Source organism: Variovorax gossypii (genome assembly GCF_003965815.1).
In the GTDB taxonomy this organism is placed as follows: domain Bacteria; phylum Pseudomonadota; class Gammaproteobacteria; order Burkholderiales; family Burkholderiaceae_C; genus Variovorax; species Variovorax gossypii.
Genome location: NZ_RXOE01000001.1, coordinates 1,565,425 through 1,650,650, shown reverse-complemented (window position 1 = coordinate 1,650,650; position 85,226 = coordinate 1,565,425). Strand labels below are relative to the sequence as shown.

Here is an 85,226-nt window from a genome sequence, read left to right as displayed (position 1 = left end):
TCCGCCCTCCGCAAGGAGAGCAAACGAAGCAAGTGGAGCAACAGCAATGAACCTGTCGCTCCCCTTCGTCCGCCGCCCCATAGGCACAGTCCTGCTAACCATCGGAGTAGCACTGGCCGGCATAGCCGCATTCTTCGTCCTGCCAGTCTCCCCCCTACCGCAGGTCGACTACCCAGTCATCTCGGTAAGAGCCTCCATCCCCGGAGCCAGCCCCGAAACGATGGCCACCAGCGTAGCCACCCCGCTGGAGCGCCACCTGGGAACAATCGCCGGCGTCAACGAAATGACGTCCACCAGCTCGGTAGGCTCCGCCCGGGTCACCCTGCAGTTCGACCTCAGCCGCAACATCGACGGCGCGGCAAGAGAAGTGCAGGCCGCCATCAATGCGAGCCGCGTCGACCTGCCCGCCACGCTGAGAAGCAACCCGACCTACCGCAAGGCCAACCCGGCGGCTTCGCCGGTCATCATCCTGGCCCTCACGTCTAAGACGAAGACGCCGGGCCAGATCTACGACGCCGTCTCGAACATCGTCAGCCAGCGCCTGTCGCAGGTGGACGGCGTGGGCGACGTGGAGATCGGCGGGGGCTCGCTGCCGGCCGTGCGCATCGAGCTGTTGCCGTTCGCGCTCAGCCGCTACGGCATCAGCACCGACGACGTGCGCGCCGCCATCCAGGCCTCGAACGCCAACCGCCCGAAGGGGCTGGTGCAGGGCGACGGACGCAAGCTGCAGATCTATACGCAGACGCCGGCCCTGCGTGCGAGCGACTACGCGCCGATGGTGATCGCCTGGCGCAACGGCGCGGCGGTGCGGCTGCAGGACGTGGCGGAGGTGCTCGACGGCGTGGAGGACACGCGCACGCTGGGCCTGTTCAACGGCGAGCCGGCGATCATCGTGCTGATCACGCGGCAGCCCTCGGCCAACATCATCGAGACCGTGGACAGCGTGCGCGCGCTGCTGCCCGAGCTGCAGGCGCAGCTGCCGCCTGACGTGACGCTGCAGGTGGCGTCTGACAGCACCAACTCCATCCGCGGCTCGCTGCGGGAGGTGGAGCTCACGCTGGTCATTTCCGTCATCCTGGTGGTGCTGGTGGTCAGCCTGTTCCTGCGCAGCGTGCGCGCGACCATCGTGCCCGCGGTGGCGACGGTGGCCGCGCTGCTGGGCACCTTCGGGGTGATGTACCTGCTGGGCTTCAGCCTCAACAACCTGAGCCTGATGGCGCTCACGGTGGCCACCGGCTTCGTGGTGGACGACGCCATCGTGGTGCTGGAGAACACCAGCCGGCACATCGAGTCGGGCATGACGCGCATGAAGGCGGCGCTGCTGGGCGCGAAGGAAGTGGGCTTCACCGTGCTGTCGATCAGCGTGTCGCTGGTGGCGGTGTTCATTCCGCTGCTGTTCATGGGCGGGCAGGTGGGGCGGCTGTTCCGCGAGTTCGCGGTGACGCTGTCGGCGGCGGTGCTGATCTCGCTGGTCATCTCGCTGACCACCACGCCCATGATGTGCGCCTGGATGCTCAAGCCCGGCGGCGAGCGAGACAAGAACAAGCCGCAGGGCCCTGTATCCCGAGTATTGGGCCGTATCGCCGCGCGCAGCTACGACTGGGTGCTCAAGCGCTACGAGCACAGCCTCGACTGGGCGCTCGACAGCAAGGCGCTGGTGATGATCATCCTGGTGGCGGTGGTCGGGCTCAACGTGTATCTGTTCAGCGCCGTGCCCAAGGGCTTCTTCCCGCAGCAGGACAGCGGTCAGCTCAACGGCGGGCTGCGCGCCGACCAGAGCATCTCGTCGCAGGCGCTGGCCGAGAAGCTGCGGCAGGTGGTCGACATCATCCGCAAGGACGAGGCGGTCGATACCGTGGTGGGCTTCACCGGCGCGGGCCGGGCGGGGGGCGGCTTCATGTTCGTCAACCTGAAGCCGGCCAGCCAGCGCAAGGACAGCGGCCTGGCCGTGATCGCGCGGCTGCGACCCCAGCTCAACCAGGTGACCGGCCTGCGCGTGTTCCTGGGCACGGTGCAGGACGTGCGCTCGGGCGGGCGTTCGAGCAACTCCACCTACCAGTACACGCTCAAGAGCGACAGCCTCGCCGACCTGCGCACCTGGGCGGTGAAGCTGGCCGACGAGCTGAAGATGCAGCCAGTGCTGACCGACATCGACACCGACCAGGACCAGAACGGCGTGGAGACGGTGGCCAAGGTCGACCCCGACAGCGCGCGCCGGCTCGGCCTGACTTCCACGGCCATCGACAACGCGCTGTACAACGCCTTCGGCCAGCGGCAGGTGGCGACCATCTACACCGAGCTGAACCAGTACCACGTGGTGATGGAATGGGCGCCGCGCTACACGCGCGGGCCGAACGCGCTGAGCGACGTGTACGTGCCGGCCACCAAGACATCGGTGGTGGCGGGGCAGACCGTGACCACGCAGGTGGCGGCGAGCACGACGACGGGTTCCTCCTCGTCGTCTTCCTCCTCGTCATCGTCTTCTTCGTCGTCCAGCACGGCCAGCAGCAGCTCCGTGCCGGTGTCGGCCAACCCGGCGCTGCGCAATGCCTCGTCGGGCAACGTGCTGAGCAACACGGCCACCGCGCTCGTGCCGCTGTCGGCGGTCGCGAAGTTCGAGGAGCAGTCGGTCGCCACCTCGGTGAGCCACGAAGACGGCGAGCTGGCCACCACCATCTCGTTCAACCTCGCCGAAGGCGCCAACCTGGGCGACGCGCGCGAGGCCATCGCCAAGGCCGAGGCCAACATCGCCATGCCCACCAACGTGCGCGGCTCCTTCGCAGGCACCGCGCTGAGCGCGCAGCAGTCGCAGGGCCAGCAGGCGATGCTGATCCTGGCGGCGCTGATCGTGATCTACATCGTGCTGGGCATCCTGTACGAGAGCCTGGTGCACCCGATCACCGTGCTGTCGACGCTGCCCTCGGCCGGCGTGGGCGCGGTGCTGGCGCTGCTGATGTTCCGCATGGAGTTTTCCATCATCGCGCTGATCGGCGTGTTCCTGCTGATTGGCATCGTGAAGAAGAATGCCATCCTGATCATCGACTTCGCGCTCGAAGCCGAGCGCTCGCGCGGGCTCACGCCGCTCGAAGCCGTGCGCGAGGCCTGCCTGCTGCGCTTCCGCCCGATCCTGATGACCACGCTGGCGGCCGCGCTGGGCGCGCTGCCGCTGGCCATCGGCTTCGGCGAGGGCGCCGAGCTGCGCCGGCCGCTGGGCGTGGCCATCATCGGCGGGCTGATCGCGAGCCAGCTGCTGACGCTGCTGACGACGCCGGTGGTCTACCTGCTGCTCGACAAGCTGCGCCGTCGCGGCAAGCATGAGCACGAGCTGAGCAAAGTCGCGCCGCAAGCCTGAGAACCACATCGCCATGAACGCATCGTTTTCCTTTTCCTCCTTTCGCGCGAGCCGCTTTCCGCTCTCGGCGCTTGCCTTGGCTGCCGTGCTCGCGGGCTGCGCGGTCGGCCCGCGCTATGAGCAGCCGACCACCGCGGCGTCCGTCAACTGGAAGGAGCAGAAGGCGGCCGAAGGCTGGCTGCCCGCCGCGCCGGCCGATGCGCTCGACCGCGGCGAGTGGTGGAAGCTGTTCGGCGACGCCAAGCTCGATGAGCTGGCCGGCCGCGTGCAGGTGTCGAACCAGAACATCGCCGCGGCGGTGGCCAACTACTCGCAGGCCCAGGCGCTGGTGCGCGGCGAGCGGGCGGCGCTGTTCCCGTCGGTGTCGCTCGACGGCAGCGGCAAGCGCTCGGGCACCGTGGGCGGCAGCAGCACGTCGAGCCCGACCAACGCCTTCTCGGCCACCCTCGGCGCCAGCTGGACGCCGGACGTGTGGGGCCGCCTGCGCGAAGCCGTGAGCAGCGCGCAGGCGAACGCCCAGGCGAGCGAGGCCGACCTGGCCGCCGCGCGACTGTCGGCCATCGGCGACCTGGCCACCAACTACTTCTCGCTGCGCGAGGCCGACGCCGAGATCGTGCTGCTCGACGAAACCATCCAGGGCTACCAGCGGGCCTTCGAGATCACGAGCAACCGCTATGCGGCGGGCATTGCCGCGCAGACCGACGTGCTGCAGGCGCAGACGCAGCTCGTCAACGCCAAGGCCGAGCGCGTGGGCCTGCAGCGCACCCGCGCCGCCTACGAGCATGCGATTGCCGCGCTGCTGGGCGTGGCTCCGGCCGACTTCAGCCTGCCGGCCGCGCAATGGACTCCCACGGTGCCCGGCGTGCCGCTGGGCGTGCCTTCGACGCTGCTGCAGCGCCGGCCCGACATCGCCGCCGCCGAGCGCTCGGTGGCCGCAGCCAATGCGCAGATCGGCATTGCGCGCGCGGCCTACTTCCCGAACATCAGCCTCACGGCTTCGGTGGGCAGCAACGCCAGCCGCGTGAAGGACCTGTTCAGTTCCGCCAACTCGCTGTGGTCGCTGGGCTTCTCGGTGGCGCAGGTGGTGTTCGACGCGGGCGCCATCGCCGCTAACGTCGACTCGGCCAAGGCGGCCTACGAGTCGAGCGTGGCGCGCTACCGCCAGACCGTGCTCACGGCCTTCCAGGCGGTGGAAGACCAGCTCACCGCGAGCGCGACGCTGGCCGAGCAGGAGGGCTTTCGCCGGGAGGCATCGGCCGCGGCCGACAAGACCGAGCAGCAGCTGCTGAACCGCTACCGCGCCGCGCAGGTGAGCTACACCGACGTGGTCACCGCGCAGGCCGCCGCGCTGAGTGCGCGGCGCACGCTGGTGCAGCTGCAGGTCAGCCGCCAGACCACGGCCATCGCGCTGATCCAGGCGATGGGCGGGGGCTGGCAGGCGGAGTGGATGGGCGGCGGCAACGCCGGCGCGGAGCCGGCAGCACCTCGACCCGCCGCTCCCCGCACGCAGTGAGCGGCTGATCGAAGTAGAGGCCCGGCATCGGCGCGAGCGCCTTGCCGGACCTGGCCGCGCTATCGGCAGCGCGTGCCGGTTGTCAGGTCAGTGCGCCGGGCGGTCGATGGTGTGGCCCAGGTAGTCCTTGTCGGTCACGAGCACCCACAGCGCAAGCACCAGGATCACCGCGGCGACCAGCACCGCATTGACCATTGCCGTTTCATTGCTGCGGAAGCCGAGTACCCAGGGCGACACCGCGAGCCAGGCCGCCAGCCCGACCTCGGTCCATTCTTCCCACTGTCGTGGCACGAAGGTCGCACCCAGCGCCACCGCGCCGAGCACTATGCCGGTCGCCACCATCGTCCACATGGCGGGTGTCATGCCCGAAAAGCCCAGAACCCAGGGCGAGACGATCAGCCAGGCGCCGGCTACGGCGTTGACGGGGTCTTGCCAATGCTTCACTTGCTTCATGGTCATAGCCTCCTGTCGCGACAAGTCGCCGCGACAGCGGTTGGACTTCGGGTTCCGTGGAAGGGTTCCGTGGGGGAGGGCGGGGCTCCCGGCGGCGGCGCGGGCTTAGCATCCGGTCTCGACGTCACCCTCCCGGGAGATCTCCTATGCGCTCATGCAGGTACTGGATCGCGGGTTTCCTGATCGCACTGGTCGTGCAGGCCCATGCGCAGACGACGCAGAAGGTGGTCGACATCCCCACCCGGCCCGGCGTGACGCAGCGGATGCTCGTGCTGTCGCCGCCGGAAGCGAGGGCCGCGGTGGTGCTGCTCGCGGGCGGGCACGGCGGGCTGCAGATCTTTCCCAACGGCTCGTTCAACTGGGGCGCCGGGAATTTCCTCGTTCGCACGCGGCAGCTGTTCGCGGACCGGGGGCTGATGGTCGCGGTGGTCGATGCACCGTCCGACCGGCAGAGCCCGCCCTTCCTGAGCGGCTTTCGCCAGAGGCCGGAGCACGCGGCCGACATCAAGGCGGTCATTGCTTGGATGCGCGAGCAATCGAAGGTGCCCGTGTGGCTTGTGGGCACCAGCCGGGGCACGCAGTCCGCGGCCTACGTCGCCACGGAGCTGGCGGGCCCTGAAGGGCCGGACGGCATCGTCCTGAGCTCGACCATCCTCACCGACAACAGGGGGCGGCCCGTTCCGGCGATGCCGCTGGAGAAGATCCGCGTTCCCGTTCTCGTCGTGCATCACGAGCAGGATGGCTGCGCGCTCTGCGCCTTCTCCAACGTGCCAGCCCTCATGGAGAAGCTCGGCAACTCGCCGAGGAAGGAACTGCTGAGCTTCAAGGGCGGGGAGAGCCGGGGCGATCCGTGCGAGGCCATGGCGTATCACGGCTTCAACGGGCTCGAAGGCGAAGTCGTTGCGCAGATCGCCGCCTGGATTCTTGCCAGGTAGGCCGCTTGAAGCCGCTTGCACGCCGCCGGAAGGCGTTTCTATAATTGAGTATGTACTCAATCAATAAAGGCTGCCGCTAGCCATGGCCAGACCCCGGAGCGAAGACAAGCGCAACGCGATCCTCGACGCGGCCATCGCCGAGTTTGCTGTTCGCGGTGCATGGAGCACGCCCACCTCGGCCGTCTCGCGCGCCGCGGGCGTGGCCGAGGGCACGCTGTTCACCTACTTCGCGAGCAAGGAAGTGCTGGTCAACGAGCTCTACCGCCAGCTGAAGACCGAGCTGGCCGAAGTCATGCTCGCCGACTGGCCCGAGGAGGCCGACCCCAAGACCAAGTACCGCCACGTCTGGGACCGTTATGTGTACTGGGGCGTCGACAACCCGGAGAAATTCAAGGTGATGTCGCAGCTCAAGGTGTCCGACCAGGTGAGCGACGAAAGCCGCGCGGCCGGCATGGCGCCGTTCCTGCGGCTCGAGGTGCTCTCGACGGATTGCATCAAAAAGAAGCTGATCCGCGACCAGCCGCTGCCATTCCTCGGCGCGATGTTCGGCGCGATGGCCGAGACCAGCATGGCCTTCGTCGCGCAGGCAAGCGGCAAGAAGGCCGGTGCCGCCTATTGCGAGGCCGGCTTCGAGACTTTCTGGCGCGGCATCGCCGAAAGCTGACCCGGCGCGCCGGAGCTAAAAAAGATTTCCCCACGAAAGAACCACGTCATGCCCAAGCTCAAACGCCGTCATTTCGTTCTCGGCACGGTAGGGGCCGTCGGCGCCCTCGTCGTCGGCTGGTCGGCCACGCCGGCCGCCCCGCGGCTCGTGCCTGCCCAGCCGTTGCCTACCGCCCCGGGGCAGGTCGCGCTCAACGGCTGGGTCAAGGTGGGCAGCGACAACACGGTCACGCTGATGATGTCGCAGTCGGAAATGGGGCAGGGCACGCACACCGGCCTGTCGATGCTGCTGGCCGAGGAGATGGGCGCCTCGCTCGAGCAGATCCGCCACGAGACGGCCGGCTCCGACGCCATCTACAACAACCAGGCGGCGATCCTCGACGCGCTGCCTTTCCGGCCCGGCGACGAGGGCGCGATGAAGCGCTCCACGCAGCACGTGGTGGGCAAGCTGCTGCGCGCGATCCCGGGGCTTTCGGGCACGGGCGGTTCCTCGAGCATCACCGACCAGTGGATGCCGCTGCGCGAGGCGGGCGCATCGGCGCGCGTCATGCTGGTGGGGGCCGCGGCCGCGCTGTGGCAGGTGCCGGCGGCCGAGTGCCGCGCCGAGGCGGGGCGCGTGCTGCACCAGGCGAGCGGCAGGAGCGCCAGCTTCGGCGAACTGGCCCCGAAGGCCGCGCAGCAGCCGCTGCCGGCGCAGGTGGCGCTGAAGAAGGCGGCCGACTTCAAGCTCATCGGCCAGCCCGCGCGGCGTGTCGACGGCGCGGCCAAGCTCGACGGCTCCGCCATCTTCGGCCTCGACGTGTTGCCGCCGGGCCTGCTGTACGCGAGCATCGCGATGTGCCCGACCACCGGAGGCTGCGTCGCGAGCTTCGACGCAACCGCCGCGCAGAAGCTGCCCGGCGTGCGCAAGGTGATGGCGCTCGATCCGGTCGGCGCCACCCTCATCGGCACCGGCGCCACGCCGGGCGGCGTGGCCGTGATCGCCGATACGCCGTACCACGCGATGCGCGCGGTGAAGGCGCTCCAGATCGAATGGGACCACGGCCCGGCCGCCAGTCTTTCGAGCGCAGAAATGGTCGAGCGCCTGTCGCAGACGCTGCGCGCCAAGCCCGGCAACGCCCGGCTCGACGACGGCGACGTGGCCGCGGCACTCCGCTCGGCGGCGAAGACCATCGAGGCCGAGTACCGCGTGCCCTTCCTGGCCCACGCCACCATGGAGCCGATGAATTGCACCGTGCAATTCAAGGACGGCGCGGCGACTGTCTGGGCGCCGACGCAGGCGCCGGGCTTCACGCGCGGCGCGGTGGCCAAGGCGCTGGGCATCGATACCGCCAAGGTCGACCTGCACGTGACCTACCTCGGCGGCGGCTTCGGCCGGCGCTACAGCACCGACTTCGTCACGCAGGCCGCCACGCTGGCGCGCGAGACCGGGGGCGCGCCGGTGCAGCTCTTCTGGTCGCGCGAGGAAGACATGGCGCACGACTTCTACCGGCCGGCCTACGTCGCGCGCTGCAGGGCGGGCTTCGACGCCGCCGGCGCGCTGGTCGCCTGGCAGACCACCACGGCCGGCTCGAGCATGGGCGCGCCCTCGCTCATGGACACCGCCACCGACGGCGCCTGGAACACGGCCTACGCCTTTCCCAATGCGCGCGTGGCCCACGAGCCGGTGGAGTCGGCCATGCCCACGGGCGTGTGGCGCTCGGTCGCGCATTCGCAGAACGCCTTCTTCGTGGAAAGCTTCATCGACGAATGCGCGGCCGCCGCCGACAAGGACCCGGTGGCCTTCCGCGCCGCGCTGCTATCGAAAGACGAGCGCCACATGCGCGTGCTGAAACGCGTGGCCGAGCTGTCCGGCTGGGGCCAGCCGCCCGCGGCAGGGCCCGACGGGGCGAAGCGGGCGCGAGGCCTCGCGATCCATCGTTCCTTCGGCAGCATCGTCGCCCAGGTGGCCGAGGTGTCTGTATCGCCCGAGAAGCAGCTGCGCGTGCACCGCGTGGTCTGCGTCATCGACTGCGGCGTGGCCGTCAACCCGAACCTGGTCCGCCAGCAGATGGAAGGCGCCATCGTCTACGGCCTCTCGGCCGCGCTGCACGGCGAGATCACGGTCGAGAAGGGCCAGGTGCAGCAGAGCAACTTCCACGACTACATGCCGCTGCGCATGAACGAGTGCCCCGTCATCGAGGTCGACATCGTCGCCGGCAGCGAGGAGCCCGGCGGCGTGGGCGAGCCCGGCACGCCGCCCATCGCGCCGGCGGTGGCCAATGCCGTCTTCGCGCTCACCGGCCAGCGCCTGCGCAGCCTGCCGCTGCGGCTTGTCTGATTCCCGACATTCGTACCTTTTACGCAAGAGAGACGCCATGACCACCACGATCACCGTCAACGGCAAGACCACCACCGTCGATGCCGAGCCCGACACGCCCCTGCTGTGGGTGCTGCGCGGCGAAATGAAGCTCGTCGGCACCAAGTTCGGCTGCGGCAAGGCCCTGTGCGGCGCCTGCACCGTGCACCTCGACGGCGAGGCGGTGCGCTCCTGCGTCACGCCGGTCGAGGCGGTGGGGGCCCGCGAGGTCACCACCATCGAGGGGCTGAAGGGCAAGGAAGCCGACGCGCTGCGCCAGGCCTGGGCCGAGGTCGACGTGGTGCAGTGCGGCTACTGCCAGAGCGGCCAGCTGATGTCGGCCTGCGCGCTGCTCAGGAAGACGCCGAAGCCCAGCGACGAGGACGTCTCCAGCGCCATGAGCGGCAACATCTGCCGCTGCGGGACCTACCCGCGGATCCGGGCCGCGATCCATCTCGCGGCCGGGTCGGTGGCTGGCTGACGGCAGGGCCTTCTGCAGGGCCCGGGAGGGGCCCGAAAGCCGGAAAGGGGCGGGCTAACGCTTTCGGCTACATGTATGTTTACAAAAATTAAGAAAATTTCCGTAATCATCGAAAAAGTCGCGAAATAAAATTTTTACGGAAACAGGGGATATGAAGCTTTTGTACGCCGCCGTACCATCCGCGCGGCCCGCTTCCGGCCGCCCCCAGTTCCCGATTTTCGATGACTCCCCCAGACCCTTCCCGGACACGAGCGTTGACCGTGGCCGAAACGCTGCGCGACCGAATCTTCGACGGCGAGATCGCGCCCGGCTCCCACTTGATGGAGATCACGCTGGCCAATGAGCTCGGCGTGTCGCGCACGCCCGTGCGCGGCGCCATGGCGCGGCTGGCCGACGAGGGGTTGCTGGTCTACCTGCCCAACAAGGGCTTCCAGGTGCGTCGTTTCAACGCCAAGGACGTCTTCGACGCCTTCAGCGTGCGCGCCACCCTGGAAGGCATGTGCTGCCGCCTGATCAGCGAGCGCGGCCTGGACGGCACGGCCCTGTCGCAGCTGACAGCCATGCTCGACGAGCAGCACGAACTCCTGCACCACACCGGGGAGTGGAGCGAAGGCCGGGCGGCGCGGTGGCAGGACCTGAACCTGGCCTTCCACCGCAAGCTGCTGGCCCTGGCGGACAACCGCTGGCTGACCGAGGCGGTGCAGCGGGCCAGCCAGCTGCCGCTCATCTTCGACAGCAAGCTGCGGCCCCACAACCGCGATGCCTCGATGCTGCTGCACAGGCACGAGCAGGCCCTGCAGGCGCTGGCGGAGCACTGCCGCATCGTCGAGTCGCTGGGCCGGCAGGAAGCCTCCGAATCCGAAGCCTTCATGCGCGACCACATCAACACCAGGCGCGACATGCTGGTGCTCTACCTGAACCAGAAGAACCCCACCCGCACCCGGGCGCTGGTCTGACCCGATCGCTTCCTATCCGCCGCGCACCGCCGGCGCCGTGAGGTAGGCCCCCGACTCGAACAGCTGCGCCTCGGCCTGGTCGATGCGGCGGATCACCGGCTTGCCCGCGCGGCTGGCCAGCAGCTCGACCAGCGCTTCCGTCACCGCCACCCCGGCGGCGACCGAGGGGAAGAACGAGGGGCTGTGGATCGTGAACAGCAGCGTCTCGTCCGCCAGCAGCGACAGCGGCGAAGCCTCGCTGTCGGTGATGGCGACGATGCGGCAGCCCGCCGCCTTGGCTGCCTGCGTCACCTGCAGCGCCTCGCGGGAGTAGGGCGCGAAGCTCGCCACCACCAGCGCATCGCCCTTGGCGAAGGCGCGCTGCTGCATTTCCAGCGAACCGCCCTGGCCGTCGACCAGGTGCACGCTGGAGCGGAAGAGCCGGTACACGTAGACGAAGGAAAAGGCGATCGGAAAGCAGGCCCGGAAGCCGGCGGCGTGCACGGCCGGCGCCTTCTCGATCAGCGCGCAGGCCTTCTGCAGCGCCTGTCCGCTCTGCTGGTGCGTGGCCTCGAGATTGCGGCGCTGCACCTCGAACATCTCGCCGGTCAGCGTCTGGTCGCTCGCCCGGCCGACGAGCTGCTTGGCGCGCCCGCCATAGGTCTCGGAGCCCAGCCCCATGTCGGCGGCGAAGGCCTCCTTGAGCTGCGGCCAGCCCTCGAAGCCCATGTGCTGCGCGAAACGCACGAGGGTGGCGGGCGTGCTCTGCGAGCGCGTGCCCACGTTGCGCATCGAGCCCGTGACCACCTCGTTGGGGTGGTCGAGCACGTAGCGCGCCACCTGCTGCAGGGCAGGGCTCAGTTCGTTGAAACGCTGGCGGATCTGTTCCTTCGCGCCCATGGTCGTGTCTCTCTTCGTCTGTCGTTGGAACAAATGTACCGGAGGCGGCCCGCCGCAGTTGTTGCCGTAACAGTTGACGGAACAAATGTTCCAAACAATAATTCAATGGAAACGTTAGTTCCATCCCGCATTCAACAGAACCCGACCCAACCCAACCCGAGCCCCGGATCGCCAGCCGCCATGACGCACGTCTTCCACCGCCACCTCCGCCAGACCCCGCCCGTCGCCGTGAGCTCCCACGGCATGTTCATCCGCGACGCCGAGGGCCGCGAATACCTCGACGCCTCGGGCGGTGCGGCCGTGTCGTCGCTGGGCCACGCGCATCCTGAGGTGATGGCCGCCATGCACGCCCAGATCGACAAGCTGGCCTACGCCCACACCAGCTTCTTCACGAGCGAAGTGGCAGAGCAGCTGGCCGACGAGCTGATCGGCTCCGCCCCCGAGGGCATGAGCCATGTCTATCTGGTGAGCGGCGGCTCCGAGGCGGTGGAATCGGCGCTGAAGATGGCGCGGCAGTACTTCGTGGAAATCGGCCAGCCGCAGCGCACCCACTTCATCGCGCGTCGCCAGAGCTACCACGGCAACACGCTGGGCGCGCTCGCGGTTGGCGGCAACGCCTGGCGGCGCGAACCCTTCGCGCCCATCCTCGTGCCCGCCACGCACGTATCGCCCTGCTACCCGTACCGCGAGCAGCGCGTCGACGAGAGCGCGGAGCAGTACGGCCTGCGACTGGCGGCCGAGCTGGAAGCGGCCATCCTCGCGCAGGGCGCCGACCGCGTGATCGCCTTCGTGGCCGAGACCGTCGGCGGCGCCACCGCCGGCGTGCTCACGCCGGTGCCGGGCTACTTCAAGGCCGTGCGCGCGGTGTGCGACAAGTACGGCGTGCTGCTGATCCTCGACGAGGTGATGTGCGGCATGGGCCGCACTGGCTCGCTGCACGCCTGCGAGCAGGAGGGCGTGGTGCCCGACCTCATGACCGTCGCCAAGGGCCTGGGCGGCGGCTACCAGCCGGTGGGCGCGGTGCTGGCGCAGCGCCGCATCGTCGAGGCGATGTCCAAGGGCAGCGGCTTCTTCCAGCATGGCCACACCTATCTCGGCCACCCCATGGCCTGCGCCGCCGCGCTCGCGGTGCAGCAGGTGATCCGCCGCGACGGGCTGGTCGCCAAGGTGCGGGAAGACGGCATCGCCTTCGGCGCGATGCTGGCCGAGGCGCTGGGCGCGCATCCGCACGTGGGTGACATCCGCGGCCGAGGCTTCTTCTGGGGCATCGAGCTGGTGGCCGATCGCGCGAGCAAGACGCCGTTCGATCCGGCGCTGAAGGTCAACGCCACCGTCAAGAAGGACGCCATGTCGCGCGGCCTGCTGTGCTACCCCTTCGGCGGCACGGTCGACGGCCGCCAGGGCGACCACGTGCTGCTGGCGCCGCCCTTCATCGCCACGCGGCAGGACCTGCAGGAGATCGCCGCACGCCTCGCGGCCTCCATCGACGCGGTCACGCGCGCGGCAGCGACCGCAGCGGCGCGCTGAGCGCTACCACTTTCCCGTTCGTTTTTTCTTCAACCATCGTTCCGAGGAGCGTTCCATGCCCAAGCTTCGTCCGCTGTTTCCCTTCGTCGCTGCGCTCGCGGCAGTCTTCACCGCCCTCGTGCCGCTCACGGCCGCGCAGGCCCAGGAAAACGACACGCTCGCCAAGATCAAGGCCAGCGGCTCCATCACCTTCGGCTACCGTGAATCGTCCTTCGGCTTTTCGTACCTCGACGGCAACCTCAAGCCCGTGGGCTACAGCATCGAGATCTGCAACCGCATCGTCGAGGCGGTGAAGAGCGAACTGAAGATCCCGGCCATCGAGATCAAGTACCAGGCCGTCACCTCGGCCAACCGCATTCCGCTGGTGCAGAACGGCACGGTCGACATCGAGTGCGGCTCCACCACCAACCTCGTCGAGCGGCAGAAGCTGGTGGCGTTCTCGCCGGACATCTTCCGCTACAACGTGCGCATGCTGGTGAAGGCCGATTCGGGCATCAAGAGCATTGCCGACCTGCAGGGCAAGACGGTGGCCACCACCAGCGGCACCACCTCGTTCCGCCTGCTGCGCGAGGCCGACCGCGGCCGCAACCTGGAGGTGAACAGCCTCGCGGGCAAGGACCACAGCGATTCCTTCCTGCTGGTGGAAAGCGGCCGCGCCCAGGCCTTCGTGCTCGACGACATCCTGCTGGCCGGCCAGATCGCGAACGCGCGCAACCCCAAGGACTTCATCATCACCGGCGAGAGCCTGCGCACCGAGAACCAGTCGCTGATGTTCCGCAAGGACGACCCGGCCTTCAAGGCGCTGGTCGACCGCGTGGTCTCGGGCATGATGAAGTCGGGCGAGATGGAGAAGCTCTATGCCAAGTGGTTCATGTCGCCGATCCCGCCCAAGGGTATCAACATCAACTACCCGCTGAATGCCGAGACGAAGGACGCCTTCGCGAATCCTTCCTCCAAGGGCATCTGAACTCTTGCCTTGAATCCATGACCCGCATTGCCCTGATCCACGCGCTCTCGCATTCCGTCGCGCCCATCAACGAAGCCTTCGCGCGCGACTGGCCTGCGGCCGTGCGCATGAACCTGCTCGACGACAGCCTCTCGGCCGACCTGGCGCGCAACGGCAAGGGGCTCGACGACGTCATGCACGAGCGCTTCCAGCGTCTCGCGCAGTACGCGGTCGACACGGGTGCGCAGGGCATCCTCTTCACCTGCTCGGCCTTCGGGCCGTGCATCGAGGCGGTGGCGCGGCGGCATGCGGGCATTCCGGTGCTCAAGCCGAACGAGGCCATGATCGACGAAGCAGTGCAGGGGCAGGGCAGGCTGGGCCTGATCGCCACCTTCGCGCCCACGCTGGCATCGATGCCGCCGGAGTTTCCTTCGAACGTCGCGCTCGAAACCGCGCTGGCCGAAGGCGCGCTCGACGCGCTGAACGCAGGCGATACCCAGCGGCACGGCGCGCTGATCGCCGCGCAGGCCGTCGCGCTGCGTGAACGCGGCTGCACGCGCATCGCGCTGGCGCAATTCAGCATGGCGCGGGCACGCGAGGCCTGCGAGGCCGCCAGCGGCCTGCCGGTGCTCACCACGGTCGACAGCGCGGTGCGTGCGCTGCGCCGGCGCACCGGGGCTGGCTCAGCGTAGGCGCGAGCCTTCGATCACCGAGAACAGCGCCGTCATCGCGATCTGGGCCGCGTCGCTGCGCCCCAGATTGCGGACCAGGCCGGTCTCGCGGTCGGTCGCTTCCAGCCCCTGCGACAGGCGCCGGTAGATGTCCGCCGAGGGCATGCACGCCGAAGTGCCCAGCGCGTCGCAGTACGTGTCGGCGAGCACGCCCGCGAGCTGCTCGCTCTGCTCGTTCGAGAGCTTCATCGGATCGCCCGCGAACACGACGGCGATGCAGTGCATCAGGTAGGCCTGCGTCTCGAGCGAGAACGACTGCTGCCGCACGTAGCACTCCATGGCTGCCCAGAAGAGCGGCTCGGAGGTGCGGCGCCAGCTCTCGAGCACCTTGCGCGCCTTGGCCACCAGGTCGGCATGCGTGTCGCCGGGCTCGGTGGGCCGCAGCGCCAGCCCCTGCAGGGTGAGCGCGGCCTCGGAGCCGGCTGCGCCGAGGATGAAGCTCCAGAACTTCCAGCGGGCGTACCACTTCTTGTCGTGCGCGGGGTCCAGCGGCTCGAGCAGCCAGAAATCGATGCTCTGCACGGCGTCGCCGCGCTGCTCGGCCACGTGGCCGTCGCCCAGGTCCAGCGTTGCCATGCCCGACTGCATGCGGTCGGCCGCGATGTGCCCCTGCGCGACGATGCCCGCGCTGGAGCCCGCGCGGTCGATGTCGAGCAGCCGCTGCATCAGCTGCTGCAGTTCGTGGGCCGATGCGCCCGTGGCCTCGACCACGCGCCGCATCGAGGCGCGCTGCTCGCGTTCGAGGTCCTGGGCGTTCTTGCGGCGGTCCTCGCCGTGGTCGTCGAAAGTCGACGCGTGTTCTTCCAGCCTGTCGCCGCGCGTGAACGTTCGCATTACCGATAACTCCTTCGGGCATCTCTGACACACCCTGAGACGTCACTGTGTGTCAATGGATGGGGCCTGAACATCACCGAAACAGGGGATGCTGAGCCGAGGCTGACCTGTCCCCTCGTGATAATGACTGCACTTGAAAAGGAGTACGCGTGGATATTGTTTTGCTGGCCAAGGCCGCCGTCATGGGCATCGTCGAGGGTCTCACCGAATTTCTCCCCATCTCTTCGACCGGCCACCTGATCCTTGCGGGCTCCCTGCTCGGCGGCTTCGGCGACAACCGGGGCAAGGTCTTCGAGATCGCCATCCAGACCGGCGCGATCTTCGCGGTGATCCTGGTCTACTGGCAGAAGATCCGATCCACCGTTGTGGCGCTGCCGCGACAGCCGAAGGCGCAGCGCCTGGCGCTCAACATCTTCATCGGCTTCCTGCCCGCCGTAGTGCTGGGCCTGCTGTTCGGCAAGGTCATCAAGGAGCACCTGTTCATTCCGACCGTGGTGGCCAGCACCTTCATCATCGGCGGCTTCATCATCCTCTGGGCCGAGAAGCGCCCGCCCGGATCGGTGCGCGTCGAGCATGTCGACGACATGACGCCGTGGGACGCGCTCAAGGTCGGCCTGGTGCAGTGCTTCGCGATGATCCCGGGCACCAGCCGCAGCGGCTCGACCATCATCGGCGGCATGCTGCTGGGCCTCTCGCGCCAGGCGGCGACCGACTTCTCGTTCTTCCTCGCCATTCCGACGCTGATCGGCGCGGGTCTCTACAGCATCTACAAGGAGCGCGCGGCGCTGTCGATGGCCGACGTGCCGCTGTTCGCGGTGGGTCTGGTGTTCTCGTTCATCAGCGCCTGGCTGTGCGTGCGCTGGCTGCTGAAGTACATCAGCAGCCACAGCTTCATTCCCTTCGCCTGGTACCGCATCGCCTTCGGCATTCTTGTGCTGGCCACTGCCTGGACCGGCACGGTGGTCTGGGCCGACTGATCCGGCCCTGAAACTTCAGTCCGTCGAGTCCGCGGCGCCCAGCAGGGTGCTCGCGGCCTTCGCTTCCCGCCGCACGGCCGCCGCAATGGGGCCGTCGATGGCCGGATCGAAGCCGCCGGTGGCACCCAGCGCGGTGATCACGGCGCAGACCCTCCCCGCATAGTCGTAGACCGGCGCCGCCACGGCGCTGATGCCGCGCAGGTAGGTGTCTTTCACGCTCGCGCAGCGCGCCTGCCGCACCTCGCGGCGCAGCTGGCCGATCGGGTCCTTCGGGTCGAGCTGCGCGCGCATCTCCGGCGTGGCCTCGCCCAGCTCCTGCTCGGCCAGCGCGAGCACGCGCGATTCGTCGAGCAGGCCCAGGAAGGCGCGGCCGGTGGCCGACCACAGCATCGACATCACCGAGCCGGCGCGCACGTTCACCGTGACCGGCAGGCCCGGCTCCTCGAAGCGCACGATGGTCGGGCCCTTGTTTCCCATCACCGCCACGAAGCAGGTCACCTCCAGCGATTCGCGCAGGCGGATCAGGCAGGGCTCGGCCGCGCGGATCGGGTCGGCCTGCCGCATGGCGGCCAGGCCGATCTGGATCGCCTCCGTGCCCAGGTAGTAGTGCTGCGAGGCGGCGTCCTGCAGCACGAGGCCCGCTTCCATCAGGCTGGCGAGGTAGCGGTGCACCTTCGCCGGGCTCTCCACGACGTGCGCCGACAGCGCGGTCAGGCTGCTGCGCCCGCCCAGGTGCGCCAGCCCCTTGAGCACCGACATGCCGGTTTCGGCGGACTGCACCCGCTGGCGGCGCTCGCGTGCAGGGGAGGAGAGGGAGGGATCGGATTCCGGGGGCTGCTTCATGACGGCTGGATGTTAGGTGCTCGGTCGACGTGGCTCGATGTGGCCGGGTAAACCCGCGATCCATGAATTACGCAATGCGTATGATAATTACGCAATACACAAAATCCAGTACGGAGACTCCCTCATGAAGAAGCAATTCGTCCGCTGCCTCGCGGCTCTTTCGCTGGCTGCCGTCGCCGCCGGCGCCGGCGCCCAGCAGGCCTTTCCGGCCAAGCCGATCCGCTGGATCGTTCCCTACGCGGCCGGCGGCGGCTCCGATTTCCTGGCGCGCACGGTCGCGCAGACGCTGTCCACCCAGGTCGCGCAGCCGGTGCTGGTGGACAACAAGCCCGGCGGCAACACCGCGCTGGCCGCCGCCGAGACCGCACGCGCGCCGGCCGACGGCTACACGGTGCTGTCGGCCGACAACGGCACGCTGGTGTTCAACCCCGCGCTCTACAAGTCGCTGAGCTACAGCCCCACCAAGGACCTCGCGCCCGTCACGCTGATGGGCAAGTTCCCGATGATCCTGGTGGTCGGCGCCAACTCGGGCTTCAACTCGGCCAAGGACTTCATCGCCCAGGCCCGCGCCAAGCCGGGCGGCATCAACTACGCCTCGGCCGGCGCCGGCAGCCCGCACCACCTGGCGATGGAGCTGCTGAAGGTGGAGGCCAAGCTCTTCATGGTCCACGTGCCGTATCGCGGCGCGGCGCCCGCGCTGGCCGACGTGGTCGGCGGGCAGCTGCCGGCCATGATGGTCGACCTGGCCGCCGGCTCCGGCTTCATCAAGGGTGGCAAGGTGAAGGCCCTGGCGGTCGCCAACCCGACCCGCCTGCCGCAGCTGCCCGACGTGCCCACCTTCGCCGAGCTCGGCTACAGGAACGTCGAGGCCGCCGCATTGGTCGGCGTGGTGGTGCCCTCGGCCACGCCCGCCGACGTGGTGAACACGCTCAACCGCCAGCTCGTGGCCGCCATCAACGAGCCCTCGGTGCGCACGCGCATGGTCGACTTCGGCGTGGAGCCGGTGGGCAACACGCCCGCGCAGTACGCCGCGCTGCTCAAGAGCGAGACCGAGCGCTGGCACAAGCTGATCCGCGACCTGAAGATCACCCTCGACTGAACCTGCCCGCCATGTCCGATACCGCCACGTCCCCACGTACCTCCGGCTGTCCCGTCGCGCACGGCCCGCTGTCTTCCGAGCGCACACCCACCGGCTGCCCCGTGAGCCAGCGCGCCGCCGGCTTCGATCCCTTCGAGGACGGCTACCAGCAGGATCCGCCCGAGTACGTGCGCTGGGCGCGCGAGCAGGAGCCCATCTTCTTCAGCCCGAAGCTGGGCTACTGGGTGCTCACGCGCTACGAGGACATCAAGGCGGTGTTCCGCGACAACATCACCTTCAGCCCGTCGATCGCGCTGGAGAAGATCACGCCCACCGGCGAGGAAGCCAACGCGGTGCTGGCCTCGTACGGCTTCGCGCTCAACCGCACGCTGGTGAACGAGGACGAGCCCGCCCACATGCCGCGCCGCCGCGCGCTGATGGACCCCTTCACGCCCGAGGCGCTGAAGCACCACGAGCCCATGGTGCGCGAGTTGGCGCGCGAGTACGTCGACCGCTTCATCGACGACGGCCGCGCCGACCTCGTCGACCAGATGCTGTGGGAGATCCCGCTCACCGTGGCGCTGCACTTCCTCGGCGTGCCCGAGGAAGACATGGACACGCTGCGCAAGTACTCCATCGCGCACACCGTCAATACCTGGGGCCGCCCCAGGCCCGAGGAGCAGGTGGCGGTGGCGCACGCGGTCGGCAACTTCTGGCAGTACGCCGGCAAGGTGCTCGACAAGATGCGGCAGGACCCTGACGCGCCCGGCTGGATGCAGTACGGCATCCGCAAGCAGATGCAGCACCCCGAGGTCGTGACCGACTCGTACCTGCACTCGATGATGATGGCCGGCATCGTCGCCGCCCACGAGACCACCGCCAACGCCACGGCCAACGCGGTGAAGCTGCTGCTGCAGCACCCGCAGGTGTGGCGCGAGCTGTGCGAGGACCCCGGGCTCATTCCCAACGCGGTGGAGGAGTGCCTGCGCCACAACGGCTCGGTGGCCGCGTGGCGCCGCATGGTCACGAAAGACACGCAGGTCGGCGGCGTCGACCTGCCGGCCGGCTCGCGCCTGCTGATCGTCACCTCGTCGGCCAACCACGACGAAGGGCATTTCTCCGATGCCGACCTGTTCGACATCCGCCGCGACAACGCCAGCGACCATCTGACTTTCGGCTACGGCTCGCACCAGTGCATGGGCAAGAACCTGGCGCGCATGGAGATGCAGATCTTCCTGGAGGAGTTCACGCGCCGGCTGCCGCACATGCGCCTTTCCGAGCAGCGCTTCACCTACGTGCCGAACACCTCGTTCCGCGGGCCCGAGCACCTGTGGGCGGAATGGGACCCGGCGACGAACCCCGAGCGCGCGAACCCGGGCCTGCGCGACGTGCGCGTGCCGGTGCGCATCGGCGAGCCCTCGGCGCAATCCATCGCGCGGCCGGTGGTGGTGCAGGGCGTGACGCCGGTGGCCGACGGCATCGTCAGGCTGCGCTTGGCGTCGCCTGATGGCAAGCCGCTGCCGCGCTGGACTGCCGGCGCGCACATCGACGTGGAATGCGGAACGCCGGAGCTGTCGCGCCAGTACTCGCTGTGCGGCGACCCCGACGACACGGGCGCGTTCGAAGTCGCCGTGCTCCACGAGCCGGACGGACGCGGTGGCTCCGCGTGGGTGCACGCGAACGTGAAGGAGGGCGACCGGCTGCGCATCCGCGGCCCGCGCAACCACTTCAGGCTCGACGAGTCGCTGAAGAAGGCGATCTTCATCGCCGGCGGCATCGGCATCACGCCGGTGAGCGCGATGGCGAGGCGCGCCAAGGCGCTGGGCATGGACTACGAGCTGCACTACAGCGGCCGGAGCCGCGCGAGCATGGCCTTCGTCGACGAGCTGGCCGCGCTGCATGGCGAGCGCCTGCACGTGCATGCCGCCGACGAAGGCCGGCGCAACGACCTGCGGGCGCTGCTCGCGCAACCGGTGCAAGGCGCGCAGGTCTACGCCTGCGGCCCGCTGCGCATGCTCGAGGCGCTGGAAGACTGCTGCGCCGCCTGGCCCGAGGGTGCGCTGCGCGTGGAGCATTTCGAATCCACGCTGGCCACGCTCGATCCGTCGAAGGAACACGCCTTCGAGGTGGAGCTGAAGGATTCGGGCCTCGTTCTCACCGTGCCGCCCGACCAGACCCTGCTGACCGCGCTGCGCGCCGCGAACGTCGACGTGCAGAGCGATTGCGAAGAAGGCCTGTGCGGCTCCTGCGAGGTGCGCGTGCTCTCCGGCAAGGTCGATCACCGCGACGTGGTGCTCACTCGGGTGGAGCGCGAGGCCAACACCAAGATGATGTCCTGCTGCTCGCGCGCCTGCGAGGGGCGGTTGGTGCTGGAACTCTGAAGTCTCAGCCGGCGAGCGGCATGCGCAGCGCCACCCGGGTCTCGCCGGGGCGCGACTGCAGGTGCAGCTCGGCGCCCAGGCGGCGGGCCCGCGTGCGCAGGCTGCGCAATCCCGCGCCGGCAGTCTGGTCCTCGACCGCGAAGCCGCGCCCGTCGTCGCGCACGCTGAGCTGAAGCTCGGCGCCCGCGCGCGCCACCGTCACGTCCACGCGCCGGCTCGAGCTGTGCTTGAGCACGTTGGTCAGCGCCTCCTGCAGGAAGCGCATCAGGTCCAGGCTCTGCGAGGGCGGCAGCTCCAGGGTTTCGATGCCAGACACCTGCCAGCGGCAGTCGATGCCGTTGGCATCGAGCAGCTCCGAGCTGCGATGGCGCAATGGCACCAGCAGTTCGCCTAGCGCGCGGGCGCCGTCGTCGCGGCCGGTGGCGTCGATGATCAGCCGCAGGTCGTCGCGCAGGCGCTTGAGCATGGCGAGCAGCTCGGGCGCGCTGAGGTTCTCGGGCTTGCGCTCCAGCGTCGCGATGCTGCCCACCAGCATGCCGCCCAGGCCGTCGTGCAGGTCGCTCACCAGGTTCACGCGCTCGCCGATGCGCGCGTGCGCGAGTTCCAGCGCATGCTGCTGCGCAAGCGTGGCCGCCAGCTCGGCCTTGGCCGCATTCACTTCCTCGATCAGCTCGGTGTTGAAGTTCTCGATGCGCCGCAGGCTCTGCGCGAAGCGCGCGGCCTGCGTCAGCGCCATGCCCAGCAGCAGCACGTACGACGACATGTTGGTGTAGTAGATGTTGCTGTCGATCACCTGCGTGAACACCAGCAGGTCGTGCGCGCCCGTCACCGCCGAGATCGCCATGAAGGGCGCGATGGAGCGCACCGAGCTGCCGCGATGGCGCCAGCCGTACACGAGGGCGCAGCTGTTCACCACGATGACCGTGAGGCCGCCCACCAGCGTCCAGATGGCTCGGTGCACCGCCAGCGATGGTTCGGGCGCCAGCCACAGGTCGAGCACGCCGGCCAGCGCCACCAGCGCGGCCGCGCCTTCGAGCCGGGGCAGGCGGCGTCCGCAGTAGCGCAGCACGAACAGCAGGTAAGACACGCTGAACACCAGCAGCAGCGAGGTGTTGAGCGCCTGCCAGTGGTGGTTGGAGCCGAACGGCCAGGGGCTGGTCGCGATCTGGTTGTAGGCGAACAACAGCCACAGCACCGACATCACGGCGAACCAGCCGTAGGCCGTCTCGCGCCGGCGCAGCCACCACCAGGCCGCGAAGAAGGCCGAGACCGCCGCGCTGACCGCGAGGCCCAGCACCTGCAGGTCGCGCCGCACCAGCCGTTCGCGTTCGAAACGCGACTGAATCGCCGCCGGCTCGCCGATCTCGACCGGCCCCAGCCCCGCCTGGTAGGGCGCCAGCCCCGACACGCGCACCAGCAGCGTGTTGGTGCCGGGTTTGAGCAGCGGCGGCGCCAGCAGCCAGTAGCGCGGCGTGTTCCAGGCGCGCGTGAGCGGCTCGACCAGGCTTTCGTCGCGCGAGATCGTCGTGCCGTTGAGCGAGACCTCGCCGGCCATGTTCAGGTAGTTCAGCAGCAGGCCGGCTTCATGCACCTGTTCGGGCTGCTCCCACGTGAGGCGATACCAGACCACGCCGTCGAAGCCGGGCCAGCGCGTGGCCCAGCTGTCGGGCAGGGTGACGGGCGTCCAGCCCTCGGCGGGCGGGGCTGTGTCGTTCCAGCCGGCGCCGCGCACGGCCTCCACGCGCAGTTCGGGCGCGGCCGTCGCGGTTGCCCGTGCGAGGGCCGGGCAGGCCGCGAGAAGAAGCAGAACGATCGCGCCGGTCAGCGCAGCAAGCCATGCCTTCGCGCTTCGAAGACGGCTTCGGTGCGCGAGCTGACGGCGAGCTTGCGGTAGATGTTCTTGGTGTGGCATTCCACGGTCAGTCTGGAGATCGAGAGCGACTCGGCCATGTCGCGGTTGCTCAGCCCCTGCGACACGAGCTCGAGTATCTTGCGCTCGCGGCGCGTCAGCGCGGCCGGTGCGTCGGCCGCCGCCGCGTCGCCTGCCGGCGGCGCGGGCGCGTCGGCCGGCGGCTGGTGCGTGGCCAGCCAGCCGAGGATGTGGCGCGCGATGCTCGGGTCGATGGGCGCGCCGCCCTGTTCGATGCTGCGCAGCGCGATGCCCAGCTCGATGTCGTCGCGCTCCTTCAGCAGGTAGCCGATGGCACCGGCGCGCAGCGCCGCGAAGATGATCTCCTCGGTACGCCAGGCCGAGATCACCACCGCCGGGATGGCCGGCCGGTTCGCCTGCAGCCAGCCGATGAGCTCCACCCCGCTGCCGTCGGGCAGGCCGATGTCCACCAGCACCACGCCGTAGTCGTGCCCGTCGAGCAGCTGCCGGGCGCCGGCGACGCTGTCGGTCACCGCGATGCGGCTCTCGTCGCAGCCGAGCGACGACAGCACGCGGCGCAGGCGCTCCTGCATGGCCGGCTCGTCCTCGACGATCAGCGTGGGGCTCAGTGAAACGGGTTCGGCGTCTTCGACGGGGAGAGAGGACATGCGGCGGATTCTTCGGCCAGGCTGACGCGGCGAGTGGAGCGTATCTACTTATTTTCCCGTTTTGCTGCCAACTACTGCCGCGCCGGCCTGCACATGATCAGGTAGGCCGAATTCGTGACCGGCTCCAGGTGCTCCGCCGCGCCCCTGAAGCCCAGCCGCTCGTAGAAGGCCACGCTGCGCGGCGTGAAGGTCTCCAGGAAGCAGGGCACGCCCGCCGCGTCGGCCTCGGCCAGCGTGGGCGCCAGCAGCCGCGCGCCCAGTCCGCGCCCCTGCGCGGCCGGCGAGATGCCGAGGATCGACAGGTACCAGGCTTCGGGCGGCACCACGGCCGGCGAGCGCGCAGCCATGAAATCGACGATGCGGCGGTAGTTGTCGTGGCCGCGCGGGCCCAGTGCGCCGGCGAGGTATTCGCCCTTCGCCGCCGACTCGGCCGCGTCGACCGCATCGGCGCGAGGCAGCAGCCAGGCGGCAGCGCCGAGCCGGGCATCCCCGGCCGTGAGGTAGCGGCCGGTGCGCGATGCCTCGCCCAGCGAGTAGGCGAAGTAGTCGGCGAGCACCGCCTTGCGCGCCGGCATGTCGTGCTCGAAATCGACGGAGATCGCCAGGTAGAACGGATCGACGATCAGGGCGTCGGCCAGCGCGGGCGCTGACGGGAAGTCGGGCTGCATGCGGAATCGGCAAGGTTCGGGAGTGACCCGGGCGATTCTAGGGAGCCCGCTCGAGCACGGCCTTAGTCCAGCGTGATGCCCCCGCTCAGGTTGAGCACTGCGCCGGTCATCGCGGCGGCGCCCGCGGAGGCTGCGAACAACGCGGCAGCCGCCATCTGGTCCAGAGAAGGCAGCCGCTCCACCAGCAGGCCGGGCGGCTTGGCCGCGAGCATCTGCTCGACCGTGAGCCCCATGCTCTCCGCAGCCGGCCGGAAAACCTCGCGGGCGTGCGAGCCGGCCGTCACCGCCTCCGGAATGGCGTGCGAGCGGATGCACACGGTGCGGATGTTGAAGGCCGCCAGCTCGCCCGCCATGTGGCGCGAGAGCGCCTCCACGCCTGCGCAGGCCACCGCGTGGCCCAGGTAGCCCGGGCCCGGCAGGCGCGAGGCGGGCGTCGACACCGAAAGAATCACGCCGCCGCCGCGCTTCGCCATGTGCGGTGCCACGGCCTTGGCCGTGAGGAAGCAGGCGCGGGTGTAGGCCTGCACCGGAAGAAAGAAGTCTTCCAGCGCCAGCGCCGCGAGCGGCGTGCCCTGCACGTGCATGACGCCGATGGCGTTGAGCGCGATGTCGATGCCGCCGGCGCGCCCGGCAACTTCTGCGGCGTGGCGCAGCATGGCCTGCGCGTCGAGCGCATCGACCACGGCAGCCTCGGCACGCCCGCCCTCGGCCTCGATGGCCCGCGCCGCCGCGTCTAGCCTGGCGCGGTCGCGCCCCGTGATGAACACCCCGGCGCCCTCGCGCGCAAAGGCGCGGGCCACCGCGCCTCCGATGGCACCGCTGCCACCGTGAACCACCACGCACTTGTCCTTGAATGTCTGAGGCATCGTCTTTTCCTTGGTTTGTCGCCCGCGAAATGCGTGCGTTCCAGCCAAGGACGGGCAGCGGCGGCCCGATCCGACAACACCGGCGGATTTTTTTCTTTTTTCTTTCAGACCTGCGGAATGCGTGCCGGGATCACGCCCGGGTCGTACCAGGTGACCGGCCGGATCTCGAACACACCGCCCTCGAAGGCCAGCCGGTGCGCGGCATGCGTGGCTTCCTCCACCGACTCGCACTCCACGACGTAGATGCCCATGAGCTGCTCCTTCGTCTCGGCGAAGGGGCCGTCGGTGACCAGCGGATGCAGGTCGCCCGCGCGGCGCACCGTGCTGGCCACGTTCGGCATCAGCCGCAGCACGGTGCCGAGCTTGCCCTGTCCCTGGAGGTCCTCGCGCAGGTCGGTGTGGCGTTCGAGCATCTCCTCTTCGACGCCGGGCTCCCAGGCGGCCACCGTGGATTCGGAGCCGTAGATGAGGATGGAATAGAGCATGGTCTTCCTTTTCTTTCCGTGGTTCGTGGCGGGTGAGTCGAAGCGGGTCAGTTGGTCGTGCCGAGGCGATCGAGCATCGCGCGGATGTGCGCGGCCTCGGCGGCGGTGCGGGCCATGCCGAGGGCGCGCGCGAATGCGGCGCGGGCTTCGTCGGCGCGCTCCAGCTGCATCAGCAATGCGCCCTGCAGCCCGTGGAAGTGGAAGTAGCCGTCCAGCGCGCCCGCCAATGGCTCGGTCAGCGCCAGCGCGGTCTGCGGTCCGTGCAGCTTGTGCACCGCCACCGCGCGGTTCAACGTGACGACCGGCGAGGGCTGCAGGGTTTCGAGCGCGGCGTAGAGCCGGTCGATCTCGGCCCAGTCGGTGTCTTCGGCGCGCGCGGCCTGGGCATGGGTGGCGGCGATGGCGGCCTGCAGCTGGTAGGGGCCGGGCTTTCGCTGCCGCAGCGCGCCTTCGACCAGCGCCAGGCCTTCGTCTATGAGCGCGCGGTTCCAGCGCGCGCGGTCCTGGTCTTCCAGCAGCACGACCATGCCGCCGGTGCCGAGCCGCGCGTCGGCGCGCGCATGCTGCAGCAGGAGCAGGGCGAGCAGGCCCATCAGCTCGGGCTCGCCGGGGAACAGTTCGAGCAGCAGGCGCGCGAGCCGTATCGCCTCTTCGCACAGCGCGGCGCGCACATGCTCCTCGCCGCCGCTGGCCGAATAGCCTTCGTTGAAGAGCAGGTAGACGGTGGTGCACACGGCCGCCAGCCGCTCGTCGCGCTCGCGCCGGCCCGGCGTGTCGAAGGGAATGCCGGCCGTGGCCACGCGTTTCTTGGCGCGGGTGATGCGCTGCTCCATCGCGCTTTCGCCGACCAGGAAGGCCCGCGCGATCTCGCGCACCGACAGGCCCGAGACGATGCGCAGCGCCAGCGCGATCTGCTGCGTCAGCGGCAGCTCGGGATGGCAGCAGACGAAGAGCAGGCGCAGCACGTCGTCGCGGTAGTGCGCCTGGTCGAGCTGCTCGACGAGGGCGGCTTCGGTGTCGTCGAGGTCGGAGACGAGCGCATCGTCTTCGGGCAGCGGCTCGTGCTGGCCGCGCCGGCGCACTTCGTCGAGCGCCGCGTTGCGCCCCACGAAGATCAGCCAGGCCAGCGGGTCGCGCGGCGGGCCGCTCTCGGGCCAGTGGCGCAGGGCGCGCAGGCTGGCTTCCTGGAAGGCTTCCTCGGCCGTGTCGAGCTCGCGGAAGTAGCGCAGCAGCGCTGCCACGGCGCGCGGGCGCGAGGCGGTCAGCGTGGTGGCGATCCAGGCGGTGTCGGCGTCGGTCATGCGGTGCGCTTGTTTGTCCTTCGTTCCTGCTCACCCAAGGACGCACCAGTATGCGTCGCGCCGACACGCTCGGCAAAATCGGACGCACTTTCCTCAACGAACAAGAAATGGAGCACTGCGAATGACGCTGGCAATGAGCTGGAGCGAATGGGCCGATCACGACGGCATCGGCCTGGCCGAACGGGTCCGCAAGGGCGACGTGACGGCGGTGGAACTGGCCGCGCAGGCGGCGGCCGGCATCGCGAGGCTCGATCCGCAGCTCGACGCGGTCGTCGAGGTCTTCGACGACGTGGTGGCCGATCCGCTGAAGGACGGCATGAACCCCGAGGGCGTGTTCGCGGGCCTGCCCTACCTGATGAAGGACCTGGGCCCCACGCTGAAGGGCCGGCTGCAGGAGTTCGGCTCGATGATGATGCAGGGCCATCGCCCGGCGGCCGACAGCTTCCTCACCCGGCAGCTGCGCAAGGCGGGCCTGAACATCGTGGGCCGCAGCACCACGCCGGAGTTCGGCGTGTGCAGCTCGGCCGAGAACGCCTTCCACGTCACGCGCAACCCCTGGGACCTCGAATACACCACCTGTGGCTCGTCGGCCGGCACCGCGGCGATCGTGGCCGCCGGCGTGCTGCCGCTGTCGCACGCCACCGATGGCGGGGGCTCCATCCGCATTCCGGCGGGCGTGAACGGCAACATCGGGCTGAAGGTGTCGCGCGGCGTGTTCTCGCTGGCGCCGGGGCTGTCGGACCTTTCGGGGCTGGTGTCGATCCAGGGCTGCCACAGCCGCACGGTGCGCGACACGGCAGCCTTCGTCGACCATTGCCGCGGCGGCGCACCCGGCGAGTTCATGCCCTTCTGGTCGCCGGCCGAGCCGTACAGCGAGCTCATCAAGCGCGACCCGGGGCGGCTACGCATCGCGCTGTCGCACGAGTGGGGCGACTTCCGCGCCACGCCGCATTTCGTTGCCGAGCTGGAGCGGGTCGGCAAGTTGCTCGAAGGTTTGGGCCACCATGTGGAGTGGGTGCTGCCGGAGGTGGACTTCCAGACGGCTTTCGACGCCCAGACCACCTGCTACATCAGCAACTTCGCGCAGGTCATCGACGGCCACCTGCACCGGCTGGGGCTGGATCGCCCGCCGGCCGAACTGCTGGAGCCGATCAACATCAAGATCTGGGAAGCCGGGCTGCACACCTCGTACACCGAGCGCGCGAAGATGCAGGCGGTGTTCAACAGCACCTCGCGCGCCTTCGGCGATTTCTTCCAGCGCTGGGACATCATCCTCACGCCGATCACCGCGCTGCCTACGCCCCAGGTGGGCACCAGCGAGTACCTGACGACCAGCACGAACCCCTCGGTACACGACTGGTTCGCCAACCTCTGGCAGAACTTCGCCTACACGCCGCTGGCCAACCTGTGCGGCATGCCGGGCATCTCGCTGCCGATGGCTGCTCAGGAAAACGGCATGCCACTGGGCATCCAGGCGCAGGCGGCACAGGCCAACGACGGGCTGCTGCTGCAGCTGGCCGCGCAGATCGAGCGGGCGCTCGGGGGCAAGTGGAACGCGGGCCGCAGGCCCGGGGTGCACGTCACGCAGGCGTGACGCGGCTGCAGCCCCTCAGAGCAGGTTGCGCAGCGCGGCCTCGATGGCCGCCGCCGTCGCCAGCGGCTTTTCCATCGGGAAGAGGTGCGTGCCGTCCATCATGGCGATGCGGCCCTTGGTGACCTGCTGGGTCATCGTCATGCCCACGCGCTTCATCTCGGCCGACTGGCGCCCGCCGATGAAGGCCGCCTTGCACTTGAGCGGGTGTGCCCGCAGCAGCGCGCCCAGGTTGTGGGGCAGGGTGTTGTAGATGGCGGTTTCGACGTCGCGGTCGAAGCTCAGGGCGCGGGCGTCGTCCGCGTCGAAGGTGCCGTGGTCGATGTAGTCGTGCAGCACCTGCTCGTCCCACTTCGCGAAGGCCTTCTTGGCGCGGAAATGCTCGAACACCGCCTCGCGGTGCTCCCAGCTGTTCTTGCGCTTGCGGCTGATGGCGCCGGGCGAGACGCTCTTCATGAGCGGCGTGCGCTTGACCACGTTGAGCGTGTTCGCGCGCCAGCCGCCGAGGATGGGCGAGTCGATCAGCAGCACGCCGCGCGCCAGCTCCGGGTGCAGCGCGGCGCACATGAGGCTCAGGAATCCGCCGAGCGAATGGCCGATGAGGAACACCGGGCCGCCCGCGCGATCGGCGCGAGCCTTGGCGAAGTCGGCCAGCTGCTGCACCAGGTGCGGCCAGTTGTCGGTAACGGGGTACTTCGGGTCGTGCCCGAATTTCTCGATCGCATCGACCTCGAAGCCACGGTTGCGCAGGCTGTCGAGGACGACTCGGTAGGTGCTCGCGGGAAAGCTGTTGCCGTGCGAGAAGACGACGGGGGGCATCACGGCCGCCGCCGGGCCGCCCCAAGGCGGCCGAGCCGCCCCCTCGGGGGGTGGAGAAGCACACGAAGTGGCAAGCCGGGGGGCATCATTTCAGATGAGCTTTTCGTCGGGCGTGGAGATCTTGCGCAGCGGGCTGTGGCGCGTGGCCGGCATCTTCAGAGGGTGCTCGGTCTGGCTGTCGTCCCACACCGGGTCCTCGATGCTGTCGAACACCTCGCGCAGCTTCTGGCCCCAGCTGTTGTGCACCATGCGGTAGTAGGGGTTGTCGGCGTCGATGCAGATCACCCGGTCGGTTTCGAGCTTGTTGGCCTCGTACACCACCATGTCGAGCGGCAGGCCGACCGACAGGTTCGACTTCATGGTCGAGTCCATCGACACCAGCGCGCACTTGGCGGCCTCGTCCAGCGGCGTCTCGGGCGTGAGCACGCGGTCGAGCACGGGCTTGCCGTACTTCGACTCGCCGACCTGGAAGTAGGGCGTCTCGGTGGTGGCCTCGATGAAGTTGCCGGCCGCGTAGACCAGGAAGAGGCGCATGCCCTCGCCCTTGACCTGCCCGCCGAAGATGAAGGAAACGTTGAAGTCCAGCCCGGCGTGCTTCAGCGCCTCGGCGTCGCGGTCGTACACGTGGCGCACCGCCGAGCCCAGCACGCGCGCGGCGTCGAACATGCTCTTGGCGTTCCAGATGGTGATGGGGTCGCCCTGGGTGCCGTCCTCGCGGGTTTCGCGCAGTTCCTCGATCTGGAGGATTTCGCGCACCGACTGCGAGATGCTCAGGTTGCCCGACGACAGCAGCACCATGACGCGGTCGCCCGGCTGCTCGTAGACGATCATCTTGCGGAATGTGCTGATGTGGTCCACGCCCGCGTTGGTGCGCGAGTCGGAAAGAAACACCAGGCCGGCGTTGAGTTTGATGCCTACGCAGTAAGTCATGGGTTCAGGTTCATCTGGCATGAACTGTGCCGGGTCATGCGGCGCCGAGTTCACGTTTGTTCAGTTTCTGAAGGGCATACAAGGCATCGAGGGCCTCGCGTGGGCTCATCGTGTCGGGGTCGAGCGCGGCCAGCGCGGATTCTACGGCGCTGGCCATGGGTGTTTCGGCCACCGGGGGCGGCGCGAACAGGTCGACCTGTGCACGAGTTTGCGCATGTTGCGATTCGAGTGCCTCCAGCGCCTGCCGCGCGTGGTTGACCACCGCCGCGGGCATGCCCGCCAGCCGGGCCACCTGGATCCCGTAGCTCTTGCTGGCCGGGCCGGGCTGCATTTCGTGCAGGAACACGATGTCGCGGCCCGCCTCGGTGGCGCTCACGTGCATGTTCACCGCGCCGTGGTGCGTGGCAGGGAACTCCGTCAGTTCGAAATAGTGCGTGGCGAACAGCGTGAAGGCCTTGCTGCGGTCGTGCAGCTGGGCGGCGATGCCGGCGGCCAGCGCCAGGCCGTCGAAGGTGCTTGTGCCGCGGCCGATTTCGTCCATCAGCACCAGCGACTGCGCGGTGGCGCTGTGCAGGATCTGCGCGGCCTCGGTCATCTCGAGCATGAAGGTCGACTGCGCGTTGGCCAGGTCGTCCGCCGCGCCGATGCGGGTGTGGATCGCGTCGATCGGCCCGAGCCGGCAGGCGGCCGCCGGCACGTGCGAGCCGATGGAGGCCAGCAGCACGATGATCGCCACCTGCCGCATATAGGTCGACTTACCGCCCATGTTGGGGCCGGTGATGACCTGCATGCGCTGCTGGGGCCCGAGCTGCGTGTCGTTGGCGATGAATCCGCCCGATGACTTCTCGGCCAGCCGCGCCTCCACCACCGGGTGGCGGCCCTGCTGGATCTCGATGCAGGGGTGCGACACGAAGCTGGGCGCGCGCCAGTGCAGCGTGTGCGAGCGCTCGGCCAGAGCGCACAGCGCGTCGAGCGTGGCGAGGCCGCCGGCGAGCTGCGTGAGCGCGGGCACCGAGGGCTGCAGCGCGTCGAGCAGCTGTTCGTAGAGCCACTTCTCGCGGGCCAGCGCACGGTCTTGTGCGCTCAGGGCCTTGTCCTCGAAGGCCTTCAGCTCGGGCGTGATGAAGCGCTCGGCGTTCTTCAGCGTCTGGCGGCGGCGGTAGTTGTCGGGCACCTTCGAGAGCGCGCTCTGCGTCACCTCGATGTAGAAGCCGTGCACGCGGTTGAACTGCACCCGCAGGTTGCTGATGCCGGTGCGCTCGCGCTCGCTGATCTCGAGCTTGAGCAGGAAGTCGTCGCAGTTCTCGCTGATGGCGCGCAGCTCGTCGAGCTCGGCGTCGTGGCCGGTGGCGATCACGCCGCCGTCGCGCACCAGGGCGGACGGATCGGGCTTGATGGCGCTGGTCAGCAGGGCGGCACAGCCCGGCGGCGGGGCGAGCCGGTCGGCGATCTGGCCGAGCAGCGCCGACGAAGCGGGCAGCAGCGGGGCGAGATGCTCCGCCTTCGAAAGCGCCAGCTGCAGCGCCAGCAGTTCGCGCGGGCGCACCTGGCGCAGCGCGATGCGCGCGGCGATGCGTTCCACGTCGCTGGTGTTCTTGAGCTGCTCGCGCAGCGTGCGCCAGGGAGCGGCCGTGGCGCCGAGCACCGTGGCCTGCAGCGCGCCGATGGCCTCGAGCCGGCCCTGGGCCTCCGAACGGTCGCGCCGGGGCGCGAGCAGCCAGCGCTTGAGCAGCCGGCTGCCCATGCCCGTCATGCAGGTGTCGAGCAGCGAGAACATGGTGGGCGAGTCTTCGCCGCGCAGCGTCTGCACCAGTTCGAGGTTGCGGCGCGTGGTGGGCGGCAGCTCGATCAGGTCGCCGTCGCGCTCAACCGACAGGCGTTGCACGTGCGAGAGCGCGCGGCCCTGGGTGTGCTCGGCATAGCCCAGCAGCGCGGCGGCCGCGGCGTGCGCGTTGGCGAGCGACTCGGCGTTCCATGCCGCCAGGCTGTTGCTGCCCATCTGCTCGGCCAGCTTGCGCTCGCCCAGGCCGCCATCGAACTGCCAGGCCGGACGCACCGACAGCGTGAAGGGCGTGGCGGCGCGCGCGGCCTTCAGCCGCTGCTCGAAGGCGGGAGTCACTTCGGCGCTGTAGAGCAGTTCGCTCGGCGCGATGCGGGCGATCCAGGCTTCGAGCGCGTCGGAGGGGAATTCGGCCAGTCGCAGCTCGGCGCCGGTCACGCTGAGCCAGGCCAGTCCGCAGAAGTTGCGCGAGCCCGCGTGCACCGCGAGCAGCAGCGAATCGCTCTTGTCGTTGAGAAGTTCGGTGTCGGTCAGCGTGCCGGGCGTGACCACGCGCACCACCTTGCGCTCGACCGGCCCCTTGCTGGCGCCGACTTCGCCCACCTGCTCGCAGATGGCGACCGATTCGCCCAGCTTGATGAGGCGGGCCAGGTAGGTGTCGACCGAGTGGAAGGGCACGCCGCACATCACCACCGGCTGGCCGGCCGACTGGCCGCGCTGGGTGAGCGTGATGTCGAGCAGGCGCGCGGCCTTCTCGGCGTCGGCCCAGAAGAGTTCGTAGAAATCGCCCATCCGGTAGAACAGCAGGGTGTCCGGATGGTCGGCTTTCAGGCCCAGGTACTGGGCCATCATCGGCGTGTGCCCAGAGAGGTCTGTCTTGTTCATTTCAATCAGTAGCTTGCGATCCATGCCGCCGGGCTCCGGGGCAGGTGAGGGACATTCGTAGGCATTCTCCGCGCGGCGCTGCGTTCAGTCGGCATGGCGATTGCCCCCGAGCTGCCATTGCCTCGTCTTGAGCATGAACAGCTCGAACAGGCCGGGCGCCATCGAGCGGTCGCCGGCCTCCCATTGCTGCCATCCGCGCAGCGAGGCCTGGACCGTCTGCGCGGCCTCGGTCTGCGTGAGGCCTGCGGCAATGCGGGCGTCGCGGACGGCGGCGGGTGCCGGGCTGGATGGCTTGTTCGGGGAGGGCATGGGGAGCGTGGCGCCGCGACGCGTGCGGACACGGATGAAAGTGCCGCGGGCATTCTACGTTCAATGCGCGTATCTCCAGGCCGTTGCGCCGGTGCCGGGCGCACCCTCAGGCATCGGCGAACTCTTCCTCGCTCACGGCTCGGTTGCGCCCGCTTTCCTTGGCCTTGTACAGCGCGCGATCGGCGGCTTCGACGAGCAGTTGTTCCGGCTCGTCCGAGTGCCGGGCTTCCAGCGCCGCCACGCCGATGCTGACAGTGACCTGTCCATGCTGGCTGGCGCTGTGCGGGATGTCGAGCGCGAGGACCTGGGCGAGTATCTGTTCGGCGACCTTCCGCGCGCCCGGCAGGTCGGTGCGGGGGAGGACGACCGCCAGCTCCTCGCCGCCGTAGCGCGCCACCAGGTCGCCCGGGCGCCTGGCGCTGCGCCTCAATGCCGTGGCGACCGCCTTCAGGCACTGGTCGCCGGCCACGTGGCCGTATGCGTCGTTGAAGCGCTTGAAGTAGTCCAGGTCCAGCAGCAGGAGCGACAGGGCCGTGCCCTCCCTGGCCGCGCGGCGGCACTCGTGCGCCAGCACTTCGTCGAAGCTGCGGCGGTTGGCCAGGCCGGTGAGCTGGTCCTGCGTGGCCAGGACCTCCAGCCGGCGGTTGGCCCGCAGCAGGTCTTCTCGCGCGGCCAGCAGCGAAGCCTCGGCGCTGATGCGGCGCTGGATGTTGACGATCAGCCGCCAGCCCACGGCGGCGACGATCGCCAGCAAGGCCCCCACCACGCCGATCGTCAGCAGTGCCTGGTGCCTCCAGGCCTTCAACGCCTCGTCGCGGCCGAGCGCCACGGTGGTCAGCACCGGGTAGCGGTCGCTCTTGCGGAATGCGTAGAGCCGCTTCATTCCGTCGATGCTGGAGCGGAACGACGCGGTGCCCGACGTGCCGCCGAAGTGGCGCTGGAAATTGGCCGATCCGGAAAAGTCGAGCCCGATGGCCTTTTCGCTGTAGGGGTAGAGCACCAGCATCTGCCCGTGGTTGGTGGTCAGTCCGATGGTGCCGGTGCCGGGAAGGGCGATGGTGCCGAACGCGCGCAGGAAGTTCTGCAGGCCCAGGCCGATGACGACGACGCCGGCGAACCGGCCCTCGGCGTCGTCCAGCCGGCGGCTGACGGTGATTCCCCATTCGCCGGTGAAGGGGTTGCGGATCGGCGGGCTGATGAGGACGTCGTTCGAGCGCGTTTCGCGGTGGTGGATGAAGTAGGCCCGGTTGGCGCTGTTGGTGCCCGGCGGGATGCGACCCTTGGAGTACATCAGCCAGTTGCCCTGGGCGTCGAGGACGGCGAGGCCGTCGAGCTGGTCGAGCAGGCGCTTCTGGCGCTCGACCAGCGACTGCACGCGCTGCAGCCGCTCCGGCTCGTCGCCTTCGCCCTTCAGCGTCTCGGCCACGCCCTGCAGAAGCATGTCGCTCTGGGTGAAGACGCCCTCGGCGTAGATGTTCAGCGCATTGGCCAGGTTGAGATTGTTGGTGTCGGCCGCGGCCAGCGTCTGGTCGCGCGACGCGTACAGCTGCCAGCCCGTGGCCGCCGACACCGAAACAATGACGGCCAGCAGCAGGAATTTCGCAAGGCGAACGTCCCGCTTCACTTGAGCGACTCCTCGAACGAACCTGTTTTCACGGCCTTCCCTCTCCCTGTCGTCGCAGCGCCCGTTTCGCGCTGCGCCCCTGTTCATTTGTTCACCTGCCACGCAGATCCACGCGAACTCTAGCCGACCGGGCTGAATCGGCGGTGGCAGAACCGGAATCGCGGCGGCCCCGTGGCACCATCGAAAGCTTCCACCAACGTGAATTCCGAGGGGTATCGATGCTGATCAACTGCGTCGCCTATGAAAACGGCTCCAAGCTCGCCGACATATCGGTCGAGGACATCAGCGACTACATCAGCCGGCAGGGCTGCTTCGTGTGGGTGGCGCTGAGCGACGCGTCCGCCGAAGAGCTGGCCGTGATGCAGCATGAATTCGGCCTGCATCCGCTGGCGGTGGAAGACGCCCAGCACGGCCACCAGCGCCCGAAGATGGAGGAATACGGCGATTCGCTCTTCGTCGTCATGCACCTGGTCGAGCCCTCGGAGGAGGGCGAGCACTGCACCAACGTGGGCGAGGTCGACGTGTTCGTCGGCTCCAACTACGTGCTGTCGGTGCGCAACCGCAGCAAGCAGGGCTTCCTGGGCGTGCGCGAGCGCTGCGAGCGCGAGCCGGATCTGCTGCGCCACGGCGCGGGCTTCGTGCTCTATGCGCTGATGGACGCGGTGGTCGACCGCTACTTTCCGGTGATCGACGCGCTGGAGGTGGAGCTGGAATCCATCGAGCAGCAGATCTTCGGCCAGGGCGGCGCGGCGCGCGACAAGATCAAGCAGCTCTACGACCTGAAGCGGCGCAGCATGATCCTCAAGCGCGCGGTGGCGCCGCTGCTGGAGGCCGCGGGCAAGATGCACGGCGGCCGCGTGCCGCAGATCTGCATGAGCTCGCAGGAGTACTTCCGCGACGTTGGCGACCACCTCGGGCGCATCAACGGCTCCATCGACGCCGTGCGCGACACCATCGGCACGGCGATACAGGTGAACCTGTCGATGGTCACCATCGAGGAAAGCGAAGTCACCAAGCGCCTCGCGGCCTGGGCCAGCATCTTCGCGGTGTGCACCGCCTTCGCCGGCATCTGGGGGATGAACTTCGAGAACATGCCGGAGCTGAAATTCCGCTACGGCTACGGGATCGCGCTGGGGCTGATCGTCAGCACCTGCGGCTATCTCTACTACCGGTTCAGGCGGGCAGGGTGGCTTTGAGGATGGGCTGCTAAGGCCCAACTAATAAACATGTAGATAATCGAGTCCCTTATGAAAAGGGACTTCACCCAGCGCTTCGGCTTTCTCGTCAAGAGCGTGGGCAAGCTCTACGGCGAAGAGTTCGACCGCCTCGCGCGCGAGCGCATCGGACTCACCAGCGCACAGTGCCGCCTGCTGGGCGTGCTGGCCATGCACGGCAGCCCCGACGAGGTCGAGCCGCTCTCGCAGGCCGAACTCGCGCAGCGGCTGGACCTGACCCCGATGGCCGTGGCCGGCCTGTGCGACCGCATGGCCGCGGCCGGCTGGATCCGCCGCGAGCCCAGCCCCACCGACCGCCGCGTCAACAAGATTCATCTGGAGCCCAGCGCCGAGAAGGCGCTCGACAGCGCGCTCGGCATCAGCGACGGGCTCAACGCCCGCGTGATGTCGGTGCTGTCGCAGGCCGAACGCGCCCAGCTGCTGGGCCTGCTCGCCAGGGTGCACGGCAGCCTCGTGGAGATCACCTCCGGCGAAGGCCGCAAGCCGTGAGCGTCGCGCCGGGAACCACCGTGCCGCATCGCGGCATGATCACCATCTCGATCATGCTGGCGACCATCATGCAGGCGCTGGACACCACCATCGCCAACGTGGCGCTGCCGCACATGCAGGGCAGCCTGCAGGCCTCGCAGGACCAGATCACCTGGGTGCTCACCTCGTACATCGTGGCCTCGGCCATCGCGCTGCCGCTCACGGGCTGGCTGTGCGGGCACTGGGGACGCAGGCGCGTGTTCATCATCTCGGTGATCGGCTTCACCGTGGCCTCGGCGCTGTGCGGACTGGCGACCTCGCTGGTCGGCATCGTGGCCGCGCGGCTGCTGCAGGGCATCTTCGGCGCGGCGCTGGTGCCGCTGTCGCAGGCGGTGCTGCTGGACATCAACCCGCGCGAGAAGGTCGGTCAGGCCATGGCCATCTGGGGCGCGGGCATCATGGTCGGGCCCATCCTCGGGCCGCTGCTGGGCGGCTGGCTCACCGAGAACTTCGACTGGCGCTGGGTCTTCTTCATCAACCTGCCGGTGGGCGTCTTCGCCTTCTGGGGCATCGCGCGCTACCTGCCCGAAAGCCGGCCGCAGGGCGAGCGGCTCGACATCTTCGGTTTCGTCACGCTGAGCATCGCCATCGGCATGCTGCAGCTCTTCCTCGATCGGGGTGAGCAGCTCGACTGGTTCGAGTCGTGGGAGATCAAGCTCGAGGCCGCGGCCGCGCTGGTGGCCTTCTGCTTCTTCGTGGTCCACACATGGACGGTGCAGGGCGTGTCCTTCTTCGACCGCGACCTGCTGAAGGACCGCAACTTCGTCACCGGCCTGCTGTTCGCCTTCATCGTCGGCATGATCCTGTTCGCGACGATGGCGCTCTTGCCCAACTTCCTGCAGGGCCTGATGGGCTACCCGGTGATCTACACCGGCGAGGTGACGGCGCCGCGCGGCGTGGGAACGATGATCGCGATGATCATCGTCGGGCGGCTGGTGCAGCGCATCGACGTGCGCGCGATCATGGCGCTGGGCTTCGGCCTCACTGCGTTCTCGCTCTACCAGATGACTCGGCTCACGCTGCAGATGGACAGCACGCTGATCGTCGTCTCGGGCTTCATCCAGGGGCTGGGCATCGGCTTCACCTTCGTGCCGCTTTCCACCGCCACATTCGCCACGCTGGCGCCGAGGCTGCGCAACCAGGGCACGCCGATCTTCAGCCTGCTGCGCAACATCGGCAGCAGCGTCGGCATCTCGATCGTGCAGGCGCTGCTGACGGAGGGCTCGAGCAAGGCGCATGCGCAGATCGCGGCGACCGTTGCGCCGGGCAACGTCGCGCTGTCGACGCTGCCGCAGATGATGTCGCCCGATACCGCCACGGGGCTCGCGCTGCTCAATGCAGAGGTGACGCGGCAGGGCGCGCTGATCGGCTACCTCGACGACTTCGCCATCATGATGATCATCACGGTGCTGGCAATTCCGCTGCTGTTGCTGATCCGCAGCCCCAGGCGCAGCGCGACCGCATCGGGCCCGGCTGAAGTACCTCATTGAGTTTCTCCCTCCCCCGCTGGGGGAGGGCTGGGGTGGGGGCAGACTGCGTATCCGTCTTCAGCGGATCATCAAGCGCCGCTTGCCCCCAACCCAACCTTCCCCCAGAGGGGGAAGGAGCAAGATCAATCACTCGTCGTGCGAATCGTGCGTGGCTGCCGCGCCGCGGCGCCAGTAGCCCGAGGCCCGGGTCCACTTCGGGTTCGCGCCGCGCTCGCCCACCAGGTGCGTGCGCAGTGCCTTGGCGATGGCCGATTCGCAACCCACCCAGGCATGGAAGTCACCGGCCGGCAGCTGCATCGATTTCAGCCCGTCGAGCAGCACGGGGCTCAGGCCCGGCTCGGCGCCGCGGCGGTGCACCCACTTCAGCGTGAGTTCGGCTTTCGTGTCGAACGGAAGCTCGTCGGCTTCGCCGTCGACTTCGGCCAGCACCACCACGCGCGTGCCGGCGGGCAGTTCGGCCAGGCGCCGCGAGATGGCGGGCAGGGCGGTGTCGTCGCCGATCAGCAGGTGCCAGTCGAATTCGGTCGGCACGATGAACGAGCCGCGAGGGCCGCCCACGCCGAGGATGTCGCCGGGCTTCGCCTGCTCGGCCCACTGCGTCGCGGGGCCGGCTTCGTGCAGCGCGAAGTCGATCTCGAGCGTGCCTGCGGCTGCGTCGTAGCGGCGCGGCGTGTAGTCGCGCATGGTCGGGCGTCCGTCGGGCCACACGGGGCCGTCGGGGCCGGCCGTGGGCAGCGTGAGCTTGCCGGCGGCGTCGGGAAAGAAGATCTTCGCGTGGTCGTCGAAGCCGAGGCTGGTGAAGCCGGCGAGGTCGTCGCCGGTGAGCGTGACGCGGATCAGGTGCGGCGTCACGCGCTGCACGGTCTTCACCGAGAGCCGGCGAAAGCGCAGGTCGTGGCGCACCCGGCGGGGCGTGCGATCCGGTGCGACGGGCGCGGTGGACGCTGGTGATGTACTGAAGTCAGTCATTGCGGAAATCCTGTTGCGAGACAGGGTTGGTTGGGATTCGGATTGCAGGCCTTTCAGATCTTTTCGATCTGCTGGGCCGCGGCGTCGAGCACCGCGGCGAACTCGTGGGCCTGCTGCTCGGTCAGTGGCGCGCCCGTCAGGCGCATGCGCATCGCGAGCTTGAGGTTCTCGATGGCGCGAGTGACCTGCGGCGGGCGTCCGCCGCGCGGGCCGGCGCCGTCGACGCCGCCGCTCATGCGGGCCATCATGGCGTCGGCCATCTCGCGGTTGGCTGCGAGGAATTCGCGGCCGCTGTCGGTGATGCTGTAGCTCTTGCGGCCGCTGCCGTCGGCGGTCTCGACGCTGAGGTAGCCCATTTCCTCGAGCAGCGTGAGGGTGGGGTAGACCACGCCGGGGCTGGGCGCGTAGCTGCCGCCGAGGCGGTCTTCGATGGCCTTGATCAGCTCGTAGCCGTGGGAGGGCTTGTCGGCGATGAGCTGCAGCAGCACGAAGCGCAGGCCGCCGTGGCCGAACACGCGTCCGCCGCCACGCCCGCCGCGGTGTCCGCGGCCGCCGGAAAGACCGTCTTCATGCTCGCCGCGGGCGGTGCGGCAGTGGTGATGGCCGAGGTGGAAATGTCTCATGTGGGGCATCCTTTCTAAGGTGTATCGGAATTATTTTAGATATATCTAAGATAAAGTCAAATCGATACACGCCGGATGCCCCGGCGCCGGGTGCTCAGCTCGCGCCGGCCCGGTGTTCCTGCAGGTGCGCCAGTGTCAGGGCCTCGCCGACGTGCGACATCTGCACGGCGGCGGCTTCGGCCGAGCCTTCCGCCGCCTCGATGACGCGTTCGAACATCTGCATTTCGTAATGGGTCACGGCCGCGGTCCAGTCGTTCTCCTGGGCCAGCGAGGCGGCGAGCTCGACGGCGTCGCGCATCGCCGCGTTCACGCCTTCGCCGCCGAACGGCGACATGAGGTGCGCCGCGTCGCCCAGCAGCGTGAGCCCGCGCCGGGGCGCCCAGCAATGGCCGACCGGCAGCGCGTGGATCGGGCGCGCGACGAACTGGTCGTTGCTCGCGCGGAAGAGGTCGGTGATGGCGTCGGCATAACCCAAGAACTCGTCGATCAGCGCACTGCGCACCGCAGTGGGCGACGAGAAGTCGAAGCGCTTCGACGCCCAGTCCGCCGGCACGCGGAAGATGGCATAGCCGCGGATGTGCGCGTTGCCGTTGCGCTGGGCGATGATTTCCTTGCCGTCACCCTGCGCCTCCAGCTTGCCCCGGCCGACCAGCTGCGCGATGGCCGGGTGGCTGCGGTCGACGTCGTCGATGCCGAATTCGATGAAGGTCAGGCCGCTGTACTGCGGCTTGTAGGGCGACAGCAGCGGGCGCACGCGCGACCATGCGCCGTCCGCGCCGACGACCAGGTCGAAGGGGCCTGCCTCGCCGCCGTTGGCGAACGAGAGATTCCATTGCCCGCCTTCCTGCAGCCGCATGTCGACGAGCGCGCAGCCCCATTGCACGCAGCCGGCCGGCAGCGAGGCCAGGAGCATGTCGCGCAGCGCGGTGCGGTCGACCTCGGGACGATTGCCGGCGGACGAGTCGGGCTCCTCGAACAGGACGCGGCCCGACTTGTCGAGCAGCCGCGAGCCCTGGTCGTCGTAGCGCGCGATGCGCAGGAACTCGCTCTCCAGCCCGGCGCGCCGCACGGCCAGCAGCCCGGAGTCTTCGTGCAGGTCGAGCGTGCCGCCCTGGGGCCGCGCGAGGGCGCTTTCCTCGCGCTCGAACACGGTGGCATGGATGCCGGAAAGATGAAGGAGCCGCGCCAGGGCGAGGCCGCCGGGGCCGGCGCCGATGATGGCAATTCGGGGATGCGTCTGCATGTGGATCGTTTTCTCTGAAAGGATAGGTTCCTATTCATATTAGCATAGGAGCCTATGAAGATAGAATACCGTCCATGACCGACGACGAAGCCTCCCATCCCCTGAAGCTCATCGGCCGCGTGACGCGCGGCTTCACCCGCATCGCCGACGGCGGCCTGCGCGAGTTCGGCTTCGCGGTGGGGCAGCTGCCGGTGCTGGTGTCGCTCAAGAAGAGCAAGGCGCTGTCGCAGGCCGAGCTCGCGCGCATCGCGCAGGTGGAGCAGCCCAGCATGGCGCAGCTGCTGGCCCGCATGGAGCGCGACGGGCTGGTCGAGCGCGTGCCAGATCCGGTCGACAAGCGCAGCCGCCTGATCTCGCTGACCCCGCTGGCCGCGCGGCGCCTGCCGAAGGCCAAGGCGCTGATGGACTCGCACGCGCAGGAAGTGCTGGCCGGCTTTTCCCCCGAGGAAGTCGAGCAGCTCACCGCGCTGCTGGCGCGGCTCAGCGCGAACGTCGATCGGATGGGCGGCGGCTAGCCGCGCTGCTTCGCGACCGGCGTGGCGGGTGCGGTGGGCGCTGCCGTCGCGTTCTTCTGATCCGCGTCCGTCAGCGTGCGCAGGAAGGCCGCTACGTCGCGGATCTCCGCCTCGGTCAGTGCCGGCTTGCCGCCGCGCTTCTGCCCGAAGGGCGCATCGGTGTTGATGTTGGCGTGGTACTGCGGTGGCAGGTCGTCGTACTGCTGCATGATGCCGTTCGCCGAGCGCGCATACCAGCGCTGCGGCGCGGTGTCGCGCTGCGCGTAGAAGCGGATGGCTTCCTCCAGCGAATGGAAAACGCCGTTGTGGAAAAAGCTCTGCCGCACCGCCACGTTGCGCAGCGTGGGCGTGCGGAACAGTCCGCAGTACTCCGGGTGGTCCTTCATGTCAGTGCGGTAGGGGCCGCACAGGCCCATATCGTGGAATGCCGGGTCGGCGTTCGCCTTGAGCTTGCGGTTGCGCGGCACGCCGAGCGCGATCAGCCCGAAGTCGGTGAAGAGAGGGAATGCTCCGTCCTGCGTGCGCTCGCTGATGTGGCACGAGGCGCAGTTGCCCTTGCTCTCGTCGTTGAAGAGCCGCAGCCCGCGCGCCTCGGCCACGCTGAGCTTCGCCTGTCCGCGCAGCACCGCGTCGTACTTGCTGGTGAACGGATAGAAGTCCTTCGGCGATTGCTGGAACACCTCCAGCGCAAGGCCGGCTGCCTTGAAGGCGGCCTCGGGGCTGCCGAACACGTCGTTGCCGAAGGCCTTGCGCAGGTCGTCCGCATAGGTCGCGCGCTCGAGCTTGGCCGCCACCTCCGCCATCGACGAGTTGCCCATCTCGGCGGGCGAGAGCAGCGGCATGCCCGCCTGCTCGTGCGCGGAGCCGGCGCGGCCGTCCCACATGTGGCCGCCGGTGGGGCCTGCGTCGATGCTGTCGTCGCCGTCGTTGTCGTGGTGGTGCTCGGAGAAGGCGGTGAGCGTTTCAAGGTAGCGCAGCGAGGGCGCGGCGCGCGGGCCTTCCTGCCTGCCGTCGGCGCCGCCGAGTTGCACCGACAGTGCGTTCGGCGGCCCCCATGCGTGCTGCGGATCGTGGCAGCTCGCGCACGACGCCTTGCCCGAGGCCGAGAGGCTGCCGTCGAAGAAGATGCGCCGGCCGATCTCGGTGAGCTGCGCGGCGCTGGGCTGGGGGCGGCCTGGCACGGGCGCGTAGGTGGCGCCGACGTAGGCGGGCTGCGCCGCGGCAGGCTTGGGGGCCGCTTGTGGCGCCGGTGCAGGCGTCGGTGACGACAGCGACTCGTCGCGGCCGCACGCCGACAGCAATCCGCAAAGCAGCGTGACCACGGCCAGCAGGGCCGGGCGGCGGTGAAAAAGGGGAATCGCGGGCACGTGAAGCTGGGAGGAAGGCGGGCAGGGCCGCAAGGAAGCCGGGAAGAATCGGCCGCCAATAAGTCAGCCGTGTGACAGGGCGGCGGCCTCTCCCGCCGCGACGAAGCGCCGCTGCCGCATCCACTTGGTCGCAACCCATTTCTCGCCGCGCAGCACCGGCGCTCCGGCGTGCAGCGAGGCGTGGTCCACCTGCCCGAGGCTGTTGCAGTACTCGAAGTACACGGCGCTGCCGGGCTGCGGCGATACCGACCAGCCGGTCTCCGGAAACACCGTCTCGCCGCCTTCCTCCACCTCGTTGAGGTAGCACACGAGCGTGCTCACGCGCTGCCCGCTGCGCGCCAGCGACGCCTTGTTGGACTCGTTCGACGGTACCAGGAAGTCGAAGTGCGGCATGCTCTGCGCGCCCGCCGGGTAGTGCAGCACCTGCAGGCCCTCGCCGTTCTCCACCGGCAGGTTCATGAGCTCCGACACCCGCTGATCGAGCCGCGCGATGAACGGGTTCTCGCGCAGCCGGAAGAACATGCCCTGGCTGCTGCGCCTGTCGCCCGCAAGGTCGCGTCCCGTCAGCGGGTCGACCGTCGTCGACGGCGCAAGGCGCGGCCTTGCCAGCGCAATCAGTTCCTTGTATTCCTGCGCGCTGAACACGTCGTTCAGCACCGCCAGTGCCGGCTGGGTGGCGCGCGCGGCCACGCGCACGAGCCTGTCGGAGGTGCGGATCGCCGTGCCCGCCGCCAGCCTCGGCGCTTCGTGGCGGAAGGCGGGCTCCACCTTCACCGAATCGACGGGCAGCGGGCTCCCCGTGCGCAGCGCGAAGACGAAGGCATCGACGATGGCCTTCGCCGCGTCGGCCGGCATGGCCTGCGCGCGCATGGCCTCGGCCACGTCGGCGGCCGTGCAGCCCTGGCGCAGGTTGTGGAGTATCCAGTCGCCCAGCGCGGGCTGGAAATGCAGCATCGTGTCCGTCATCGGCGGGCTCAGACCTCCGCCGGAACCCAGCCGGTGTCGGTGCGCCTGAAGTTCTGCTTCAGCTGCATCGTGCCGGCGCCGCGCACCACGCGGTCGACCATCGGGAACACCTTCTGCACCTCGGTGTCGCCCGTCCAGGGGGCGGCGTCGATCCTGTACGTGTAGGTCACCACCACCTCGGACGGCTCCTTCGCGTCCTTGCGGGTTTCCCAGCCGACGATCTTGTCGAGCGTCAGGTGGGCAGCGCAGAAGTCGCCCTGCGGCTCGCGCTCGAGGAAGTACTTCTTTCCTTCACCGGTCAGCGCATAGCGGGTGACCTCGATCTCGCCGGCCTCCTTGTCTTTCTCGTCCTCGACCTTCGCCTTCGAGGCGCTCACCAGCCCCAGCCGCTCCAGCACGGGCATCTGCAGCGCATTGCGCGCGCGCGTGCCGGCCTCGCGCTGCGGCACGTCGATGGGCCACCGGGTCTTGCCCAGGCACAGGTCTCCCTTCTTCGCGAGGTAGGCGTTCATTGCCGCCGTGAGGTTCTGCAGGTTGGCCTCGGGCTGCTGCGGGCCGCAGCTCGAGAGCAGCGCGAGCGAGGAGAGGAGGGCGGCGCCCAGGGCGGCCGGAAGAATCTTGTTGTTCATGAATGCAGGTGAATCAATTGACGCAGGCCCCAGGCTTGACGGGCGCTGCGGGCTTCGTGTCCGCGTCGCTGAGGGTGTTCAGGAAGCAGATCAGGTCCGCGATGTCCTGCTCGGACATGGGCGGCGCGGTGCCGGCGGCGCGGCCGTCCATCGGCAGTTGCGTGTCGATGTTCGGCGCGTAGGCCGGCGGCAGATCGTCGTACTTCTGCACCTTGCCGCCCGTGTACTGCGTGGTGACCAGGCCATAGGTCGGAAAGTCCGGGTCGTTCTTCGCCTTGGGCGTTCCGCCGACGGTGGGGTACCACAGCTCGGGCTGCGTGTCGCGCGTGTTGTAGAAGCGGATGACCTGTTCCAGCGAATGCATCACGCCGTTGTGGAAGAAGGCCTGCCGCGTCGCCACGTTGCGCATGGTCGGTGCCTTGAACATACCGCAGAAGCTGTTCGCGGCATTGGGCGCGGCCGGTGCGTGGTCGGTGCGCAGCGGGCCGCACACGCCCATGTCGAAGTACTTCAGGTCGTTGTTGGCCGGTATGCCCGCGTTGCGCGGCACGCTGATCGCCTCGTACGAGAAATCGGTGAACAGCGCCGAGCTGCCGTTGAGCCCCGCGCCCTGGTAGTGGCACGAGGCGCAGTTGCCGGTGGCCGGGTTGGTGAACACCTTCAGCCCGCGCGTTTCCGCCGGCGTGAGGTTGCCGCCGATCTTGTTGGCCGCGTAGAGGTCGAACTTGCTGCTGTACGGATGGAAGCTGCTGTCTTCCAGCTGATAGGCCTGCAGGGCCTGCAGCGCCTTGGCGAACGCTGCGTCGCTGTCGTCGAACACCTTCTCGCCGAAGGCCTTGGCGATGAGCGGCGCGTAGTCGGCCGCCTTGAGCTTGTTCACCACGTCGGCGCTGCTCGCGTTGGCCATCTCGATCGGGTCGAGCAGCGGAATGCGGGCCTGCGCGGCCAGCGTGTCGGCGCGGCCGTCCCAGGTGAAGCCGCCGCCAGGGCCCGGCACGCTGATGCCGTCGGGGTTGTCCAGCAGGTCGGCATAGGCCGGCGTGATGTCCTTGTAGCGCAGCGAAGGCACCGCGCGCAGGCCGGCCTGGTCCATGTGCACGCCGCCGAGCTGCACCGACAGGTCGTTGGCTGGCGCGTAGGCATGGGCTGGGTCGTGGCAGCTTGCGCACGACATCGCGCCCGAGCCGGAAAGGTTCTTGTCGAAGAACATCTTCTGGCCCACCTGCGCCGCGAGGCTCAGCGTGCTGCCGGCGGCATTGGGTGCCGCCGGCGAGCTTGCCGGCGCCGCGGGCGCGGCTGCCGGCGGCAGGGCGACAGCAGCCGAGCCGCCTCCGCCACCGCCGCCGCACGACATGAGCACCCCGCCCGCGACACCGGCCACGGCCAGCGTCGCCAGGCCGAGCCAGCCCGCACGCGTCACCGCCGGCCCTTTCGGGCCCGAACGGTGCTCGCTCATTGCTTCAGCGACCAGACGTTGAACTGGTTTGCATCGGGGCCGACCTGCGCGGTCGTCGACACGTCACCCGACTGCTTCTGCGTGTAGCCTGCCGGGATCACGAAGGCATGGTTGATCGGGCGCACGCTGTCGAAGTGCGTGTCGGCGCTGCCCGTGTATTCCGGCAGGTTCAGGATGTTCTGCGCGATGAAGGCCTCGGTGTACTTCGAGCGGTTCATGTAAGAGCCGTCGATGGCCGGGTCAGCCAGCTGGAACATGTCCTGCAGCGTGCGCACGAACGAGAAGTGGCTGTAGGCGTCGCTGTCGGACACGCCCTTGGGTGCGTCGGGCTGGTTCGTCAGGATGCCGAAGATGCTCTCGCCGTGGCCATGGTTGCCGCCGTTGCCGGTGCCGCTGCCGCCGTAGTGGTTGATGCTGGTATCGATCGACCAGCTGCCGTCGGCGTTCTGCTTGAGCGGATTGGCGCTGCCGACGTTCGACGGGACCCAGCCACAGCAGGAGTTCAAGCCGCTGGTGGCACTGCCTTCGTCGAACATCAGCACGATGGCCACGCGCTTCTGCGTGTTCTTCCACAGCGGCGAGGCCTGGATGCGCTTGACGGTGAAGTCCACGTAGTTGTCGCCGCGCGTGATGATCGGCGAGACGGCCGTGGCCGACACGTTGTTCGCCACGCTGCTGCAGTCGCTCGCGGTGCCGGCGACACCGCCACTCGTACCCTTCACGCTGATGCCGTGCATGTCGTCGCACTGGTCGGGCACCAGGAAGTTCAGGTTGCCGACGTTGCCGCTGGCCAGGTCGGTGCCGAGCTGGTCGTAGTCGTAGTTCGCGGGGATGGCGTAGTCGGTGCTGTTCTTCAGCACCGCGTCCCATTGGCCGCCGCCCATGGTGCGGTTGCTGTACTTCCATTCGGGCGCGCTGCGCACGTTCTGGTAGGCCATGCCGGGGTGGTGCTTGGTCTTGTACAGGCCCGCCGGCAGCGGCAGCACGAGGTTGGGGTCGCCGATGGTCGCGGCATTGCCGCCGAGCGTGCCCGGCGCGTACACGTTGTCCTTCGCGGTGACGGCTGTGTCGGCCACGCTGTCGGTGCGGAAGTCCTGGCCCGGGTTCATCGACTCGCTGTAGGTGCGCCAGGTCAGGCCCGCGCTGGTGATCGCGTTGAACAGGTTCGGCCTGCCCACGATGTTGTGGTTGACCGCCGCGCCCTGCGTGCAGGTGGCCGCGAACGGCGACTTGGCAAGGCCGGGCTGCGTGTTGTCGGGCACGGGCAGATCCTGCACCGCGTTGGCGCCGGTGGCGTCGCAGTTCCACTGGCTGTCGTCGGTGATGCCCCAGTCGTCCCCGCCGCCCAGCGCCGTGTAGTTCGGCTCGCTCGGATTGCCGGTGGCGTAGTAGCTCGCGAGCTGGTTGCCGGCCTTCAGGTAGCCGTTGATCTTGGGCGCGTAGGCCGAGTTCAGGATCGACATCGTGGCCTTGTTCTCCAGCATCACGATGAAGATGTTGTCGTAGCGCGGAACGCCTTCCACGTTGAAGGCGGCCTGCTGCGACTGCAGGAAGGTGATCTTCTTGCGGTTGTCGGCCACGTTGGCGGTGGCCGCGGTCACGCCGGCCATGCCGCTCAGGCGCGGGTCGCCGCCGGGGTTGGCGAGCGCGTCGGGGTACAGGTCGCCGCGGTCGAACTTGGTGGTGGCGAAGGCGAAGCGGTTGTTGAGCGCGTTCGATTCCGCGAGCAGGGCGGTCTGCACGCCGGCCGCCGCGGCGTTGACGTCGGCGAGCACGGCGCTAGCCGGCACGCCCAGGCGCGTGGCCAGGTTCTGCTTCTCGGTCGCGTAGCTCGTGCCGTTGGCCTCGATCAGGCGGGCCACTTCCGACGACAGCGGGCTCACCACCACCGACGTGCCTTGCTCCTTCACCTGGTCGAGCGTCACGCGCAGCACTTCGCGCGTGGGCACGCTGGTGCCGGTGGCGGTGTTCTTCGCGCCGGTGCCGATGTCGGCGATGAGCGCCGAGGGGCCCGACAGCGAGAGGCTGAACTTGCCGCCGGCATCCGTCACGGCTGCCGGCTCGCCGCTGTCGCAATGGCCGTTGCCGTTGCTGTCCACGCAGACGGTGGCGCCCGCGTAGTAGCCGGCCGCGATCACCGGGTCTGTGCTGCTGCCGGGCTTGAATGCGCTGGCGGTGAGCACGCCGCTGACGGTGGTGCTGCCCGAGCCCGAAGGCTGGCTGGCGGGCGGCGGGAGGAACGCGACAGGCGCTGAATCGCCGCCGCCTCCGCATGCCGCGAGCAGCGAAGCGGTGAGCACGGTCAGCGTGGGGTACAGCAAGCCGGATCTGGTTTTTTGAGTGGCTTTCAATTTCTTCTTTCGGGTGTGGGAGGAGCGCGAGAAACAGCAGGCGACGCCACCGTGAGTTGGCGCCGCCGCTGCGGATCGCGGATGAATCTAGGTTTGCCCTGTGTCAGTCAAAAGGCAAAAGACTTAGGAGCGAATTAGTGGCTGGCCGCGGGATGGCCGCGCGATCGGGCAACGCGCGAAACACCTCGAACAGCGGCTGCAGGAGCCGCAAAGAGGCCTGACCAACACCTGACTCCGGCCTGACTCTCTGGCGATCTGTGCGCCTGAAATGCCGCTGTCACGGCCGGGGCAGAGCATCCTGCCGCCCGACCGCCGGTCTGGTTCATCCACATCTCATAACTCCACACATGATGACCCCCTCCCAATCCAGCAAGGCGTCCTCTCGCGGGCGCAAATTGGTTCGCCACCTGACCCCCTGGCCCACGGCCATCGCGGCGGCAGCGATGGTCGTGGCCTGCGGCGGCAGCGACAACGGCCCCGGCTTCCTCGCATTCCCTTCCGGCAGCGCCACGCCGACCACCTCGGGCGTGGTCACCGGCAGCTACTACCGCAACGCCAAGGTCTGCATCGACGCCAACAACAACGGCCGCTGCGACAGCGGCGAGGCCAGCGCCACCACCGACGCCAACGGCGCCTTCACGCTCTCGGGCCAGGGCGCCCTGGTGGTCGAGATCGGCACCTCGAGCAAGCGCTTCGATCCGGACACCAACACCGAGACCGCCGTCACGCAGCCCCTGGTGTTCCGTGCGCCGGCCGCCGCCAACGGCGTGGTGAGCGCCATCAGCACGGAGCTGGTCGCGCTGATGGATGCCAACGGCGGCAACCTCGCGGCCGCCCGCACCGCATTGGCCGCACGCCTCGGCGTGCCCGAAGCCCAACTGCTGGCCGACCACAACAAGATCAGCGACCCGGCCATCAAGACCGCGCTGCAGAACGAGATCGACCAGTCCATCGAGCGCATCGCCGAAGCAGTGGCAGAAGCCGGCCCGGGCGGCGACGTGATCGCCGCGCTGCGCAACCGCTTCGCGCTCGACCAGATCACCAACGTCGTCGTCATCTACGCGGAAAACCGCGGCTTCGACAACCTGTACGGCCTGTTCCCCGGCGCCAACGGCATTCCGGGCGTGAACCCCACGTCGTCGACCGCCACGCCGGAGCCGCAGAAGGACTTCGACGGTTCGACGTTGCCGACGCTGCCGCCGGTGTGGGGCGGTGTCACTGCCTCAGGCCAGACCACCACGATCACGCAGCAGCAGACCGTGGGCATGCCCAACAAGATGTTCCAGATCGACGCCGACGCGGGCTTCTTCAACACCGGCACCAAGATCGACCAGACCGTCATCTCGCGCGACCTAGTGCATCGCTTCTACAACAACCAGATGCAGATCAACGGCGGCAAGAACGACAAGTTCGCTGCCTACTCCGATGCCGGTGGCCTCAGCATGGGCTACTACGACGGCACCAAGATGAAGCTGTGGCAGGTGGCGAAGAACTTCACCCTGGCCGACAACTTCTTCATGGGTGCGTTCGGCGGTTCGTTCCTGAACCACCAGTACCTCGTGTGCGCCTGTGCGCCGCTGTATCCGAACGCCGACGCCAGCGCCTCGCCGGCCAAGGCCTCGATCTCGGCCATCGACACCGATGCCAACGGCAACTTCGTGCGCCTCACGCCTGCCGCCAACGCGTCGACCTCGGTGCTCAACGCCGCGCCCACGTACCTCAACGACAGCACGCTCACGCCGAAGGATGCCGCCGGCAACTTCTACGCCGTGAACACCATGCAGCCGCCGTTCCAGCCCAGCGGCAACGCGCCGGCGGGCACCGACACGAGCAAGCTGTTCGCCGACCCGACCAAGGCCAACACGCTGCCGCCGCAGACGCAGGCCACCATCGGCGACCTGCTCAGCGCCAAGGGCCTGAGCTGGGCCTGGTACGGCGGTGCGTGGACGAGCACCACGGCCATCGCGACGGGCAACCGCCAGTTCCCGGCCGCCGTGCCGCCGGCCGCGCAGACGCCGAACTTCCAGTTCCACCACCAGCCCTTCAACTACTACGCGGCCTTCGACCCGAGCGCTCACCCCGACGCACGCGCCGCCCACCTGAAGGACTTCGACGCCGACTTCCTGAAGGACGTCGCCGCAGGCACGCTGCCCGCCGTGAGCTTCTACAAGCCGCAGGGCAACCTGAACCAGCACGCCGGCTACGCCAGCGTGGCCGACGGCGACGCGCACATCGCCGACGTACTCGCCAAGCTGCAGGCCAGCCCGCAGTGGAAGAACATGCTCGTGGTCGTCACCTACGACGAAAACGGCGGCTTCTACGACCACGCCACCGTGCCGAAGGGCGACCGCTGGGGCCCCGGCACGCGCATCCCGGCGCTCATCGTCTCGCCGTTCGCCAAGAAGGGCTTCGTCGACAAGACCCAGTACGACACCGCCTCCACGCTGCGCTTCATCACGCACCGCTGGTCGCTGCCGCCGCTGAAGGGCCTGGTCGAGCGCGACGCCGCACTCGTGAAGAACGGCAGCCGTCCGATGGGCGACCTGACGAGCGCGCTGAGCTTCAGCAAGTAGTCCCGGGCTTCACGGCCGCGGAAGAAGCGAAAGGGAGGAGGGCTCGGAGCCCGCCTCCCTTTCCCGTTCCGCCGAGTGCCAAAGCGCGAGCGAAGAATTCATCAGAATCCCGGCCGGCGCTTCTGTGTAGCATCGCTCCCTTTCCGGGCTGCGGCGCGCGGGTCGCGCCAGGCCGGCACCGGCTCGCCGGCCGGGCAGCTCCCTTCTGTCTTCGATCACAGGAATTTCCATGGGAATGATGGATGCGCTCGGCCATGCGCTGATGGACAACCAGGAGCTTCACTTCGACACCGCCGACGTGCTCGCGGGCGAAGAGCAATGGCTGGTCACGCTCAGTGCACCGCTCTCCGCCTTCAACGGCGACTTCATGAACGCGGTGCCCACCGGCAAGGACAGCGACGTGCTGCGCGAGAGCATCGCCGAGGTCTGGAGCGTGCACGACCGCGCCAGCTTCGAGCAGACCGCCAGATGGCTCGTCGAGGAAGGGCAGCGCTCGGCCTACAAGCCCCTGTGGAAGGCGATTGCCGCGATCGACACGGCAACGCAGGAAACGCCCGCCGTCCTGCGCATGGTGATGGACGCCTTCTTCCCCTCGTTCTTCCAGATCAAGGCGCGCAAGAGCCTGGACTATCGCGAGCTTGCGGCGAAAAGCGGCAAGCCGATGGCGGAACTGGCCCAGCTGATGACGGGCAGCCAGAGCTGGGTCGACGCGTTGCGCAAGCATTTCAAGGCCTCGCCCGGCCAGATATCCGACCTGGTCGCATGGGACGCCGTGCGCCTGGCCAGCCTGTCGCGCTGGGCGGTGCAGCTCGGCTACATCGAGCGCGCGGAGTTCGCGGGCTTTGCTGGCGGGCTCGCGAGGCAGGTGCGCGAGGCATACACCGACTGGTCGCAGGTGAGCGCGGCGTACATCGCCGGCGGCCTGATCTGGAAGTATTCCGACGCGCGTGAAGAGAACCTGCTGCGCACCAACCGCATGCTGCTGAGCGGGGCGCGCAGTCCTTATCGCAGCGTGCCGTTCGCCGGCCGCATCGGCAGCTGATCCAGCTCCGGCCCGGGTTCGACCGGCGCTGATGCTTCTGCCGGAACGGGCAGATGCAGCAGCAGGCTGGTTTCCCCGGGCTGCGAGCGAACGGTGAGCGTGCCCCCCAGCGCCGCGGCACGCGTGCGCATGTTTGCGAGGCCCTTGCCCGCGAACGCGGCTTGCGTGTCGAAGCCCCGGCCGTTGTCGTGCAGCTCGATCTCGATGGCACGTTCTCCCGAACCTTCCACCAGCCTCGCGCCAAGGCCGGCCTGCGTCGCCTGTGCATGCGCCATCAGGTTGCCGAAGGCCTCGAACAGCAGCATCTGCAACTGGTGCGATTCGCGCGCGCTCCAGCCCGTCATGGTCGGCAGCGAGCCCACGTCCCATCGCAGGTCGATGCCGGCCGCCTGCAGGCGCGGCCCCAGGCGGTAGCGCACGCTGCCCAGCGCGGAGGCCACGTCGCCCTCGCAGCCGTGCATGGCGTCCACAGTGAGCTTGAGCTGGTCCACCGCGTCGCGCAGGTGCAGCGCCACGTCGCCCATGGCGGCACCGGGCTGCTGGGCCATCTGCAGCAGGCCGACGAGTTGTCCGCCCAGTCCGTCGTGCAGGTCTTGCGTGAGGCGCTGGCGCTCCTCGAGCGCGCCGCGCGCCTTCTCGCCCTCGCGTTCGCGAGCGAAGACGGCTTCGAGCGCCGCATTGCGCTCGGCCAGTTCGGCTTCGAGCGAGGCGTTCATCTGCGCCATGGCGCGCACGTCCTTGCGCATGCGCTCGGCGATCACCCAGGCCAGCGAGATCGCGAAGCCCACCCACGCGAAGCGGATCCACGGCACCACCGCATAGGCCTCGGGCGATGTGCGCATCACCCAGTTGTCGCGCGCGGCGCTCAGCACCACCATCACCACCGCCACGCCCAGCACGCGATGCTCCAGCACCGAGCTGCGCACCGCCACCTTCACGACCACCACCACCATCGCCAGCCCGGCCAGGAAGAACAGCAGCTGCCACGCCGGCATCAGCCACAGCAACGGCACCGTGATGCCGATCGTGGCCGTGACGGGCGCCAGCAAGGCCAGCAAGCCCAGGAAGCGTGCGAGCCGGGTGTCGCCCTTGCCCACCACCGCCAGCGCGAAGCGGCACAGCAGCGGCACCGCCGCCTGGAACGCCGCCAGCGGCACCACGCCCCACCACGGCCAGGGCAACGGCGCGTGCGTGAACAGCACGCGCGCCGTCTGCACAGACCAGAGAAGCTCGCCCAGCCCGTAGAAGAGATAAACGGATTCGCGCTGCCGCAGCCACACCAGCAGCGACAGCGCCCCGAGCACGCCGCTCACGATGGCGATGAAGCGCCCGCCGCTGATCTGCCAGAAGAGGGCGTCTTCGTACAGCGGGCGAATCTCGGCCTCGCTGCCCGCCACCACCGGAGAAAGCCCGCCCTGGCGCGCGGCCTGCGCGGCGACGACGATCTCCACCCGCTGCGGCCCGGCAGAGCCCGCAGGCGGCAGCGTGAAGTACTGCGGCGTGAACGAGGCATCGTCGTAGGGCCCCGGCGGGAAGGTGCCGAACCGCGCCAGCTCGCGCCCGTTCACCAGCACCCTGAAGCTGTTGCCGATGCGCGGCACGAACAGCGCCTGCGGCATGGCCGGGTCGGTCACGGGTACGTCGAAGGCGAACCGCGCCTCGCCATCGACGGCGCCTTGCCGCTGGTCCCAGTTGTAGGGCAGCGAGACGGCGTGCGGTTCGGAGGGGGCGTCGGGGTTCGGCGCGGCGGCTTCGTGGCCGCGCAAGGTCAGCGTGAGCCGGGCCTGGTCGATGAGCGTCACGGCACGGGCGGAGGCACTCCATCCGGCTGCCAGTACCGCCAGTACCAACAGCATCAGCAGGCGCAGCCCGAGTTGTTCTTTTTGTCGACGCATGACGCGTACAACTTTAGCAATCTTTTCCGCGAGGAAGGGCAGGAGTTGCCTGCTTCCAACGCATCCGCCCGACTGCTGCCCCGGGCGGAAGGCACCCCTCAGGTCCGCGCTTCGATGATCGGATCGAGCTTGGCGCGCAGGCGCCGCACGGCCAGTTCGTGCCGCAGCGTCTGCGCGCCGCGCCCGTAAGTGGCCGCCTTGCGGATCAGCCGCAGCTGTTCGCGCTGCAGGTGCGTCTTCAGGCGCCTGGCGCGCCAGCCGTAGGTCCAGCCCATTTCGCGGCGGACCTTGTAGCGCTGCATGGGCGCGCCCAGCCGCACCCATTCGTCGTCGCGGATCAGGTCGCGCTCGGGCACGAACCAGGCCGCCAGCGCGTGCAGGTAGGTGCCGTTCTCGCGCGCGGCCACCTGCCAGAAGAGCCCCGCCACGATGATCGCGGGCAGCCCCTTGATCACCAGCATGACGGCCATTTCGCCGTAGCCGCCGTCGAACAGGTCTTCGAGAAAGGGCGAGTTCCAGATGAAGTGCATAGCCCACGCGAGCAGGAAGCACAGCACGGCGACCGCGATGCGCGCCACCATCGGCCGCTGCGGATGCAGCAGGAACCACGCAACGCCGAACGAAGCGATGGTGGTGTAGGCCGCATGGCTCCAAAGCCCGCTCAGCAGCCCGCGCGTGAACAGGTTGAGCAGCACCGGATAGACCTGGTTCTCCAGCGGAAAGTGGATGGAGGAGCGCACCGTGTAGCTCAGGTTCTCGATCACCTGGAAGCCCAGCCCCGCCATCGCGCCCACGATCAGCACCGACAGGTACGTCTGGAACTGGTTGCGCGCCACCAGCACCAGCAGGATCACGCCCATGAGCTTCAAGAATTCTTCGGTGATCGGCCCCGCGATGGCCGGCCCCCACACCGCCACGAACTCCGGCGACACCAGCTTCGCGCACAGGCTCTGTATGGCGATGTTCGCCGGCGCCGCGAAATACACCGCCCCCAGCCCGCCCCACGCGAAGGCCAGCACGTACGCCTCGGGCGGGTGCTGCTCCAGCAGGTCGAGCGTGCCGAAGGCCAGCACGAAAAGCAGCGTGTAGATGCCCCACACCGTCAGCCCCAGCAATGTGGTGACCGGCACCACCCGGAAGCCGATCGAGAACATGTAGGCCAGGTAGAAGAGCCCGTTGACGATCAGCGCCACCAGCACCCAGAAGGCCACGCGCCGCGGCTGGAAGAAGGAGTCGGTGCCCACCGGCCATGCGCCGGTGTCCTGGTTGGTGGGAATGCCCTGGTCGTTCCGGTCGAAGACGGGCGCGTTCACTGCGGCGCCTCCAGGTCCATCGAGTCGAGCATGCTGCGTGCGTCGGCCAGCGCTTCTTCCATGCCGTCGCTGGCGCCGTAGAAATCGATCTGCACCAGCGACTTGCGCCGCTGGTCGACCACCTGCCAGAAGCGCCCCGCCAGCTTCGAGCCGTAATACGCGAAGGTCTTGCCCTGCAGGCCCCAGGAGGTGACGAAGTCGGACACGTCGCCGTCCATCTGCAGCCGCTGGCCACGCTCCATCAGCCGCTGCTGGCGCACCAGCGGGCCGTCTGGCCCGCCCGCCCACGGGAAGGTGGAAACCAGGAACTTGTGGCCGCCCTTGAAGAGCATGAGCGACTGGCCTGCCTTGGAGCGCGACACGTCCATCTCCCACCCCTCGGCCGGCACGAAGCGGGCTTGGCCCGCCTCGACCGTCTTGCCCGCGGGAAGAGGGCGGTTGCCCGAGGTGTGGCGGTCCCAGTAGGTGAGGCCGCCCACGTAGGCCGCGATGGCGAGGAGCACCGCCAGCGCCCCCGGCCAGGTGCGATACGGTATGCGGCGTGACGGCTCGTTCATTCCCCGGATCGTGCCATACCGATGCGCCCGTCCACAGGTCACTCGCAGGCCGGCCGCAGGCGATGCGGCATACTCCCAGCCCCCTCTCCCAACCTCATCAACCTCAAGAAAATTCCGCTGAATGGACAAGGAAGTCGACCCCCGCGTACTCACTGTGATCGACGAGATGCGGCTCTCGGGCCCCCGGCTCACGCCGGTGGAAATCGTCGCCAAGATGGGTGTGTTCGACGCGCGCGACAAGCCATTCGAGCACGCATGGCTGGCCACCGGCGACAACGTCATCGCCACCATCTGGGCCGAATGGGTGAACGTGGCCGCCAACGGGCGCTGGTTCTACCTCGAGTCGCTCGACGTTCACCACCGCGCCGGCGGCGGCGAGCGCAGCGCCCAGCAGGTGCAGCGCGCGAAGGACCGCCTCGCGCTGCTCAAGCGCAGCCATGACGCCGGCGGCGGCTTCCGCGCCGTGGTGCAGACCAACCGCATCGCGATTCTCGAAGTGGAAAGCAACAAGGACGCCAAGGTGTCCACCCGCGTGCGCGACGACGACGAATGGCACGTCGCGAGCTGGGAGCCCGACCAGAAACTCGCCGTGCTCGTGCGCGGCCCGCGCGGCTGGGCGCCCAGCGAAGCCGAAGTGCAGACCGCCCGCGAACGCGGCAACGTGCCGCAGAAGCTCTCCGCCGCCGCCAAGGCAGCCGACGACGACAAGGCCACGCCCGAGGCAGTGCAGGCCGCCGCCCTCGAATACGTGGTGAAGCACTTCACCGGCTACGGCTACAAGGCCGAGAACATGACCGGCAAGGGCTTCGACCTCGAAGTGTCGAACGCCAAGGGCCAGACCCTGCTGCGCGTGACCGTCAAGGGCACCGCGCCCGGCGTTCCCGGCTTCAAGCTCAGCAAGGAAGAAACCGCCTGCTCCACGCGCGAGCCGCTGTGGCGCCTGCTGGTGGTGACCGATGCGGGCAGCGGTGTGGCCCAGCACAAGATCTACAAGCCGAACGAAATCAATTCGGCGCCGGGGTTCGATCCCTCGTAAATAGCAACAGCGCTCGCGCACGCCGGTGCGCGACTGTTGCAAACATGCATTGAAGGGGTAACCAGACTATTCATCGCCTCCGCGGAAGATTACATTTCGCGGAATTGTCAAAAGGCGATATGAACGAGAGTAGCCAAAAGACAGCGCATTCGATGATTTACCTGCCCGTGTCAGGTAAGTTTCTTATAGCGTTGATTGGCTCCGCGGCGTGGGTTGCCTTTTCGATCTGGGCCGCGCAGGCCTGGCTGACCGACCTGAAAAGCCATATCGGCACCGTGCTGGCTGTTTTTCTGGTTTACGGCATTGCCATTGTTCCGGGGTTCATGAATGCATTCCTGGCCATCAGCCTGCTTCTGGACAAAAGGCCGCCGCATTCCACGCTCCTGACGTATCCCCCGATTTCCATCCTGATTGCCGCGTACAACGAGGAAGCCTCCATCGAGGAAACCCTCGTCAGCATCGAGCGGCAAAACTATCCCGGCGAATTGCAGGTCATCGTGATCAACGATGGCTCGAAAGACGGCACAGCCGCCGTCGTCGAGCGCGCCTGCGCCCGATATCCGTGGATCACCTTCGTCGATTTGAAGCAGAACGGCGGCAAGGCGCGTGCGCTGAATATCGGCTTCAAGCAGGTGCTGCACGACATCGTCATCACCGTCGATGCCGATTCATTCCTCTACAAGGGCGCGCTCACCAGCATCGTCGAGCGCTACCACTCCGACCCGCCCAATACGCGGGCCGTGGCCGGAAAAATCCTGGTCCGCAATTCGCGCTTCAACTGGATCACACGCTGCCAGGAGTGGGACTACTTCCACGGCATTGCGGCAATCAAGCGGGTGCAGTCGCTCTTCCAGGGCACGCTGGTGGCACAGGGCGCGTTTTCTCTCTACGACCGCGACGCGCTCACCGAGGTTGGCGGCTGGCCCGAATGCGTGGGCGAAGACATCGTGCTCACCTGGGCCCTGCTGAAGGCCGGCTACCGCATCGGCCACTGCGAAGACGCCTGCCTCTTCACCAACGTGCCCACCAGCATCCGGCAACTGGTGAAGCAGCGCCAGCGTTGGGCGCGCGGCATGACCGAGGCCTTCGTCAAGCACCCGGGCATTCTTCTGCAGCCGCGGCTGTCGACCTTCTTCATCTACTGGAACCTGCTTTTTCCGTGGCTCGACCTGGCCTACACCATCGGATTCATGCCGGGATTGGTGCTCGCGCTCTTCGGCTATTTCTGGATCGTCGGTCCGATGACCCTTGCGCTCATACCGGCCGCTTTCGCATTGAGCCTGCTGATGTTTTCCATCGAGCGCCGGATGTTCAAGAAAACAGGATTGGTCGTGCGAAAGAATTTCCAGGGCTTCTTCATCTACGTGCTGCTTTACAGCCTGATCCTGCAGCCGGCCAGCGTTCTCGGATACCTGGACGAGCTTTTCAAAAGGCCCAAGGCCTGGGGGACCAAATGACCCGGGCATCGAGGCATTCGGCCGCCGCTTTTCTTTTTCTTCCGGCACTCATGCTCATTGCCGCCGCGCCCTGCAAGGCGCAGGAAGAAAAGGAGAACAAGGAAAAGCCCGCCACCATGGCCTTCGGCCCCGAGTTCTTCCTGACCAACGACAGCGACCACTTCCAGTCGCGCCGCGTGTCGGTCGAATTCTTTCCCGCCTTTGAAAATGCCGACCGCTTCCTGGGCTTCAGGCTCGGCGACTACCAATACAAGCAGGACAGCTGGCGAAGAAGCGGCCAGAAACTCACCTTCCTCGCCCGCAACATAGAAACCAGAACTGCCGACGGCGGCACCATGGAGGCCGGCGTGTTCGAGCAGGGCGGCCACACGCTGCTGACGCTCGACGGCAGCTATCGCATATCGCCCACGAAAAGCACCGCGGTCGAATTCCTCGTCACGCGCGACTGGGTCGAAACCCCGAAATCGTTGGACAGGGGGATCGACTTCACATTCGTCGGCGTCGCAGTCGACCAGGGGCTCGGCAGCCACTTCACCCTGGTGGGGCTGCTCGCGCAGCAGTACTTTTCAGACGGCAACCGTCGAGACCACGGACGCGTGCGGCTCATCTACCAGCCCTCGCTCGACCTCGGCCTCACACTGCAGGCGCGCTACCGCACATACCGAAGCACCCACGACGACGTCGACAGGGCCTACTTCAACCCCACGAGCTACAGCGAGTCGATGTTCGCCATCGGCTGGCGCCACCGCTTCCAGGGATGGACCGCCTCCGTGACGGCCGGCCTCGGCAACGAAACCATCAACCACGACATGAGCCAACCCACGAGGCTCCTCGACGTGAGCCTGCAAAGCCCGGTGAGGGGAGCGCACGTGTTCCGCCTTGGTGCCGGCTACAGCCGCAGCACCACGTTTGCGGGGCCGAGCTATCAGTATCGGTATCTGCGCGGCGAGTGGATCATCCGGTTTTGAGGAAGGCGCGCGAGAGCGAGCGGTAGGCTCTCGGCAGCCCATCTCCGCAACGAACCATGGCCAACATTTCCCGATCAGTGGCAACGCTGCGCGTCGCAGGCGACGCGCTGGACCCAGAAGAAATCACCCGACTTCTAGGCCGCTCGCCCACGCGCGCATACCGCAAGGGCGATGCAATAGCCGCAGTTAGCGGCACGCGCATCGCAACCTTCGGGCATTGGCAGCTGCACGCGAAGGATGCCGAGCCGGAAGACGTGAACAGACAGGTTGCGGAGCTGCTTGCAGGGCTGACTCAAGACCTCCAAGTCTGGAGCCTCATCGCAAGACAGTACAGGCTCGATCTATTCTGTGGCCTGTTCATGCGAGAGCACAACGAAGGAGTCAGCCTCTCTCCAGCCACTCTGCATTCGCTCGGGCAGCGCAGCATCAAGCTGGACCTGGACATCTACGCCGCAGACGTAGATCGCTGATCGTCGCGCTTTGATGACGGCCCAGAAGCGCTCCTGAAAACTCCCGGGGACACGCCAAACGTCAGAGCTTTGTTTCTTGTCGCAGCGCCCCGGCAGATATCTCGCCGATTCGAGAAATCCTCGACGAAATCTTTTTCTCTTGCGCGGCTTCACTTCTCTACAGTGAATGCCCCTGTCGCAAGACGCCCCTCCTTGTGGGCGACGAACACTGATCGTGAAAGGAGCTCCCCCAACAGCTGACCAAGTGAACTGATGAACCGCCTACCTCACGGCGGGTTGCCGGTGCTCCTCGGTGCACTGGTGCGAACGTGAGGCACAAAAGGCGACGGCCAGGGTGCGTGAACACCCTGACCGTCTGACCACATGACGTGCAAAACCTTGGAAGGACAGCACACCAAATGGCTACGCGAATTATGGCCGGGCGTTCCACGCCCAAATCTTCCCGCCGCCGCAGCACCACGCGCGGCACAACCACCAAGCCCACGGCGCCGACCCCGACGCCCGACGAGGCAAGGGAACTACTCGAAATCAAACTGGCGCAGCTGAACTCGCTGCTGTGGTGCTGTTATGGCGACGGCAACGGGTGGTTCGAGGAGGCGGGGGAGAAGCATCGGGATTACATGCTCTGGATTGCTGCGGATTTGGCTCGGGAGGCGGAGATGTTGTTCCAGGTAAGTGGGAGGGGGTAGGCGAAGGCGGGATCGGCTGAAGGCCTTGACATCCCACAAAGACGGGATGCTCTAGAACTTTCCTCTCCGCTAATGTCGCGCCGAGGAGGCGGCCTATGCCGATCCCCAATGCCTGCTTGGAGTGAAGCTGCATGGATAAGGAAAATCAGACGGTGCAGACCTTTTGCGACCGCTATGCGGTCGTCGAAACCCTAAAGCCGGGTGGCATGGCCCGCGTGTTTAAAGTCAAGGACAGAGACACCCAGCTCACGTTGGCTTTGAAACTGCCGCTTGTGCCATCGACAGACGCGCAAGCTGGTCTAGCGTTCCGCCGCGAACGCGAGGCGTTGGATGAGTTGCGCCATCCGAACATCGTTCAGCTAGTCGACTCGGGTCGAACGGAGCATGACGAGTTGTTCTTGGCACTCGAATGGCTGCCCACCTGCCTCAGCGAGAAGCTAGCGGAGGGCCGCCGATGGGCCTGGGAGGAATTTTACGCAGATGTCGGTGCTCCCCTGGTGTCTGCTCTCGTTGCCGCCCACAAGCGACGCATCGCCCATCGCGACATCAAGCCCGACAACTTGCGCTTCGACGAGTTCGGCACACTTAAGGTCACAGACTTCGGCATCGCCAAGGCGCGTGCAGGCGTCGGTATTGGCGAGACCTTCAAACAGGCGGGCTCTCCGCCTTACACGCCTCCTGAAGTTGACGACGGTGCAAACTCTTTTGCGCGTGACACTTATTCGTGGGCCGCTGTCGCGCTGGCCTGTTTGACGGGCACGACCTTTACCAACTACGACGAGTTCAAGCACGCCCTTTCGGCCCTATCGGCGCGAGCCGCGCCACTCGCAGTCCTGCAGGAGTGTCTGTCGCTCAATCCGCTGGAGCGCCCTGCCAATGCTACCGATTTGCAGGTCCAACTGGACGCTTTTCACAGAGACTTCACCGATGGGCGGCCATTGCAGATTACTGTGCAAATCAGCACGCGCGATCTGGGTGAGTTGGCACAGAAGCTAGGTGACCGCAAGCCAGAGGAATCTGTAGGCCTCCTGCAGCGAGACCTCAATGGCTCGCTACATGCATACATAGTCAGTGAAGAGGAGCGCATGGTGCGTCTACTCGGTGCAACATTGGATGTGACCTGTAAGGCGCTGGACGACAGTGAGCTCTTCCGAACTCAGAGCGTGAGACTGCTGGAGCCTGAACGTGCGGAAAAGGAACGACGCCAAGCGAGTGAGTTGCGAACCGTGACGGTAGACGTTCTGGGGCCCCTGTCGCCTACACGTAGGGCCGCCAACCAGCGAGCCTTTTGGCTGCGCCTCCAAACAGAGGAAGAACATCGAAGTCGAGAGCGCGACCGAGTAGCTCGCGAGAAGTGGTTCGATTGCTGGGTAGCCGTCTTACGTGAGAAGGATCGTATTCAAAAGAATCGCAGGTTGCGAATCGCTTTTGCCAGCATGCGTTCTCAGGGTAACAATGCAGTGGCTCTTTGTGAAGGTGACCTCAACCCAGACGAACTCCCCGATTCACTCGTCTACAAGCTGCCTTCCGGGCGTCTTCTGTTTTTCGAAGTTCATCGAGTCTTCGGCGATGAAATCACTCTTCGCCCATTGAACTTGCATGACGACGAACTGCCCAAGGGCCCCGGGGTTCTGGAGTCGAACCACCACGCCCAGAGCCAACCTGTATCCAGGCAACGCACTGCGCTTGAGAACGTGCGCAGAGATCGCGCTGCTTCTGCGGACCTGAAAACAATCTTGTGCGACCCTGCCAGCGCTCGAGAGCCTGACCAAGGGGGAATGCCGCCAAGTTTCGCCAATGACCTGAATGATGAGAAACGGACGCTCCTTGAACGGGCTCTCGGTGTCAACAGCATCCTGATGGTCGAAGGCCCCCCGGGGACGGGTAAGACCACATTCATTGCGGAACTGATCGGACTCTATCTGCGCGTCTTCCCAGATGCGCGGATCCTGCTGTCGTCGCAGACCCATACTGCGTTGGATCACGTCATTATCAAGCTGCTGGAAAAGGGAATTGGACAGGACGTCGTTCGCATCCATGGCGAACGCCTTGAGAAGATTGACGAACAGGCGCGCCCGTTTACGCTCGACAACAAGACGCGCACATGGATTGAACGCGCGGAAGAGCGAGCACGGGATTACCTACGCACCAAGGCCAAACAGTTAGGTATGGACGCAGAAGAGGTTGAGGTCGTTGTGCTCGGAGAGCAGCGACACATTCTCTTGGCCGAGGTTCAGGAGCAGGAGGGTCAGCTAGCGGCGCTAATAGATAGCATGGCCGAAAAATCTGCTGGAAACGGACAAGACTCAGATGCCGAGGTGGTGACTAAGACCTCGACGTTGCTTGATGAGAAGACGCAGATCAACGAGCTACTTCAAGTCTTGAAACGCCGCCTTAAAAAAGTCGAAGAAAAGCTCAACGCGCGCGGCTCATATGGAAAAGCAGTGGCGTCTCCTTCCGCTGAGATCAGTAAGGAGTGGATGGGGGTTCTCGACAAATCGGATGTGCCAGGTGCAGCGCACCTCAAGAGTCAAGTGAAACTACAACTGGAATGGTTCACTCGGCTCGGTGCCTCGAAGAACTTCCACGGCGCCGTGCTCGGTGAAGCTAGGGTGGTAGCCGGAACCTGCGTCGGACTCGGCAATGTTCAGGCGATCGGCGAGCAAGAGTTCGAGCTTTGTATCGTGGACGAGGTCTCCAAGGCTACCGCTACGGAGACGCTTATTCCCATGAGCCGGAGTAAGCGCTGGGTGTTGGTTGGTGATCCTAAGCAGTTGCCACCATATTCTGAACTGGATCCGAGCAAGGTGCTTGAGCAGCGTTTCCCAATTGAGGAGGCTGAGGCCACTCTGCTCGATATCCTTACCCCCCATCTTCCCGAGTCGTGCAAAGCGCAGCTAACGGAACAGCGGCGCATGGTGGCGGGGATTGGCAGGCTAATCAGTGACGTCTTTTACGATGGAAAACTCGTCACGGTTCGTAAAGTCACGGACCGCAGCCCCGTCGCAGCCAAGTTGCATCCGCGCGAAGTGGAGTGGCACACAACTGCTGCACTCAGGCAGCGTCGGGATCAGGAAATGCCCGGCAGAACGTACAAGAACTCTACGGAGGCGGCAATCATTCAAAAGATACTGGAGCGTCTCGACGAGGCCAATCGCGGCCGAGCACAGTTGAGCGTGGCGGTTATCGCAGGTTACTCAGCTCAGGTTAATGAGTTGGACCAAAGATTGCGAGGTGCGGCCAAGCCGTTTCACAACCTCGATATCGTAATAAACACGGTGGATGCCTTTCAGGGCAAGGATGCGGACATCTGTATCTACAGTGTGACTCGCTCTAACGATAAGGGCCGACTAGGTTTCCAACGGGAAGTGCCTCGCTTGAACGTGGCGCTGTCCCGGGGACGCGACGCGCTGATCATCGTCGGAGACGATGACTTTTGTCGATCGGTCAACTCCGAGAACCCCTTTCGCTCTGTGTTGGCCCATATCGATAACAACCCCGCCGAGTGCGCAATCGTTAGCCATGATCGAATTTGACGCCGTCGCAGAGCAGCACCAGAAGATAGATGGCATGCCGCTCATCGACTACCTTCCCGTAGGTTTGCCGATCTATCTGCTGACGGTTGACAGCTTGGTCTCCGAGAAGCGCAACCTCATGCCCGTGGAGGAGTTCATCCTCAAAGCCGTCCAAGGGGGAGTTCGCTCGAGCGCGGATGTGGTCGGAATTTTGGGGCTCGGTGATAGATATGGCGCGAGGGTGATCGAATCTCTGTCGAACGAAGAGTACTTGACGCTGACACCTCAGTTAGCACTACGCCCCAAGGGCGTCGCAGTGCTTAGCGAGGCTGGGGAGCGGCAGATCTTTGAAAAAGCTATATCACTCGCTTGGAATCCACTGACTCAGAGCGTGGTCAAGACCCGGCTTACCCTCGAGCTAGGGCCGGCTCTCGCACTTGAACGTACGCTTCGGCTTGCCCCGCCGAGCACGCGCTTGCCGGCGCTGATAGACCTGCCTTTGGAGCAATTGCCGGGCAATCAATTGCGCGACGGCGAACAGGTAGTCCGCTATCTTTCCGTTCTACGGCGCGCCCTGCGCTACATCCCGGCGGTGCTGCTGCTGTATGCACGCGGAAAAGGTGTAGAGCCCTTAGCCCGAGTGGCTATTGATGGCGTTATCGATCACCCTAGCAGCGATGCGATTGCTAAGCACGAGATGTTGCCGCGGCTCGGATTGGACAGTCTTTTCAATCGGCGATCAGGTGTCATGGCGGTGGACCAGCGGGTCAAGCCACTAAACATTCTTCCCGGCAATGGATCGCTCGTTGACCTGCTGACACTCAAGAGCAAGCTGCAACTGGGCATTGCGGGACTGGAGCGGCAGGACTCCGCTGTTGCCGCTGCCAAGCTCGATGCAAAAAAAGCCGAACTCGCCACCGTTCAGCAGCAACTCGAACAGATTCCCGTGCGCTCATTGTTGCCGTTCGAGGTGCCTCAACTCGTCGACTACGCGCTCCAGAAGGCCAAACGCGAAGTCTTGATCACCACCACCTTGCCCGTGGAGGCGCGTTTGACACCAATGCGTCAGCTATTGCTGGATCAAGCACTGAAGCGTGGCGTCAAGGTGCGAATCCTTATCTCTGACCGTCCTGCGGAAGATGAGTGGGCGAAAGGCCCAGGCCTATTGCTGCGCAAACTTAACGACCTGGCGACCATTTACGCTAACCTGGACGTCTCCTTCCTGAAGGATACCGACCGCGTGGTGTTCGAGGTGAAGGCAGACGATGCTACGCTGGGCGTCTCGAACGAGCCATCGTTAGGTCTGCGCAGTCGAGAGCCGCTCGCACGAGCATTTTCCGGATACCAGTTGTCGGGCGCTAAATCCGTTCTAGCGTATACCCATAGTCATCTGACTATGCAGGCGCTGGGTGTGATTGGGAAAATCAAGATCCCAGCGGCTATAAAAAAGAAAGATCTGGCGTCGCCAAAAGGCTAATGATGCTTTGCCGATTGGCGATCCTGCCATCATCAGTTATCTCTGCAGCATGTCCTTGGCCGAGTAGCCAAGACTGACCATCGTATCCTTCGGAATCGCCTGTTTCGCCGCATTCCAAGCCTGCCAATCCGCCTGCATCGCAGCCAGCCTCTCCAACTACTTCATCGTCACAGGTTCATCCGCTAGCGTTCATTGCTGAGGAGTTTGAACAGGTACTGGTCCTCGTCGACCTTCAGGTACTTCCAGTCGCCGTCGCGCATGGCTTCCTGCCCGTGATGGTTCAAGCATCGCGCCGCCACCTGATGTCCAATGACAGGCACCATGGACATCGAGCCCTTCACCCCCGCCGATGCCGCGCGCCGCGCGCGCCTGGAAATGCCAATGCTCTACGCCTGGCTCAAGCCCGACGAGGCGGTACAGGCCGCCATCGCTGAGCACCGCGCGCAGTGGGTCTGGCGCACGCAGCCCAAGCCCAGCATTCCAAAGCCGCACCGGCTGCACATGACGCTGTGCCACATCTCGCCACAGGGCGATGCCGCCGTCGAAGGCATCCGCCAGGCATTGGGCGAGCTGCGCATGGAAGAAGACCTCGAGCTGCTGCTGGACTGGTCCGGCGTCTGGGCCCACAACGGCATCGCCATCGTGCGCCCGCAGCCGAACGCCGCGCTCGACCGGTTGCATCAGGCCGTCGTGCGTCAACTCGCGCCGTGGCTGTCGGGGCGCCATGAGGACTGGGCGCCGCACATCACCATCGCTCGCAAGGCATCGGGGGCCGCCGCGCCGACCATGCCGCCTGTTCGCTGGTCGGTGCGCGAGTTTCAGTTCGTGCGTTCGTGGCTGAAGACGCGGCCCGTGTGGCACGAGGTGCTGGCGTCCTATCCGCTTCAGTCTTCCGGCAGGAAGGCCGGGTTGTAGACCACTTCCCACAGATGCCCGTCCAGGTCCTGGAAGTAGCCCGCGAAGCCGCCCCAGAAGGTCTTCTGCGCCGGCTTCACGATGGTCGCGCCGGCGGCCTCGGCCTGCGCCATCGTGGCTTGCACCTCGGCTTCGCTGCGCAGGTTGTGGCCGATGGTGAAGTCGGGCGAGGCGCTGCCGCGGCGCGCGATGCCGCTGTCGTGCGCCAGGCTGTCGCGCGGCCACAGCGCCAGCTTCAGGCCGGGCTGCAGGTCGAAGAAGGCAACCGCGCCGTGTTCGAATTCCTGGCCGATGATGCCGGGCGTTACTAGGCCCAGGCCGTCGCAGTAGAAGCGCAACGCGCGCTCCAGGTCGTCTACGCAGATGGTGAGAACGGAAATACGGGCTTTCATGCGGGAGGCTCCTGCTTCGCAGTTGTTGTTCAATGGAAGCCCCGAGCTTGCTCCACGCCATGTCCGCCGACTTGAACAAAACGGCCACGCCGCCGCTCGCGCAGGAGGTCGGCCGTTATGCCGAAGCCCCGGTGCCGCCTTCGTTGCGCGGCATCTTTGCCTGCCAGTGGATGCACGTGCTGCCCGCTGATGCCGCCGGCACATCGCCGCTGCTGGTGGTGCCCGACGGCTCGATCGATCTGCAGTGGATCGATGGCGTGGTACGCGTGGCCGGCCCCGACCGGCAACCGCATGCCGAAGCGCTGCGGCCCGGCGCGCAGGTGCTGGGCCTGCGCTTCCACCCCGGCGCGGCGGCCGCGTGGCTGGGCATCGACATGAGTGCGCTCGCGGATCGCCGCGTTGCGCTGCGCGATCTGTGGGGTGCGCGCGCGGCGGCATGCTTCGCCGCGGATTCGTCTGCCCAATTCATGCACAAGGTGGCCGCTCGGCCACAGCCAGCCGCCAGTCTCACGCCAGATGCCGCAATGGCCGAAGCCTTCCGCTTGCTGCAGTCAGGCATGGCCCCTGAAGATTCGCCGCTGCGCTGGCTCTCCGAGCGCCTGCAGCAGCCCGAGCGCACGCTGCGCCGCCGTTTCGTGAGGCACTTCGGCTACGGTCCGCAGACGCTGGCACGCGTGCTGCGCTACCAGCGCTTTCTGCAGCTGGCGCGCGCGGAGCCATCGACGTCGTTGGCTCATCTGGCCGCCGAGGCCGGCTATGCCGATCAGCCGCACCTGGCGCGCGAGAGTCGGCGCCTGACGGGGCGCCCGCCATCGGCGCTGCCGCGCGATTGACTCCGTGCGCGACCGTCGCCTCCCTTTTGGGGGCTGGGCATCCATATAAGCCAGCGTACGCACGCTCAGGCGCAGCGCCTTCTGGCAGCAGAGTTGATCGCCGAAACCGAAGTCAAGGCGAGTTCACTGGACACTTGCAGTGCTGCAAGGCAGAGGTCAGTCGTAGTTCTTTACGGGTAACCAATGCCAGGCAGGCCAAAAGTAGAAGTTGGATCTCCCCAGTTTGCGGCGCAGGTCTCCGAGTTATGTTTCTTGATGGTGACGTGGCCGGCCATATTGACGGTCTGCTTGTGAAGCATGTAGCGGAATATCACCCCGTTGCCCACCGTGCCGACAATTCTGTAGTGCCAGGGGATATTCCATTCAAAGCTTGCGGCTTCGTATGTCAGCCTCCCTTGCTGGTCAAGGATTGGAGCACCCTGCGGGGTTGTCCTTGGCGCACCCCATCCGGAACGGACCTGGTCATATGCTTGCCAATTGTTGTTCCCGGTTGCTGCTGTACAGGTAATTCCAGCCCATGGGCCCGCAGGATGCTCATCGCCGTTGAAAGCCTCGAAAGCACCGCTGGCTACTGATTTGAAGCTGCCCTCACGCACTTCCACATTTGCGAATGAGACGCCCGAAGGCAGGATGTCGGCCTCGCCGATGAAACCGGCGCTCGCTTGATACTGTGTGTGTTCAATCGTTCCTCCTGCCACTCTTCTGAAGAGCACGTCATTCGGAGCTACCACCGTGATGGTGACGGTTGCTTGCTTTGCAAGCGGATTGCCGCTCCATGCCTCCAGTGTCATCGTTCCGCCCGTACCGCCCAGGGTCAAGGTGGCTGTACCAGCGGCGGGGGTGATCAGGGTAAGGGTTCCAGCAACACCACTTGCCCGACGCCATGTGATGCCGCCGAATGTCGCGATGTTGGAGGTGGCGGGCTTCACCTGCACACTCAAGCCAATCACCTCGCCGATACCGTACTGGCCAGCAGTGCGGTTGACGACTGCGACGGCAGGGGTGAGAACGGGTTTGACTATTGCCATACGGGATCCTCCCTGAGGGCTGTTGTCGAAAGAACAGGTTCGTCGTCGCGTTGTCTTTATCGGGCACCTTGTGGCAAATAGCCTGGGTAGAAGAAATGCCGCACGTGCAATGAATGCGCGCTACGCAACCTGCGCGGCAGGAATTGTTTTTTCGAGCGCGATATCGCGCCATCCCCTGAAAGAGTGATCTGGCCTCGTGCGTCGCGCGTCTGGGGTTCGATACATCGTCGCGTTACAAGCCTGCCAATCGTCCGCGAGGCCGGGTATTCAGACTGTTGAAGGTTGACCAATAGCTGTCGTCAAAACATCCCGCAACGATCTCGGCGTCCGCCCCGCAAGCTTTTCCACATCCCCCGTAACGATGTCAAAGCTCCCCGCCAGAAAGTGCTTCTCGATGTCGACCATCGAATCAACGTACTCCTGCGGAATGCCCGCCTGAAGCATTCCGCCGCGAAGCTGCGGTTCGGTGAGCACGGTGAAGCGCGAGGGGTTGCCGGTGACTTCGGTGATGACCGCCGCGCGTTGCTCGCCGGTCAGGGCGGCGGGGCCGGTCGCGTTGTAGATGGCGCCGGCGTGGCCTTCGCCCAAAAGCACTCCGGCAGCCGCCGCGCCCAGGTCGTCGCGCGAGACGAACGCAACGCGGTTCTCGCCGAGGCCGGGCACGATGCGCAATGACATGGCCGCGAGCTGCGCGAAGGTTTCCGCGTAGTAGTTCATTCGCAGGATGGTCCAGCGGGGCGCCGTCTTCATCAGGTGTTGCTCCGCCGTCCAGTAGGGCGCGTACATGTCGGGCTCGGCCACTTCGCGCGTGGCTGCGGTCGAGATCAGCACGATGTGCCCAATGCCCGCTTTCACGGCCGCATCGATGGCGGTCACGAACTGGCGGGCGCGTATGCCCGGGCGCACGTCGCTGGCGGGAATGATGAGCAGCCTGTCGAGGCCGGCATACGCCTCGGCCAGCGTCTCGGGCCTGTCGTAGTCGCCCAGCCTGCCCGTGGCGGGCGGCGACACGGTCTGCGGGTTTCTGGAAATGCCGACGATGCCGTGGTTGCCGCCCCTGGCCTTCAGCTCTTCAACAACAGCCTTGCCGAGTTGGCCGCTCGCACCGCTGACTCCGATCTTCATTGCGATATCCTTTCTTTGCACACGAACAAAATGTTCGTGGCCACTTTGGCGGATATCGCCAGCGCGCACAAGAATGCACAAATTGGTGCCCACGATCAGATTTGATCGTGTTGGACGACATGGAAGGAGCCAGGCAATGGCGGGTTCGAAGGCGGCATCGCGCCGGGCAGATGCGCAAGCTGCGGCCACTACCGGAGAAGCGCGCAAAGAGGAAGACCGCTATGTAGAGTGCCGAGTGGTGCTCGACGTGCTCGACCGCATCGGCGACAAGTGGACGGTGATGGTGGTCGGTGCGCTGTCCGAAGGGCCGGTGCGCTTCAACGCGATGATGCGGCTCATAGAGGGCGTATCGCACCGCATGCTGACGCTCACTCTTCGAGGGCTCGAGCGCGATGGCCTGGTCAAGCGCACCGCCTATCCGACGATCCCGCCGAAGGTCGAGTACGAGCTGACGGTGTTGGGCCATTCACTGATCGAACCGCTTCGCTCGCTCTCGAGGTGGGCGATGCAGAACCGCGCGGTGATCGAGCAGGCACGACAGGAGTTCGACGCCGGGAGCGGGCGTGAAGGGCCGTGAAAAAGGAGGGCCCATGAACTCTCTTCTTTCCAAGTGCCTGTAGAAATGCGGTCGAAGCTCAACGTAGGGAATGCCAATGGTCTTTAGCGACGGTGAATGCCCAAATTGCAGTGCAAGCCATTTGCACCTGAATACATCTGATCTGCTGGAGTGCCCAAGCTGTCACTTGGTTTGCGCAGGCATGGATGGCTTGGTCGCCACTGTCATGCCATTTCGAGGTGCGGGGAATTTCCGGTTCGAGGATTCGCGTGTCGCGAAGTTTTGCGGAACCGCCTTTGCGCCAAGCAAGACCGGCGGCGTCGTCGCGGACGATTCAAAGCTCTTTATGTCGACGGATGAACTCCGAAAGTATCTTGCAACGCTCTCGCGTCCAAGAACCGAACGGACTCAGGGGCAAGATCTTGCACGGCGATTTTTCAAGGCCTTTGAAAAGCGGATCTCGGACTACGAGGGCAGTGATCTGCAGAGGATCGCCACGTCCAATACGCAGCGCACCCAGTTCTATGCAAGCTCACTGCTTCCACGTGTCGCAGCTGACCTTGGAATGGTGCATGGCAAGGAGGAATTCAAAGTGGATCATGTGGCCGCCAGGTTCGGTAGGAACGGGTATGCCATTCCATCCATCTACGTAGAGTCGGAGAACAGTTTTTCGGGTGCCACACATGAGATCCGAAAGCTTTGTTCTCTCAATTCGCCATTGCGTGTCTTGATCACTTTCACGCAGAAGCCATTTACGCCTGAGCCTGCGGCGGGCGCTTATCTGCAACTGCGCGAGTGGCAAGCGATCATTCGCGAGCACCACGAGGGCAACGAGGACTTTCGTGGCACCGTGGCCGTGATCGTTGCGCGTGTGGAAAAGGAGAGGCGTCTGACCTTTACGGCATGTGCCTTTCACAAAACCGGCGATCTGGCTTGGCCTCTATCGGTGCTGGTTGAGCGCGTTCTCGATTAGACAACCCTGCGCTTCGTGCTTCTCCATGAAGGAGGCATGTGGAGTAGCTGCGTCGAAGACAATGACGAGACGAAAATTTCTGGAGGAAGAATGCGACTCCCCGTCCTTGCCGTTCTCGTTGCTTGTGCAGCGACTTCATTGGCCGCTGCCGCTAAAGATGACCTGATCTATTTCCATGGCCTTGGCGCCGAAGGTTGCGACAAGCACATTGCATGGCGGAGAAACAAGGACATCGTTTATGAGGACGGCATTGTTCAGTGGTCGTGGGGCTTCATCAGCGCTTTCAACAACGTGGCGCGGATACAGACTCCAAACAAGGCCCTTCCCCCCACAAAGGTGCTGGCGTATCTAGACAAGTACTGCCGAGATCATCCTCTGGAGCCGATCTATGGAGGCGTCGAAGACCTGATCACGGAACTGGGTGGCCGGCGCTAAGTACAGGGGCGAGGGGCAACTAGGTCGCGAAGGCGCTACTCCATTTCGTTCTTTGATGGCGTCGGCATGCAGATCCGGCCGTAGAGACGCCGCCCGGCGCCTCTGACGGAAGGGCTGGATGGTAGCCCTGCTGCCGTCGCCGTTCACCTCTGCGGCATGTCCTTCACCGAGTAGCCAAGGCTCACAGTCGCATCCTCCGGAATCGCCGGCATCGTCGCATTCCAGGCTTGCCAATCCGCCCGCATCGCAGCCAGCCTCTCCGGCTCCTTCTTCGCCAGATTGGCCCGCTCGCGCTCATCGCCGGGGATGTTGAACAGGTACTCGTTGCCGTCGACCTTCAGGTACTTCCAGTCGCCGTCGCGCATGGCTTCCTGCCCGCGATGGTTCATGCGCCAGTGCAGCGGGCGGCGGAAGCTCTTCGACGCGTCCTTGAGCACGGGCATCAGCGAGACGCCGTCGAGCGGGTAGTCGGGGTGCGCGGCCACGCCGGCTGCGTCGAGCATGGTGGCCGACCAGTCCATGGTCATGCACAGCTGGGTGCTTTCGCCGCCCTTGCCGATCACTGCGGGCCAGTGCGCGATCCATGGCACGCGGATGCCGCCTTCGGTCAGGTCCATCTTGCCGCCGACCAGCGGCCAGTTGTCGGAGAAGCGTTCGCCGCCGTTGTCGCTGGTGAACACCACCAGGGTGTTGTCGGCCATGCCGTGCTTCTCGAGCGCGGCCATGATCCAGCCGATGCCTTCGTCCATGTGATGGATCATGCGGCGGTACACGTTGATGTTGCCGCCGGCCAGGTCGAACAGGTTGTCCTTGATGCTCGGGGCCTTGGCTGCGTCGTCGCGGGTTTCCCACGGCCAGTGCGGCGCGGTGTAGTGCAGGCTCAGGAAGAAGGGGGCTTCCTGCTTTGCCATGCGCTCCACGTAGTCGACAGCGCGCTTCGAGAGGATGTCGGTGAGGTAGCCCTCTTCCTGCTTGTCTTCCTCGCCGAACCACAGGTCGTGGCGGCCGGTGGAGTCGCAATGGGTGAAGTAGTCGACGCCGCCCGACATGGGGCCGAAGAACTCGTCGTACCCCGAGCGCAGCGGGCCGAAGGTGGGCGGGTAGCCCAGGTGCCACTTGCCGATGAGGGCGGTCTGGTAGCCGCTGGCCTTCAGCAGCGAGGGCAGGGTGGGGTGGTCGGTGGGCAGGCCGAGGGTGGTGCTGCCGCGGCTCTTGCTGTTGATGGGCTCCTCGGCCGCGCCGCGCAGGCGGTACTGGTAGCGGCCGGTGATCATGCCGAAGCGCGTGGGCGAGCACACGGGCGAGTTCGAGTAGCCCTGGGTGAGCTTCAGGCCGTTGGCGGCAAGGCCGTCGAGCACGGGCGAGACGGGGCCGAACGCCGCGTCGCGGCCGCCGTAGCAACCGAGGTCGGCATAGCCGAGGTCGTCGGCCACGATGAAGATGATGTTGGGTCTGGTCATAAATTGATCGCGCTTTCGAGGCTCGGAGGTCTTTTCGGGGAACACCGCGGAACCGGCTTTGCCGGGCCGCTGGTGTTGCCCCCTGGAAGGGGTTGGCGAAGCGACACGAAGTGCGCGAAGACTGGGGGTTGTCCTAAGGTTGGTAGCCCGACTTCTGGACGACCGGCGCCCATTGGGCGCGGTAGGCCTTGAGCATCGCGGCGGTCTGCGCCTGGGTGCTCACCACGGGCGTCATGCCCGAGTCCTTGAACTTGCGTTGGGTGTCCGGGTCCTGCATGACTTCGCGGATGACGACGGCGAGGCGCTCGGCCTTTTCCTTGGGCATGGTGGCCGGTGCGAAGAAGGTGTTCCAGCCGGTGGCGGCGAGGTCGAGGCCGGCTTCCTTGAAGGTGGGCACGTCGGGCAGGAAGGGCGAGCGCTTGGCGCCCGAGATCGCGAGGATGCGCAGCTTGCCCGCGGCGTGCTGCGGCACGGCCACGTCTTCGGTGTCGACGGCAACGGGCACCTGCCCGCCGATCACGTCGTTCAGCAGCGGGGCCGAGCCGCGATAGCCGATCACCTGGGTCTGCACCTTGGCCTTCTCGCCCACCATGAGGCCGAAGAAGTGCGGCAGGCTGCCGGTTGCCGGCACGCCCACGTTGGCCTGGTTGGGGTTGGCGCGCATCCAGGCGAGCAGGTGGTTCAGCTCGCGCACGGGCAGGGTGGGCGACACGGCCAGCGCGAAGTTGTAGTCGTTGACGTACGACACGGGCACGAAGTCGCGCTCGGCGTCGTAGTTGTTGTCCTTGAAGACCAGCGGCGCCACCACCATCACGGCGGGGTTGGCGAGCATCAGCACGTTCTGGCTGGCGGGCGTGGCCTTCACCTGCTGCGCGGCGAGGCGGCCGCCCGCGCCGGGCTTGTTGTCGACCACCACGGGCACGCCGAGGCGGGAGGTGAGCTTGTCGCCCACGATGCGCGCCACGCGGTCGGTGGCGCCGCCGGGGGCGTAGCCGACCACGATGTGCAGCGGGGTGTCGAACTTGACCTGCTGTTGTTGCTGTTGAGCGGCTGCGCCGGTGGCGAAAGCCGTCGCGAGGCCGGCGATGGCCAGCATGCCGGCGAGGCGGCGGGTCATGGGGAGGGATTGGGTCGGCAGCATGGTGAGCAAGTCCTTGTCTTCGTCGTTCAGGCGATGGCGCGCCAGTGTGGCCGCGAGATCCGCAGTTGCGGACGATTCTGAAGACGCGGCACTCGATTGTTCAAATCAACCATTCCCCGGACTTACCCTTTGCTCCGCACCTTGCTCCACACCTTGCTCTGATTCTTGCTGCGCTCTGCTGCTCAGTCGACCTTCATGCCCGTGGCCTTGACGATGCGCCCGTAGCGCGCCTGGCTGGCCGCCAGGTGCTCGCTGGCCGCGCTGCCGGTTTCGCCGAGCGGCACCATGTCCAGAGAGGAAAGGCGCGACTTGATCTCGGGCAGCGCCAGCGCCTTCTGCAGCGAGCCGCGCAGCGTCTGCATCACCGGCTCTGGCGTGGCAGCGGGCACCATGGCGAGGTAGAGCACCTCGAATTCCAGGCCCTTCAGGCCCAGCTCGCCCACGGTGGGCACCTGCGGCAGCAGCGGCGAGCGTTGCTTTCCGGTCACGGCCAGCGCGCGCAGCTTGCCTGCCTGAATCTGCGGCAGCAGGCCCGGCGTGGCCAGGATGCCGGCCTGCACCTCGTCGCCCATCAGCGCCAGCACGGCCGGCGCGTTGCCCTTGTAGGGCACGTGGGTGATCTTCGCGCCCGTCTCGCTGGCGAAGATCTCGGCGGCGATGTGGCCGGGGCTGCCGTTGCCGGCCGAGCTGAAGGTGGCGGGCTCGGCCTTGGCCTGGGCGATGAATTCGGGCAGCGTCTTCGCCTTCACGCCCTGCGCCACGCCGAAGGCCAGGCCCGAGGAGCTGAAGATCATCAGCGGCTTCAGGTCCTTGGCCGCGAAGGGCATCGAGGCGTACAGGTGCGGGTTGATGGTGAAGGTGCTGTCGATGCCCATCAGCACCGTGTAGCCGTCGGCCGGGGCCTTGGCGACGAAGTCGGCGCCGATGTTGCCGCCCGCGCCGGGCCGGTTGTCGACGATGAAGGGCTGCTTCAGGTCTTTCTGCAGCGCGTCGGCCAGCGCGCGGGCGAGGATGTCGATGGGGCCGCCCGCCGGGAAGTTGGTGAGGAACTTCACCGGCTTGGTGGGGTAGGGCGCGTCGGCCGCGAAGGCGCCGGTGGCGGTGGCTCCAAGGGCGAGCGCCGCGCAGGCTGCGGCAATGGCGAGGCGGCGGCGGGTGCCGCCGAAGAAGGTGCAGGGCGTGTAGGGCGAACCGGTGGTCGTCATGTCGTCGTGTCTCCGTTATCCGGCCGACTCTAGGTGGGCGACGCAGGCGGCACAACTGAAAGCTCTTCTGCCAGCTATTCCGGCTGGTTATATTGAAGCTGCCACTCTCCCAAGGAAACGCGGTGTCAGCCATGAACTTTGCGCGCCTGAAGATGCGCCATCTGCAATGCCTCGTGATGGTGGCGCAGGAGCGAAACCTCGTGCGCGCCGCCAAGGCGCTGTCGCTCACGCAGCCGGCCGTCTCCAAGACGGTCGCCGAGCTGGAGGAGATCGTCGGTCGCCAGCTGCTGCTGCGCCGCCGCCGGGGCGTGGAGCTCACGCCGGCCGCCGAGGTGCTGGTGCGCCATGCGGTCTCGGCGCTGCGCGGGTTGCGCGAGGGGCTGGGGCTGGCCATGGACCAGCCCGAGGCCGACCAACTGCGCGTGGCCGTCGGCGCGCTGCCGAACATGGTGGCCAACCTGTTGCCGGAGGTGGTGGTCTCGCTGCATGCCTCGCATCCCGCGCTGCGGGTGCGCGTGGTGAGCGGCACCAACGCGCAGCTGATGACGCAGCTTCGCCAGGGCGAAATCGACCTGGTGCTGGGCCGCCTCGCGCAGGCCTCGGCCATGGCCGACCTGGCCTTCGAGCAGCTCTACAGCGAGCCGCTGCTGCTGGTGGCCAGGCCCGGGCATCCGCTGGCGGCGCGGCGCAAGCCGCCGCTCGATGCGCTGGCGGGCCATCCGCTGGTGCTGCCGGTGTCGGGCACGCTGATCCGGCACACGGCCGATGCATTCCTCATCGCACAGGGCATGGCGCTGCCCGGGCGGCTGGTGGAGGCCACCGACACCAGCTTCGTGCTGGGGCTGCTGCAGCGCTCCGACGCCGTGTGGTTCGCGCCGCAGGGCGCGGTCGAGGGGTTGATCGCGCGCGGGGAACTCAAGCGGCTTGCAATCGACACCACAAGCACCGAGGGGCCGGTGGGGCTCACCGTGCGGCGCAGCGACGCGCCGGGCGAGGGCGCGCGACTGCTGATCGAGGCGATCCGCGAGGTGGTGGCCACGCGGAAGAGCCCGGTTGCCCCGAAGGCTTCAGGGGTCCTTAATAAATAGATCGACTAGTTAGTTTAATAATTGGCGCATGACGGCAAACCCCAAGTCAGCGACATGAGAAAGATCGACCCCGAACGCCAGCAGGCCAAGCGCCGCCAGATCATGGAGGCGGCCGGCAACTGCTTCGCCCGGCGCGGCTTCCACGCCACGACCACCGCCGAGATCTGCGCCGAGGCTGGCATGAGCCCCGGCAATCTCTTTCACTATTTCGACAGCAAGAGCGCCATCGTCGAGGCCATCGTGGAAGAGGAGCGCGCCGACACCGCCGCCTACTTCGCCGCGCTCGACGAGTCTTCAGACCTGCTGGAGGCGCTGCTCGACTTTCTCGACGCGGTGATGGCCTTTGCGGCCGACAAGACCTACGCCCGGCTGGCGCTCGAGATCGCCGCAGAAGCGACGCGCAACCCGGCCATCAACACGCAGATGGCCGCCGGCGACGCGCAGACCCGCGCCGACATCGCCAGGCTGCTGCGCGGCGCCATGGCGAACGGGCAGGTCGACGCAGGCCTCGAACCCGAACAGGCCGCGAGCTGGATCGTCGCGCTGATCGACGGCGTGTTCTCGCGCCTCGCCATGGACCCGGGCTTCGATCCGCAGCGCGAAGCACCCATGCTTCGACTCGTGGTGAGCCGCTTCCTGAAGGCCGGGAGCGCCCGATGAGCGCTTTCATGCCCGCGCCCGCATCGGTATACGCGTTCGCACCGGCGCAGCGCCCCGCATGGGACCGCGCCAGCGGCCGCGTGTTCGGCAAGGTGGCGCTGGTGACGGGCGCGGCTTCGGGCATCGGGCGCGCGGCGGTGCTGCGGCTGGCCGCCGAGGGTGCGACCGTCGTCGCCACGGATATCGACGGGAAGGGTGGCGAGGAAACCGCCGGCCTTGCGCGCGCCACGGGCGGGCGAGCCATGTTCGTCGCGCACGACGTGAGCAGCGAGGCCGCGTGGAAGGATGTGATCGACGTGGTCATTGCCGCCCACGGCGCGTTGCATGTGCTCGTGAACAACGCCGGCATCGCGCTCGCGGGCAGCACCTTCGAGATGAGCGTGGAAGACTGGCGCCGCCAGCTCGCTGTGAATCTCGACGGCGTGTTCCTGGGCTTGAAGCACGGCGTGCCGCTGATGTCGAGGTCGGGCGGCGGCTCCGTCGTCAACATGTCGTCGACGGCCGGCCTGGTCGGCAATGCGGGGCTGTCGGCCTACTCGGCCAGCAAGGGCGGCGTGCGCATGCTCTCCAAGTCGGTGGCGCTGGAGTGCGCTCGCGCACGCAACGGCGTGCGGGTCAATTCGCTGCACCCGGGCGTGATCGATACGCCGATCTGGAGCACGAACGCCCGCGCGCAGCAGCAGCAACCGGAGCAGCCTGGCGGCGGCGTGGCGTGCAGCCTGAGAAGGCTCTGGCGCCGCGCTGTCCTCGGCGCGGCGGGGCGCAGCGCGGTGCCGCTCGGCCATGCGGGCACGGTGCTCGACGTTGCCAACGCCATCCTCTATCTCGCCAGCGACGAGTCGCGCTACGTGACCGGCAGCGAGCTCGTCATCGACGGCGGCCTGACCACCGCCTGAAGCATGCAGGGCATGCAGAAAGAACACATGTCGTCGCAACCGAATCCTCCGGCACAACCCGGGGTCACGCGAGGCCGAGAGCGCCAGTCGCTGGTGGATGCACTGCGCGGCTTCGCGCTGCTGGGCATCCTCGTGGTGAACATCGCGAGCTTCTCCTCGACCTACTACGGCGCGGGCATACCCGACCCGATGGCGCAGTCGGTGCTCGAACGCGCGGCGCTGCTGGTGCGCACGCTGGTGTTCGAGACCAAGTTCTACCTGCTGTTCTCGTTCCTCTTTGGCTACAGCTTCACGCTGCAGATGCAGTCGGCCGAACGCGACGGCAAGGCTTTCGCGCCGCGCATGGGGCGGCGGCTGGTGGGCTTGTGGGTGCTGGGGCTGGCGCACGCAGTGGTGCTGTATCACGGCGACATCCTCACCACCTACGCGGTGCTGGGCGCGGTGCTGCTGATGCTGCGCAGGCGCGGCGATGTCTTCATGGCGCGCTGCGCCATCGGGCTGGTGCTGCTCACCTCGCTGCTGTGGGCGAGCATCGGCTTCCTGCTGACGAAGGCCGGCATTCCGTCGGATACGCGCACCGCCCATGCGGATGCCGTCGCCGCGCTGGCCGCGTATCGCGGAACGCCCTTCACGGTGATCGTGCAGCACCTGCGCGAGCTGTCGCAGATCTGGTGGATCACCGGCCTGGTGCAGGCGCCTACCGCGCTGGCGATGTTCTTCGCGGGCTTCATCGCGGGGCGGCGCGAGCTCTTCGTGAATGCCGATGCTTACCGGCCGCTGTTCCGGCGCCTGCTGCTGTGGGGGCTGGTCATCGGGCTGCCGGGTGCGGCCGTGTATGCCTTCCCGTCGATCCGGCTGGACAACGCGGTCAAGGAACTCTACGGGCTCGCAGCCACGCTGCTGACGGCGCCTTTCCTCACGGCGGCCTATGCGGCCGGCATGGTGCTGCTGATGATGACGCCGCGCGGGCGGGTGCTCGAAGGCGTGCTGGCGCCGGCGGGGCGCATGGCGCTGAGCAACTATCTGCTGCAGTCGCTCGTCTGCGCATGGCTCTTCCTGGCCTACGGGCTGCGCTGGATCGGCACCATGGGGCCCCTGGCCGCCACGGGCATCGCCTTCGTCATCTTCGCGGCGCAGCTCGTGCTGAGCCGGTGGTGGCTGCGGCGATTCGTCTACGGGCCGGTCGAATGGCTGCTGCGCGCCTTCACGAACCTGGAGCTTCCGCCGATGCGCCGCAAGCCGGTGGCGCCGGCTCAGCGCGGCAGCAGCGTCGACAGCTGATAGACGGCAAAGGCAAGAAGGATCGCGCCCGAGAGCCGGTTGATCGACTGCATCGTCTTCGCGCTGAGCTTGTGCCGCACCGAGGACACCATCGTCGACAGCCCGAGCCACCACAGCGCGGAGCCCAGGAACACGCCGAGCACCATCGTCGCGGCCGGGATGCCGCCACTGCCGCCGGTGTGGCCGGTCGAGATGGTGGCGAACACCGCGACGAAGGACAGGATCGTCATCGGGTTCGCCAGCGTCAGCAGGAAGACCGACAGCGTGGCCTTCAGCGGCGTGGTGGCGTCCGCGGCCTGGCGGGCCTGCGTGGCGACCGGCGCGCGAAGCAGCTGCACGCCCATCCATGCGAGGAAGGCCGCCCCGGCCAGCGCCAGCGGCACCCGCGCCGCCACCATCGACGCGATGACGGCCGACACGCCGAGCGCGCCGATGGCGCCGTAGCAGGCGTCGGCCAGCGCGGCGCCTAGTCCGCTGAGGAAGCCGATGGTGCGGCCGTGCGCAAGGGTGCGCTGGATGCAGAGCAGGCCGATGGGGCCGACCGGCGCCGCAATGGAGAGGCCGATGACGAGGGCCTTGAGGAAGAGGGTAGAGTCCATTTGTAAATTGTCTTTACGCCGTCGCCTGAAGAGAATGGCGAAGCTCAGGCGGAATGCGCCTCTTGCCTGAAATTCAAGAAGAATCACTCGCCGGAGCCTGAAATCCATGGAAATCGACAGCAAGAACTGGCAGATCCTCGAAGTGCTCCAGGCCGATGCGCGCACTTCGCTCACCGCGCTGGCGCGGCAGGTGGGCCTGTCGGTGCCCTCGACCTCGGAGCGCGTGAAGCGGCTGGAAGAATCCGGCGTGCTCGCCGGCTATCGCGCCGTGGTGCCGCCGCGCAAGGCGGGCTACACCGTGATGGCGCTCGTCGGCATGACCACGCCGCAGCCCGACAAGGCGCGGCTGCTGAAGCTGCTGGAGGGCAGGAGCGAGGTGCTCGAATGCTTCCACGTGACGGGGCAGGACTCTTACGTGCTGAAGGTGGTCGCGCGAGACATCGAGCACCTCGAAGCCTTCGTGAGCAGCATCAACCACCTGGGCGAGACGCGCACGTCGATCGTGATGTCGGTGCCGATTCCGGCGCGCGCCATCACCGCACCGGAAGTGGACAAGCAGGCTCGCCGCTAGGGCGGAGGAAGCGGCCGCGACCACAGCCACGCCAGCACGCAGGCCATGCACCCGATGGCCAGCCCGGCCAGCCAGGCTCGGTGCGCGGTGAACGAGACGATCACTGCGCACACCGCCATCGTGACGGTGGCGCTCCACTTGGCGCGGCGGCTCACGGTGCGGCCGTTGGCCCAGTTGTGCAGCAGCGGGCCGAAGAGGCGGTGGTTCAGCAGCCATGCGTGCAGCCGCGGAGAGCTGCGCGCGGCGGCCCATGCGGCCATCAGGATGAACACCGTGGTCGGCATGCCGGGCACGACCACGCCGATGAGGCCCAGCACCAGGCACAGCACCGCGAAGGCATAGAGCAGCGCGCGCGTGAGCGCTGATTTGCGTTCGGGGGCCGGGGCCGGCTCTGGCTTCAAGGCCGGATCAGGCCGGGGCCTGTCCCTGTTGCGGCTGCGGCTGCTGTTCGCGCTCGGGCAGGCCGTCGGCCGAGATGCGCATCTTCGGCAGGAACTGCGGGTACTCGCGCTGCATGAAGTCGATGAGGCCTTCGCGCACGCTGCAGCGCAGGTCGAAGGTCAGGCCCGAGGTGGCGGCCGTGCACAGCACGCGGATCTGCATGGTGCGCTCGGTGGCGTCGGTCACGCGCAGGTTGAAGAAGCGGCCGTCCCACTCGGGCGCGGCCTTCACGATGCGCTCGACCTCCGCGCGCAGCGGCGCGAGCGGCATGCCGTAGTCGACGTAGATGAACACCGCGCCCAGCAGTTGCGCCGAATGCCGCGTCCAGTTCTGGAACGGCTTCTCTATGAAGTAGGTGAGCGGCAGGATCAGCCGGCGCTCGTCCCAGATCTTCACGACCACGAAGGTGCCGGTGATTTCCTCGACCCGGCCCCATTCGCCCTCGACCACCAGCACGTCGTCGATGCGGATGGGCTGTGCCAGCGCGATCTGCAGGCCGGCGATGAGGTTGCTGAACACCGGCTTGGCCGCGAGACCGGCCACGATGCCGATCACGCCGGCCGAGGCCAGCAGGCTCGCGCCCACCTGGCGCGCGCCCGGGAAGGTCATGAGCATCATCGCGCCGCCGGCCACCACGACCACCGACATGGCGGTGCGCGCGAGCACGCGCGTCTGCGTGAGCACGCGGCGGGCCTGCAGGTTGTCGGCGATGTCGGAAGGGTGCTGCGCCAGCACGCCCTCGGCGAAACCGCTGATGGCCTTCACCGCGAGCCAGGTGGTGGAGGCGATGAGCAGCAGGCCGGTGAGGTGGCGCACGTTGCCGATGAAGCGCAGGTCGTCGGGGGCACCCTGCCACACCACGGTGAGCGCCACCAGCGGGAACACCAGCCGCGCGGGCGCCCTGCAATTGACCACCATCGCATGCAGCGCCGGCGCGGGGCGGGTGATCCGCCTGAGCACGAGGCCGACGATGCGGTGGGCGAGAAGAGAGAGGGGAACTGCGATCAGCGCGGCAATCCAGGTGCCGAACCAGGGGTGGGCGAGTATCTCTTTGGTCATCAGGCGGTGGTCGTCTTCGCTTGTTCTGTTGTCTCGTTCAGAGGTTGAAGAATGCGCGCCGCGTCGTCGCGCAGCTGCGTGGCGAGTGCCGTTGCCAGGTCGAGCCTGCGAAGCAGCCAGGGGCTGATGTCGTTGTCGAACGGGTCGGGCAGGGGGATCGGGCCGCCGACCGTGGTCGAACCGGCGCTCTCGGGGTGGGAGGGACCGGTGGTTGGAATAGTTCCGATGGCCGCCTCGATGCGTTGCGCGGTGCGGCCGATGGGGCCCTCGACCTCCGCCGGCGTGAGGCGGTCGCGGCGCAGCACCAGCATCGACTTCACGGCGCTGAGCTGCGCGAGAAGCTGGTAGCTGTGGGCCTGCAGGTGCTCCAGCGGCTCCAGCGGCGGCTGCACCGCGCGCGGCTCCGACAGCGAGCGCTGCGTGGCCTGCACCAGCGCGGAGAGGCTGTCGTAGGCTTCGCGGCGCGCGAGGCGCCATTCGAGCTCGGGGCTGCTGTCGATGGCCTTGAGTTGGCCCAGGCCGAGCGCCAGCCGCGCATGCCGGGCCTGCGCGGTGAGCACGCGCGAGACCAGCGCCGGGATCTGCGTGCGTTCCCACGAGGGCAGTACGTAGCAGAAGCCCCAGGCCAGCGCCGCGCCGATGAGCGTGTCGGCGATGCGCTCGAAGAGCGCGAAGATCGGCGCGATGCCCACGTTCAGCATGTGGGCCTGTACCAGGCCGAGCACCGTGGCGGCCACCGCGGTGATGAGGTAGCGCCGCACCGCGAAGCTGTGCGCGATGGCCTGCGCCACCGTGACGATGACCAGCAGCATCAGCGCCGACGGGTGCGCCGACAGCAGGCCCACCGCGAGCACGCAGCCCAGCAGCGTGCCGGCCACGCGCGCGTTGCGGCGCTCCAGCGTCTGCGAGAGGCTGCCGCGCAGCACGACCACGATGGTCAGCAGGATCCAGTAGTCGTGCGAGCCCCATGGCATCGACACCGCGATGGCGTAGCCGGCAGCGATGGCCAGCGCGGCGCGGATGGCGTGGCGCAACGGCGGCTGGTCCCAGCTCCACAGCGTGAAGAAGGGGCGCAGCGACCAGTCGGTGGGGCTCACGAAGAGCTGCCAGTTGGCGCGCACCACGGCGAGGTTGGGCTCGGCGTCGCCGCGCGCCATGGCCGACAGGCGCAGCACCTCGTCGTTGATGTGGCCGATGCGGCTGGCCAGCCCGCGCGCGAGCATGGCGGCCGTGGGGCCGATGTGGCCGCCGCTGGCGGTGCTGTCGTCCGCCGAGACGTGGATGGCCGCGAGGCGCGGGCGGCGGTCGGCCACGGCGTCGGGCTGGCGGCCCAGCAGGAGCGAATCGGCCAGCGCGATGGTTTCGTCGGAGAGCTCCTCGAGCACGCGGCGCATCTCGATGAGCGCTTCGGCATGCGCGGGGTGGGCGCGCAGGGTGTCGAGGTCGAGTTCGCTGGCCAGGAGTTGGTCGCGCATCTCGAGCACGATCACCAGCATGGCCGCCAGGCGCTGGCGGCGCGGGGTGCGCGGCGACTCGAGCACGATGTCGCGCGTGGCCTGCAGCTGGTCGGCCAGCGCGGCCTGCTCGCGCAGCAGCTGGCCCAGCATGGGCGCCGGGGTGTCGCGCACGTCGCGGGTCTCGTCCTGCGGCAGGAACTGGCTGGCCTCGGTGCGCATGAGCGCGGCCAGCGAATACAGCACGTCGGCCACCGACTGGGTGCGAAAGCGCCCGTTGAGCAGCAGGTTGGCCAGCGTGGCCCAGATCACGTAGAGGCCCGCGCCTATGCCGAAGTGCCAGGTGCGCTCGATGGCGTCGGCCATGCCGGTGGGCGCCGGCGTGGCCATGGAGAACACCATCGAGAACATCACCGCGATGGCGATCGGGATGCCCCGCTTGCCCCAGGCCATGGCCAGGAAGGCCATGAAGGTGGCGGGCACCAGCACGAGGCCGAGGCGGATGGGCGCGCTGTGCAGCATCTGCACCGCGAAGAACAGCGGCAGGCCGATGAGCGGCGCCGGCAGCATCTGCAGGAACTTGCCGCGGCGCGGGCCGGGCAGGTCGGGCGGCGCGGTGACGATCACGCCGGTGGCGGCGGCCGAGGCCGCGAGGGTGCCCAGCCAGAGATGGACCCCGCCGGAGATGAAGAGCAGGCCCAGCGCGACGGTGAGCCCGCTCGCGACGTAGTGGCTCAGCGCGATGCGCAGAGCGGCACGGACCCGGGGCGCGGCGTTGCTGGGCCCCAGCATCGTCACTTGGCGGAGGAGTTGCCCTCGGAGGGCGCGCCGTTGGCGGGCGCGTCGCGGCGCACGCGCGTGAGCTTGCGCGGAGAGGGAGCCGCCGCTGCAACTGCCGGAGCCGGGGCTTCGGCGGCCTCGTCGGCGAAGCCCGGCACCGTGCTGCGGGCGTAGAGGTCGACCGATTCGTCGGCCTTGCTGGCCTTGGTGGAGGCGGACACGGCGCGCACGCGGTCGCTGGCGCGCAGCTTCTCGTCGACGGTGGCGAACTTGGAGTACTTGGCGAGCAGCGGCACCAGCTGGCCGTACACGCGCGGGGCGCCGGCCAGGCATTCGCGCTGGTCGATGAACTCGGGCTCACCCGTGAAGTTGCCGATCAGGCCGCCGGCCTCGGTGACCAGCAGCGAGCCCGCGGCCACGTCCCAGGGATTCAGGCCGGTCTCGAAGAAGGCGTCGGTGAAGCCGGCGGCCACGTAAGCTAGGTCGAGCGCGGCGGCGCCGGGGCGGCGCAGGCCGGCGGCGCGGGGCATCATGTCCGCCATGATGGCCAGGTACTGCTTGAAGTTGTCGCCGGTGCGGAAGGGGAAGCCGGTGGAGATCAGGCACTCGTTGAGCCGGGTGCGCTTCGAGACGCGGATGCGGCGCTCGTTCATGTAGGCGCCGCGGCCCTTGGTGGCGGTGAAGAGGTCGTTGCGGGTGGGGTCGTAGACCACCGCCTGCTCGATCTTGCCGCGCACCGACAGCGCGATGGACACGCAGTAGACCGGGAAGCCGTGGATGAAATTGGTGGTGCCGTCGAGCGGATCGATGATCCAGACGTAGTCGGAGTCCTTGGCGCCGTACTGGCTGCCGGATTCTTCCGCCAGGATGCCGTGCCCCGGGTACGCGCCGAGCAGCGTCTCGATGATCGCTTGCTCGCTGGCGTGATCGACTTCGGTGACGAAGTCGTTGACCTGCTTCTGGGAGATGCGCACGGCCTCGACGTCGAGGGCGGCACGATTGATGATTGCGCCAGCGGCGCGTGCGGCCTTGACGGCCACGTTGAGCATGGGATGCAGGTTGGGGGACGACATTGGATTGTGGGAAGAACGGTGGGGAGGGCCCCCGGAGACGGCCCGGCGATGCGGGCGGCGAGAATCGGGGGATTTTACCGGCTCCGCCCGTTAGTGTCTCCAAACCCGTCATGCGTACCCGTTTCATCCTGATCCAGACCAGCCACGCCGGCAACGTGGGCGCCGCCGCCCGCGCCATGAAGACCATGGGTTTTTCCGACCTGGTGCTGGTGGC

Annotated in this window: 75 protein-coding genes (1 of these 75 running past the window's edge); 38 read left to right on the top strand and 37 right to left on the bottom strand. The window is 67.3% G+C overall.

Going from position 1 to position 85,226, the window contains the following annotated elements:
• The first annotated feature begins 46 nt into the window (after window positions 1-46).
• Complete coding sequence (locus EJP69_RS07705) at window positions 47-3,352, top strand: efflux RND transporter permease subunit (RefSeq protein ID WP_126469243.1); 3,306 nt, start codon at window positions 47-49, stop codon at window positions 3,350-3,352.
• Window positions 3,353-3,365: 13 nt separating this feature from the next.
• On the top strand, window positions 3,366-4,865 hold the full coding sequence (locus EJP69_RS07700; RefSeq protein ID WP_126469242.1) for an efflux transporter outer membrane subunit: 1,500 nt from the start codon (window positions 3,366-3,368) through the stop codon (window positions 4,863-4,865).
• A gap of 87 nt (window positions 4,866-4,952) precedes the next feature.
• Here the strand turns inward: EJP69_RS07700 and EJP69_RS07695 are convergent, their stop codons facing one another.
• Window positions 4,953-5,318, bottom strand: coding sequence for an SPW repeat protein (locus EJP69_RS07695; RefSeq protein ID WP_093204929.1), 366 nt, complete (start codon window positions 5,316-5,318; stop codon window positions 4,953-4,955).
• 146 nt (window positions 5,319-5,464) lie between these two features.
• On the opposite strand from EJP69_RS07695, the gene EJP69_RS07690 reads away from it, so the two are divergent.
• The 5 genes from EJP69_RS07690 to EJP69_RS07670 all read left to right on the top strand — a co-directional run bounded on the left by EJP69_RS07690 (window position 5,465) and on the right by EJP69_RS07670 (window position 10,691).
• Complete coding sequence (locus tag EJP69_RS07690) at window positions 5,465-6,253, top strand: alpha/beta hydrolase (RefSeq protein ID WP_126469241.1); 789 nt, start codon at window positions 5,465-5,467, stop codon at window positions 6,251-6,253.
• 82 nt (window positions 6,254-6,335) lie between these two features.
• A complete protein-coding gene (locus EJP69_RS07685; RefSeq protein WP_126469240.1) occupies window positions 6,336-6,917 on the top strand; it encodes a TetR/AcrR family transcriptional regulator in 582 nt (193 codons plus the stop codon).
• A 48-nt stretch (window positions 6,918-6,965) separates the two neighbouring features.
• Window positions 6,966-9,236 carry a xanthine dehydrogenase family protein molybdopterin-binding subunit gene (locus tag EJP69_RS07680; protein ID WP_126469239.1) on the top strand — a complete coding sequence of 757 codons (2,271 nt, stop codon included), beginning with the start codon at window positions 6,966-6,968 and terminating at the stop codon, window positions 9,234-9,236.
• Between the two features lie 37 nt (window positions 9,237-9,273).
• A complete protein-coding gene (locus EJP69_RS07675; protein WP_093204495.1) occupies window positions 9,274-9,735 on the top strand; it encodes a (2Fe-2S)-binding protein in 462 nt (153 codons plus the stop codon).
• Between the two features lie 260 nt (window positions 9,736-9,995).
• Window positions 9,996-10,691: a GntR family transcriptional regulator gene (locus tag EJP69_RS07670; protein ID WP_177227980.1), complete on the top strand. Its 696-nt coding sequence runs from the start codon at window positions 9,996-9,998 to the stop codon at window positions 10,689-10,691.
• A 12-nt stretch (window positions 10,692-10,703) separates the two neighbouring features.
• Here the strand turns inward: EJP69_RS07670 and EJP69_RS07665 are convergent, their stop codons facing one another.
• Window positions 10,704-11,570, bottom strand: a complete 867-nt coding sequence (locus EJP69_RS07665; RefSeq protein WP_093204500.1) for a MurR/RpiR family transcriptional regulator — start codon at window positions 11,568-11,570, stop codon at window positions 10,704-10,706.
• Between the two features lie 180 nt (window positions 11,571-11,750).
• Here EJP69_RS07665 and EJP69_RS07660 point away from each other — a divergent pair, with 180 nt between their 5' ends.
• Genes EJP69_RS07660 through EJP69_RS07650 form a run of 3 tightly spaced genes read left to right on the top strand, consistent with a single transcriptional unit; the run spans window position 11,751 to window position 14,735 of the window.
• A complete protein-coding gene (locus EJP69_RS07660) occupies window positions 11,751-13,097 on the top strand; it encodes an aspartate aminotransferase family protein (RefSeq protein ID WP_093204502.1) in 1,347 nt (448 codons plus the stop codon).
• Window positions 13,098-13,152: 55 nt separating this feature from the next.
• Entirely contained in the window at window positions 13,153-14,064 is a 912-nt protein-coding gene (locus EJP69_RS07655) for an amino acid ABC transporter substrate-binding protein (protein ID WP_126469238.1), read from the top strand.
• A 17-nt stretch (window positions 14,065-14,081) separates the two neighbouring features.
• Window positions 14,082-14,735, top strand: a complete 654-nt coding sequence (locus EJP69_RS07650; RefSeq protein ID WP_126469237.1) for an aspartate/glutamate racemase family protein — start codon at window positions 14,082-14,084, stop codon at window positions 14,733-14,735.
• On the opposite strand, the gene EJP69_RS07645 is transcribed toward EJP69_RS07650, so the two are convergent.
• The gene (locus EJP69_RS07645; RefSeq protein ID WP_093204511.1) at window positions 14,727-15,608 is read right to left on the bottom strand and encodes a hypothetical protein; all 882 of its coding nucleotides are present in this window, start codon (window positions 15,606-15,608) and stop codon (window positions 14,727-14,729) included. The genes EJP69_RS07650 and EJP69_RS07645 overlap by 9 nt on opposite strands.
• Before the next feature lie 149 nt (window positions 15,609-15,757).
• On the opposite strand from EJP69_RS07645, the gene EJP69_RS07640 reads away from it, so the two are divergent.
• Window positions 15,758-16,585 carry an undecaprenyl-diphosphate phosphatase gene (locus EJP69_RS07640; protein ID WP_126469236.1) on the top strand — a complete coding sequence of 276 codons (828 nt, stop codon included), beginning with the start codon at window positions 15,758-15,760 and terminating at the stop codon, window positions 16,583-16,585.
• Window positions 16,586-16,600: 15 nt separating this feature from the next.
• Here EJP69_RS07640 and EJP69_RS07635 read toward each other — a convergent pair whose 3' ends face one another.
• Window positions 16,601-17,428, bottom strand: coding sequence for an IclR family transcriptional regulator (locus EJP69_RS07635; protein WP_126469235.1), 828 nt, complete (start codon window positions 17,426-17,428; stop codon window positions 16,601-16,603).
• 124 nt (window positions 17,429-17,552) lie between these two features.
• On the opposite strand from EJP69_RS07635, the gene EJP69_RS07630 reads away from it, so the two are divergent.
• Both EJP69_RS07630 and EJP69_RS07625 read left to right on the top strand, forming a co-directional pair.
• Window positions 17,553-18,527, top strand: coding sequence for a Bug family tripartite tricarboxylate transporter substrate binding protein (locus tag EJP69_RS07630; RefSeq protein WP_093204517.1), 975 nt, complete (start codon window positions 17,553-17,555; stop codon window positions 18,525-18,527).
• Between the two features lie 11 nt (window positions 18,528-18,538).
• Window positions 18,539-20,887 (top strand): cytochrome P450/oxidoreductase, encoded by a 2,349-nt coding sequence (locus EJP69_RS07625; RefSeq protein WP_126469234.1) that lies wholly within the window; start codon window positions 18,539-18,541, stop codon window positions 20,885-20,887.
• A 4-nt stretch (window positions 20,888-20,891) separates the two neighbouring features.
• On the opposite strand, the gene EJP69_RS07620 is transcribed toward EJP69_RS07625, so the two are convergent.
• From EJP69_RS07620 to EJP69_RS07595, 6 genes are all read right to left on the bottom strand, one after another.
• Window positions 20,892-22,628 (bottom strand): sensor histidine kinase, encoded by a 1,737-nt coding sequence (locus EJP69_RS07620; RefSeq protein WP_240652060.1) that lies wholly within the window; start codon window positions 22,626-22,628, stop codon window positions 20,892-20,894.
• Window positions 22,629-22,708: 80 nt separating this feature from the next.
• Window positions 22,709-23,425 (bottom strand): response regulator transcription factor, encoded by a 717-nt coding sequence (locus EJP69_RS07615; protein WP_126469232.1) that lies wholly within the window; start codon window positions 23,423-23,425, stop codon window positions 22,709-22,711.
• 71 nt (window positions 23,426-23,496) lie between these two features.
• Window positions 23,497-24,093, bottom strand: coding sequence for a GNAT family N-acetyltransferase (locus EJP69_RS07610; protein WP_126469231.1), 597 nt, complete (start codon window positions 24,091-24,093; stop codon window positions 23,497-23,499).
• A 62-nt stretch (window positions 24,094-24,155) separates the two neighbouring features.
• Entirely contained in the window at window positions 24,156-24,959 is an 804-nt protein-coding gene (locus EJP69_RS07605; RefSeq protein WP_126469230.1) for an SDR family NAD(P)-dependent oxidoreductase, read from the bottom strand.
• 104 nt (window positions 24,960-25,063) lie between these two features.
• Entirely contained in the window at window positions 25,064-25,444 is a 381-nt protein-coding gene (locus tag EJP69_RS07600) for a YciI family protein (RefSeq protein ID WP_126469229.1), read from the bottom strand.
• A gap of 47 nt (window positions 25,445-25,491) precedes the next feature.
• Window positions 25,492-26,745 (bottom strand): RNA polymerase sigma factor, encoded by a 1,254-nt coding sequence (locus EJP69_RS07595; protein WP_126469228.1) that lies wholly within the window; start codon window positions 26,743-26,745, stop codon window positions 25,492-25,494.
• Window positions 26,746-26,866: 121 nt separating this feature from the next.
• Between EJP69_RS07595 and EJP69_RS07590 the strand changes: the two genes are divergently transcribed.
• A complete protein-coding gene (locus EJP69_RS07590) occupies window positions 26,867-28,339 on the top strand; it encodes an amidase (RefSeq protein ID WP_126469227.1) in 1,473 nt (490 codons plus the stop codon).
• 15 nt (window positions 28,340-28,354) lie between these two features.
• On the opposite strand, the gene EJP69_RS07585 is transcribed toward EJP69_RS07590, so the two are convergent.
• From EJP69_RS07585 to EJP69_RS07565, 5 genes are all read right to left on the bottom strand, one after another.
• Window positions 28,355-29,155 (bottom strand): alpha/beta fold hydrolase, encoded by an 801-nt coding sequence (locus EJP69_RS07585; RefSeq protein ID WP_126469226.1) that lies wholly within the window; start codon window positions 29,153-29,155, stop codon window positions 28,355-28,357.
• Between the two features lie 90 nt (window positions 29,156-29,245).
• Window positions 29,246-30,085 (bottom strand): proteasome-type protease, encoded by an 840-nt coding sequence (locus EJP69_RS07580; protein ID WP_093300769.1) that lies wholly within the window; start codon window positions 30,083-30,085, stop codon window positions 29,246-29,248.
• Window positions 30,086-30,119: 34 nt separating this feature from the next.
• The gene (gene mutS, locus EJP69_RS07575; RefSeq protein WP_206169289.1) at window positions 30,120-32,750 is read right to left on the bottom strand and encodes a DNA mismatch repair protein MutS; all 2,631 of its coding nucleotides are present in this window, start codon (window positions 32,748-32,750) and stop codon (window positions 30,120-30,122) included.
• Window positions 32,751-32,834: 84 nt separating this feature from the next.
• Entirely contained in the window at window positions 32,835-33,059 is a 225-nt protein-coding gene (locus EJP69_RS07570; protein WP_093204547.1) for a helix-turn-helix domain-containing protein, read from the bottom strand.
• Between the two features lie 106 nt (window positions 33,060-33,165).
• Entirely contained in the window at window positions 33,166-34,683 is a 1,518-nt protein-coding gene (locus EJP69_RS07565; RefSeq protein WP_206169288.1) for a sensor domain-containing diguanylate cyclase, read from the bottom strand.
• 218 nt (window positions 34,684-34,901) lie between these two features.
• Between EJP69_RS07565 and EJP69_RS07560 the strand changes: the two genes are divergently transcribed.
• From EJP69_RS07560 to EJP69_RS07550, 3 genes are read left to right on the top strand one after another with little or no spacing between them, the layout of a single operon-like run.
• Window positions 34,902-35,879, top strand: a complete 978-nt coding sequence (locus EJP69_RS07560; RefSeq protein WP_126469223.1) for a magnesium and cobalt transport protein CorA — start codon at window positions 34,902-34,904, stop codon at window positions 35,877-35,879.
• A 51-nt stretch (window positions 35,880-35,930) separates the two neighbouring features.
• Window positions 35,931-36,407, top strand: coding sequence for a MarR family winged helix-turn-helix transcriptional regulator (locus EJP69_RS07555; protein ID WP_093300763.1), 477 nt, complete (start codon window positions 35,931-35,933; stop codon window positions 36,405-36,407).
• Window positions 36,408-36,442: 35 nt separating this feature from the next.
• Complete coding sequence (locus tag EJP69_RS07550; RefSeq protein WP_170217063.1) at window positions 36,443-37,936, top strand: DHA2 family efflux MFS transporter permease subunit; 1,494 nt, start codon at window positions 36,443-36,445, stop codon at window positions 37,934-37,936.
• Between the two features lie 126 nt (window positions 37,937-38,062).
• Here the strand turns inward: EJP69_RS07550 and EJP69_RS07545 are convergent, their stop codons facing one another.
• The 3 genes from EJP69_RS07545 to EJP69_RS07535 form a co-directional block, all read right to left on the bottom strand.
• The gene (locus EJP69_RS07545; RefSeq protein WP_126469222.1) at window positions 38,063-38,905 is read right to left on the bottom strand and encodes a siderophore-interacting protein; all 843 of its coding nucleotides are present in this window, start codon (window positions 38,903-38,905) and stop codon (window positions 38,063-38,065) included.
• A 53-nt stretch (window positions 38,906-38,958) separates the two neighbouring features.
• Window positions 38,959-39,528 (bottom strand): PadR family transcriptional regulator, encoded by a 570-nt coding sequence (locus EJP69_RS07540; RefSeq protein ID WP_093300758.1) that lies wholly within the window; start codon window positions 39,526-39,528, stop codon window positions 38,959-38,961.
• A 94-nt stretch (window positions 39,529-39,622) separates the two neighbouring features.
• Entirely contained in the window at window positions 39,623-40,771 is a 1,149-nt protein-coding gene (locus tag EJP69_RS07535; RefSeq protein WP_126469221.1) for an FAD-dependent oxidoreductase, read from the bottom strand.
• A gap of 74 nt (window positions 40,772-40,845) precedes the next feature.
• Here EJP69_RS07535 and EJP69_RS07530 point away from each other — a divergent pair, with 74 nt between their 5' ends.
• A complete protein-coding gene (locus EJP69_RS07530) occupies window positions 40,846-41,286 on the top strand; it encodes a MarR family winged helix-turn-helix transcriptional regulator (RefSeq protein ID WP_093300755.1) in 441 nt (146 codons plus the stop codon).
• On the opposite strand, the gene EJP69_RS07525 is transcribed toward EJP69_RS07530, so the two are convergent.
• The 5 genes from EJP69_RS07525 to EJP69_RS07505 form a co-directional block, all read right to left on the bottom strand.
• The gene (locus tag EJP69_RS07525) at window positions 41,283-42,653 is read right to left on the bottom strand and encodes a cytochrome-c peroxidase (RefSeq protein WP_240652059.1); all 1,371 of its coding nucleotides are present in this window, start codon (window positions 42,651-42,653) and stop codon (window positions 41,283-41,285) included. The genes EJP69_RS07530 and EJP69_RS07525 overlap by 4 nt on opposite strands.
• A gap of 63 nt (window positions 42,654-42,716) precedes the next feature.
• The gene (locus tag EJP69_RS07520; RefSeq protein WP_126469220.1) at window positions 42,717-43,619 is read right to left on the bottom strand and encodes a 2OG-Fe(II) oxygenase; all 903 of its coding nucleotides are present in this window, start codon (window positions 43,617-43,619) and stop codon (window positions 42,717-42,719) included.
• Between the two features lie 8 nt (window positions 43,620-43,627).
• Complete coding sequence (locus tag EJP69_RS07515; protein ID WP_126469219.1) at window positions 43,628-44,248, bottom strand: hypothetical protein; 621 nt, start codon at window positions 44,246-44,248, stop codon at window positions 43,628-43,630.
• A gap of 13 nt (window positions 44,249-44,261) precedes the next feature.
• The gene (locus EJP69_RS07510; RefSeq protein ID WP_126469218.1) at window positions 44,262-45,704 is read right to left on the bottom strand and encodes a cytochrome-c peroxidase; all 1,443 of its coding nucleotides are present in this window, start codon (window positions 45,702-45,704) and stop codon (window positions 44,262-44,264) included.
• A complete protein-coding gene (locus EJP69_RS07505) occupies window positions 45,701-48,025 on the bottom strand; it encodes a phosphoesterase (RefSeq protein ID WP_126469217.1) in 2,325 nt (774 codons plus the stop codon). Before EJP69_RS07505 ends, EJP69_RS07510 begins: the two co-directional genes overlap by 4 nt.
• A 473-nt stretch (window positions 48,026-48,498) precedes the next feature.
• On the opposite strand from EJP69_RS07505, the gene acpA reads away from it, so the two are divergent.
• On the top strand, window positions 48,499-50,628 hold the full coding sequence (acpA, locus tag EJP69_RS07500; RefSeq protein ID WP_126469297.1) for an acid phosphatase: 2,130 nt from the start codon (window positions 48,499-48,501) through the stop codon (window positions 50,626-50,628).
• Window positions 50,629-50,857: 229 nt separating this feature from the next.
• Entirely contained in the window at window positions 50,858-51,670 is an 813-nt protein-coding gene (locus EJP69_RS07495) for a DUF1266 domain-containing protein (RefSeq protein WP_126469216.1), read from the top strand.
• On the opposite strand, the gene EJP69_RS07490 is transcribed toward EJP69_RS07495, so the two are convergent.
• The 3 genes from EJP69_RS07490 to EJP69_RS07480 form a co-directional block, all read right to left on the bottom strand.
• Complete coding sequence (locus EJP69_RS07490; protein WP_126469215.1) at window positions 51,631-53,565, bottom strand: sensor histidine kinase; 1,935 nt, start codon at window positions 53,563-53,565, stop codon at window positions 51,631-51,633. The genes EJP69_RS07495 and EJP69_RS07490 overlap by 40 nt on opposite strands.
• A gap of 98 nt (window positions 53,566-53,663) precedes the next feature.
• Window positions 53,664-54,878 carry a PrsW family intramembrane metalloprotease gene (locus EJP69_RS07485; protein ID WP_126469214.1) on the bottom strand — a complete coding sequence of 405 codons (1,215 nt, stop codon included), beginning with the start codon at window positions 54,876-54,878 and terminating at the stop codon, window positions 53,664-53,666.
• A complete protein-coding gene (locus EJP69_RS07480) occupies window positions 54,875-55,435 on the bottom strand; it encodes a hypothetical protein (protein WP_093204584.1) in 561 nt (186 codons plus the stop codon). The genes EJP69_RS07485 and EJP69_RS07480 overlap by 4 nt, the downstream gene beginning before the upstream one ends.
• 121 nt (window positions 55,436-55,556) lie before the next feature.
• On the opposite strand from EJP69_RS07480, the gene EJP69_RS07475 reads away from it, so the two are divergent.
• The 8 genes from EJP69_RS07475 (at window position 55,557) to EJP69_RS07440 (ending at window position 65,962) form a co-directional block, all read left to right on the top strand.
• Window positions 55,557-56,471: a protein NO VEIN domain-containing protein gene (locus EJP69_RS07475; RefSeq protein ID WP_093204586.1), complete on the top strand. Its 915-nt coding sequence runs from the start codon at window positions 55,557-55,559 to the stop codon at window positions 56,469-56,471.
• 152 nt (window positions 56,472-56,623) lie between these two features.
• On the top strand, window positions 56,624-57,928 hold the full coding sequence (locus EJP69_RS07470) for a glycosyltransferase family 2 protein (RefSeq protein WP_240652058.1): 1,305 nt from the start codon (window positions 56,624-56,626) through the stop codon (window positions 57,926-57,928).
• Between the two features lie 50 nt (window positions 57,929-57,978).
• Window positions 57,979-58,896, top strand: a complete 918-nt coding sequence (locus EJP69_RS07465) for a porin family protein (RefSeq protein ID WP_126469213.1) — start codon at window positions 57,979-57,981, stop codon at window positions 58,894-58,896.
• A gap of 56 nt (window positions 58,897-58,952) precedes the next feature.
• On the top strand, window positions 58,953-59,366 hold the full coding sequence (locus tag EJP69_RS07460) for a DUF4279 domain-containing protein (protein ID WP_126469212.1): 414 nt from the start codon (window positions 58,953-58,955) through the stop codon (window positions 59,364-59,366).
• 398 nt (window positions 59,367-59,764) lie between these two features.
• Entirely contained in the window at window positions 59,765-60,055 is a 291-nt protein-coding gene (locus tag EJP69_RS07455; protein WP_126469211.1) for a hypothetical protein, read from the top strand.
• A 131-nt stretch (window positions 60,056-60,186) separates the two neighbouring features.
• Window positions 60,187-63,591: an AAA domain-containing protein gene (locus tag EJP69_RS07450; RefSeq protein WP_126469210.1), complete on the top strand. Its 3,405-nt coding sequence runs from the start codon at window positions 60,187-60,189 to the stop codon at window positions 63,589-63,591.
• Window positions 63,578-65,047 (top strand): phospholipase D-like domain-containing protein, encoded by a 1,470-nt coding sequence (locus EJP69_RS07445; protein ID WP_126469209.1) that lies wholly within the window; start codon window positions 63,578-63,580, stop codon window positions 65,045-65,047. The genes EJP69_RS07450 and EJP69_RS07445 overlap by 14 nt, the downstream gene beginning before the upstream one ends.
• 321 nt (window positions 65,048-65,368) lie before the next feature.
• Window positions 65,369-65,962 (top strand): 2'-5' RNA ligase family protein, encoded by a 594-nt coding sequence (locus EJP69_RS07440; protein ID WP_170217053.1) that lies wholly within the window; start codon window positions 65,369-65,371, stop codon window positions 65,960-65,962.
• Here EJP69_RS07440 and EJP69_RS07435 read toward each other — a convergent pair.
• On the bottom strand, window positions 65,932-66,354 hold the full coding sequence (locus tag EJP69_RS07435; RefSeq protein ID WP_126469207.1) for a VOC family protein: 423 nt from the start codon (window positions 66,352-66,354) through the stop codon (window positions 65,932-65,934). The two genes, EJP69_RS07440 and EJP69_RS07435, sit on opposite strands and share 31 nt — an antisense overlap.
• Window positions 66,355-66,413: 59 nt before the next feature.
• Between EJP69_RS07435 and EJP69_RS07430 the strand changes: the two genes are divergently transcribed.
• Window positions 66,414-67,187, top strand: coding sequence for a helix-turn-helix domain-containing protein (locus tag EJP69_RS07430; protein WP_170217052.1), 774 nt, complete (start codon window positions 66,414-66,416; stop codon window positions 67,185-67,187).
• A gap of 170 nt (window positions 67,188-67,357) precedes the next feature.
• On the opposite strand, the gene EJP69_RS07425 is transcribed toward EJP69_RS07430, so the two are convergent.
• Window positions 67,358-68,215, bottom strand: a complete 858-nt coding sequence (locus EJP69_RS07425; protein ID WP_126469205.1) for a hypothetical protein — start codon at window positions 68,213-68,215, stop codon at window positions 67,358-67,360.
• A gap of 267 nt (window positions 68,216-68,482) precedes the next feature.
• Complete coding sequence (locus EJP69_RS07420; RefSeq protein ID WP_240652057.1) at window positions 68,483-69,433, bottom strand: SDR family oxidoreductase; 951 nt, start codon at window positions 69,431-69,433, stop codon at window positions 68,483-68,485.
• A gap of 43 nt (window positions 69,434-69,476) precedes the next feature.
• Between EJP69_RS07420 and EJP69_RS07415 the strand changes: the two genes are divergently transcribed.
• The 3 genes from EJP69_RS07415 (at window position 69,477) to EJP69_RS07405 (ending at window position 71,304) form a co-directional block, all read left to right on the top strand.
• Window positions 69,477-69,917 (top strand): winged helix-turn-helix transcriptional regulator, encoded by a 441-nt coding sequence (locus EJP69_RS07415; protein WP_126469204.1) that lies wholly within the window; start codon window positions 69,477-69,479, stop codon window positions 69,915-69,917.
• Window positions 69,918-69,993: 76 nt separating this feature from the next.
• Entirely contained in the window at window positions 69,994-70,869 is an 876-nt protein-coding gene (locus tag EJP69_RS07410) for a hypothetical protein (protein ID WP_206169287.1), read from the top strand.
• 90 nt (window positions 70,870-70,959) lie between these two features.
• The gene (locus EJP69_RS07405; protein ID WP_126469202.1) at window positions 70,960-71,304 is read left to right on the top strand and encodes a hypothetical protein; all 345 of its coding nucleotides are present in this window, start codon (window positions 70,960-70,962) and stop codon (window positions 71,302-71,304) included.
• A 143-nt stretch (window positions 71,305-71,447) separates the two neighbouring features.
• Here EJP69_RS07405 and EJP69_RS07400 read toward each other — a convergent pair whose 3' ends face one another.
• From EJP69_RS07400 to EJP69_RS07390, 3 genes are all read right to left on the bottom strand, one after another.
• On the bottom strand, window positions 71,448-72,764 hold the full coding sequence (locus tag EJP69_RS07400; protein ID WP_126469201.1) for a sulfatase family protein: 1,317 nt from the start codon (window positions 72,762-72,764) through the stop codon (window positions 71,448-71,450).
• Between the two features lie 133 nt (window positions 72,765-72,897).
• Entirely contained in the window at window positions 72,898-73,881 is a 984-nt protein-coding gene (locus EJP69_RS07395; protein ID WP_170217051.1) for a Bug family tripartite tricarboxylate transporter substrate binding protein, read from the bottom strand.
• Between the two features lie 206 nt (window positions 73,882-74,087).
• Entirely contained in the window at window positions 74,088-75,110 is a 1,023-nt protein-coding gene (locus tag EJP69_RS07390; protein ID WP_126469200.1) for a Bug family tripartite tricarboxylate transporter substrate binding protein, read from the bottom strand.
• Between the two features lie 131 nt (window positions 75,111-75,241).
• Between EJP69_RS07390 and pcaQ the strand changes: the two genes are divergently transcribed.
• The 4 genes from pcaQ to EJP69_RS07370 are packed head-to-tail and all read left to right on the top strand — an operon-like array spanning window position 75,242 to window position 79,035.
• On the top strand, window positions 75,242-76,198 hold the full coding sequence (pcaQ, locus tag EJP69_RS07385) for a pca operon transcription factor PcaQ (RefSeq protein WP_126469199.1): 957 nt from the start codon (window positions 75,242-75,244) through the stop codon (window positions 76,196-76,198).
• 54 nt (window positions 76,199-76,252) lie between these two features.
• Window positions 76,253-76,858 carry a TetR/AcrR family transcriptional regulator gene (locus EJP69_RS07380; protein ID WP_126469198.1) on the top strand — a complete coding sequence of 202 codons (606 nt, stop codon included), beginning with the start codon at window positions 76,253-76,255 and terminating at the stop codon, window positions 76,856-76,858.
• Entirely contained in the window at window positions 76,855-77,754 is a 900-nt protein-coding gene (locus tag EJP69_RS07375; RefSeq protein WP_240652056.1) for an SDR family oxidoreductase, read from the top strand. The genes EJP69_RS07380 and EJP69_RS07375 overlap by 4 nt, the downstream gene beginning before the upstream one ends.
• Before the next feature lie 27 nt (window positions 77,755-77,781).
• Window positions 77,782-79,035, top strand: a complete 1,254-nt coding sequence (locus tag EJP69_RS07370; RefSeq protein ID WP_126469293.1) for a DUF418 domain-containing protein — start codon at window positions 77,782-77,784, stop codon at window positions 79,033-79,035.
• On the opposite strand, the gene EJP69_RS07365 is transcribed toward EJP69_RS07370, so the two are convergent.
• Window positions 79,008-79,634 carry a LysE family translocator gene (locus EJP69_RS07365; protein WP_126469197.1) on the bottom strand — a complete coding sequence of 209 codons (627 nt, stop codon included), beginning with the start codon at window positions 79,632-79,634 and terminating at the stop codon, window positions 79,008-79,010. The genes EJP69_RS07370 and EJP69_RS07365 overlap by 28 nt on opposite strands.
• Window positions 79,635-79,740: 106 nt before the next feature.
• Between EJP69_RS07365 and EJP69_RS07360 the strand changes: the two genes are divergently transcribed.
• Window positions 79,741-80,205, top strand: a complete 465-nt coding sequence (locus tag EJP69_RS07360; protein ID WP_126469196.1) for an Lrp/AsnC family transcriptional regulator — start codon at window positions 79,741-79,743, stop codon at window positions 80,203-80,205.
• Here the strand turns inward: EJP69_RS07360 and EJP69_RS07355 are convergent.
• Genes EJP69_RS07355 through EJP69_RS07340 form a run of 4 tightly spaced genes read right to left on the bottom strand, consistent with a single transcriptional unit; the run spans window position 80,202 to window position 85,012 of the window.
• Complete coding sequence (locus EJP69_RS07355; protein WP_126469195.1) at window positions 80,202-80,606, bottom strand: YbaN family protein; 405 nt, start codon at window positions 80,604-80,606, stop codon at window positions 80,202-80,204. The genes EJP69_RS07360 and EJP69_RS07355 overlap by 4 nt on opposite strands.
• A gap of 7 nt (window positions 80,607-80,613) precedes the next feature.
• The gene (locus tag EJP69_RS07350) at window positions 80,614-81,705 is read right to left on the bottom strand and encodes a mechanosensitive ion channel family protein (protein WP_126469194.1); all 1,092 of its coding nucleotides are present in this window, start codon (window positions 81,703-81,705) and stop codon (window positions 80,614-80,616) included.
• Complete coding sequence (locus EJP69_RS07345; RefSeq protein WP_093300720.1) at window positions 81,705-83,951, bottom strand: FUSC family protein; 2,247 nt, start codon at window positions 83,949-83,951, stop codon at window positions 81,705-81,707. Before EJP69_RS07345 ends, EJP69_RS07350 begins: the two co-directional genes overlap by 1 nt.
• A 2-nt stretch (window positions 83,952-83,953) precedes the next feature.
• On the bottom strand, window positions 83,954-85,012 hold the full coding sequence (locus EJP69_RS07340; RefSeq protein WP_126469193.1) for an inositol monophosphatase family protein: 1,059 nt from the start codon (window positions 85,010-85,012) through the stop codon (window positions 83,954-83,956).
• A gap of 110 nt (window positions 85,013-85,122) precedes the next feature.
• Here EJP69_RS07340 and EJP69_RS07335 point away from each other — a divergent pair, with 110 nt between their 5' ends.
• Window positions 85,123-85,226: the start of an RNA methyltransferase gene (locus EJP69_RS07335; RefSeq protein WP_093204651.1), read on the top strand. Its footprint extends 646 nt past the window's final position; 104 of the gene's 750 nt are visible here — the first part of the coding sequence; its start codon is at window positions 85,123-85,125; its stop codon lies beyond the right edge, outside the window.

What these genes read in the sequence shown, in the direction of transcription:
- EJP69_RS07705 (WP_126469243.1), top strand. Translation starts at nt 47, where the DNA reads ATGAACCTGTCGCTCCCCTTCGTCCGCCGCCCCATAGGCACAGTCCTG.
- EJP69_RS07700 (WP_126469242.1), top strand. Translation starts at nt 3,366, where the DNA reads ATGAACGCATCGTTTTCCTTTTCCTCCTTTCGCGCGAGCCGCTTTCCG.
- EJP69_RS07695 (WP_093204929.1), bottom strand. Translation starts at nt 5,318, where the DNA reads ATGAAGCAAGTGAAGCATTGGCAAGACCCCGTCAACGCCGTAGCCGGC.
- EJP69_RS07690 (WP_126469241.1), top strand. Translation starts at nt 5,465, where the DNA reads ATGCGCTCATGCAGGTACTGGATCGCGGGTTTCCTGATCGCACTGGTC.
- EJP69_RS07685 (WP_126469240.1), top strand. Translation starts at nt 6,336, where the DNA reads ATGGCCAGACCCCGGAGCGAAGACAAGCGCAACGCGATCCTCGACGCG.
- EJP69_RS07680 (WP_126469239.1), top strand. Translation starts at nt 6,966, where the DNA reads ATGCCCAAGCTCAAACGCCGTCATTTCGTTCTCGGCACGGTAGGGGCC.
- EJP69_RS07675 (WP_093204495.1), top strand. Translation starts at nt 9,274, where the DNA reads ATGACCACCACGATCACCGTCAACGGCAAGACCACCACCGTCGATGCC.
- EJP69_RS07665 (WP_093204500.1), bottom strand. Translation starts at nt 11,570, where the DNA reads ATGGGCGCGAAGGAACAGATCCGCCAGCGTTTCAACGAACTGAGCCCT.
- EJP69_RS07660 (WP_093204502.1), top strand. Translation starts at nt 11,751, where the DNA reads ATGACGCACGTCTTCCACCGCCACCTCCGCCAGACCCCGCCCGTCGCC.
- EJP69_RS07655 (WP_126469238.1), top strand. Translation starts at nt 13,153, where the DNA reads ATGCCCAAGCTTCGTCCGCTGTTTCCCTTCGTCGCTGCGCTCGCGGCA.
- EJP69_RS07650 (WP_126469237.1), top strand. Translation starts at nt 14,082, where the DNA reads ATGACCCGCATTGCCCTGATCCACGCGCTCTCGCATTCCGTCGCGCCC.
- EJP69_RS07645 (WP_093204511.1), bottom strand. Translation starts at nt 15,608, where the DNA reads ATGCGAACGTTCACGCGCGGCGACAGGCTGGAAGAACACGCGTCGACT.
- EJP69_RS07635 (WP_126469235.1), bottom strand. Translation starts at nt 17,428, where the DNA reads ATGAAGCAGCCCCCGGAATCCGATCCCTCCCTCTCCTCCCCTGCACGC.
- EJP69_RS07630 (WP_093204517.1), top strand. Translation starts at nt 17,553, where the DNA reads ATGAAGAAGCAATTCGTCCGCTGCCTCGCGGCTCTTTCGCTGGCTGCC.
- EJP69_RS07625 (WP_126469234.1), top strand. Translation starts at nt 18,539, where the DNA reads ATGTCCGATACCGCCACGTCCCCACGTACCTCCGGCTGTCCCGTCGCG.
- EJP69_RS07615 (WP_126469232.1), bottom strand. Translation starts at nt 23,425, where the DNA reads ATGTCCTCTCTCCCCGTCGAAGACGCCGAACCCGTTTCACTGAGCCCC.
- EJP69_RS07610 (WP_126469231.1), bottom strand. Translation starts at nt 24,093, where the DNA reads ATGCAGCCCGACTTCCCGTCAGCGCCCGCGCTGGCCGACGCCCTGATC.
- EJP69_RS07605 (WP_126469230.1), bottom strand. Translation starts at nt 24,959, where the DNA reads ATGCCTCAGACATTCAAGGACAAGTGCGTGGTGGTTCACGGTGGCAGC.
- EJP69_RS07600 (WP_126469229.1), bottom strand. Translation starts at nt 25,444, where the DNA reads ATGCTCTATTCCATCCTCATCTACGGCTCCGAATCCACGGTGGCCGCC.
- EJP69_RS07595 (WP_126469228.1), bottom strand. Translation starts at nt 26,745, where the DNA reads ATGACCGACGCCGACACCGCCTGGATCGCCACCACGCTGACCGCCTCG.
- EJP69_RS07590 (WP_126469227.1), top strand. Translation starts at nt 26,867, where the DNA reads ATGACGCTGGCAATGAGCTGGAGCGAATGGGCCGATCACGACGGCATC.
- EJP69_RS07585 (WP_126469226.1), bottom strand. Translation starts at nt 29,155, where the DNA reads ATGCCCCCCGTCGTCTTCTCGCACGGCAACAGCTTTCCCGCGAGCACC.
- EJP69_RS07580 (WP_093300769.1), bottom strand. Translation starts at nt 30,085, where the DNA reads ATGACTTACTGCGTAGGCATCAAACTCAACGCCGGCCTGGTGTTTCTT.
- mutS (WP_206169289.1), bottom strand. Translation starts at nt 32,750, where the DNA reads ATGAACAAGACAGACCTCTCTGGGCACACGCCGATGATGGCCCAGTAC.
- EJP69_RS07570 (WP_093204547.1), bottom strand. Translation starts at nt 33,059, where the DNA reads ATGCCCTCCCCGAACAAGCCATCCAGCCCGGCACCCGCCGCCGTCCGC.
- EJP69_RS07560 (WP_126469223.1), top strand. Translation starts at nt 34,902, where the DNA reads ATGCTGATCAACTGCGTCGCCTATGAAAACGGCTCCAAGCTCGCCGAC.
- EJP69_RS07555 (WP_093300763.1), top strand. Translation starts at nt 35,931, where the DNA reads ATGAAAAGGGACTTCACCCAGCGCTTCGGCTTTCTCGTCAAGAGCGTG.
- EJP69_RS07550 (WP_170217063.1), top strand. Translation starts at nt 36,443, where the DNA reads ATGATCACCATCTCGATCATGCTGGCGACCATCATGCAGGCGCTGGAC.
- EJP69_RS07545 (WP_126469222.1), bottom strand. Translation starts at nt 38,905, where the DNA reads ATGACTGACTTCAGTACATCACCAGCGTCCACCGCGCCCGTCGCACCG.
- EJP69_RS07540 (WP_093300758.1), bottom strand. Translation starts at nt 39,528, where the DNA reads ATGAGACATTTCCACCTCGGCCATCACCACTGCCGCACCGCCCGCGGC.
- EJP69_RS07535 (WP_126469221.1), bottom strand. Translation starts at nt 40,771, where the DNA reads ATGCAGACGCATCCCCGAATTGCCATCATCGGCGCCGGCCCCGGCGGC.
- EJP69_RS07530 (WP_093300755.1), top strand. Translation starts at nt 40,846, where the DNA reads ATGACCGACGACGAAGCCTCCCATCCCCTGAAGCTCATCGGCCGCGTG.
- EJP69_RS07520 (WP_126469220.1), bottom strand. Translation starts at nt 43,619, where the DNA reads ATGACGGACACGATGCTGCATTTCCAGCCCGCGCTGGGCGACTGGATA.
- EJP69_RS07515 (WP_126469219.1), bottom strand. Translation starts at nt 44,248, where the DNA reads ATGAACAACAAGATTCTTCCGGCCGCCCTGGGCGCCGCCCTCCTCTCC.
- EJP69_RS07510 (WP_126469218.1), bottom strand. Translation starts at nt 45,704, where the DNA reads ATGAGCGAGCACCGTTCGGGCCCGAAAGGGCCGGCGGTGACGCGTGCG.
- acpA (WP_126469297.1), top strand. Translation starts at nt 48,499, where the DNA reads ATGGTCGTGGCCTGCGGCGGCAGCGACAACGGCCCCGGCTTCCTCGCA.
- EJP69_RS07495 (WP_126469216.1), top strand. Translation starts at nt 50,858, where the DNA reads ATGGGAATGATGGATGCGCTCGGCCATGCGCTGATGGACAACCAGGAG.
- EJP69_RS07490 (WP_126469215.1), bottom strand. Translation starts at nt 53,565, where the DNA reads ATGCGTCGACAAAAAGAACAACTCGGGCTGCGCCTGCTGATGCTGTTG.
- EJP69_RS07480 (WP_093204584.1), bottom strand. Translation starts at nt 55,435, where the DNA reads ATGAACGAGCCGTCACGCCGCATACCGTATCGCACCTGGCCGGGGGCG.
- EJP69_RS07475 (WP_093204586.1), top strand. Translation starts at nt 55,557, where the DNA reads ATGGACAAGGAAGTCGACCCCCGCGTACTCACTGTGATCGACGAGATG.
- EJP69_RS07470 (WP_240652058.1), top strand. Translation starts at nt 56,624, where the DNA reads ATGATTTACCTGCCCGTGTCAGGTAAGTTTCTTATAGCGTTGATTGGC.
- EJP69_RS07465 (WP_126469213.1), top strand. Translation starts at nt 57,979, where the DNA reads ATGCTCATTGCCGCCGCGCCCTGCAAGGCGCAGGAAGAAAAGGAGAAC.
- EJP69_RS07460 (WP_126469212.1), top strand. Translation starts at nt 58,953, where the DNA reads ATGGCCAACATTTCCCGATCAGTGGCAACGCTGCGCGTCGCAGGCGAC.
- EJP69_RS07455 (WP_126469211.1), top strand. Translation starts at nt 59,765, where the DNA reads ATGGCTACGCGAATTATGGCCGGGCGTTCCACGCCCAAATCTTCCCGC.
- EJP69_RS07450 (WP_126469210.1), top strand. Translation starts at nt 60,187, where the DNA reads ATGGATAAGGAAAATCAGACGGTGCAGACCTTTTGCGACCGCTATGCG.
- EJP69_RS07445 (WP_126469209.1), top strand. Translation starts at nt 63,578, where the DNA reads ATGATCGAATTTGACGCCGTCGCAGAGCAGCACCAGAAGATAGATGGC.
- EJP69_RS07440 (WP_170217053.1), top strand. Translation starts at nt 65,369, where the DNA reads ATGGACATCGAGCCCTTCACCCCCGCCGATGCCGCGCGCCGCGCGCGC.
- EJP69_RS07435 (WP_126469207.1), bottom strand. Translation starts at nt 66,354, where the DNA reads ATGAAAGCCCGTATTTCCGTTCTCACCATCTGCGTAGACGACCTGGAG.
- EJP69_RS07430 (WP_170217052.1), top strand. Translation starts at nt 66,414, where the DNA reads ATGTCCGCCGACTTGAACAAAACGGCCACGCCGCCGCTCGCGCAGGAG.
- EJP69_RS07425 (WP_126469205.1), bottom strand. Translation starts at nt 68,215, where the DNA reads ATGGCAATAGTCAAACCCGTTCTCACCCCTGCCGTCGCAGTCGTCAAC.
- EJP69_RS07415 (WP_126469204.1), top strand. Translation starts at nt 69,477, where the DNA reads ATGGCGGGTTCGAAGGCGGCATCGCGCCGGGCAGATGCGCAAGCTGCG.
- EJP69_RS07410 (WP_206169287.1), top strand. Translation starts at nt 69,994, where the DNA reads ATGGTCTTTAGCGACGGTGAATGCCCAAATTGCAGTGCAAGCCATTTG.
- EJP69_RS07405 (WP_126469202.1), top strand. Translation starts at nt 70,960, where the DNA reads ATGCGACTCCCCGTCCTTGCCGTTCTCGTTGCTTGTGCAGCGACTTCA.
- EJP69_RS07400 (WP_126469201.1), bottom strand. Translation starts at nt 72,764, where the DNA reads ATGACCAGACCCAACATCATCTTCATCGTGGCCGACGACCTCGGCTAT.
- EJP69_RS07395 (WP_170217051.1), bottom strand. Translation starts at nt 73,881, where the DNA reads ATGACCCGCCGCCTCGCCGGCATGCTGGCCATCGCCGGCCTCGCGACG.
- EJP69_RS07390 (WP_126469200.1), bottom strand. Translation starts at nt 75,110, where the DNA reads ATGACGACCACCGGTTCGCCCTACACGCCCTGCACCTTCTTCGGCGGC.
- pcaQ (WP_126469199.1), top strand. Translation starts at nt 75,242, where the DNA reads ATGAACTTTGCGCGCCTGAAGATGCGCCATCTGCAATGCCTCGTGATG.
- EJP69_RS07380 (WP_126469198.1), top strand. Translation starts at nt 76,253, where the DNA reads ATGAGAAAGATCGACCCCGAACGCCAGCAGGCCAAGCGCCGCCAGATC.
- EJP69_RS07375 (WP_240652056.1), top strand. Translation starts at nt 76,855, where the DNA reads ATGAGCGCTTTCATGCCCGCGCCCGCATCGGTATACGCGTTCGCACCG.
- EJP69_RS07370 (WP_126469293.1), top strand. Translation starts at nt 77,782, where the DNA reads ATGTCGTCGCAACCGAATCCTCCGGCACAACCCGGGGTCACGCGAGGC.
- EJP69_RS07365 (WP_126469197.1), bottom strand. Translation starts at nt 79,634, where the DNA reads ATGGACTCTACCCTCTTCCTCAAGGCCCTCGTCATCGGCCTCTCCATT.
- EJP69_RS07360 (WP_126469196.1), top strand. Translation starts at nt 79,741, where the DNA reads ATGGAAATCGACAGCAAGAACTGGCAGATCCTCGAAGTGCTCCAGGCC.
- EJP69_RS07350 (WP_126469194.1), bottom strand. Translation starts at nt 81,705, where the DNA reads ATGACCAAAGAGATACTCGCCCACCCCTGGTTCGGCACCTGGATTGCC.
- EJP69_RS07345 (WP_093300720.1), bottom strand. Translation starts at nt 83,951, where the DNA reads ATGCTGGGGCCCAGCAACGCCGCGCCCCGGGTCCGTGCCGCTCTGCGC.
- EJP69_RS07340 (WP_126469193.1), bottom strand. Translation starts at nt 85,012, where the DNA reads ATGTCGTCCCCCAACCTGCATCCCATGCTCAACGTGGCCGTCAAGGCC.